At 65.6% G+C, this 113,756-nt stretch carries 103 protein-coding genes and 6 tRNA genes (2 of these 109 running past the window's edge); 61 read left to right on the forward strand and 48 right to left on the reverse strand.

The genetic code is table 11. The features are described 5' to 3' along the window. The 3 genes in view from N825_RS03665 to N825_RS03675 are tightly spaced (at most 22 nt apart) and all read left to right on the forward strand, a layout consistent with a single transcriptional unit that may run on beyond the window. Window positions 1–1,058, forward strand: partial view of an ABC transporter permease gene (locus N825_RS03665; protein ID WP_037447093.1) — the 3' portion only. 7 nt of this gene lie to the left of the window's left edge; 1,058 of the gene's 1,065 nt are visible here — the last part of the coding sequence; the start codon falls outside the window, past its left edge; the stop codon is at window positions 1,056–1,058. Window positions 1,059–1,080: 22 nt separating this feature from the next. Continuing rightward, window positions 1,081–2,031 carry an ABC transporter permease gene (locus N825_RS03670; RefSeq protein WP_037447096.1) on the forward strand — a complete coding sequence of 317 codons (951 nt, stop codon included), beginning with the start codon at window positions 1,081–1,083 and terminating at the stop codon, window positions 2,029–2,031. Continuing rightward, complete coding sequence (locus N825_RS03675) at window positions 2,028–3,305, forward strand: amidohydrolase family protein (protein ID WP_425423715.1); 1,278 nt, start codon at window positions 2,028–2,030, stop codon at window positions 3,303–3,305. Before N825_RS03670 ends, N825_RS03675 begins: the two co-directional genes overlap by 4 nt. 82 nt (window positions 3,306–3,387) lie before the next feature. On the opposite strand, the gene N825_RS03680 is transcribed toward N825_RS03675, so the two are convergent. Next, window positions 3,388–3,579: a CsbD family protein gene (locus N825_RS03680; protein ID WP_037447100.1), complete on the reverse strand. Its 192-nt coding sequence runs from the start codon at window positions 3,577–3,579 to the stop codon at window positions 3,388–3,390. A gap of 178 nt (window positions 3,580–3,757) precedes the next feature. Between N825_RS03680 and N825_RS03685 the strand changes: the two genes are divergently transcribed. Continuing rightward, complete coding sequence (locus N825_RS03685; protein WP_051511495.1) at window positions 3,758–4,810, forward strand: AI-2E family transporter; 1,053 nt, start codon at window positions 3,758–3,760, stop codon at window positions 4,808–4,810. Between the two features lies 1 nt (window position 4,811). Next, window positions 4,812–5,345, forward strand: a complete 534-nt coding sequence (locus N825_RS03690) for a hypothetical protein (RefSeq protein WP_051511496.1) — start codon at window positions 4,812–4,814, stop codon at window positions 5,343–5,345. 32 nt (window positions 5,346–5,377) lie between these two features. On the opposite strand, the gene msrA is transcribed toward N825_RS03690, so the two are convergent. Both msrA and N825_RS03700 read right to left on the reverse strand, forming a co-directional pair. Further along, window positions 5,378–5,938 (reverse strand): peptide-methionine (S)-S-oxide reductase MsrA, encoded by a 561-nt coding sequence (gene msrA, locus N825_RS03695; protein WP_245613001.1) that lies wholly within the window; start codon window positions 5,936–5,938, stop codon window positions 5,378–5,380. 128 nt (window positions 5,939–6,066) lie between these two features. After that, window positions 6,067–7,779 (reverse strand): AMP-binding protein, encoded by a 1,713-nt coding sequence (locus N825_RS03700; RefSeq protein ID WP_051511497.1) that lies wholly within the window; start codon window positions 7,777–7,779, stop codon window positions 6,067–6,069. A 549-nt stretch (window positions 7,780–8,328) separates the two neighbouring features. Between N825_RS03700 and recO the strand changes: the two genes are divergently transcribed. The 5 genes from recO to N825_RS03725 all read left to right on the forward strand — a co-directional run bounded on the left by recO (window position 8,329) and on the right by N825_RS03725 (window position 13,749). Then, window positions 8,329–9,078: a DNA repair protein RecO gene (gene recO / locus N825_RS03705; protein WP_037447104.1), complete on the forward strand. Its 750-nt coding sequence runs from the start codon at window positions 8,329–8,331 to the stop codon at window positions 9,076–9,078. A gap of 3 nt (window positions 9,079–9,081) precedes the next feature. Next, on the forward strand, window positions 9,082–11,298 hold the full coding sequence (parC, locus tag N825_RS03710) for a DNA topoisomerase IV subunit A (protein ID WP_037447106.1): 2,217 nt from the start codon (window positions 9,082–9,084) through the stop codon (window positions 11,296–11,298). Between the two features lie 97 nt (window positions 11,299–11,395). Next, on the forward strand, window positions 11,396–12,052 hold the full coding sequence (locus N825_RS03715; RefSeq protein WP_037447107.1) for a hypothetical protein: 657 nt from the start codon (window positions 11,396–11,398) through the stop codon (window positions 12,050–12,052). Between the two features lie 4 nt (window positions 12,053–12,056). Beyond that, the gene (locus N825_RS03720; protein WP_037447108.1) at window positions 12,057–12,620 is read left to right on the forward strand and encodes a PRC-barrel domain-containing protein; all 564 of its coding nucleotides are present in this window, start codon (window positions 12,057–12,059) and stop codon (window positions 12,618–12,620) included. A gap of 22 nt (window positions 12,621–12,642) precedes the next feature. Then, complete coding sequence (locus N825_RS03725) at window positions 12,643–13,749, forward strand: ABC transporter substrate-binding protein (protein WP_037447111.1); 1,107 nt, start codon at window positions 12,643–12,645, stop codon at window positions 13,747–13,749. Between the two features lie 212 nt (window positions 13,750–13,961). Here N825_RS03725 and N825_RS03730 read toward each other — a convergent pair whose 3' ends face one another. Further along, entirely contained in the window at window positions 13,962–15,134 is a 1,173-nt protein-coding gene (locus N825_RS03730; RefSeq protein ID WP_051511498.1) for a glycosyltransferase family 4 protein, read from the reverse strand. Further along, entirely contained in the window at window positions 15,131–16,315 is a 1,185-nt protein-coding gene (locus N825_RS03735; protein ID WP_037447112.1) for a glycosyltransferase, read from the reverse strand. Before N825_RS03735 ends, N825_RS03730 begins: the two co-directional genes overlap by 4 nt. Window positions 16,316–16,625: 310 nt before the next feature. Between N825_RS03735 and galE the strand changes: the two genes are divergently transcribed. Genes galE through N825_RS36160 form a run of 3 tightly spaced genes read left to right on the forward strand, consistent with a single transcriptional unit; the run spans window position 16,626 to window position 19,285 of the window. Then, window positions 16,626–17,639 carry a UDP-glucose 4-epimerase GalE gene (gene galE, locus N825_RS03740; RefSeq protein WP_037447115.1) on the forward strand — a complete coding sequence of 338 codons (1,014 nt, stop codon included), beginning with the start codon at window positions 16,626–16,628 and terminating at the stop codon, window positions 17,637–17,639. A 1-nt stretch (window position 17,640) separates the two neighbouring features. Beyond that, window positions 17,641–18,225, forward strand: coding sequence for a class I SAM-dependent methyltransferase (locus N825_RS03745; protein WP_037447118.1), 585 nt, complete (start codon window positions 17,641–17,643; stop codon window positions 18,223–18,225). 19 nt (window positions 18,226–18,244) lie between these two features. Further along, window positions 18,245–19,285 (forward strand): GNAT family N-acetyltransferase, encoded by a 1,041-nt coding sequence (locus N825_RS36160; RefSeq protein ID WP_198038171.1) that lies wholly within the window; start codon window positions 18,245–18,247, stop codon window positions 19,283–19,285. A 6-nt stretch (window positions 19,286–19,291) separates the two neighbouring features. Here N825_RS36160 and N825_RS03755 read toward each other — a convergent pair. After that, window positions 19,292–19,366: transfer RNA gene (locus N825_RS03755), tRNA-OTHER, on the reverse strand. 29 nt (window positions 19,367–19,395) lie between these two features. After that, window positions 19,396–19,752 carry a hypothetical protein gene (locus N825_RS03760; protein WP_037447121.1) on the reverse strand — a complete coding sequence of 119 codons (357 nt, stop codon included), beginning with the start codon at window positions 19,750–19,752 and terminating at the stop codon, window positions 19,396–19,398. Between the two features lie 44 nt (window positions 19,753–19,796). Here N825_RS03760 and N825_RS03765 point away from each other — a divergent pair, with 44 nt between their 5' ends. Then, window positions 19,797–20,984: a glycosyltransferase family 4 protein gene (locus tag N825_RS03765; RefSeq protein ID WP_281174347.1), complete on the forward strand. Its 1,188-nt coding sequence runs from the start codon at window positions 19,797–19,799 to the stop codon at window positions 20,982–20,984. Here N825_RS03765 and N825_RS03770 read toward each other — a convergent pair. Continuing rightward, on the reverse strand, window positions 20,952–21,926 hold the full coding sequence (locus tag N825_RS03770; RefSeq protein WP_051511501.1) for a bifunctional helix-turn-helix transcriptional regulator/GNAT family N-acetyltransferase: 975 nt from the start codon (window positions 21,924–21,926) through the stop codon (window positions 20,952–20,954). The genes N825_RS03765 and N825_RS03770 overlap by 33 nt on opposite strands. Window positions 21,927–22,092: 166 nt before the next feature. Between N825_RS03770 and N825_RS03775 the strand changes: the two genes are divergently transcribed. Continuing rightward, window positions 22,093–23,043, forward strand: a complete 951-nt coding sequence (locus N825_RS03775; RefSeq protein ID WP_051511502.1) for a cation diffusion facilitator family transporter — start codon at window positions 22,093–22,095, stop codon at window positions 23,041–23,043. A 47-nt stretch (window positions 23,044–23,090) separates the two neighbouring features. After that, on the forward strand, window positions 23,091–23,894 hold the full coding sequence (locus N825_RS03780; protein WP_037447122.1) for an HpcH/HpaI aldolase family protein: 804 nt from the start codon (window positions 23,091–23,093) through the stop codon (window positions 23,892–23,894). Window positions 23,895–23,913: 19 nt separating this feature from the next. Here N825_RS03780 and N825_RS03785 read toward each other — a convergent pair whose 3' ends face one another. From N825_RS03785 to N825_RS03840, 12 genes are all read right to left on the reverse strand, one after another. Beyond that, window positions 23,914–25,752 carry a methyl-accepting chemotaxis protein gene (locus N825_RS03785; RefSeq protein WP_037447125.1) on the reverse strand — a complete coding sequence of 613 codons (1,839 nt, stop codon included), beginning with the start codon at window positions 25,750–25,752 and terminating at the stop codon, window positions 23,914–23,916. Then, the gene (locus N825_RS36165) at window positions 25,737–28,001 is read right to left on the reverse strand and encodes a chemotaxis protein CheA (protein WP_157618960.1); all 2,265 of its coding nucleotides are present in this window, start codon (window positions 27,999–28,001) and stop codon (window positions 25,737–25,739) included. The genes N825_RS03785 and N825_RS36165 overlap by 16 nt, the downstream gene beginning before the upstream one ends. Before the next feature lie 11 nt (window positions 28,002–28,012). Continuing rightward, window positions 28,013–28,534 carry an Hpt domain-containing protein gene (locus N825_RS03795; protein WP_037447130.1) on the reverse strand — a complete coding sequence of 174 codons (522 nt, stop codon included), beginning with the start codon at window positions 28,532–28,534 and terminating at the stop codon, window positions 28,013–28,015. After that, window positions 28,534–29,688 carry a chemotaxis-specific protein-glutamate methyltransferase CheB gene (gene cheB, locus N825_RS03800; RefSeq protein ID WP_051511504.1) on the reverse strand — a complete coding sequence of 385 codons (1,155 nt, stop codon included), beginning with the start codon at window positions 29,686–29,688 and terminating at the stop codon, window positions 28,534–28,536. Before cheB ends, N825_RS03795 begins: the two co-directional genes overlap by 1 nt. Then, window positions 29,685–30,620 (reverse strand): chemotaxis protein CheW, encoded by a 936-nt coding sequence (locus N825_RS03805; RefSeq protein WP_037447132.1) that lies wholly within the window; start codon window positions 30,618–30,620, stop codon window positions 29,685–29,687. Before N825_RS03805 ends, cheB begins: the two co-directional genes overlap by 4 nt. Next, window positions 30,610–31,392, reverse strand: a complete 783-nt coding sequence (locus N825_RS03810; RefSeq protein WP_051511505.1) for a CheR family methyltransferase — start codon at window positions 31,390–31,392, stop codon at window positions 30,610–30,612. The genes N825_RS03805 and N825_RS03810 overlap by 11 nt, the downstream gene beginning before the upstream one ends. After that, window positions 31,392–31,847 carry a response regulator gene (locus tag N825_RS03815; RefSeq protein WP_051511506.1) on the reverse strand — a complete coding sequence of 152 codons (456 nt, stop codon included), beginning with the start codon at window positions 31,845–31,847 and terminating at the stop codon, window positions 31,392–31,394. Before N825_RS03815 ends, N825_RS03810 begins: the two co-directional genes overlap by 1 nt. A gap of 13 nt (window positions 31,848–31,860) precedes the next feature. Further along, window positions 31,861–33,456 (reverse strand): methyl-accepting chemotaxis protein, encoded by a 1,596-nt coding sequence (locus N825_RS03820; RefSeq protein ID WP_157618961.1) that lies wholly within the window; start codon window positions 33,454–33,456, stop codon window positions 31,861–31,863. A gap of 46 nt (window positions 33,457–33,502) precedes the next feature. Further along, window positions 33,503–33,946, reverse strand: coding sequence for a response regulator (locus N825_RS03825; RefSeq protein ID WP_084164287.1), 444 nt, complete (start codon window positions 33,944–33,946; stop codon window positions 33,503–33,505). 70 nt (window positions 33,947–34,016) lie between these two features. Further along, window positions 34,017–34,343 (reverse strand): hypothetical protein, encoded by a 327-nt coding sequence (locus N825_RS03830; protein WP_157618962.1) that lies wholly within the window; start codon window positions 34,341–34,343, stop codon window positions 34,017–34,019. Between the two features lie 111 nt (window positions 34,344–34,454). Continuing rightward, window positions 34,455–36,149 (reverse strand): lactate permease LctP family transporter, encoded by a 1,695-nt coding sequence (locus tag N825_RS03835; RefSeq protein ID WP_084164289.1) that lies wholly within the window; start codon window positions 36,147–36,149, stop codon window positions 34,455–34,457. Between the two features lie 227 nt (window positions 36,150–36,376). Next, window positions 36,377–36,901 carry a gamma carbonic anhydrase family protein gene (locus N825_RS03840; protein WP_037447145.1) on the reverse strand — a complete coding sequence of 175 codons (525 nt, stop codon included), beginning with the start codon at window positions 36,899–36,901 and terminating at the stop codon, window positions 36,377–36,379. Window positions 36,902–36,972: 71 nt separating this feature from the next. On the opposite strand from N825_RS03840, the gene N825_RS36170 reads away from it, so the two are divergent. The 7 genes from N825_RS36170 (at window position 36,973) to N825_RS03875 (ending at window position 44,185) form a co-directional block, all read left to right on the forward strand. Continuing rightward, on the forward strand, window positions 36,973–37,614 hold the full coding sequence (locus tag N825_RS36170; RefSeq protein ID WP_051511507.1) for an ATP-dependent Clp protease proteolytic subunit: 642 nt from the start codon (window positions 36,973–36,975) through the stop codon (window positions 37,612–37,614). Between the two features lie 109 nt (window positions 37,615–37,723). Next, window positions 37,724–37,981 (forward strand): GlsB/YeaQ/YmgE family stress response membrane protein, encoded by a 258-nt coding sequence (locus tag N825_RS03850; RefSeq protein ID WP_037447788.1) that lies wholly within the window; start codon window positions 37,724–37,726, stop codon window positions 37,979–37,981. Between the two features lie 344 nt (window positions 37,982–38,325). Beyond that, complete coding sequence (locus N825_RS03855) at window positions 38,326–38,826, forward strand: hypothetical protein (protein WP_157618963.1); 501 nt, start codon at window positions 38,326–38,328, stop codon at window positions 38,824–38,826. A gap of 196 nt (window positions 38,827–39,022) precedes the next feature. Beyond that, complete coding sequence (locus tag N825_RS03860; protein WP_037447151.1) at window positions 39,023–39,988, forward strand: thiamine pyrophosphate-dependent dehydrogenase E1 component subunit alpha; 966 nt, start codon at window positions 39,023–39,025, stop codon at window positions 39,986–39,988. Window positions 39,989–40,001: 13 nt separating this feature from the next. Then, window positions 40,002–41,006: an alpha-ketoacid dehydrogenase subunit beta gene (locus tag N825_RS03865; RefSeq protein WP_037447153.1), complete on the forward strand. Its 1,005-nt coding sequence runs from the start codon at window positions 40,002–40,004 to the stop codon at window positions 41,004–41,006. Between the two features lie 23 nt (window positions 41,007–41,029). After that, entirely contained in the window at window positions 41,030–42,166 is a 1,137-nt protein-coding gene (locus N825_RS03870) for an acetoin dehydrogenase dihydrolipoyllysine-residue acetyltransferase subunit (RefSeq protein WP_037447155.1), read from the forward strand. Between the two features lie 87 nt (window positions 42,167–42,253). Continuing rightward, window positions 42,254–44,185, forward strand: a complete 1,932-nt coding sequence (locus tag N825_RS03875) for a sigma-54-dependent Fis family transcriptional regulator (protein WP_037447158.1) — start codon at window positions 42,254–42,256, stop codon at window positions 44,183–44,185. Window positions 44,186–44,214: 29 nt separating this feature from the next. Here N825_RS03875 and N825_RS03880 read toward each other — a convergent pair whose 3' ends face one another. The 7 genes from N825_RS03880 to N825_RS39640 form a co-directional block, all read right to left on the reverse strand. Beyond that, entirely contained in the window at window positions 44,215–44,988 is a 774-nt protein-coding gene (locus tag N825_RS03880) for a hypothetical protein (protein ID WP_037447161.1), read from the reverse strand. A gap of 109 nt (window positions 44,989–45,097) precedes the next feature. Beyond that, window positions 45,098–45,373 carry a hypothetical protein gene (locus N825_RS03885; protein WP_037447164.1) on the reverse strand — a complete coding sequence of 92 codons (276 nt, stop codon included), beginning with the start codon at window positions 45,371–45,373 and terminating at the stop codon, window positions 45,098–45,100. A 78-nt stretch (window positions 45,374–45,451) separates the two neighbouring features. Then, the gene (locus N825_RS03890) at window positions 45,452–46,228 is read right to left on the reverse strand and encodes an ATP-binding cassette domain-containing protein (protein WP_037447167.1); all 777 of its coding nucleotides are present in this window, start codon (window positions 46,226–46,228) and stop codon (window positions 45,452–45,454) included. Continuing rightward, a complete protein-coding gene (locus tag N825_RS03895) occupies window positions 46,225–48,132 on the reverse strand; it encodes a dipeptide/oligopeptide/nickel ABC transporter permease/ATP-binding protein (RefSeq protein ID WP_051511508.1) in 1,908 nt (635 codons plus the stop codon). The genes N825_RS03890 and N825_RS03895 overlap by 4 nt, the downstream gene beginning before the upstream one ends. Beyond that, window positions 48,129–49,076, reverse strand: a complete 948-nt coding sequence (locus tag N825_RS03900) for an ABC transporter permease (RefSeq protein WP_037447169.1) — start codon at window positions 49,074–49,076, stop codon at window positions 48,129–48,131. The genes N825_RS03895 and N825_RS03900 overlap by 4 nt, the downstream gene beginning before the upstream one ends. 9 nt (window positions 49,077–49,085) lie before the next feature. Then, entirely contained in the window at window positions 49,086–50,639 is a 1,554-nt protein-coding gene (locus N825_RS03905) for an ABC transporter substrate-binding protein (RefSeq protein ID WP_157618964.1), read from the reverse strand. Window positions 50,640–50,742: 103 nt separating this feature from the next. Continuing rightward, window positions 50,743–51,270, reverse strand: coding sequence for a Uma2 family endonuclease (locus N825_RS39640; RefSeq protein ID WP_037447175.1), 528 nt, complete (start codon window positions 51,268–51,270; stop codon window positions 50,743–50,745). 273 nt (window positions 51,271–51,543) lie between these two features. Here N825_RS39640 and N825_RS03915 point away from each other — a divergent pair, with 273 nt between their 5' ends. Then, window positions 51,544–52,665 (forward strand): sulfotransferase family protein, encoded by a 1,122-nt coding sequence (locus N825_RS03915; protein WP_037447793.1) that lies wholly within the window; start codon window positions 51,544–51,546, stop codon window positions 52,663–52,665. Further along, window positions 52,632–53,654, forward strand: a complete 1,023-nt coding sequence (locus N825_RS03920; RefSeq protein WP_157618966.1) for a hypothetical protein — start codon at window positions 52,632–52,634, stop codon at window positions 53,652–53,654. Before N825_RS03915 ends, N825_RS03920 begins: the two co-directional genes overlap by 34 nt. On the opposite strand, the gene N825_RS03925 is transcribed toward N825_RS03920, so the two are convergent. Continuing rightward, complete coding sequence (locus tag N825_RS03925; protein ID WP_051511509.1) at window positions 53,643–54,656, reverse strand: NAD-dependent epimerase/dehydratase family protein; 1,014 nt, start codon at window positions 54,654–54,656, stop codon at window positions 53,643–53,645. The genes N825_RS03920 and N825_RS03925 overlap by 12 nt on opposite strands. A 255-nt stretch (window positions 54,657–54,911) precedes the next feature. Here N825_RS03925 and N825_RS36175 point away from each other — a divergent pair, with 255 nt between their 5' ends. Beyond that, window positions 54,912–57,584 carry a PAS domain S-box protein gene (locus tag N825_RS36175; RefSeq protein ID WP_084164307.1) on the forward strand — a complete coding sequence of 891 codons (2,673 nt, stop codon included), beginning with the start codon at window positions 54,912–54,914 and terminating at the stop codon, window positions 57,582–57,584. A 31-nt stretch (window positions 57,585–57,615) separates the two neighbouring features. On the opposite strand, the gene N825_RS36180 is transcribed toward N825_RS36175, so the two are convergent. The 3 genes from N825_RS36180 to N825_RS03945 all read right to left on the reverse strand — a co-directional run bounded on the left by N825_RS36180 (window position 57,616) and on the right by N825_RS03945 (window position 62,836). Then, window positions 57,616–58,230 (reverse strand): ABC transporter substrate-binding protein, encoded by a 615-nt coding sequence (locus N825_RS36180; RefSeq protein ID WP_051511511.1) that lies wholly within the window; start codon window positions 58,228–58,230, stop codon window positions 57,616–57,618. After that, complete coding sequence (locus tag N825_RS03940; protein WP_037447181.1) at window positions 58,227–60,851, reverse strand: MMPL family transporter; 2,625 nt, start codon at window positions 60,849–60,851, stop codon at window positions 58,227–58,229. Before N825_RS03940 ends, N825_RS36180 begins: the two co-directional genes overlap by 4 nt. A gap of 143 nt (window positions 60,852–60,994) precedes the next feature. Next, the gene (locus N825_RS03945; RefSeq protein WP_084164309.1) at window positions 60,995–62,836 is read right to left on the reverse strand and encodes a DEAD/DEAH box helicase family protein; all 1,842 of its coding nucleotides are present in this window, start codon (window positions 62,834–62,836) and stop codon (window positions 60,995–60,997) included. A 187-nt stretch (window positions 62,837–63,023) separates the two neighbouring features. On the opposite strand from N825_RS03945, the gene N825_RS03950 reads away from it, so the two are divergent. Continuing rightward, window positions 63,024–64,394, forward strand: a complete 1,371-nt coding sequence (locus N825_RS03950; RefSeq protein ID WP_063833610.1) for a cation:proton antiporter — start codon at window positions 63,024–63,026, stop codon at window positions 64,392–64,394. Between the two features lie 50 nt (window positions 64,395–64,444). On the opposite strand, the gene serA is transcribed toward N825_RS03950, so the two are convergent. Beyond that, window positions 64,445–65,689 (reverse strand): phosphoglycerate dehydrogenase, encoded by a 1,245-nt coding sequence (gene serA / locus N825_RS03955; RefSeq protein ID WP_037447183.1) that lies wholly within the window; start codon window positions 65,687–65,689, stop codon window positions 64,445–64,447. A 264-nt stretch (window positions 65,690–65,953) separates the two neighbouring features. Between serA and N825_RS03960 the strand changes: the two genes are divergently transcribed. Continuing rightward, window positions 65,954–66,271 (forward strand): hypothetical protein, encoded by a 318-nt coding sequence (locus N825_RS03960; RefSeq protein ID WP_037447185.1) that lies wholly within the window; start codon window positions 65,954–65,956, stop codon window positions 66,269–66,271. A 22-nt stretch (window positions 66,272–66,293) separates the two neighbouring features. On the opposite strand, the gene N825_RS36185 is transcribed toward N825_RS03960, so the two are convergent. The 3 genes from N825_RS36185 to N825_RS03975 all read right to left on the reverse strand — a co-directional run bounded on the left by N825_RS36185 (window position 66,294) and on the right by N825_RS03975 (window position 71,219). Beyond that, window positions 66,294–67,991 carry an ATP-binding protein gene (locus N825_RS36185; RefSeq protein WP_051511513.1) on the reverse strand — a complete coding sequence of 566 codons (1,698 nt, stop codon included), beginning with the start codon at window positions 67,989–67,991 and terminating at the stop codon, window positions 66,294–66,296. A 117-nt stretch (window positions 67,992–68,108) separates the two neighbouring features. Further along, window positions 68,109–70,697, reverse strand: a complete 2,589-nt coding sequence (locus N825_RS36190) for a methyl-accepting chemotaxis protein (RefSeq protein ID WP_051511514.1) — start codon at window positions 70,695–70,697, stop codon at window positions 68,109–68,111. 156 nt (window positions 70,698–70,853) lie between these two features. Beyond that, window positions 70,854–71,219: a hypothetical protein gene (locus N825_RS03975; protein WP_157618967.1), complete on the reverse strand. Its 366-nt coding sequence runs from the start codon at window positions 71,217–71,219 to the stop codon at window positions 70,854–70,856. A gap of 180 nt (window positions 71,220–71,399) precedes the next feature. On the opposite strand from N825_RS03975, the gene N825_RS03980 reads away from it, so the two are divergent. Further along, complete coding sequence (locus N825_RS03980; protein WP_037447188.1) at window positions 71,400–71,801, forward strand: RidA family protein; 402 nt, start codon at window positions 71,400–71,402, stop codon at window positions 71,799–71,801. Further along, window positions 71,798–72,718: a polysaccharide deacetylase family protein gene (locus N825_RS03985; RefSeq protein WP_051511515.1), complete on the forward strand. Its 921-nt coding sequence runs from the start codon at window positions 71,798–71,800 to the stop codon at window positions 72,716–72,718. The genes N825_RS03980 and N825_RS03985 overlap by 4 nt, the downstream gene beginning before the upstream one ends. A 15-nt stretch (window positions 72,719–72,733) precedes the next feature. Here the strand turns inward: N825_RS03985 and hydA are convergent, their stop codons facing one another. From hydA to N825_RS04010, 5 genes are read right to left on the reverse strand one after another with little or no spacing between them, the layout of a single operon-like run. Next, window positions 72,734–74,167, reverse strand: a complete 1,434-nt coding sequence (gene hydA / locus N825_RS03990) for a dihydropyrimidinase (protein WP_037447192.1) — start codon at window positions 74,165–74,167, stop codon at window positions 72,734–72,736. 31 nt (window positions 74,168–74,198) lie between these two features. Next, window positions 74,199–75,428, reverse strand: a complete 1,230-nt coding sequence (locus tag N825_RS03995) for a cysteine desulfurase-like protein (RefSeq protein WP_037447195.1) — start codon at window positions 75,426–75,428, stop codon at window positions 74,199–74,201. A 15-nt stretch (window positions 75,429–75,443) separates the two neighbouring features. Next, the gene (locus tag N825_RS04000) at window positions 75,444–75,959 is read right to left on the reverse strand and encodes an ureidoglycolate lyase (protein ID WP_037447198.1); all 516 of its coding nucleotides are present in this window, start codon (window positions 75,957–75,959) and stop codon (window positions 75,444–75,446) included. Next, entirely contained in the window at window positions 75,956–76,630 is a 675-nt protein-coding gene (locus N825_RS04005) for an amino acid ABC transporter permease (RefSeq protein ID WP_037447201.1), read from the reverse strand. The genes N825_RS04000 and N825_RS04005 overlap by 4 nt, the downstream gene beginning before the upstream one ends. A 41-nt stretch (window positions 76,631–76,671) precedes the next feature. Beyond that, window positions 76,672–77,490: a transporter substrate-binding domain-containing protein gene (locus N825_RS04010; RefSeq protein ID WP_037447204.1), complete on the reverse strand. Its 819-nt coding sequence runs from the start codon at window positions 77,488–77,490 to the stop codon at window positions 76,672–76,674. Window positions 77,491–77,687: 197 nt separating this feature from the next. Between N825_RS04010 and N825_RS04015 the strand changes: the two genes are divergently transcribed. From N825_RS04015 to mfd, 3 genes are all read left to right on the forward strand, one after another. Then, window positions 77,688–78,392 (forward strand): FadR/GntR family transcriptional regulator, encoded by a 705-nt coding sequence (locus tag N825_RS04015; protein ID WP_037447207.1) that lies wholly within the window; start codon window positions 77,688–77,690, stop codon window positions 78,390–78,392. An 83-nt stretch (window positions 78,393–78,475) separates the two neighbouring features. Beyond that, entirely contained in the window at window positions 78,476–78,784 is a 309-nt protein-coding gene (locus tag N825_RS04020) for an FAD assembly factor SdhE (protein ID WP_037447211.1), read from the forward strand. Between the two features lie 25 nt (window positions 78,785–78,809). After that, window positions 78,810–82,286 (forward strand): transcription-repair coupling factor, encoded by a 3,477-nt coding sequence (gene mfd / locus N825_RS04025; protein ID WP_037447214.1) that lies wholly within the window; start codon window positions 78,810–78,812, stop codon window positions 82,284–82,286. 7 nt (window positions 82,287–82,293) lie between these two features. Here mfd and N825_RS04030 read toward each other — a convergent pair whose 3' ends face one another. Further along, complete coding sequence (locus N825_RS04030; protein ID WP_037447817.1) at window positions 82,294–82,956, reverse strand: DsbA family oxidoreductase; 663 nt, start codon at window positions 82,954–82,956, stop codon at window positions 82,294–82,296. A gap of 190 nt (window positions 82,957–83,146) precedes the next feature. Here N825_RS04030 and N825_RS04035 point away from each other — a divergent pair, with 190 nt between their 5' ends. Both N825_RS04035 and N825_RS04040 read left to right on the forward strand, forming a co-directional pair. Next, window positions 83,147–83,905: an SDR family NAD(P)-dependent oxidoreductase gene (locus N825_RS04035; protein WP_084164354.1), complete on the forward strand. Its 759-nt coding sequence runs from the start codon at window positions 83,147–83,149 to the stop codon at window positions 83,903–83,905. Window positions 83,906–84,009: 104 nt separating this feature from the next. After that, window positions 84,010–84,510, forward strand: coding sequence for a hypothetical protein (locus N825_RS04040; protein WP_051511516.1), 501 nt, complete (start codon window positions 84,010–84,012; stop codon window positions 84,508–84,510). A 29-nt stretch (window positions 84,511–84,539) separates the two neighbouring features. Here the strand turns inward: N825_RS04040 and N825_RS36195 are convergent, their stop codons facing one another. Both N825_RS36195 and N825_RS04050 read right to left on the reverse strand, forming a co-directional pair. Beyond that, window positions 84,540–84,929, reverse strand: coding sequence for a hypothetical protein (locus N825_RS36195; RefSeq protein WP_051511517.1), 390 nt, complete (start codon window positions 84,927–84,929; stop codon window positions 84,540–84,542). A 14-nt stretch (window positions 84,930–84,943) separates the two neighbouring features. Beyond that, window positions 84,944–85,168, reverse strand: coding sequence for a hypothetical protein (locus N825_RS04050; RefSeq protein ID WP_425423710.1), 225 nt, complete (start codon window positions 85,166–85,168; stop codon window positions 84,944–84,946). Window positions 85,169–85,273: 105 nt separating this feature from the next. Between N825_RS04050 and N825_RS04055 the strand changes: the two genes are divergently transcribed. Next, complete coding sequence (locus N825_RS04055) at window positions 85,274–85,735, forward strand: YaiI/YqxD family protein (RefSeq protein ID WP_037447220.1); 462 nt, start codon at window positions 85,274–85,276, stop codon at window positions 85,733–85,735. Between the two features lie 73 nt (window positions 85,736–85,808). Next, window positions 85,809–85,884 (forward strand) — tRNA-Asn (locus tag N825_RS04060). A gap of 95 nt (window positions 85,885–85,979) precedes the next feature. On the opposite strand, the gene N825_RS04065 is transcribed toward N825_RS04060, so the two are convergent. The 5 genes from N825_RS04065 to N825_RS37705 form a co-directional block, all read right to left on the reverse strand. Next, window positions 85,980–86,888 carry a helix-turn-helix transcriptional regulator gene (locus N825_RS04065; protein WP_037447223.1) on the reverse strand — a complete coding sequence of 303 codons (909 nt, stop codon included), beginning with the start codon at window positions 86,886–86,888 and terminating at the stop codon, window positions 85,980–85,982. Window positions 86,889–86,918: 30 nt separating this feature from the next. After that, on the reverse strand, window positions 86,919–87,764 hold the full coding sequence (locus N825_RS04070) for an ABC transporter substrate-binding protein (protein WP_037447226.1): 846 nt from the start codon (window positions 87,762–87,764) through the stop codon (window positions 86,919–86,921). Beyond that, entirely contained in the window at window positions 87,758–88,483 is a 726-nt protein-coding gene (locus tag N825_RS04075; RefSeq protein ID WP_037447824.1) for an ATP-binding cassette domain-containing protein, read from the reverse strand. Before N825_RS04075 ends, N825_RS04070 begins: the two co-directional genes overlap by 7 nt. A gap of 568 nt (window positions 88,484–89,051) precedes the next feature. Next, window positions 89,052–90,461, reverse strand: coding sequence for a type I glutamate--ammonia ligase (gene glnA, locus N825_RS04080; protein WP_037447230.1), 1,410 nt, complete (start codon window positions 90,459–90,461; stop codon window positions 89,052–89,054). A 257-nt stretch (window positions 90,462–90,718) separates the two neighbouring features. Next, entirely contained in the window at window positions 90,719–91,297 is a 579-nt protein-coding gene (locus N825_RS37705) for a P-II family nitrogen regulator (RefSeq protein WP_084164311.1), read from the reverse strand. 53 nt (window positions 91,298–91,350) lie between these two features. On the opposite strand from N825_RS37705, the gene N825_RS04090 reads away from it, so the two are divergent. From N825_RS04090 to nuoL, 24 genes are all read left to right on the forward strand, one after another. After that, window positions 91,351–91,426 (forward strand) — tRNA-His (locus N825_RS04090). Window positions 91,427–91,574: 148 nt separating this feature from the next. After that, a complete protein-coding gene (locus N825_RS04095) occupies window positions 91,575–93,065 on the forward strand; it encodes a bifunctional ADP-dependent NAD(P)H-hydrate dehydratase/NAD(P)H-hydrate epimerase (protein ID WP_037447233.1) in 1,491 nt (496 codons plus the stop codon). 75 nt (window positions 93,066–93,140) lie between these two features. Next, on the forward strand, window positions 93,141–94,598 hold the full coding sequence (locus N825_RS04100) for a malonyl-CoA decarboxylase (protein ID WP_051511518.1): 1,458 nt from the start codon (window positions 93,141–93,143) through the stop codon (window positions 94,596–94,598). Window positions 94,599–94,737: 139 nt separating this feature from the next. After that, the gene (locus N825_RS04105) at window positions 94,738–94,947 is read left to right on the forward strand and encodes a hypothetical protein (protein ID WP_037447236.1); all 210 of its coding nucleotides are present in this window, start codon (window positions 94,738–94,740) and stop codon (window positions 94,945–94,947) included. 152 nt (window positions 94,948–95,099) lie between these two features. Continuing rightward, window positions 95,100–95,184, forward strand: a tRNA-Leu gene (locus N825_RS04110). A 76-nt stretch (window positions 95,185–95,260) separates the two neighbouring features. Continuing rightward, window positions 95,261–96,601, forward strand: a complete 1,341-nt coding sequence (tig, locus tag N825_RS04115; RefSeq protein ID WP_037447239.1) for a trigger factor — start codon at window positions 95,261–95,263, stop codon at window positions 96,599–96,601. Between the two features lie 169 nt (window positions 96,602–96,770). Then, a complete protein-coding gene (gene clpP / locus N825_RS04120; RefSeq protein ID WP_037447242.1) occupies window positions 96,771–97,406 on the forward strand; it encodes an ATP-dependent Clp endopeptidase proteolytic subunit ClpP in 636 nt (211 codons plus the stop codon). Between the two features lie 201 nt (window positions 97,407–97,607). Next, a complete protein-coding gene (clpX, locus tag N825_RS04125) occupies window positions 97,608–98,873 on the forward strand; it encodes an ATP-dependent Clp protease ATP-binding subunit ClpX (protein WP_037447244.1) in 1,266 nt (421 codons plus the stop codon). A 173-nt stretch (window positions 98,874–99,046) separates the two neighbouring features. Next, complete coding sequence (lon, locus tag N825_RS04130) at window positions 99,047–101,455, forward strand: endopeptidase La (RefSeq protein WP_037447247.1); 2,409 nt, start codon at window positions 99,047–99,049, stop codon at window positions 101,453–101,455. A gap of 154 nt (window positions 101,456–101,609) precedes the next feature. After that, window positions 101,610–101,882: an HU family DNA-binding protein gene (locus tag N825_RS04135; protein WP_037447251.1), complete on the forward strand. Its 273-nt coding sequence runs from the start codon at window positions 101,610–101,612 to the stop codon at window positions 101,880–101,882. Between the two features lie 147 nt (window positions 101,883–102,029). Then, a tRNA-Val gene (locus N825_RS04140) sits at window positions 102,030–102,104 on the forward strand. Between the two features lie 240 nt (window positions 102,105–102,344). Next, window positions 102,345–102,421: transfer RNA gene (locus N825_RS04145), tRNA-Asp, on the forward strand. A 225-nt stretch (window positions 102,422–102,646) separates the two neighbouring features. After that, window positions 102,647–103,015 (forward strand): NADH-quinone oxidoreductase subunit A, encoded by a 369-nt coding sequence (locus N825_RS04150; protein WP_037447254.1) that lies wholly within the window; start codon window positions 102,647–102,649, stop codon window positions 103,013–103,015. After that, window positions 102,985–103,626: a NuoB/complex I 20 kDa subunit family protein gene (locus N825_RS04155; protein WP_425423711.1), complete on the forward strand. Its 642-nt coding sequence runs from the start codon at window positions 102,985–102,987 to the stop codon at window positions 103,624–103,626. Before N825_RS04150 ends, N825_RS04155 begins: the two co-directional genes overlap by 31 nt. 19 nt (window positions 103,627–103,645) lie before the next feature. Then, complete coding sequence (locus N825_RS04160) at window positions 103,646–104,287, forward strand: NADH-quinone oxidoreductase subunit C (RefSeq protein ID WP_037447257.1); 642 nt, start codon at window positions 103,646–103,648, stop codon at window positions 104,285–104,287. Further along, complete coding sequence (locus N825_RS04165) at window positions 104,287–105,483, forward strand: NADH-quinone oxidoreductase subunit D (protein ID WP_037447260.1); 1,197 nt, start codon at window positions 104,287–104,289, stop codon at window positions 105,481–105,483. Before N825_RS04160 ends, N825_RS04165 begins: the two co-directional genes overlap by 1 nt. Continuing rightward, window positions 105,480–106,133 carry an NADH-quinone oxidoreductase subunit NuoE gene (gene nuoE / locus N825_RS04170; RefSeq protein ID WP_037447262.1) on the forward strand — a complete coding sequence of 218 codons (654 nt, stop codon included), beginning with the start codon at window positions 105,480–105,482 and terminating at the stop codon, window positions 106,131–106,133. Before N825_RS04165 ends, nuoE begins: the two co-directional genes overlap by 4 nt. A gap of 9 nt (window positions 106,134–106,142) precedes the next feature. Next, window positions 106,143–107,432 (forward strand): NADH-quinone oxidoreductase subunit NuoF, encoded by a 1,290-nt coding sequence (nuoF, locus tag N825_RS04175; protein ID WP_037447264.1) that lies wholly within the window; start codon window positions 106,143–106,145, stop codon window positions 107,430–107,432. Window positions 107,433–107,465: 33 nt separating this feature from the next. Then, a complete protein-coding gene (nuoG, locus tag N825_RS04180) occupies window positions 107,466–109,529 on the forward strand; it encodes an NADH-quinone oxidoreductase subunit NuoG (protein ID WP_037447267.1) in 2,064 nt (687 codons plus the stop codon). Beyond that, window positions 109,522–110,529, forward strand: coding sequence for an NADH-quinone oxidoreductase subunit NuoH (gene nuoH, locus N825_RS04185; RefSeq protein ID WP_037447271.1), 1,008 nt, complete (start codon window positions 109,522–109,524; stop codon window positions 110,527–110,529). The genes nuoG and nuoH overlap by 8 nt, the downstream gene beginning before the upstream one ends. A 70-nt stretch (window positions 110,530–110,599) precedes the next feature. Beyond that, on the forward strand, window positions 110,600–111,088 hold the full coding sequence (nuoI, locus tag N825_RS04190) for an NADH-quinone oxidoreductase subunit NuoI (protein WP_037447273.1): 489 nt from the start codon (window positions 110,600–110,602) through the stop codon (window positions 111,086–111,088). 138 nt (window positions 111,089–111,226) lie between these two features. After that, window positions 111,227–111,841: an NADH-quinone oxidoreductase subunit J gene (locus N825_RS04195; protein ID WP_037447275.1), complete on the forward strand. Its 615-nt coding sequence runs from the start codon at window positions 111,227–111,229 to the stop codon at window positions 111,839–111,841. Next, window positions 111,842–112,150 carry an NADH-quinone oxidoreductase subunit NuoK gene (nuoK, locus tag N825_RS04200; RefSeq protein ID WP_037447277.1) on the forward strand — a complete coding sequence of 103 codons (309 nt, stop codon included), beginning with the start codon at window positions 111,842–111,844 and terminating at the stop codon, window positions 112,148–112,150. A gap of 10 nt (window positions 112,151–112,160) precedes the next feature. Next, window positions 112,161–113,756, forward strand: partial view of an NADH-quinone oxidoreductase subunit L gene (gene nuoL, locus N825_RS04205; RefSeq protein ID WP_037447832.1) — the 5' portion only. It continues 330 nt past the right edge of the window; the window shows 1,596 of its 1,926 coding nt (coding positions 1–1,596); it begins with the start codon at window positions 112,161–112,163; the stop codon falls past the right edge of the window.

A 113,756-nucleotide genomic window follows, 5' to 3' on the forward strand; every position in this document is an offset into this window, starting at 1 on the left:
TTGAACCGCGCCCGCTGCCCTCGGCGGCGCTCCGCGTCCTGGCCCCGATCGCCGCCGTGATCGCGGCGCTGGCCTTGTGCGCCGCGTTGATCGCCTGGACCGGAACAAGCGTTGCGCAAGCCTACGTCCTGCTGTTCCAGGGATCCCTGGGCAGCCGCTTCGCCCTGGCCGAAACCCTCACCCGCGCCACGCCGCTGATGCTGACCGGATTGGCGGCCGCCGTGGCGTTCCGGGCAAAATTGTGGAACATCGGCGCCGAGGGGCAACTCTACGCTGGCGCGCTGATCGCCGTCATGCTGGGCGGCGGCATGGTCGATCTGCCGGTCTGGGCGCTGCTTCCGGCGGCGCTGATCGGGGGAGCCCTGGCTGGATCGGCCCTGTTGATCGGACCGACCGTGCTGAAGACAGGGTTTGGCGTGGACGAGGTGGTGACAACGCTGTTGCTCAACTTCGTCACGCTGCTGTTCGTCTCGATGATGCTGGAAGGGGCGTTGAAGGACCCGATGGGCATGGGCTGGCCGCAAAGCGCCCCCGTCCTGCCGGAAGCGGAGCTTCCCCGCCTGATCGAGCGGTCGCGGCTGCACGCCGGGCTGATCATCGCGTTGTTGGCGGCGGTGGCGCTGTGGATCATGAACACCCGGACGACCTGGGGATACGAGATCAAGGCCGTCGGCGCCAATCAAGCCGCGGCGGCGTTCGCCGGCATTCCGGTCAACTGGGTGATGCTGAAGGTGGCGATCCTGTCCGGCGGCCTGGCCGGGCTGGCCGGCGCGTCGGAGATCGCCGGCACGCGCGGCTACCTGACGCTCGACCTGTCGCCAGGGTTCGGCTACAGCGGCATCGTGGTCGCCATGCTGGCGCAGCTCCACCCGCTGGGCGTCGTCGTTGCCTCAATCTTCGTGGCGGCGATCTTCGTCGGCGCCGACGCCATGAGCCGGACCGTCGCCGTGCCGAACTACATCGCGGAGGTGTTGGTCGCGGTCAGCCTGCTGTGCGTGCTGGTCTCCGCGTTCCTGGTCCGCTTCCGCGTCCGGCGCACCGCCGCGCGGACCTCATGACCGGCGGCGAGGAGAAACGACCATGATCGCCGATATCGCCGACCTGCTGGTGTCCGCCACCTTCTGGGCCGCCACCCTGCGCATCGCGACGCCGTATATCCTGGGAACACTGGGCGAGTTGGTGTGCGAGCGCGCCGGCGTGCTCAACCTGGGGATCGAGGGCATCATGACGCTCGGTGCCATGGCCGGCTGGATGGCGGTCCACCAGGGCGCCGACCTTTGGACTGGCGTGCTGATCGCCGCCCTGGCCGGCGCCGTGCTCGGATCCCTGCACGCGGTCCTGACCGTGCCGCTGGGATTGTCGCAGCACGTCACCGGTATCGGCGTGACGCTGCTGGGCACCAGCCTGTCCTATTATGTATACCGGATGGTGCTTCCCCAGGTGACCACCCCGCCGACGATCGAGCCGTTCCAGCCCTTCGCCATTCCGGTCCTGTCCGACATACCCGTGATCGGTCCCGCGCTGTTCAGCCAGACGCCGCTGACCTACGTGGCGCTGGCGGCGGTCGCGGTGGTGGCCTGGGTGCTCTACCGCACGCCCATTGGACTGGCGGTCCGCATGGTCGGCGAGAACCCGGCCGCGGCCGAGGCCCAGGGCATCAACGTCACGGCGGTCCGCATGGGCGCCGTGATCTGCGGCAGCGCCTTGATGGCGGTGGGGGGAGCGTTTCTGACCCTGTCGGCGTTCAACGCCTTCTTCTTCAACATGATCAACGGCCGGGGCTGGATCTGCATCGCCCTGGTGGTGTTCGCCTCGTGGCGGCCGGGCAAGGCCTTGCTCGGCGCCGTCCTTTTCGCCGCCTTCGACGCGTTGCAACTGCGGTTGCAACAGATCGTCGGCCCGGCCTTGCCTTACCAGGTGTTCCTGATGCTGCCTTACCTGCTCAGCATACTGGCTCTCGTGCTGATGTCGCGCCGCGCCGCGTATCCGAGAGCCTTGATGATTCCGTTCCGTAAAGGGGAGCGCCACTGATGGACCTGATCGTCCGCAACGCCAACCTGCCCGACGGCAGGACCGGCATCGACATCGGCGTCGAAGCCGGCCGCATCGTGGCCGTGGAGCCGGCGCTCCAGGCGACGGCGCCGGAGGAGATCGACGCCAGCGGCCGCTTGGTGACGCCGCCCTTCATCGATTGCCACTTCCACATGGACGCGACGCTCAGCTATGGGTTGCCGCGGGTGAACCAATCCGGCACCCTGCTGGAGGGCATCGCGCTGTGGGGTGAGCTGAAGCCGATCCTCACCCAGGAGGCGCTGGTCGAGCGCGCGCTGGAATACTGCGACTGGGCGGTCGGACGGGGATTGCTGGCGGTCCGCACCCATGTCGATGTCTGCGATCCGCGCCTGCTGGCGGTAGAAGCCCTGTTGGAGGTCAAGCGCCGGGTGGCACCCTATCTCGACTTGCAATTGGTGGCTTTCCCGCAGGACGGCTACCTGCGGTCACCCAGCGCTCCCGAATTGCTGAAGCGCGCGCTGGACATGGGCGTCGATGTCGTCGGCGGCATCCCCCATTTCGAACGGACCATGGCGGATGGCGCCGCCAGTGTCCGGATGCTGTGCGAGATCGCCGCCGAGCGCGGCTTGCTGGTCGACATGCATTGCGACGAGACCGACGACCCGATGTCTCGCCATGTCGAGACGCTGGCCTTTGAGACCCAAAGGCTGGGACTGCACGGCCGTGTGGTCGGATCTCACCTGACCTCGATGCACTCGATGGACAATTATTATGTCAGCAAACTGATTCCGCTGATGGCCGAGGCTGGCTTGGGCGCCATCTCCAACCCGCTGATCAACATCACCATCCAGGGCCGCCACGACACCTATCCAAAACGGCGCGGCATGACGCGGGTGCCGGAGTTGATGGCGGCTGGGCTGACGGTCGCTTTCGGTCACGATTGCGTGATGGACCCATGGTACTCGCTGGGCTCCGGCGACATGCTGGAGGTGGCTCACATGGGTCTCCATGTGGCTCAGATGACGTCGGTGGATGGCATGAACGCCTGCTTCCGCGCCGTGACGGAGAACCCGGCCAAGCTGCTGGGATTGGAGGGCTATGGCCTGGAGGTGGGTTGCAACGCCGATATGGTGGTGCTGCAGGCGCGCGATCCGGTCGAGGCGATCCGCCTCAAGGCGACGCGGCTGTTCGTCCTGCGGCGCGGCCGCGTGATCAGCCGGATGCCGGCGGCCGAGGCGGCCCTGAACCTGGAGGGCCGGCCGGATCGGGTTGGGTTCGCCATCCGGCGATGAGCGGAGGCGTCATCTTCCGGGCATGAAAAAGGCCCCGGTCCCTCATCGGGACCGGGGCCTTTTCGCAGGCGATCGCTGGCGACTAGCGGTCGGTCTTGTCCTTGTTGCCGGTCAGCGCATCCTTGATGCCGCCAACGAGGTTCTGGATCTTGCCTTCAGCCTTGTCAGCCTTGCCTTCGGACTGCAGCTTGCTGTCGCCCGTGACGTTGCCGACACCCTCTTTGACGTCGCCCTTCATCTTCTTCAAAGAGCCTTCGGTCCGATCGTCATTCATGGTGCATTCCTCAATCTGGTAGGGCCACGTCAGTCGACGTGATCGTACACATGACAACACCGCGAAACGGGAATCGTCACGCCGGTGTCGCAAACAATCGTGCCGGAAACAATCTTGATCGCACGTGTGTTGGCGAGGGGTTGGCGGCCAGCCGCCTCGCTTCCGGAGTTTCAAATCCATGACCACCGACACCGCGCCGTCCGCCGGACGGTTCGCCCGTCTCCTGCTCGTCGGCATCGTGATGATCGGCGTTACCCTGCTGGCCTGGCAGATCATCGACGTCCTGCTCCTGGTGTTCGGCGCCGTGCTTCTGGCGGTCATGCTGCGCCGGTCCGCCGACTGGCTGGCGGATCACACGCCCCTGTCGGCGGGATGGGCTTTGGTGGTGGTGGTGCTGGGGATCATGATCCTGCTGGGACTGTGCGGATGGTTGTTCGGCGCGCAGATTTCCAGTCAGGTCGAGCAATTGACCAATGTGGTCCCCGAGGCCTGGGGGCGCTTGAAGGAACAGCTTCAAGGATCGTCGTGGGGCCGTACGGCTTTGGACGCCATCACGGGAGTCGATCCCACCAACATTTCCGGTGGCGTGGTCCGCGAGGCGGGTAGCATCGTCATGACCGTGATCGGTGGGCTCGGCAATGTGCTGCTTTTGGTGGTCGGCGGCGTCTATATGGCGGCGCAGCCCCAGATGTACCGGAACGGGATCGTGGCCTTGGTCCCAAAGGACGCCGAGGGCAAGACCCTCGAAACGCTCGATGCCATGGGCGAGTCCCTGGGCAATTGGCTCAAGGGACAATTTCTCGCCATGGTGATGGTGGGTGCGATGACCAGCCTGGGGCTCTGGCTGATCGGGGTGCCGTCGGCGCTGGCCCTGGGGCTGCTGGCGGGCCTGGGCGAGTTCATCCCGCTGGTTGGCGCCTTCGCGACCGCGATCCCGGCGCTGCTGGCGGCATCGACTGGCGGTATGTCCATGGTGATCTACACGCTGGTGCTCTACATCGTGATCCAGCAGATCGAAGGAAACGTGATCCTGCCGCTGGTCGAGCGTAAGATGGTGTCGCTGGCTCCTGCGCTGGCCCTGTTCGCCGTCGTCGCGTCCGGCTTGCTGTTCGGCATCCTGGGCATCATCTTCGCGACACCCTTGACGGTCGTGGCCTGTGTCGCCGTCCAGAAGCTGTATGTCGAAGGCGCCCTGGGGAAGTCGGGGGAGAAATCGGGAGACGACGACTAAATTGGGCTTAACGCCGAATACCTGGGGCAGTACCGGCCGCGGAGCGCTGAGGCGGATCCTCTCTCCGATCCTGACCGCCATCGCGATCGTCTATTTCCTGCTCGACGCGGTGTTCCTGCGGGTGCTGCGGCCGTTCCTCGACTGGATTGGCCGGCAGCCGATCTTCGCGCGGATCGGCGCCTGGATCGCCCGGCTTGGGCCCTATCCAACCCTGATCCTGTGCGCGATCCCCGTCGTGATATTCGAGCCGCTGAAACCGGTCGGCGTCTATGTCATGGCGACCGGGCATCCCTTGATGGGAGCCTGCGTCATCGGTGGCGCGGAGCTGCTGAAGGTCGTGACGCTCGAACGGCTATTCCGCGCCAGCCGGGAGAAACTGCTGACGATCGGCTGGTTCGCGTGGTGCTACCGCCACGTGACCGGCTGGCTGGACAGGATCCGAGCCTTGCCGGCCTGGCGGGCGGCGGTGAGTGCCTGGGATCGGGTGAAATCCGGCGCCCGCCGCCTACTCAGGCGAATCCGCGAACTGGCCTGAGCAGGGGGCGGGCCTGAGCCGCGCCTGACCTATCAGGCGCGGAGACGGTCCATGTACTGCTTCCGGACCTTGGCGACCTTGGGGGCGATCACGACTTGGCAGTAGGGCTGCCCGCCATTACGGGCGTAGTAGTCGTCGTGATAAGCCTCCGCCGGGTAGAAGACCGGCAGCGGCGACAGCTCCGTCACCAGCGGGCGGTCCCAGACGCGCCGATCCGACACCGACTTCATGACCTCGCGGGCGGTCCGTTCCTGCTCGGCGTCATGGTAAAAGATGACGGAGCGGTATTGCGGCCCGGCGTCGTTGCCCTGGCGGTTCAGCGTGGTCGGATCGTGGGTGGTGAAGAACACCTCCAGCAGGTCGCGATAGGAGATCACCTCGGGATCGAAGGCGATCTGGACCACCTCTGCGTGCCCGGTGCGGGCGGTGCAGACCTGCTCGTAGGTCGGGTTCTCGACGTGGCCGCCGGCATAGCCGGACTGGACGCGCTCCACCCCCCGCAGCTCCTGGAAAACCGCCTCGGTGCACCAGAAGCAGCCACCGCCGACCGTCGCCAGCGTCAAGCCCCGGCCCGTCTCCATGTTTTCGGCCATGACACCTTGTTCCTTTTCGTCGTCCGTACACTGGTTCGGACAAGCATGTGGTGCCTCCCGGCGCCGTTGAACACCGGGAGGCACCCGCGCGGGTGGTCACATTGGCGAGAGCGGATCGCGAGAGGCTGTCACGCCGTCCTCGCGACTTCCAGCCTTAGCTCCTCGATCATCTTCTGGCGCATGATGAACTTCTGGATCTTGCCGGTCACCGTCATGGGGAAGGCGTCGACGAACCGGATGTGCCTGGGAACCTTGTAATGAGCGATGCTGCCCTGGCAGAACTCCAGCACCTCCCGCTCGGTCAGGGTCTCGCCGTCCTGGACGTGGATCCAGGCGCAGAGCTGTTCGCCGAACTTCTCGTCGGGCACGCCGAAGACCTGGACGTCCTTGATCCGGGGATGGGTGTAGAGGAATTCCTCGACCTCGCGGGGGTAGATGTTCTCGCCGCCCCGGATGACCATGTCCTTGATCCGGCCGACGATGTTGCAGTAGCCCTCGGCGTCGATGGTGGCGAGATCGCCGGTGTGCATCCAGCGGGCGGCGTCGATCGCCTCGCGGGTCCGTTCGTCGTCGCCCCAATAGCCCAGCATCACGGAATAGCCGCGCGTGAGCAGCTCGCCGGTCGTGCCGGTCGGAACGATCCTGCCCTCGGCGTCGACGATCTTGACCTCCAGGTGCGGCTGGACGCGGCCGACCGTCGCGACGCGGCGCTCCAGCGGATCGTCGGTCGAGCTTTGGAAGCTGACCGGGCTGGTCTCGGTCATGCCATAGGCGATGGTGATCTCACCCATGTTCATCTCGCCGGCCACCCGCCTCATCACCTCGATCGGGCAGGGCGAGCCCGCCATGATGCCGGTGCGCAGCGTCGAGAAATCGAACTCCTTGAAGCGGGGATGGTTGAGCAGGGCGATGAACATGGTCGGGACGCCATGCAGCCCGGTGCAGCGCTCCTCCTGGACGGTGGTCAGGACCCCTTCCGGGTCGAAGCCCTCGCCGGGGATCACCATGCAGGCACGGTGGGTGACGCAGGCGAGGTTGCCCAGCACCATGCCGAAGCAATGGTAGAACGGCACGGGGATGCACAGCCGGTCCCGCTCGGTCAGGCGCATCGCCTCGCCGATGAAGAAGCCGTTGTTCAGGATGTTGTGGTGGGTCAGCGTGGCACCCTTGGGGTTGCCCGTGGTGCCGCTGGTGAACTGGATGTTGATGGCATCGTCGAACTGAAGCTCGCCGCGCAGCCGCTCCAGCTCGGCGAAATGCTGGTCACCGGCCGCCGCAGCGATGTCCGCGAAGTTGAGCATGCCGGGTGTCCGGTCCTCGCCCATGCGGATCACGGTCCGCAGCGTCGGTAGCTTGTGGCTTTCCAGGCGGCCGGGCTGGCAGCGGTCGAGCTCGGGCGCCACCTGCCGGATCATGCCGATGTAGTCGCTGGACTTGAACGAGGCCGCCAGGATCAGCGCCTCGCAGCCAACCTTGTTGAGCGCGTATTCCAACTCGTGGGTGCGATAGGCTGGATTGATGTTGACCAGCACCAGCCCGGCCTTGGCCGTGGCGAACTGGGTCAGCACCCATTCGGAATTGTTCTGCGACCAGATGCCGACGCGGTCGCCGCGCCTCAGGCCCAGCGCCAGCAGTCCGGCGGCCAGCCGGTCGGTCTCCACATTGAACTGGGCATAGGTCAACCGGACGTTCTGATGCCGCACGACCAAGGCATCGGCATCGGGCGACAGGGCGGCCATGCGGTCGAGATGCGCGCCGATCGTGTCGCCGATCAGCGGCGTGGTCGAGGCGCCGTGGACGTAGCTGTGGCTCAGGCGAGCTTCAGGTGTGGGGGTGGCCAATGTTTCCTCCGCTCGGCGCCGTTTGGCGGCGCCGTCTTGTTCGTCATCGATCGAGCGTCCCGGAACGCCAGCCTTGATGACTACAACGATATTGGCGGAAGGGAAAATGGCGCAAACGAATGCGCTTATGTGTGCGCGCGTCTTGGCTGTGGCGGCAAGTTCACGGGACTGGATGCCAAGGGATCATCCAGTCACCATATCGATCATATGATGTGAATGACCACTTGACTTGCCAAGCCGACCGTAACGGCCAGGAAAGCGATTTGAGCCACGATGCGCTCCGCGCGAGACCAACGCGCCCAGTCCTTTGAGAAACTGCTCAACATGTCGCTACCATCTTCAGGTTTTAAGGAGAACGTCTGATTTCCCCGATCCTGAACTCCCCCGGTTATTGCTTGGTTAACGACGGGATTAACGGTGGCGATAGCCGCTTATTCCATGTTGATGTCACAGAAATCCGGCATTTGGTTGTTTGGCGGCTGGATTGGGCGTTTGGTCGCCGCGGGATTTTGGGCGGCATTTCGAGTGGAACTTTGGTAGAACATCGGTATGGAATGGACTGACGAAGCGATCGTTCTTTCGGCCCGACCGCATGGCGAGGCGGCTGTCGTTGCGACCCTGCTGACCCGTGGGCACGGCCGGCATTCCGGCTTGGTGCAGGGCGGACGCTCGTCCAAGCAAAGGGGCAACCTGCAACCGGGCAATCGCGTCAGCGCGCGGTGGCGGGCGCGGCTGGCCGATCACCTGGGAACCCTGACAATCGAGCCGATCCACAACAACGCCGCCGCCATGCTGGACGACCCGCTGCGGCTGTCTGGGCTGGTCTCCGCCTGCACCATGACCGAGGTGGCGCTGCCCGACCGCGAGCCGCACGAGCCGGTGTTCCATGGCTTGCTGGCGCTGCTGGAGGCGTTCGAGACTCCCGTCTGGGCGCCAGCCTATGTGCGGTGGGAGTTGGGATTGCTCCAGGAACTGGGCTTTGGGTTGGACCTGTCGTCCTGCGCCGCGACGGGGACCAACGACGCGCTGGCCTATGTCAGTCCGCGCACCGGCCGGGCGGTCTCGCTGTCGGCGGGCGAGCCCTATCGGGACAAGCTGCTGCCCCTGCCGGGGTTCCTGGCCGGCCACGGCGGCTGGACCGATCGGGAAGTGCTTGCGGGTCTGGACCTGACCGGGCATTTCCTGGAACGCAACGCGATCAATACTGGTTCGGGCGGCGCGTCGGGACAAATGCCAGCCGCCCGCGCCAGATTCATCGAACGCTATCGCAAAATGGCTACCCTGTCTGGTAGTAGGTAAGACATGACCGATCCAGTTCTCGACATCCAAGACAAGCCGCTCTCCGAGGCGCTCGGCGAGCGGTATCTCTCCTATGCCCTGTCCACCATCATGTCGCGCTCGCTGCCCGACGTGCGCGACGGGCTCAAACCGGTCCACCGGCGGCTGCTGTTCGCGATGAGCCAGCTGAAGCTGGACCCGAGCACGCCGCCCAAGAAATGCGCCCGCGTGGTCGGCGACGTGATCGGTAAGTTCCACCCGCACGGCGACACCGCGGTCTACGACGCGCTGGTCCGGCTGGCACAGGACTTCGCGGTCCGCTATCCGCTGATCGACGGCCAAGGCAACTTCGGCAACATCGACGGCGATAACGCCGCCGCCATGCGGTACACCGAAGCGCGGCTCACCGATGTGGCGAAGGCGCTGCTGGAGGGGATCGACGAGGACACGGTCGATTTTCGCGGCACCTATGACGGTGAGGGCGAGGAGCCGATCGTCCTGCCCTCGGCCTTCCCGAACCTGCTCGCCAACGGCTCGCAGGGCATCGCGGTCGGCATGGCGACCTCGATCCCGCCGCACAACGCGGAGGAGCTGTGCGACGCGCTGAGCCACCTGATCAAGAAGCCGGACGCATCGATCGAGGATCTGGTCCGGCTGGTTCCCGGGCCGGACTTCCCGACCGGCGGCACCCTGGTCGAACCCGCCGCCTCGATCGCCGAGTCGTACCGGACGGGGCGCGGCAGCTTCCGACTGCGCGCCAAGTGGGAGGTCGAGAAGCTGGGACAGGGCACCTGGCAGATCGTCGTCACGGAGATTCCCTATCAGGTCCAGAAGAGCCGGCTGATCGAGAAGATCGCGGAGTTGCTGGCCGCCCGTAAGCTGTTCCTGCTGGACGACGTCCGCGACGAATCGGCGGAGGATATCCGACTGGTCCTGGTGCCGAAGAACCGCAATGTCGATCCCGACGTGCTGATGGAATCGCTGTTCAAGACCACCGACCTTGAGACTCGGTTCGGCCTCAACATGAACGTGCTGGACAAGGACAACGTCCCGCGCGTCATGAACCTGAAGGAGGTCCTGCAAGCCTTCCTGGCGCACCGGATCGAGGTGCTGGAGCGGCGGTCCCGCCATCGGCTGGCCAAGATCGACCACCGGCTGGAGGTGCTGGGCGGCTACCTGATCGCCTACCTCAACCTGGACGAGGTGATCCGCATCATCCGGGAGGAGGACGAGCCCAAGAAGTCGCTGATGGCGACGTTCTCGCTGACCGATGTCCAGGCCGAGGCGATCCTGAACATGCGTCTCCGCTCGCTCCGCAAGCTGGAGGAGTTCGAGATCAAGAAGGAGCACGACGCCCTGTCGGCCGAGCGCGCCGACCTGATCGAACTGCTGGAGAACGAGCCCCGGCGCTGGAAGGCGATCGCCAAGCAGATCGCCGAGACCCGGAAGCGCTTCGGCAAGGCGACCACGCTGGGCGCCCGGCGGACGGTGATCGGTGATGCTCCCTCCGCCATCATCATTCCGCTGGAGGCCATGGTGGAGCGGGAGCCGGTCACCGTGTTCTGCTCCGAGAAGGGCTGGATCCGGACGGTCAAGGGCCATCAGGCCGACACGACCGACATCAAGTACAAGGACGGCGACCGCGAACGCTTCGTGTTGCGGGTCGAGACCACCGACAAGCTGGTGGTTCTGGGAACGGACGGGCGGTTCTACACGCTGGGGGTCGACAAGCTGCCGCGCGGCAGGGGCTTCGGCGAGCCGCTGCGGCTGATGATCGACCTCGCCAACGACGCGGAACTGGTCACCCTGTTCAAGCACCGGCCCGGACGGCGCCTGCTGGTGGTGGCGTCCAATGGCCGCGGCTTTCAGGTCGAGGAGGACGAGGTGATCGCCCAGACCCGCGGCGGCAAGCAGGTGATGACGGTCGGTGATGGCGTCGAGGCCAAGTTCTGCATCCCGGTGGAGGGCGACACGGTCGCCGCGATCGGCAACAACCGCAAGCTCCTGGTCTTCCCACTGGAGGAGGTGCCGGTGATGGCGCGGGGTCGCGGCGTCATGATCCAGAAATACACCGACGGCAGCCTGTCGGACCTGACGACCTTCAAGTTCGCCGACGGCCTGTCGTGGAAAAGCGGCGACCGGACGCGGGTGGAAACGGATATGAGCCCCTGGAAGGGCAACAGGGGAACGGCCGGCCGGGTGCCGCCCAATGGCTTCCCGAAGAACAACCGCTTCACCTGAGCCCGCGATAAAGACATCCCACCAAGGAACTCTCCGACCGGCATTTCGTTCTTGGTGCCACAAGGCACCGAATAAACGCCGACTGTCGGAGAGTGGGATGCGCAAGACTTTGCTGATGATGACCACGGCCCTGGCCGCTTGGTCCTGGACGCCGGAGGCGGGGGCCCAACAGCCGCCCGCTCCAGCACCCCAGACGGCGCCCGAGCCAGCGCCCCAAACCGGCCCCCAAGTCGAAGTCCAGCAACCACGGGCCACTGTGGACGTCCAACAGCCTCGACCGGAGGTGACGGTCCAGCAGAAGCCGCCCGAGGTGATCATCGAACAGCAGCCGCCGCAGGTCATCATCCGGCAGGCGCCTCCCCGGATCATCGTGCGTCAGGCGCCACCCGAGATCATCGTCCGCCAGTTCCAGCCCCAGGTGATCATCCGCCAGCGCGAGCCGGAGGTGATCATCGAGCAGGCCGACCCGGAGATCGTGGTCGATCAGCCGCAACCCACCGTATCGGTCGAGCAAGCCCAGCCGCAGGTCGACATCCAGCAGCTCCAGCCTCAGGTGGTGATCGAGCAGGCCGAGCCGACCATCACGGTCGAGCCGATGACCCCGCCGCCCGCCGTCACCGAAACGGCGCCAGCGCCGGTTCCCCAGGAGCCAGTGGCGGTGACGCCACCCGAGCCTTCCGCCGCGACGCCGCCCGAGCCTCCGGCACCGGGTCCGGAAGCTGGAACCGACGCCCCGCCCCGTACTCAGGAGTGACGACATGAACAGAAGATTTCTCCTGGCATCGGCCCTCCTGGCGAGCCTGACCGTTCCGGCGGTGGCCCAGGATCAGCAACCGGCTCCCCAGCAAGGCCAGCAGCCGGGCGCCAGCTCGCCGGGTGCCATCGTCCAAGGGCAGGGCACTGTCCAGGTCCGTCCGGCGGAACCCCAGGTTCGCATCGAATCCCAGCCACCGGAGATCACGGTGGAGACGACCGGCGAACCCCAGATCCGCGTCGTCCAGGTTCCGACCATCGCGGGCCGGATGCCCCAGGACGTGGTTGGCTGGACGGTGCGCGACAGCGCCGGCGAGGAGGTCGGCGAGGTCCGCGACTTCGTGACGGAACAGGACACCGCCGCGATCCAGAGCCTCGTCGTGTCGCGCTCCCGCCTGCTGGGGCTTGGCGAGAAGCTGGTCACCGTGCCTTGGGACCGCGTCAAGGTCGGTCCGCAAGGAAATGAACTGGTGGTCTCGCTCAACAAGGACGAGATGGACGACGCCCCCGATTTCGAGTACGGCGCCGAAGCGAAGACCGTGATCGGGCCCGAGGAAAACCAGAAGTGAATTTGGGTGGAGACCAGTTGAGATGTTGAGGACAGCCGTATCGCTCGCAGCGCTGACGATGCTCGCCACGACCGCCGGAGCCGCGCGCGCCGACATCCAGATCGGCGTGGTCACCGCCGTGACCGGTTCCATGGCGTCGTTCGGCGACCAGATGCGGAAGGGTGTAGAGGCGGCGGCGAAGGAGATCAACGCCAAGGGCGGGATCGCCGGGGAGCGGATTGGCGTCAAGGTCTATGACGACGCCTGCGATCCCAAGCAGGGTGTCACCGCCGCCAACCAGATCGTCAATGACGGCATCAAGTTCGTCATCGGCCACATGTGCACCGGCCCCTCGGTGCCGGCCTCCGACGTCTACGAGGAGGAGGGGATCATCATGATCTCCCCCACCGCGACGGCGCCGGTGCTGACGGAGCGCGGCCTGGAGAATGTCTTCCGGGTGGCCGGGCGCGACGACCAGCAGGGGATTGTGGCGGCTGACCACATCGTATCGCGCATCCAGGATCCGAAGGTCGCCGTCGTGCACGACAAGCAAGCCTACGGCGCGGGTCTGGCCGAGGCCACGACGAAGGAGCTGGCGGCGAAGGGCATCCAGCCCGTCATGACCGGCTCGGTCAATCCGGGCGAAAGCGACTTCTCGGCGCTGGTGACCAAGATGAAGTCGGAAGGCGTCAACACGGTCTATTACGGCGGCTACCACGCGGAGGCCGGCCAGATCGTCCGCCAGATGCGGAGCGCGGGCCTGAACGCGGTGCTGGTCGCGGGCGACGGGTTGTCCAACCCGGACTTCTGGGCGATCACGGGAGAGGGCGGAGCCGGCACGCTGTTCACCTTCAGCCCCGATCCGACCCAGAACCCCGGTGCCGCCCCGGTGATCGAGAAGCTTCGCGCCGACAACATCGATCCCGCCTTCTTCACGCTCTACAGCTACGCGGCCCTCCAAGTGCTGGCGCAAGGCATCGAAGCGGCGGGGAAGGCCGAGCCCGAGGCGGTCGGTGCCGCGATGCGCGAAGGCACCTTCGACACAGTCATCGGGACATTGGATTTCGACGACAAGGGCGACCTGACCAAGCCGGCCTTCGTCATGTATTCGTGGAACGGTGGAAAGTACCAGGAGGTTGCGGGCAACTAGGGTCGGAAAACTGGGTGGCACAATGGCTCAACGCCGTCGCGGTGGAAAGGTCAGGTCTGACATCGTCAGGCTGGTGACATTCTCCCACGCGGGCCACCAACCCTCCTTCGTCACGATGGGCGTCGGCAAGCCGGTGAAGCCCCGCGCGCCCGATCAACCTCGCCCCCGCGATCCTGCGGACCGCATTCCGCTGTCGTCGCGGCCGGGATGCCCTACCAGAGAAGGCCATAGACCTCGGTCATGCGGTCCATCCGACGGCGGAAGCTGAATTCGTCCTCGATCCGCCGCCGTGCCGCTTGTGCCAGCCGGAGGCGCGTGGCGGCGTCTCCGGCCAACTTACGGAGGCCGTTGGCCAGGGCGTCGGCCGATCCGGCCTCGACCGTCAGCATGTCCACGCCATCGTGGCCGAACGCGTCGATGCCGCCGCAGCGGGTCGCCACCACGGGAACCTCCATCGCCATGGCCTCCAGCACGACGTTGGGCAGGCCCTCGCGGAGACTGGACAGGCAGAACAGATCCAGGCTCTCGAACAGGGCGACGGTATCGGCTTGGAAGCCCAACAACCGGATCCAGTCGCCGTGGCCGGTCGCGGCGGCCTGGATCTCAAGCCGCTCGCGTTCATCGCCGTCGCCGGCGATCCAGAGTTCCAGATCCAAGCCGGCGTCGATCAGCGAGGCGACCGCTTGGATCAGCAGGTCAAAGCCCTTCTCCGGCGACAGGCGGCCGACGGCGCCGATCAGCAGGCGTCCTGGCGGCACTCCCCGGCGCAGCGGCGCCTCGGCGGCGGGACCGGCGCGTTTGAAGTCCTCGGTGTCGATCGCGTTCTCGATCAGATGGAGGCGGTCCTCCGGAACGCCACAGGCGCGGCAACGGTCGAACAGATCGGCGGAAACCACGATCACCTGATCATGACGCGGCAGCGTCCAGCGATCGACCGCGTAGTAGAGCGGCGTCTTGGCGGTATGCTTGACCCAGCCATGGACGGTGGTGACCAGCTTGAACCCCAGCAAGGGTTTCAGGAGCACGCCGAATAGGTTCGTCTTGTAGTCGTGGCCATGCCAGACCTTGACATCGTGCTCCCGGCAGATCGCCGCCAGGCGGCGGAGACTGGCTGGGCTGAAGGCCGAGGCGTCATCGACCTCGATCAGCGGGCAATCCTTCTCCGCCGCGCGCCGCCGCAGCGTTTCGAAGCCGACGTCGCCGGGGGGCCGCAGGTAGCAGGCGAGTTCGTTGTAACCGGAACCCCTCATGTAGCGGGGCGAGTTGAAGATCGTCTTCTCCGGTCCGCCGCCGGTCCCCGTGACGATCCGGGTATGCAGGACGGTGATGTCGTCCGCCTTGATGGGACTGGCCACCGATTGGGGCGTTGGCGAGATCAGGTTCATGACGCCGCGTGGATCCACTGTTCGAACTGTGCCGCCTTGGTGTCCCATCCCTCGCCGCCGAGCTTGGTTCGAGCCTTGGCCTGGGCTTCCGGGAGGGAGCGGCGGGCGCGGGCGAGACAGAGCGAGGCGAAGCGGGTCGGGGCGGCGGTCACGTCCATGGCGTCGGCCCATAGCCGGTTGGCGGGCAGGGGGGTCGCCACCACGGGCAAGCCGGTTGCGAGATATTCCTTCAGCTTCAGCGGCTGCATGGCCCGCGTCACGGGCAGATCGGCATAGGGCATGACAAGCACGTCGGCGTCCTCCGCCAGATCGGGCAGGCGGTCATAGGGTATTGGTCCCAGCCAGGTGATGGAGCGGTGGCGGTTCAGGCGATCGTCGACCTCGTCGTGGCGGCCGGCCATTCGGAGATCGCAGGTCTCCGCCAGCGTCAGGCAGATGTCGGCGTCGAGCCGTCGGTCTGCGTGGCCCCAATAGAGCGCTATCGGGCGCCGTCCAGGTCCGCACAAGGGACGGCGGCGGACGCCGTTCCAATGCTCCAGGTCGATGCCGTGGGTCAACAGGTGTGGGGAGAAGCCCATCCCCGCCAAGCGGGAGCGCAACACCTCCGAGACGCAGATGACGCCCGAGACATGGTGGAGCAGGTCGCGTTCCAGCGTGCGTAGCGTTCCCCCATCCAAGCCCGGCCATTCCGAGAAATCGTCGACGCAATAATAGATCCAGTTGAGCTTGGGGAATTCGGCGGCGAGATCCGCCGTGATCGGCACCGTCGTGATGATGGCCACCGGGGCGGGGTCGCGCTCCAGCACGGGCGCCAGCGCGCGGCGCAGCAGGCGCCGGTTGACCGCGCGCTCCAAACCACTCTTGAAGCCCGGCCAATGGACCGGGGAGTGGACCGTCGGACCGGGCTCGATCACGGGTTCCGGTGTCTCGCCGCCGCCGCGCGTCCGTGTCCAGGCCAGCGCCTTTTCATAGGCACGCGACAGGTCGGCACGGGTGAGGCTGGGCCGCCGGGTGCCGATCGTGTTGACCCAGTCGACATCGAAGCGTGGCAGCAGGTGGCGGATCAGGTGCTGCGCGCTGCTTGGGTGCCGACCCCAATCGTCGCTGAAGACGACCAGTCGCGCGCGCGGAGGCAGCGGCCGCGGCGGCGGGAGCGTGGACGGCGAGGGTTCCTGATGCATGGCGGCATCCTGTCTTCGCCCATCGGGGGCGACAACGAAAAGTAAGAGGTAGCCGGCGTTATTCCTGCGTGACGACGGCCAAGTACGTACCCGATCCAGCGCCTGACGCAAACGTCTCCACTCAGGATTACCGCCGAAGTATCAGGCGCCCTGGGCGGATCTAGTCGAAATCGGGTGGGGGAGTGCTTACGGGAAGGGTGAATGAACTTTTCCGGTACTCGTTCGCGTTCTTCAGGTTGAGGGCCGCAAGCGCGATAATCGAGGCTGAAGTCTTGATTGTCTCAAATCCGTTACTCTCCAGGAAAGTAAGATGGACGAAATTCCGGTCGTTCTGGTCACCGGCGGCGCCGGTTATATCGGCTCGCACGCCGTCCTCGCTTTGGTGGACGCCGGTTTTCCCGTGGTGGTGTTCGACAACCTCTCGACTGGCGTCCGCTCGGCGGTGCCAGAGGGCGTGCCGTTGATCGAGGGCGATATCGCCGATACCGACCATATCGCCGAGATCATCCAAGGTTTTCAGATCGGCGCGATCATGCATTTCGCCGGCAGCATCGTGGTGTCGGAATCGGTCGAGAAGCCGCTGAAGTACTACCGGAACAACACGCTGAACAGCCTGGGGCTGATCGAGACCTGCGTGCGGACGGGCGTCAAGCACTTCATCTTCTCCTCCACCGCGGCGGTCTACGGCGAGCCCGAGACCTATCCGATCGACGAGGACGCCCCGAAGCGGCCGATCAACCCCTACGGATCGTCCAAGCTGATGACGGAGCAGATGCTGCTGGACACCTCGGCGGCGGACGGGCTGAACACCGGCATCCTGCGCTATTTCAACGTGGCCGGCGCCGATCCCGCAGGCCGGGCCGGCCAGAACACGCCCGCTGCCACCCACCTGATCAAAGTCGCCGTGCAGGCGGCGTTGGGCGTCCGGAGCGGCATCTCGGTGTTCGGCACCGATTACGACACGCCGGACGGCACCTGCATCCGCGACTACATCCACGTGTCCGACTTGGCCGACGCCCACGTGCTGGCGCTGCGCCACCTGATCGGCAAGGGCGGCAACCTGCTGGTCAACTGCGCCTATGGCAGGGGCTTCACCGTGCGCGAGGTGCTGACCGCCGTCGAGAAGGTGATCGGCCGTCCTTTGCCCGTGACCGACGCGCCGCGCCGGGCCGGCGATCCGCCGGCGTTGGTGGCCAAGGCCGATCGGATCCGTGACCTGCTGGGCTGGAAGCCGGCGCATGACAGCCTGGAGGAGATGGTGGAGACGGCGCTGGCGTGGGAACGCCGGGTGGCGGACGAGGCCAAGGCTCGGCGGGTCTCCTGACATGTCGATCCAGGATTTCGCGCTCGGCGCCCGCACCGGCTGGATCGATGGTCCCGACGAGGAAAGCCAAGCCGAGCGGCGGGTTAGGGAGGTTCGGCGGCTGACCGAGGAGCTGCGGGAACTGTTCCCAGGGTCGAGCGGTATCCTGGACATCGCCGTCGGCAGCGGCGAGGCGGTTCCGTGGTACCGTGACCTGTTCCGGGGTGTCCGGCTGGTCTGCCTGGAGCCCGCCCGTCCGTCGCCGGGCATGGCCCGGTTCGGCGGCTTGGCCCATTACCGGCGGTTCGACGGGCTGCGTGTTCCGTATGGTGAGAGCAGCTTCGACGTGGTCACCGGCTACGGCGCGTTGACCGCCGTGACCGCCGACCGTCGCGAGAAATTGCTGGAGGAGCTTCATCGGGTACTCAAGCCAGGCGGGTTGCTGATCCTGTTCGAGCCGAATGGCCGCGACGGCGCCCTGTCTTCCCGTGAGGCGTCACGCGAGGTGACGGCCGCGGGGTTCTGGGGCACGGCGGTCCGGTATGACGGTCTGGTGCCATTCCTGCCCTTCGGGTCGGAATACCATGTGTTCGGGTGCAAGCCGTAAGCCCGACGATTTGCGCCTGTTGATCCACCGCGACCCCGCCACGCTCGACGACGTCCTGCCCGATGTCGGCGATGGCGATTTCTACGACACCGGCACTTGGTACCGGGTCTTCGCGGAGACGTGTCTGGATCCCGGCGATCGGCTGTCGGTGGAAATCACCGGCGACGGTGTGGCCTTGCCGATGCGCGAGCGGCCGGATCGGGTCGGGCCTTTCGGCGGTGTCCAACTGGCGTGGCTCGGCAACTATTACACCTGCCGGTTTGGTCCGCTCTTCACGGGGACCAGCGACGCCTCGGAGGCCGTGGCGGCGTGGGGTCGGGAGGTGCGCCGCCGCACCCCCCGTCCGGCGCGCTTGGTGTTCTCGGCGGTGGACGAGCGGTCGACTGGCTTGGCGGCACTTCGGGAAGGACTGCGTCGGGCCAGCTATCTGGTCGAGACGACGGAGGATTTCGGCAATTGGTACCTGCCGGTGTCCGGCGATTTCGACGGCTATTGGAGTGGCCGGGGCGCCCGGCTCCGTAACACCGTCGAGCGGAAGGAACGGGCGCTGCGCCGCGACCATGCGGTCGAGCTTGATATCATCGATAATCCAGCCGAGGCCGAGCGGGCGATCGACCTGTACGAGCGCGTGCACGCGAGGTCTTGGAAGGAGCCGGAGCCATATCCGCATTTCATCCCGACGCTGATTCGGGAGGGTATGACGGCTGGGGCGGTGCGGGTCGGCATCCTGCTGGCCGATGGCGAACCGGTGGCGTCACAGTTGTGGATCGTCTGGCGCGGCCGCGCCACCATCTTCAAGCTCTCCTATGACGAGCGGTTGAGGAAACTGTCAGCCGGGTCGGTGCTGACCCGCCACATGATGCGGGAGGCGTTCCGCGTTGGCGACATCGTCGAGATCGACTTCGGCTGCGGCGACGATCCATACAAGAAGGACTGGCTGCCCGAACGCCGCCAGCGCTGGACGTTGACGGCTTACGATCCGCTGACCGCGTGCGGGGCCGCGCATACGCTGCGCCGCTACCTGCCCCGCTTGATCCGACGTCGTCTGACGGGAATATAAGGAAATTGGTGGAGGAGTCAGGATTTGAACCTGAGACTGCTGTCCCGGAGAACAGGGCTTTCCCGATTAAGCTACTCCCCCGGAAGGCCGGGCCGTGCATCTCCAAGTCGTCAGGACTTGTGCAGCGCCTCGCCATAGGTCTTGGCGAAGAGCGTCTGAAGCTCCTGGAAGAGCTGTTCGACCTCGTCGTCCCAACCCTGCCCGACGCCATCGGTCCGCCGGACATTGTATAGGTCGAGGGCGGTGACCATCAGGCGCGCGTCCTCGCGGGACAAGTCGAACCTCTTCGTCTTGACCGCCTGTTCCAGAGCCTCGATCAAGGCGTCGTACCGCGCCGTTGTCCGCCGCTCGCCGATGCTGGCGACCTGGAAGCCATCGGCGTCGGTGCCATGACCAATTCGGGCGGTGGCGTCGAGCGTCCGGATAACCTGATCGAGCTTCTTGCGGCTGGTCCGCGGGTGGAACATCGTGCCTCCTGACTTGCCGCGACCCTAGCCAAAGAAGAGACGCCGTGACAATCGCCGATCGGGCAACACCCCCTCAGTGCCACGCACGTGTTCCCGAGGGAGTAACCCGCGTTCCGAAGCATTTATTTCATGTCTTCTCGTCCTTCGAGGTCGGAGGACAGCAGATGCGCTTCGCCAAGATCGCCAATCACCTGGGGCTGCGTTACCGGCACACCATCGTCGCGGTCGATGGCAACACCGACTGCCTGGACCGGCTGGACCCGGCGCTCGCCGTCAGGGTGCTGCCGGTGGAGGTGGAGAAGGGCAGGGCCTTGAGCCTGCGGAACCTGTGGCGTTTCCACCGCCTGCTGAGGGCCGAGCGTCCCGACTTGCTGCTGACCTACGCCTGGGGGGCCGTCGAATGGGGCTTGGCCAACCGGCTGCCGCCGGTGTGCCGCCATCTTCATTTCGAGGACGGGTTCGGGCCGGACGAGGCGGTCGGACGCCATTTCCGCCGCCGCATCTGGTTCCGCAGGGCCGCCTTGGCGCGTCCCACCGAAGTGATCGTGCCGAGCAGGCAGCTGGAGTGGATTGCGCTGGAGAGCTGGCGCCTGCCCCGTGGCCGCGTCCGCTTCATTCCCAATGGCATCGACTGCGCCCGATTCGCGGTGCCACCGGATGGTCACGCCTTGCCGTCGCGCCGCGACGGCGAGTTGCTGATCGGCTCGGTCGGCACGCTGCGCCGGGAGAAGAATTTCGGCCGGCTGGTCCGCGCCTTCGCCGCCTTGCCCGCCGATCCGCCGGCGCGGCTGGTGCTGATCGGCGACGGACCGGACCGTCCCGCCCTGCAAGCGCTGGCGCGCGACCTCGGCGTCGCCGAGCGCGTGGTCTTCACCGGCAACATGATGAACCCCGAGCGGGCGCTGGGCCTGCTCGACGTCTTCGCGATCTCGTCCGACACCGAACAGATGCCATTGAGCCTGCTGGAAGCCATGGCGGCTGGCCGCGCCGTGGTCTCGACCGATGTCGGCGACGTCAAGGCGATGGTGACCGACGAGAACCGGCGGCTGGTCGTGCCGCGCGAGGACGAGGCCGCCCTAACCTCGGCACTCCACCGCCTGCTGGTGGACGCCACGCTGCGCCGCCGTCTGGGCAACGCCAACCGGGCGCGCGCCGCCCGCGAATACGACGAGGGCGTCATGCTGGCGACCTATGACAAGCTACTCGAGGACTTCAGCCGCCGGGTGGCGTGATGGTCCCAGGTCCAACTCCCAGGTCTCGCTGATCAGGTCCTTTCCGAAGCTGCGGTGTGGGGATCGCTCGGTCAGCCGGAAGCCGTGGTCCTCGTAGATGCGGCGGGCCGAGGTCAGGATGTCATTGGTCCAGAGGGTCAGCCGGGAATAACCGGCGTGCCGGGCGAAGCGGATGCCCTCCCCTACCAGCCGATGACCGATGCCCAAGCCCCGCGCCGCGGGCTCGACATAGAGCATCCGGAGCTTGGCGGTGTCCTCGGACCGCCGGACCACGAAGACCGAGCCGACGACGGCGCCATCGCGTTCGGCGATCCAGCAGTTCTCGCGCTTGGGATCGAACGAGCGGATGAAGCCGGAGACGATCTCCGCGACGAACGCCTCGAACGTGCCATCCCAGCCATATTCGCTGGTGTAGAGGACGGCGTGCCGGTGAACGACCCAACCCATGTCGCCGGGACGGGGAGGGCGCAGGACATAGGAAACCCGCGGCGGTTCAGGCGTTTCGCCACCCAGCAGGAGTTCGGCGGTGGAGAGCGATTCCACCAGTTTCCGCCGTTCGTCCGTCGAGAGACCGTCGAGCAAAAGCCTTATCTCGGCGTGCGAGCGGGCATCCATCGTGGCGAACGCGTCGCGCCCGGTCGTGGTGAGGGAAAGCAGGACCTGCCGGCCATCGTCTTCCGCGGGACGTTTCTCGATCAGGCCACGTGTTTCCAAGCCTCGCAAGACCCGGCTGAGGTAGCCGGGATCCAAGTCCAACTCGGTTGAAAGCCATTTGGCGGTAGCGGTCGCGACTTGCGCCAGTTCATAGACCAACCTTCCTTCCGTCAGCGTGAGCGGTCCGCCGAGCAGGCCCTCATGAAGCAAGCCGATCCGGCGGGTGTAGAAGCGGCTGAAGCGCCGCACCACCGCGATGTCCCGGACAATTCCCTGCTCCCCCACCATTCATCGTCTCCCACCATGCAACAGCCATCATCAGCCAAATGCATGCTTAGAGCAATTGGATAAATGCTATTGGCAACTAGTTAGCCGGGTGCATGCCATTGTTGGATTTTGCCATGGCAACAATGGCGCCCGTGACGCGGTTAGCTGATGGAAAAGGATCAGGTGAATGGCGGCACATTCGGAAAGCAAGATCGTCGTCTACGCGGCGCTGGCGGGCAATCTGCTAGTGGCGGTGACCAAGTTCGTGGCGGCTTGGTTCACCGGCAGTTCGGCGATGTTCAGCGAGGGCGTCCACTCGTTGGTCGATACCGGAAACCAGGGACTGCTGCTTTACGGCCTGCGGCGGGCGGCGCGTCCGCCGGACGAGGCTTATCCGCTGGGCTACGGCCGGGAGCTGTATTTCTGGAGCTTCATCGTGGCCTTGCTGGTGTTCGCGCTTGGGGCCGGCGTCTCGCTGTACGAGGGCGTCATCCATGTCCTGCATCCGGTGGAGATCACCAGCCCGATGGTCAGCTACATTGTCCTGAGTCTCGCCATCGTGTTCGAGGGCGGGTCGTGGTGGGTGGCGCTCAAGAGCTTCCACAAGACCAAGGGCAAGCGCGGTTGGTTCCAGGCGGTGCGGGAGAGCAAGGACCCGACCAGCTTCACCGTGCTGTTCGAGGACAGCGCGGCGCTGGTCGGCCTGGGCATCGCGCTGGTCGGGACGGCCGCCAGCCAATGGCTGGAGATGCCGGTGTTGGATGGCGTCTCATCGATCCTGATCGGCTGCGTGCTGGCGGTGACGGCGGTCCTGCTGGCGCGGGAAACCAAGGGACTTCTGCTGGGCGAGGCGGCGCGGCCGGAACTGCGCCGCGGACTGGAGCGGATCGCGCTGTCGCAGCCGGGCGTGGACAAGGCTCGGACCCAATTGACCGTCCATATGGCGCCTCATCAGGTCGTCGGAATCATCAACGTCGACTTCGCGGACGGCCTGTCGTCCACCGAGGTCGAGAACACCGCCGCCGCGATCGAGGCCAGCGCGCTCGAAAGCTGGCCGGAGATGGTGGCGGTCTTCGTGCGACCCAGGAATGGCGCCCTGGTCGTGCCAACCATCGGCAGGGCCCCAACTCCGGCTTGACGCCACACCGGGGTCCCTTAAGCTCCACCGGGAAAAGGGGAGGAAACATGAAAGAGAACAAGCTTCGCTCGATCTGGCGCGAGGACGGGCATGCCCTGAACTGCTGGCTGTCCATCCCGGACGGGTATTCGGCGGAAACCATGGCCCATCAGGGCTGGGACAGTCTGACCATCGACATGCAGCATGGCGTGATCGACTATCAGGCCGCTGTCTCGATGATGACCGCGATCTCCACCACCAGCACCGCTCCGATCGTCCGCGTGCCATGGCTGGAGGAGGGGGTCATCATGAAGGCGCTGGACGCCGGGGCCGATGGCGTCATCTGTCCCATGATCAACAACAGGGCGGAGGCCGAGCGGCTGGTCGGCGCCTGCCGGTATCCCCCCAAGGGCCACAGGAGCTTCGGCCCAAACCGGGCGCTGTTGCGATCGGGAGCCGATTACCCCGAGCATGCCAACGACAGCGTGGTCGTCTTCGCCATGATCGAGACCGCCGCCGCGATCGACAACCTGGACGACATACTGGAGACGCCGGGGTTGGACGCGATCTATGTCGGTCCGGCCGACCTCAGCTTCGCGCTGACCGGCAAGTTCGGCTTCGACCACACCGAATCGCCTCTATATGACGTCATCGTCGACATCAAGGAGCGCGCGCTGGCACAGGGCGTCATCCCCGGCATCCATTGCGGATCGGCGGCCTACGCGCGCCGCATGGTCGAGCTTGGCTACCGGTTCGTCACGGGAGGCTCCGACGTTCACCTGATGGCCGCCGCCGCCCGCGCCGCCGTGCTGGAGGCCAACGGGCGGGGCGATGTCCAAGCCGCGGCGCCCAAGGCGGTCGGACTGTACTGAGCCTGTTCCGGACCACCCGTCAGGCGGCGTTCTCCGCGGCGCCGCTCCGCGTCACCTGTTCCGCGCGGAGCCGGGTGTCGTCGGCCATGCTGGCCAGTGCCCGCATGGTCGCGGTGATCTGCTCGGCGGCGGACGCGTTGGCGTGGGAAATCTCCGACAGCTCCAGAAGGGCGGTCTCGATGCCATCGACGCTCTGCCGCTGCCGGGCGACCTGATCGACGATGGTCCGCGCCAAGGTGTCGGTCTCGGCGATCGTGGCCGACACCTGCCGCATGCGGAGGCCGACCGCCTCGGCAACCTCCAGCCCTCGGCCGATGCGGTCATGGCTGCGCTGCGCCAAGTCGGCGATCTCCCGCGCCAATCCCAGGGTCTGCTGGGCCAGGGTGCCGACGGCGGTTGCGACGACCGAGAAGCCCCTGCCGTGCTCGCCGGCGCGGGAGGCCTCGATCGAGGCGTTCAATGACAGGATGTTGGAGTGGGCGGCCAGTTTGCCGATCGAGACGGTGACGCGGTTGATCTCGCTGCTCATCTCGACGATCTCGCTGACGGCGGCGGCCATGGCGGCGACATCGGCCAGACCCGCCTCCAGCCGTTCGGCCGAATCGCGGGACCGGTCCTGGCCGGTTCGCGTCACCTCGGCGACCGCCCTCATGGCTTCGCGTGTCTCCAGGAACGACCGGCGGAGCCGGTCGACCGACGCCATCTGGCCATGGGCTCCGTCGGAGACCTGCGCCACCGCGGCGGCCGCCTGACCCGTCGCGACCGACACCTGCATGGTCGAGCGCACCACGGTGCTTGACAGCGCCCGCGACTGCTCCAGCGTTTCCTTGAAGCGCCGCATGGCGGCGGCCAAGGCGCCGATCTCGTCGTCATACCGGGAGGCGGGCACCTCGACCGAGATGTCGCCGTCGGCCAGCCTGACCAGCGCCGCGGTCATCCGGCGAAGCGGCCCGATGACGCCCCGCCTGACCAGCGTGACGACCGCCAGGAACGCCAGCAACGATAATCCGCCACCCATCACACTGATCCGCACCCACTCCCCGCGCAGCCGCTCGGCGCGCGCCTCGACCAACTCCACGAAGTGGGCGTTGACCGCTTGGGAAAGGCGGTCGATCGCGTCGAAGATGGCACCGATCATGGCGGGATCACCGCCGCCGGTCTCCATCATCGCGACAGCGTGACCCATCATGAATTCGAAGGGCTGGAACGTCTCGTCCAGCGACGGCTTGATGGTGGGATCGCCCTGTGGGCTGGTGGCGATGCCGATGGCGTCCTCGATGCTGGTCAGCACGGCTTCGATGCGTCCGCTGAGGAGCGCGCCGTCGAAGCGCTTGGCGTCGTCGGCGTTCTTGGCGGTTTCCTCGGCGAGGCGTCGCAGTTCCGTGACCTGATCGCGGAGATCGGGCAGGCCTTGGGTGAAGACATCGCCCAGATAATAGGAGGCGATCTCCTCATCGAGGACGATCGCGGACCGGTTGGCGATCTGCCGCGCCAGCTTCTTCAAGGCTTTGCGGGCCGCCGTCTTGGTCGGCGTGCGATCCTTGTTGCGGATCAACTCCTCCGCGTCCAGCGACAGCGCCTCGGTTTCCAGGACCGAGCCATGGCTGGCGCGGAGGTCGATCAGAGCCTGCGCCAAGCCACCACCGTCGACCGGCCGCCGCAGCACGACCGAGCGGGAGAGGCTGGAGTGGACGGCGTCGACACCGCGCAGATACGCCGCCCCCGCCGCTTCCCGATGGGCGGTGGCGATGGCGGCGCTTTTGGCCTCGCCCTGGATCCACAGGCCGTAGCCGACCGGCGCTAGGAACAGGCAGGCGGCGACGCCGAGACGGGTCGCGATGCTCAGGCGGTGGAGCATGGTTCCTCCCTTTCGAGGGCGATGGGGCGCGCCGGCGGTTCGAGGGCGGTGCCGCTTTCCCGCCACCCGGCGGCACGGGCGAACAAGGCGGTGGTGTCGAGCGCGAACATCACGCCGCCACCGCCATCCATGGCGGCCCCCGCGATCAGCGGGTTGCGCTCGATCAGGGGATGCAGGCGCTTGAAGAAGACCTCGCGCCGGGTCGCCATGCGGTCGATCAGCAGGCCGATCCTGTCGCGGCCATCGTCGGCGACGACGATCGTGCCGACCGGCTTCGCTGGACGGTCGCCGCGGGATCCGCGCCGCAGGTCCAGCATATCGCCCAGGTCGACGATCGGGAGGAAGCGTCCCCGGAGCGACAGCGTCAGGCGCGGTCCAACCCGCTCCAGCAGGGCCAGCGGCACCTCCACCACCTCGCTGACGGACCGCTCGTGGATGGCGATGGTCTGGCCTGCGACCTCCACGGCCAGCACGCGTTGCATGGCGGCGGAGACGGGGAATTCGATGGTCATCCTGGTGCCGTCGCCCAAGCGGCTGTCGATGTTCAGGCGGCCGCCCAGTTTCTTGATGGCGGTCACAACGATGTCCATGCCGACGCCCCGCCCGGAGGTCGAGGTCACCTCGTCGCGGGTGGAGAAGCCTGGAAGCAGGATCAGGTTCTGGACGTCGCCCTCCGCCATGGCCGCCGCCTCGGTGGCCCCGATCAGGCCCTTGGCGACAGCCTTGTCGCGGACACGGGCGCCGTCGATGCCGCCACCGTCGTCCTCCACCTCGATGATGGCGAGGCTGGACGTCTGGCGGGCACGGATGCGGATCGAGCCGACCGCCGGCTTTCCGGCGGCCAGCCGTCGTTCGGGCGGCTCGATGCCATGGTCCACGCTGTTGCGGACGATGTGGGTCAGCGGATCGACCAGCATCTCGATCATCGCCTTATCGACCTGCACATCCTCGCCGGCTGTGGTCAGCGAGACCTCCTTGCCGACCAGCACGGCGGTGTCGCGGATCGGCCGCAGCAGCCGCGTGAACAGGGTACCGATCGGCACCACCCTGAGGGAGATCGCACCGTCGTAGAGTTGGCGGACGGCGCGGTCCAACCGCTGAAACTCGAAGCGGGTCGCGCGCGTCGCGGGCGCGCCGTCCGCCGCCAGCAGGCTGGACAAGGAGGTGAGCCCCAGCCGGAGTTCACCGATCAGGTCCATGAACCCGTCGATCGCGGCGCTGGGAACCCGGACCATGGCGTCGGCGGGACGGGGGGCATCGGCGGGACGCGGGGCGGAACCGGGCGCCGTCGGCGGCGCCGATTTGGCTGGAGTGGTGACGGTTGGTGCGGGGGACGCGGCTGGCGCGGAGGCCAGCGGCGGGGAAGTTTCCGGTGATGCCGGTAAGGACGTTCCCGCCTCCGGTCCTGGATTGGCGCCGGCGTCGGTGGCATGGACCGACCGCAGGCAGGCGCGTGCCGGGTCCGCTTCGGTCAGGCTGGCCGCGAAGGCGTCGAGATCGCCGGCCAGGGCGACCGCGTACTCGAACATGCCGCTTCCCAGATCGAGCCGTGACCTGTTGTACAGACATGTCTCCGCTCGAAGCCGGTCGCTGACGGCATCGACCACCACCGGATCGCTTTCCAGGTCGAGCAGCACGAGCGCCAGCGCATGGCCGGCGTGGAACTCGGCCGCCATGCGCGAGAGGATTTCCGGCGGCCAGGGATAGGCTTGCCCGGTCGCCGTCGGAACCGCGGCTTCCTTGGCCGGGAGGGCACCGGCGGCGGTGAACCAAGCATCGCGCAGCGCCACCACCTCGTCGTGGGGGGTATCCATGCCGGAACTGGCGGAGATGCCGATCAGCGCGCACAGATCGGCCAGCTCGTCGGTATCCGGCACGTCCTCATCCCGCAGCAGGCGGGTGGCGATCAGGTCGGCCAGTTCAGCGCCCGCCTCGATCTCCAGGGCCGCGAACAGTCGCGTGGTCCGTAGCCAAACCGCTGGATCGTCCGGTGTGGTTTTGAGCGTACCGGCATGCTCCAGCAGAAGCTCGGCGAAGGGAACCTCCAGGGCGGCGGACAGGGCGAAGGCCCCGATCGTCCTGCCGCTGGCGGTTTCCGCCCCGCGCAAGCGCGACACCAGATCCAGCCAGCCCCAGCGCCCCTCGGCGATGATCCGCGTGGCGGCCCCCGCGACGCCACCCAGCCCGGCGGCCTCCGCCGCCTGGGCCAGCGCCGCCGCCGCGTCGGCCGGGTCCTCGGCGTCGATCACGCCAACCAAGCCTAGAACGGCGTCCCGCAGGGCCTCCAGATCATCGTGACCGAGGGGCAGCGCCGATGGGCCGGGGGATCGCCACCGGTTGCCGATGATGGCGGGGGCGGCTTCGGAGCGGTGGTGGTGGGGGGCGTGGATGACGGGCCGAGATGGCTCTTGAGACGGGCGACCACGGCGGCGTTGACCGGCTGGTCGGTTCGGGTCGCCATGGCGGTGCCGCGCAGCCGCCGCATCTCGTCCAAAGCCTCCAGCAGGGCGCTGACGAGGTCGGTGTCCAACGCCTTGCCGCCGGAGCGGACGAGATGGAGGACATCCTCCGCCGCGTGGGCGACCGTCTCGACGCAGCGAAGCGCCAGCGCCGCCGAACCGCCCTTGACGGAGTGGAAAGCGCGGAACAGTTCACCGACGCGCGCCGGATCGACCGGACTGGCGGCCAGGATCGCTTCGATCGTGGTCAGGTACTCGTCCAGTTCGGCGCTGAACAGGGACCAGAACTCCTCCGTCGGATCGTCGGGATCGGTGGCGCCCATCAAGCCTTCCTCCCCAGCGCGGTTAGGGCATGACCAAGACCAGCGGGGTCATGGACTTCAGTCGCGAGCCCGGCATCGATCACCGAGCGCGGCATGCCCCAGATCACCGCCGTGGCGGGGTCCTGGACCAGGACGGGGCAGCCGCGTCGCGTCAGCGCGCGGGCACCTTCGGTTCCGTCCGTTCCCATGCCGGTCAGGATCACCCCGACCGGATTTCGGGCCGACAGGGCGGCGGAGCGGAATAGGATGTCGGCGTTGGGGCGGTACAGGGCGCGGCCCTCGTCGTGCAGACGGATCGCGAAGACGCCGGCTCGCAATCGCGACAGCTCGCCATTGCGGCCGCCGGGCAGCAGATAGACAGTGTTGGGCGATAGCCGCATGCCGTCCTCCGCCTCCATCACGGCGACACCGAGCGTCGACGCCAGCGACTCGGCGAGGCTGCGGCTGAACACCGGCGGGATATGCTGGGCGATGACGATCGGGACGGGGTAGGGACAAACGCCCTCGAGTACCTGGGGCAGCGTCTGAGGGCCACCCGTGGAACAGGCGATCACCACCACGTCGGGCGCGGTACGGGACCAGGAGGGAGTATGGCCGAGCGCGGCCGTCGGTCTTGGCGGCGGTCGTGGCGTGCCGAGCGGAGGTGGAAGCGGGGATGGAAGCGGTAGTGGAAGCGGCGGCGCGAAGGGCGGGGATGACGTTGGAGCCACCGCCGAAGGCCGGCATGGCGGTTGGTCGCGGCCCGTCAGGATGGCGGCCGCCACCGCCAGCTTGTCGCGCAGCAACTCGCCCACCTGGGCCAGATCGGTCTTGAAGTGCTCCGACGCCTTCGGCACGAAATCGAGGGCGCCGTGGCTCAGGGCCGTCAGGGTCAGCGTGGCACCCTGGGTGGTGAAGGCGCTGACCATGATGACGACGGGAGCGCCCCCCGCGATGGGGTTGATCCGCTTGAGCACGCCGATGCCGTCCAGTTCCGGCATGTCGATGTCCAGCGTCACGATATCCGGCCGCAGGGCGCGGATGGCCTCGACCCCGCGGACACCGTCGGCGGCTTCGCCGATGACGGTGAAGCCGGGGGTGTGTCCGATGATGTGGCGCAGCGAGGCCCGCATGAACGCGCTGTCGTCGACGATCAGAACACGGAGCGCCGTCATGGGAAACCGCCCGGTGTCGCCGCATGGCAGAGGTCGCGCAGCAAGGCTTCGCCCGTGATCACGGAATAGACGCGGGGGGAGCCCGCGGCGGATTCAAGAATGGCCGCGCGCGCGATGCCGTCGATGCCGAATGCGGGGAACCAGCCTGGTTCCGTCACGTCCCTGACCAGCGGCAGGGGCCGCTCGATCGTATCGACCCTGAGCGCCAGGGATCCGGCCGAGGACGACAGCACGACGAAGTCGGCCACTTCCGGCGTCGCGGTTGGTTCCGCCAGATCCAGCACCGGCACGATGGCTCCGATCACCTCGACCGCGTGGTGGATGGGCGGCACCGCGCCAGGCACCCGGAACAGGCGTTGCCGGTACAAGATGCGGACGACGTCACCATAGCTCGCGGCGAAGGTCCGGCCGGCGATGGTGAACACCAGATGCGTCGTTGCGCCGACGTCGCTGGCGACGGTCCCGGCCTCGTCGTCATCACGCCTGGGAGCTACGGGTGGCGCCACCGCCGGAATGTCGCCGAGCCCTTCTTCGGCCAGCACGAAGGCGCGCCCGATACCCTCGATCATCGCCGCCGACCGGCAGATCCGGCCTTGGGGAATCCAAGGCGCCGGCGACAGCGCGGACGGGGTCCGGAAGCCGATGACCTTGTCGACCAGCACCGCCACGATACCCTTCCCGCCCTGGAGCAGCAGGGCGTCACCTCGCCTTTCGCCGGGATGGCCGAAGATGCTGGCGGGATCGACGGTGGTGACGAAGCGGCCGGCATGCAGCAGCACCGCCGCGACCATGGGACTGGCGTAGCCGGGATCGCTCAGTTCCGGCTCCTCCAGGATCTCCAGCACGGCCGCGGTGGGGCAGCAGAAGAACTGGCCGCGCCGTTCGAAAGCCAGGACGGCGACCGGCGTGTCGCGGGGAGGATCAGCCGACATGGCGGGCTCCCTCGACGAACAGGCCGGCGCCATCGCGGAACAGCGCGCGAAAACCGTGCGCTTCGGGATCGATGGGCGGCGCCACGTCACCCGGCCCGAGCAGAAGCAGGCCGCCCGGCCTGACCGCCGATGCCAGCCTGCGCAGCGCCGTGGTCCGGGCCGCCGCGTCCATGTAGATCAGCACGTTGCGGCAGACCACCGCGTGGAATTCGCCGGTCCGCGGCGGGACCGATAGGATGTTGTGCTCGATGAGGCGGACCATGCCGCGGATCGGATCGGCGACGGTCCGGCGGCCATCGGCGGTCAAGGGCAGGTGGATTTCATCCGGCGCGGTGACATCGCGGCAGGGTGACATCTGCCCGGTACGGTAGAGGGCGGTCCGCGCGGTCGCCAACGCGCCCCGCGACACGTCGGTGCCGGTGACGGTTCCCGCCAATCCCAGGTCCCGCAGCACCATGGCGAGGGAATAGGCCTCCTCCCCGGTGGCGCAGCCGGCGGACCAGATGTCGAGCCGGGAGCCGGGCGGCGCGCCGGAGCGCAGCAGCGACCCCATCAGCGCCAATTGCCGGCGGTCGCGGAAGAAATAGGTCTCGCGGTTGGTGGCGCCGTCGATCAGTGTGGCGAGCAGCGCCTCACGGTCCGCTCCGCTGGCGTGGATCCGCTGGGGCGGCAGGGCGGCGCAGGCCTCGATCAGGCGGGCGCCGATGGGACCAGCGGGATTGGCCCCGATCAGGCGGCAGGTCTCCAGCGCGAGCGTCGAAACCTCCCCCATCAGGTCGCCTCCGGAGGCGCCAGCGCGGCGCGCATCGCCGACAGGATCGCGCGCCCGCTGGTTTCAACCAGATCGGCGCTGACCGCGCCGGACGGCTTGGCGACCACGGCCGAGGCTCCCGCCATCAGGCAGGCGGCGCGGCCAGCCGATCCGGGAGCCGCGATCGACGAGACGACGACCACGACGGCATTCGACACGGCGCGGATCGCCGGCAACGCCTCCAGGCCACCGAGCACCGGCATCTCGACGTCGAGCAGGCAGATGTCCGGCCGCAACTCCCGGGCCAGATCGATCGCGGTGCGGCCGTCCGGCGCCGCGCCGAGGAGCGTCCAACGGCCCTGTCCGGCCCCATCGCGATCGCCCTCGACCAGCCGCGACAGAAGGCTGCGCATCATCGACGAATCGTCGACGATCAGCACGCCCGGCCGCGCCACCGCTGGCGCCACATCTTCCATCGGGTGGATCCCCTCAAGCGGCGGCATTGGCGTGGGCGCCAGCGGAGTTCCTGCGCACCGACTCGGCCTGTTGCCGAGTGCTGTCGGCCAGCCGGGTCAACTCCACCATGGTCGCGGCGATCTCCTCGCTGGCGGTCGCGTTGGCGTTGGAGATTTCGGTTAGGCGTTGCAGGCTCGACTCGATCTGAAGCAGGACGGCACCTTGTTCCTCCATGGACTGGGCGATGTCCTCGGACAGGCTGTCGGTCTCGTTGATGGCCGCCGCCACGTTGTTCATCACGCCGCCGACATCGGTCGCGATGCTGACGCCGTTCTGGATGCGCTCGCCACTGTCGGCGGCCAGCAGGGCGATCTCCTGCGCCAGGTTGGCGGTCTGCTGCGCCAGATTGCCGACCTCCTCCGCCACCACGGAGAAGCCCCGGCCATGGTCGCCGGCCCGCGCCGCCTCGATCGCGGCGTTGAGCGACAGGATGTTGGAGCGGGTGGCGAGTTCGCCGATGCTCTGGGTGATGCTGTTGATGCGGGCGCTGGTCACGGCGATCTCCCGCACCGCCGCTGTCATGGCGGTCATCTGGGTCAGGCCGGTGCGAAGCTGCGTCGCGGCGGCGCGCGAGCGGTCCTTGGCCGACAGGCTGACCGAGGCGATGGTGCCGATGATCGCGGTGGTGCGCGACACCGAGCCGGTGATCGCCTCGACCGACTGCATCTGGCGCTGCGCCCCGCCGGATACCTGCTCGACGGCGGCCGCGGCTTGGCTGGTGGCGGCGGCGACCTGCTCGGCGGCGGACTGGGTCTTGCGGGCCAGTTCCTCCGAGCCCAGCAGGGTGTCCCTCAAAAGCTGGACGACGCGCGCCACGTCGCCGATCTCGTCGCGCCGGCGGAGGCCCGACACCTCGCGTTCCAGCGATCCTCCAAGGTATTCCTTGGCGGTGTCGATCAGGCGATGCAGCGGATTGATCACCGTCAGGCGCAGCAGGGCGAAGGCGAAGGCGAAGACGCCACCCAGCGCCGCGACAACCAGCATGATGACCATGTCGCTTTCGGTTTGGGCGCGTTCGCCGGTGGCGCGGGCCTGGGCGCGCGCCCGCTCCTGGGTATCGAGGATCAGCTTGGTCATCAAGCCATCGAACTCGCCGACGGAGGCGGACACCGCGCGTCCCATGTCTCGCAGCGCCTCGCCAGGAGGGCCGTCCGATTGGGCGAACCTCGTGGTGACCAGAGCGTCGATCCGCTGGTTCATCCGGTCGAAACTGTCCCGGACCACCTTCAGCTCCCGAGCCGATCCGGGCAGGTCGCGTTCCGCCTCGGTCATGTGGGCGATGAAGGCCATGACCTCCTCCTTGACCTTGCCACCCGTCTGGCGCGCCCGGAACCCGCTCGGTTCCCCCATCAGTTCGAAAGTCAGCCGGCCCGCGTTGAGGGCGGTCGCCCGCGCCCGCGCCATCCAGACGATGCCGGCGGCGTCACGCTCGATCAGGCTGGTCAGTTCCGCCTGGACCTCGTCCTGGATCGCGCTGATCCGATGGATACCGGAGAAGACGGCCACCGCCAGGACGGCGAGGATCAGGAGCACCTTGCCGATGATCGGCATGGACAAGGTCGGTTTCATCGCCGTTCCTTTCACGTGGGCTGGCTCGCGCGGCTTGGCCGTGGCATCAGGTCAGCTTGCCGATGGCGGCCTCGACGCGGATCTTGAGATCCTTGACCGCGACCGGCTTCTTCAGGAAAAGCCGGACCCCGGCGGCGATGGCGGTCTTGACCGAGTGCTCCTCGGCGTTGCCCGTGACCATGACGATCGGCAGCTTGGCGGTCTTGGGATTGCCGCGCAGCATCTTGAACAGGGTCAGCCCATCGGTGCCCGGCATGTTCCAGTCCAGCGTCATCAGGTGGAAATCGGACGATCTGACGGCTTCCAGCGCCGCCGCGGCGGACGTGCATTCGGTCACCATCTTGATGCCGAGCTGCGCGAACGCGTATCGGTGGAGGCGCAGCATGCTTTCCTGGTCATCGACGCAAATGACTCTGACGGACTCGGCGACCGGCATGGCGCGCCCCTTTTGAATCGATATCGAGCCGGGGCACGGTCTCGGCCCCGGCATATGATAAAAACAATATAAAATATGAATTATTCGTTTGCGGGGGGTACGACGAAGCGGAACTCGCCGGGGATTAGTGACGGTTCAACCGTCGCGTGATCGCGCCGCTGACGAATTTCATGACCGAGACGACCGGCCAGACGCACCAGGCCTGCAACAGGGTGGCGGCGGCGCCCACGAGGGTGGCGGACACCAAGCCGACGGTGGTGACGCCGGCGATCTCGCCAAAGGCTCCATCGGATAGGCCGACGGCGGCGGCGAGCGCCATGAACAGGGAATAACGGCTGAGGAGAAGGGCCAGGATGAGGATGGCCGCCGCCGTCAGGGGACTGGCGGCCGAGGCGGCGAAGACGCCGATCAGCTCGATCAGGGGACCCAGGGCGTCGCGGTGATCCATCACCAGTCTCTCCTCTGGGACGGCATCATACGCCGACTCAGGCCATCGACGGAAGAGGTGGACGCCGCCAGACCCTCAAGGGGGGCGGCGTCTCCTCATTTTCGGATCGTCGGATCAGTAGACCAGCGCGGTGAACGGCCAAACATAGGCCTGAGCCATGATCAGCAATCCGACCAGCACGGCCAGGGCGAGGCTATGGAAGAACACGTAGCGCAGGATGTCGCCCTCGTGGCCGTACCACCGCGTGGCGGTGGAGGCCACGACGATGCTCTGGGCGTCGATCATCTTGCCCATCACGCCGCCGGAGCTGTTGGCCGCTGCCATCAGCACGGGGTTGAGACCCAGCTGTTCCGAGGTGATCTTCTGCAGGCCGCCGAACAGCACGTTGGATGCCGTGTCGGAGCCGGTCAGCGCCACGCCCAACCAGCCCAGCATGGTGCCGAACAGGGGATAGAGCCAGCCGGTCTGGGCGAACGCCAGGCCCAGCGTCGCGTCGGTGCCCGAGTACTTCGTCACGTAGCCCAGCGCCAACATGCCGGCGATGGTCAGCAGCGAGAAGCGGATCAGGTAGAAGGTCTTGAAGTACATCTTGACCAATGCCACCGGCGAGTAGCCGAGCACGAAGCCGCTGACGATCGAGGCCAGGAAAATGCCGGTGCCGGTGGCCGACATGATGTTGAAGCTGTAGACCGCCGGCTCGGCCAGGGGAGCCGCCACGACCGGCGGAACCTTCTGGACCAGGTTGTGCAGGCCCTCGACCGGGATCTTGGCGATCCAGATGCCGTCCAGCAGCGCCTTGATCTGGGGAACGCCCCACAGGAAGACGAAGACGCTGAGGATGATCCAGGGAACCCACGCCTTGATGATCTGGCCGCGGGTGTAGCTCGAGGCGCGGCGTTCGTATTCGCTGTCGTGGACGACCTGGGCGCCGACCGCCTTCGCGCGGTGCATCGAGTTGTCGCGCGTGGTCGACAGCCACAGCTCGCGCGGCTTCCAACCCTTGAGGAACAGGGTCAAGGCCGCCATGGAGACGATCGCCGCGACGACGTCGACCAGCCACGGACCATGGAAGTTCGAGACCAGGAATTGCGGCAACGCGAAGGAGACGCCGGCGACCAGCAGGGCCGGCCAAATCTGAAGCATTCCGCGGAAGCCGACGAAGGCCCAGATTAGCCAGAACGGCACGATGACGGAGAAGAACGGCAGCTGGCGGCCGATCATGCCGCTGAGCTGCATCAGGTCGAGGCCGGTGACGGCGGACAGGGCGATGACCGGGGTTCCCAGCGCGCCATAGGCGACCGGAGCCGTGTTGGCGATCAGCGACAGGCCCGACGCCGCCAGAGGCGAGAAGCCCAACCCGATCAGCATGGCACCGGTGACGGCGACGGGCGTGCCGAAGCCGGCCGCACCCTCGAAGAAGGCGCCGAAGCAGAAGGCGATCAGCAGGATCTGAAGGCGGCGGTCGCGCGTGATCGACGCGATGCTGTCCTGGAGGACGGTGAACTCACCCTTCTCGTTGGTCAGCTGATAGAGAAAGATGACGTTCAGGATGATCCAGCCGATCGGCATCATCCCATAGGCGGCGCCATAGACCGCCGACATGCTCGCCATGCCGACCGGCATGCCGAACCCGATGGTCGCGACCGCCAGCGAGGCGACCAGCCCCAGGCCGGCGGCGTAGTGGGCCTTCATGTGGAAGATGCCGATCGCCCCCAGCAGCACGACGATCGGGATCGCCGCGACCAGGGTCGAAAACATCATGCTTCCGAATGGATCATAAATTTGGGGCCACATTCCGTGTCCTCCCATGGCTCTGTTTATCGTGCTCGAGTGTTCGAAGTGTCAGTCCGCTGGTGAACGCTCCACCGGCACCCGGCCATGGCGCCCCGCCATGGGCGCCATTGTTAGGGTACCAAGCGGTTTTTCCACACAGCGGTGTGGCTTATCACATTTCGAGCGGGTGCAAACGAGCTTTGACGAAGAACCCCGAAGGTGCGGCGTGGCCGCCTCGTTCGATGTGTGCCGGATGAAGGTTCTCAGTTATCGGCGACCAAATGTTGCTTGAATCTCTGCCAATTGCGCACGTAACGGTCGGCTCCCTTCCGCATCTCCGTGATCTGATCGTCGGTCAGTTGCCGAATCACTTTGCCCGGCGAGCCCACCACCATCGAATTATCGGGGATCTCCTTGCCCTCGGTGATCAGGCTATTGGCGCCGATCAGGCAGTTCTTCCCGATCTTCGCCCCGTTGAGGACGATACTTCCAATCCCGACCAGCGTTCCGTCGCCGACGGAGCAGCCGTGGAGCATCACCATGTGACCGACCGTCACCTCGGAGCCGATCATCATGGGAAATCCCGGATCGGTGTGCAGCACGCAACCGTCCTGGATGTTGGAGTTCTCACCGATCTCGATGGGTTCGTTGTCGCCGCGGATGACGGCGTTCCACCAGACACTGGCGTTGCGCCTCATCGTCACGTTGCCGATGACGACCGCGTTGGGGGCGATCCACCAATCGTCACCCTCGGTCTGAACCCGGACATCTCCCAAAGCGTATTTCATGGTCTGGTCTCCCTTGCTGAGGCTGGTTATCCATTGCCGGGTGTGATGGCGGAATTCAAGGATTGGTCCATATGAAAACACGCCTGATCACCGCGGGCTCCGTGATGCGGCTTGGTGTCGTCCTGCTCGTCGGGCTTGGCGTCGCCTTGGCGGATCACGTGGCCGACGCGGTCGGAGGCGTGCGGGATGCCGCCGTGGGAGCGAGGGGCGGCGATCTGTTCGTGTCGGGTGGGCTGACCCACAGGGCGGGGCGCGAGATCGTCGCCTTCATCGACTCCCATCGCGGCGAGCCGGTCCGGCTGGTGCTGGATAGTCCCGGCGGCTACGCGGGAGCGGCCGACAGCGTGCGCGACGCGGTGCTGGAGCATGGCTCGGTCGGGACCATCGTGGCCGGATACAACACCTGCGCCTCCGCCTGCACCGCCATCTTCGCGGCCGGTGGCACCCGGATGGCCGGGGAGAACGCCCGCTTCGTCTTCCACGCGCCGCGCGTCGTGCTGGGACCGCTGTCGTTTCCCGATCCGTTCGGAGACGATCCGACGCGCTACGCCGTGCCCGACGACGATGACGGAAGGATCACCGCCGCCCTGGAGGCGTTCCTCGACCGGGCCGACGCGCTCGACCAGGGCGAGGCCGGCGCCACGGCGCGCGAACTCACCCGCATCGTTCCGGGATGGATCACGGACCTGATGCCGTCGGACGCCGCGATATGAGACGGGCGGCGCTTGCGGCTTTTGTAATTCAATTCAAATGGCGGATGACCGGACTGAACGGATCGTCTCCGTGTTTGTTGATCGTTCAGTTAAAACAATGGGGGAAATCATGTCGATCATCGCGTGGATCATTCTTGGACTTATTGCAGGATGGATCGCCAGCAAGATCATGAAGGGCAGCGGCTCGGGGCTCGTCACCAATCTGGTGCTGGGCATCGTCGGCGCCTTCGTCGGCGGCTTCCTGTTCAACGCGGTTGGGGGAACGGGGGTGACGGGGTTCAACATCTGGAGCCTGATCGTCGCCGTCATCGGTGCCATCGTCGTGCTCTGGATCTATAACGCCGTCGCCGGGCGTCGCGCCGTCTGACACCATGACACCGGCTTCCGCCACCGGGGAGGGTGGCGGAAGCCGGCATCGGGAATGATGATCGGATATCCAGCCTTGGTTGAACCGTCGGCGATACGCCCTTGCGGCGATCTGTCAGTTTTTTCCGCACGCATCGATGTTGCACAGCAGCAAAAGATGACGCACCATGGGCGCGATACAATTCTGCTGGAGCGGATCGAGCAATGGTTGCCACCAAGAACCCGACACGGCGGACCGGCGGACAGCCTGCCCAATCCGCGAACAAAACCGTCAATCCCATGAAGAAACCGGCCGCTCGTGCGCGGGTCAAATCGGTGGAAACCGCCAAGACGGAAGATCAGGGAATGACCACGCGGCCTGTTCCCGTCGCCGCCGAAGCCCAGGCCGCCGAACCCAAGGCCGCCGAGGCGCCAGCACCAGTCGAGACGGCGCCGAAGCCTGCGGCGAAGGTCCTCGAAGCGGCGCCGCCCGAAGTCATCGAGGCCGTGGCGGACGAGTCTGAGTCGCTGGCCGCCGAACTCGAGGTGGATGGCGGCATCGAAAAGTTGGCGAGCCTCGCCGAGCAGGTCGTGCACGAGGCCGAGGCGATGGCCGGTGAGGCCGCTCACAACTTCCAGATCGCCATGAAGGCGGCCACTTCGGGTGCCACCGGCGTGGTTCCGACCCTCGGTGGCGTCAACTCCTATCTGCGCCAATCCGTCGAGATCAACACCAAGTTCCTGGGCGAGTTCGCCAAGGTGCGTTCGCCGGTCGATCTGGTGTCGTTGCAGATGCGCTTCCTGGAGGAGCATAGGGCCGCGATGCTGGAATTCTCCCGGCAATGGGCCAAGAAGAACGACGCCTGATCCCGTTTCGACCCGTCTCCGACCCAAGCCATATGCTACAGGTGTCGCGCACCTGTAGCATGGGCCGTGTCACCCCCGTCCGGACGCGGACGGATTTCTCTTCCAGGTCAACGGTTTGACCTGATGGCATGACGGTTGCTCCCTCTCCCGGTACGGACCCGATCAACAAGGGTCCGCATCCGAGGGAGGAGCAAGCATGCAGCTCAATCGCGAAGAGCTACTCCAAAGCTATCGCACCATGTGCACGATCCGCGAGTTCGAGGAGCGTGTTCACACCGAGTTCTCCGAGGGCGGCATTCCCGGCTTCGTGCACCTCTATGCCGGCGAGGAAGCCTCCGCCGTGGGGGTGTGTTCGCACCTGGACGATCGCGACAACATCGCCAGCACCCATCGCGGCCACGGCCACTGCATCGCCAAGGGCTGCGATGTCGTCGGCATGATGAAGGAGATCTTCGGTAGGGGCGACGGGCTGTGCGGTGGCAAGGGCGGGTCGATGCACATCGCCGACCTGTCGCGCGGCATGATGGGCGCCAATGGCATCGTTGGCGGGGGCCCGCCGCTGATCTGCGGCGCGGCGCTGACCGCCAAGACCCTGAAGACCGGCGGCGTCGCCGTGGCCTTCGTCGGGGACGGCGCGTCCAACCAGGGCACCACCCTGGAGAGCTTCAACCTCGCCAAGGTTTGGAACCTGCCGGTGATCTTCGTGGTCGAGGACAACGGCTACGCCGAGGCCACCGCCAGCGCCTGGTCGGTCGCCGGCACCCAGGCCAAACGGGCGGCCGCCTTCGGCATGACCGCCCACGAGCTTGACGGCAACGACTTCTTCGCGATCCACCAAGCCGCCGGCGAGGTGATCGAACGCGCCCGGGACGGTGGCGGCCCCAGCCTGCTGCACGTCAAGCTGACCCGCTACTTCGGCCATTTCGAAGGCGACGCCATGAGCTATCGCGCGCCCGGCGAAGTCGAGACGGCGCGTCGCGAGCGTGATCCGCTGAAGTTCTTCCGCCAGCGCGTGACTGCGGCTGGACTGCTGGAACCGGCCCAGCTCGATGGCATCGAAAGCGAGGTGAGATCGCTGATCGACCAATCCGTCAGCCTGTCGAAGTCGGCGCCGGCTCCCTCGCCGGAGCGGCTGCTGACCGATGTCTACGTCTCGTATTGAGGAGGGCCGGGTCATGTCGAAAAAGTCTTACCGTCAAGCCATCAACGAGGCGCTGGCACAGGAAATGCGCCGCGACCCGACCGTCATCGTGATGGGCGAGGACAATGTCGGCGGCATGGGCGCTCCCGGCGAGGACGACGCCTGGGGCGGCGTGCTGGGCGTCACCAAAGGGCTGATGCCGGAATTCGGACGCGACCGCGTGCTGGACACGCCGATCACGGAGAGCGCGTTCATCGGCGCCGCCGTCGGAGCCGCCGCGACGGGGCTGCGGCCGGTGGCGGAGCTGATGTTCGTCGATTTCCTGGGCGTCTGCTTCGACCAGATCTTCAACCAGGCGGCCAAATTCCGCTACATGTTCGGCGGCAAGGCGGTCACTCCCGTCGTGATCCGGACCATGTACGGCGCCGGGTTCCGGGCGGCCAGTCAGCACAGCCAGTGCCTGTATCCGATCTTCACCCACATCCCGGGCCTGAAGGTCGTGGTGCCGTCGTCGGCCTACGAGGCCAAGGGACTGCTGATCCAGTCGATCCGTGACAACGACCCGGTGATCTTCCTGGAGCACAAGGTCCTGTACGACGAGATCGAGGAGGTGCCCGACGAGCCCTACACGATCCCGTTCGGCGAGGCCAACCTGACGCGCGAGGGTGACCACGTCACCATCGTGGCGTTGGGCCGGATGGTCGGTTTCGCCAACAAGGCGGCCGATATGCTGGAGAAGGAGGGCATCACCTGCACGGTGGTCGATCCGCGCACGACCTCGCCGCTGGACGAGGATACCATCATCGAGGCGGTCGAGGATACCGGGCGCTTGGTGGTGGTCGACGAGGCCAGCCCCCGATGCGGCATGGCGGCCGACATCTCGGCGCTGGTGGCGCAGAGCGCCTTCAAGGCGTTGAAGGCTCCCATCCTAATGGTGACCCCTCCGCACACGCCGGTGCCCTTCGCGCCCGAGCTGGAGGACGCCTACATCCCGACGCCGGACAAGATCGCGGACGCTGTCCGGCGGGTCATGGCCTGAGGGATCTTTTCGAGGAATTTCGGATGACTAGTGAGATCAAGGCTCTGGCCATGCCCAAATGGGGTCTGGCGATGACCGAGGGTGCCGTCACCGCGTGGCTGGTCGAGGAGGGCGCCACACTCCGGGAAGGTGACGAGATCCTGGAGATCGAGACGACCAAGATCACCAACGTCTATGAGTCACCGGCGGCCGGTACCCTGCGCCGCCGCGTCGTGGCCGCTGGCGAGACCGTCCCGGTCGGAGCGCTGCTCGGTGTCGTGGCCGACGCCAGCGTTCCGGACACCGAGATCGACGCCTTCGTGGCGCGGTTCCAGGAGGAGTTCTCGGTCGAGGCCGCCGCGTCGGCCGAGGCGGCGGGGCCGGAGCCGCGGTTCGTCGACGCCGGTGGGCAACGGCTCCGCTATCTCGTGATGGGCGATGGCAAGGGCGAGGAGGGGGTGGCACCGCTGGTGCTGATCCACGGCTTCGGCGGCGACCTCAACAATTGGCAGTTCAACCAGCCCATGCTGGCCGAGGATCGCCCGGTCTACGCGCTGGATCTCCCAGGTCATGGCGGATCGGCGAAGCATGGAGTCGTGGGTGGCGTGCCCGAACTGGCCAGGGCGGTGCGCGACTTCCTCAACGCCCTGGGCATCCAGCGGGCGCATCTCGGCGGTCATTCCATGGGCGGGGCGGTTGCGTTGCATCTGGCGGCGGAGGAACCGGCGCGGGTCGCCTCCGTCACGCTGGTCTGCTCGGCCGGGCTCGGCCATGACATCAACATCGACTACATCGAAGGCTTCATCGCCGCCGACCGGCGTAAGGAGATGAAGTCCGTGCTGGAGACGCTGTTCGCCGACGCCTCGCTGGTCAGCCGGGACATGGTCGAGGAGTTGTTGAAGTACAAGCGGCTGGACGGTGTCGCCTCGGCGCTGCGGGCGATCGCCGACGCCAGCTTCGCGGATGGCAGGCAGTCGCATGTGCTCGTCGATCGGCTGGAGGGGGTGGGCGCGCCGGTCCAGGCGGTCTGGGGTGCCGCCGACCGGATCATCCCCGCCGCCCACGCGCGGACGGTGCCTGCGGAGCGGCGGCATGTGCTCGACGGTGCCGGACACATGGTCCACATGGAGAAGGCCGGGGAATTCAACCGGCTGATGTCCGACTTTATGTCCATGGCTTGACCGCGTAGGGCGATTCCGTCGGGAGCGGACCGGTGCTACACTCGCGCGATAACGGCGATGGAACGCCGGCATGTTGGGAGGAATGCAATGGTCCGTCTCCATGCGCCAGAGCGGGAGCACGTCGATCTCATTTTCGCCAGCGTAACCGGGGCGGCGGCCGACCGGGACACCCAGCCGCCCGATCTGATCAGGCGATCCTGGGCGCGCTGCCTCAACAACCATCAGCTCGACCCCGCCCGGCCCGGGCGCCCCGTGGTCCTGACCCGAACGGAGCTGGGCGGCTTCCGCGAGCCGATGGAGGAGTTCATCGGCATAGCGACCGCTGAGCTCCGCCGCTTGCATGGGCAGGTGGCCGGATCCGACTATGTCGTCATGCTGACCGACGCCAACGGCATCGCGGTCGATTACCTGGGGCACGCCAGCTTCGAACAGCAGTTGAAGCAGGCGGGCCTCTATCTCGGTTCCGTCTGGTCGGAGGCGCAGGAAGGCACCAATGGCGTCGGAACCTGCATCGCCACGGGCGAGCCGATGACGGTCCACCGGGGAGAGCATTTCCGATCCCTTCACACGGGGCTGACTTGCACCGTGGCGCCGATCTTTGATCCCGCAGGCCAGATGCTGGGGGTGCTGGACGTCTCCAACATGTCGGCGCCGGCGGATCGGCGCAGCCAGATGCTGGCGCTCGAACTGGTCAAACGCTCCGCCCGTCTGATGGAGGACGGCTATTTCCTGGCTCGGTCGCGGCGGCACTGGGTGATCGGTTTGAGCGCCAGCCGGGAATTGGCGGATGTGGTGATCGACGGGCTGCTGGCTGTCGATGCCGGCGGGACGATCCTGGGGGCAAACCAGACGGCGCTCCGCACCGGTCTGACCGGCGACGCCGGACCGCTGCTGGGCAGGAGCCTCTACGAGCTGTTTGGTTTGACGATGGACGCGCTGATCGGAAGGCAGCGGACGGGAACGCCGCAGCCGCTCCGCTGTCTGGCGACGGGGACGACGTGGTTCGCGACCCTGCGTCAGCCGACTGGGCGACCGCTCCGCGCCACTCCGGCCGAGCGGCCACGTCCGCACGCGGTGGCGCCTTCCGGAGCCACGACGGGTCCGCTCGGTTTGGATGAATTGGCCGGCGGCGATCCCGCCATGGCCAGCCATGTCCAGCGGATTCGCCGGGTGCTCGACAAGGGTATCGGCATCATGATCCTGGGGGAGACCGGTACCGGCAAGGAGGCGGTGGCCCATGCGATCCATCGCGGCAGCGCCCGGGCATCCCGGCCTTTCGTCGGGATCAACTGCGCCGCCATTCCGGAAAGCCTGATCGAGAGCGAGTTGTTCGGCTATGCCGACGGTGCCTTCACGGGCGCCCGGCGCGGCGGCGTGCGCGGCAAGGTGCAGTTGGCCGATGGCGGGACGCTGTTCCTGGACGAGATCGGCGACATGCCGTTGGGGGCGCAGACCCGTCTGCTGCGGGTGCTGGCGGAACGGGAGATCCTGCCGCTCGGGCATGACCGGCCGATCGCGGTCGATCTCAGCGTCATCTGCGCCACCCACCAGGACTTGGAACGGCTGGTCGCGGCCGGGCGGTTCCGGGAGGACCTTTATTATCGCCTGAACGGCTTGGCGGTAACCCTGCCGCCGCTGCGTGATCGGTCGGACAAGGCCGATTTGATCAGGACCTTGGCGGTACCTGCGCGGATCGACGGGCCGGCTTTGTCGGCGTTGCTCGCCTGCCGCTGGCCGGGGAACATCCGGCAGCTGCAAAACGTCATGCGTGTCGCCGCCGCTCTGTCGGAGGGCGGAGTGATCCGGCTGGACGACCTGCCAGCGGAGGTGACCCGCCCCGCCTTGTCGGCGGCACCACCGGAGCCCTTGCCCTCGGGGGAGGCCGGCGTGCTGCTGTCGGTCCTGCGCCGTCACCAGTGGTGCGTCACCCGCGCCGCCGAGGAACTGCACATAAGCCGCTCCACCCTGCATCGGAAGATAAACCGCTTCGGTCTGGTCTCGCCGGCCCGGCTGGAATGATGGCTGCGGGATCGCGCAACCCGGCGACTTCAGTGTTGTGACGCTGAGGTTGCTGGAAACATTGAGAGACCTTGCTCCCTCCGTTTCAGGAGGTCCGGAACCATGGCCAGATTGGCGATCGCCCAAGCGCGTGACGCGGCGAGCGAGCGCCACGCCTCGAGCGTCGTGGGATGCAGGTGGCGTAAGGCTTCGACGGGTTCCATATCGACCGCCTCCACTAGGCGTCCGCTGAATGTGGCGAAGTTGACGCTTCGATTGGTCAGGCTATCCGGGACGTCTGGACGATCCCGCATTACTTTCTGATGTAGGATTTCAGCTTCAAGTTTGTCCGCTCTGTAGCTCTTCTCACGAAACGTCAATTGCCTCGTATTCAAAAAGGCTAAAATTTCCTTTGCTTGAGTATTGTCGGCGGCATTCAGTTCGACCCAACTGGTATTGACCCGCACAAGGAGGCGAGCCAAACCAAACGCCGCCATGGTTGACCTTAGCCTGTCCTGTTCCGAAGCGGATACCTGATCCAATGTCCTTATCATGGCAAGAACACCCATGATGCCTGATGCGCTACCGGCGGCCACACACCCCCGGAGCGCCAACTCCGCGCCTTCGCATTCGGTGCCAGCTCTCAGCGAACGGATGTAATGTGAGAAGTGTCCGGACCATTCCGATATCATGGGTGCGGAAATGGCCCGCAGTTCATTGATGCGTTTCGTATTCTCCGTGTAGGTGCCAGCCGGCGCGGAAGCATGGCGGTAGGCTTGCGTGATTTCCGACAGAAGAATGTCCTGGGCTTCTGGGACGGGCATGACGAACTCGGTCGGCGCGCGGCATCGCGGCTCGTATCCGATGCACGAGCACGGTTCCGACCGCAGTTATGGTGATATATGGGATGAAAAGTGTCGTCGCGGATGCGACTTAGCCGCCGGGACGCCTGTTCGTTCCGTATTTCAAAGCATCGGATAGGATCCGCAACCCTTCGAAGTTGGGCTTGAAGGCGTCATCGAAACACTGGATCGCGAAGGCGATCGCGTCTTCGTCGTTCAATTCGGCCAGTGGGCCTTTCGGCACGAAGCGCGTTGGGACGGGAGTCTCCGCCGAGCTTGGCGCGGGCATTGGCCAGTTGGCGCGGGGCTCGACATCGGCAAGCCCCTTGGATGCCACGAAACCAAGCCTCGATGTCACATCCGACATTACCCACACTCCGGAAACCGAGATCCTACCACCAAATCGTGAGATTAAGCTTGGCTGGGCAGGCTTTCAATAAAACTTTCAGAAATCCCGCAGGCTCGGGACGCTCGCCAGCAGGGTTCGGGTGTAGTCGTGCTGGGGAGATCCGAACAGGACGGCGCGGGGAGCCTGCTCGACGACGCGACCGCGGTTCATGACGGCGACGGTGTCGCATAGGGCTTCGACAACGGCGAGATCGTGGCTGATGAAGATGTAGGCCAGCCCCAATTCCGCCTTCAGGCGGTTGAGCAGGGCCAGGATCTGCGCCTGGATCGAAACGTCCAGGGCTGACACCGGCTCGTCCAGGATGATCAGTCGGGGATCCGCCGCCAGGGCGCGGGCGATGCCGATGCGCTGGGCCTGACCGCCGGAGAACTCATGGGGATGGCGGTCCAGGAACTCGGTGCGCAGGTTGACCTGATCCATCAATTGCTCGACCCGGCGGCGCCGATCCGCCTTCGTCATGCCGAGCAGGTGGATGAGGGGCGCCTCGAGGATCTGGGCGATCGTCTTCCGCGGGTTGAGGGCGCCACTGGGATCCTGGAAGACGAACTGCATCTTGCGGTGCAGATCCTTCGAACGGCGCCGCCCGACCTCGACGCCATCGATCAGAACCGTCCCCGAGGTCGGCTTCTCCAACCCGATCAGAAGCCGCGCCAGCGTCGATTTGCCCGAGCCGGACTCGCCGACGATGCCGAAGGTCTCTCCCGGATCGACGGTCAGGTTGACTCCATCGACGGCGTTGATGATGGGTTTCCGCGACCAACCGCCGCCAAAGACCTTGCGCAGATTGCGCGCTTCCAGGAGAGGTGTGGTCATGGCTCGCGAGCTCTGATGCAGCGGACGGTCCGGTAGGGACCGATTGGATCGAGCGCCACGTCGGAGGTCCGGCACCGCTCGATCACCCGGTCGCAGCGGTCGGCGAAGTGACAGCCCTGGGGAAGGCGGTTGACGGCGGGCGGCAGTCCAGGGATGGCGTTGAGCGCCCGCTTCGGCTGGCCCAGCACGGGCACGCAGTCGAGCAGGCGGCGCGTGTAGGGGTGGCGCGGATCGCGCAACACATCCCGCACCGGCCCGGTCTCCACCACGCGGCCGGCGTACATAACCATGACTCGGTCGCACAGGTCGGCCACCACGCCGAAGTCATGCGTGATGAACAGTAGGGCGGTACCGCGCTCCCGCCGGAGGTCACGTAGCAGGTCCAGGATCTCCGCCTGGATCGTGACGTCGAGCGCCGTCGTCGGCTCGTCCGCGATGATGATGTCGGGGTCGTTGGCGAGTGCCATGGCGATGCCGATCCGCTGACGCTGCCCTCCGGACAATTCGTGCGGATAGGCCGAGACCCGGTTTGCGGCATCCGGGATGCGGACCCGCTCCATCAGGTCAACCGCCAGCGCCATGGCCTCGGACCGGGACTTGCCCTGGTGGCGCCGAATGGTTTCGGCGATCTGCTCGCCCACCGTCAGCAACGGGTTGAGTGTGCCAAGCGGGTCCTGGAAGATGTAGGCGATGCGGTTGCCGCGCAGGTCCCGCAGGTCGGCCGGCTTCAGTCCCAGGAGATCCTGGCCGTGGTGGTGGATGGCGCCCCCAACGATCCTACCGGGAGGCGTCGGCACCAGCCGGAGGATCGACAGCGCCGTGACCGACTTGCCGGAGCCGGACTCCCCGACGATGCCGAGGCACTCGCCCGCATGCAGATCCAAGCCGACGTTGTCGGCCGCCTTGTGGCGCTCTCCGCCGAGCAGGAAGTGGGTCGCGAGGTTGCGCACGCCGAGTGCCGCGGCGGCGGGTGGTGGCTCGGGCGTCGGGGAGCCGGCGTCGAACGCCACGGCGGTGGCGGCGCCCGGCCGGGCGAGACCGCCCGATCCCAGACGCGGGTCCAGCATGTCCCGGATGCCGTCGCCGACGAGATTGATGCCGATCACCAGCAGCAAGATGACCAAGCCGGGGATCAGGGCGACGTGGGGTGCCACCAGGACGAGGGCGCGGGCCTCTCCCAGCATCGACCCGAGATCGGCTTGCGGCGGCTGGGCTCCAAGGCCGAGGAAGCTGAGGCCGGCCGTCTCCAGGATCATCCAGCCCAAAGTGGTCGAGAGTGTGATGACGATGACCGGAAGCAGATTGGGCAGGATCTCGCCGGTCAGGATCGCGAAGTCGCCCTGACCGGTCAGTCGGGCGGCGTCTACATAGTCGCGCCTGACCAAGCCCAGCGTGACGCCGCGAACAGAGCGGGCGAAGAACGGGATGTTGACGATGGAGATCGCGAACAGCGCGTTGAGCAGCCCCGGCCCGAGCGCCGCGACGATGGCCAGCGCCAGCAGCAGGTAAGGGAAAGCCATCAGCATGTCGATGGCGCGCATCAGCGCGGTGTCGACCCAGCGGCCATAGAAGCCCGCGACGATGCCGATTAGGGAGCCGATCAGCGCCGCCGCCAACGCCGCCACCACGCCTACCGCCAAGCTGACCCTGGTGCCCCAGATGATGCGCGACAGCATGTCCCGACCGAGCTGGTCGGCTCCCAGTGGATGTCCGGGGCTGAGGAGGGGAGCCAGCCGCGCCGGCAGGTCGGTCGCGTTGGGATCGGGCAGGGGCAGGATGGGGGCGGCCAGGGCAATCAGCGCGATGGCCGCCAGGATGATCAGCCCAACCACCGCCAAATGATTGCGCCGCAAGCGGGGCCACCAGCCCGGTCGCGCGGCGGAGGCCGACGTGGTCGCGCTCATGTGCCAATCCTGGGGTCGAGCATGTGCTGGACGAGATCGGCCGCCAGGTTGATCAGGACGTAGCAGGCCGCGACGACCAGCACGCCGCCCTGGACCAGTAGGATGTCTCGGGTCGAGATGGCGGTGACCAGCATCCTGCCGATGCCCGGCCATTGGAACACGGTTTCGATGTAGACGGCGCCTCCCAGGACGAAGCCGGTCTGTATGCCGATGATCGGCACGATGTTGACGAGCGCGTTGCGGAGCGCATGCTTGCGGATCACCGTTCGCTCGTCCAACCCCTTGGCGCGGGCGGTGCGAACGAAATCCTGCCGCAGCACCTCCAGCATGGTCGAGCGGGTCAGCCGCGCGATCACACCGGTCGCCACGACCGCGAGGGTGATGGCGGGAAGCGCCAAGTGCCAGAGCAGGTCGAGCGTGTCGCCGCCGCCATAGATCGCGTACATGCCGCTCACCGGAAACCACTTGAGCTGAACCGAGAAGACCAGCACCAGGATCAGGCCGAGCCAGAACGACGGCGTCGAAAGGCCGATCAGCACCAGCAAGGTCAGGATCTTGTCTTGCCAGCCATATTGCCGGATCGCCGAGACGACGCCGGCCGCCAAGCCGAGGACGGTGCAGAGCAGCAGCGACGCGCCAGCCAGCAGCAGGGTGGGGCCGAGCCGCTCCCGAACCTCGTCGATCACCGGGCGGTTGAGGCTGTAGGAGCGGCCGAAGTCGCCATGCGCCAGATTACCCAGCCAGACGACGTATTGCTCGACCAGCGAGCGGTCGAGCCCGAGATCCTGCCGCAGCTTGGCGACGTTGTCCGGTGTCGCGAAGCTTCCCAGGATGGCGAGGGCGGGGTCGCCCGGAATCAGCGCCATGATCAGGAACACGATGACCGAGATGCCGAACAGGACTGGGACGATCATCGCGAGGCGGCGGAGCGTGTAGGACAACATCGCGCGAGCCTATTCGCCGGCCTTGGTCACGGCGGCGAGGTTCAGCAGGAACGAGGGTTGCAACTCGAATCCCTTGACCCGCTCGGTCGTGACCGCGTTCTGCTTCCAATTGGCGACGACGGCCCAGGGGGCGTCCTCGCGGACGATCCTTTGCACCCGCTTGTAGAGTTCGGCGCGCTCATCACGGCTGGTCGACTGGCGGGCGGCCAGTAGCAGGCGGTCGACCTCCGGGTTGGAATAGTAGCCGGAGTTGAAACCGCCATTCTCGGGCAGCGCCTCGGTACGGAGAGTCAGGAAGGGCAGGGTGTCCGGATCGTTGGTCATCCAGGCCATCTCGGCCATGTCGGCCTTGCCCGCCAAACCCTGGTTTACCAGTCCCAGATAGGTGTTCCACTCGTAGGTTTGGATGTTGACCTTGATCCCGATCTTGGCGAGATCCGCCTGGATCGCGGTCGCCATCGGGATGGGCGCCAGCATGCCGGAACCTCCCTCGGCGACCAGGAAATTCAGTTCCACATTCTCGGCGCCCGCCTCGCGCAGTAGTTGCCGGGCACGCTCGGGATTGTGGGGGTAGGGTTCGATCGTTTCGTCATGCGCCCATTCGAAGGCGGCCGGCACGATGCTGTCGGCGACGGTGGCGGTGCCCTGGAGCACTTGGTCGACCAGCGCCCGCTTGTCGATCGCGTAATTGATCGCCTGTCTAACGCGCGGGTCCTTGAACGGACCCTCCCGGGTGTTGAGGATCAGGAACCACAGGTGGGGCCCGGCTTGTTCGTACAGCGTGAAGCCACCCGCCTTCTGGAGCAGGTCGACGGCGTCGGGCGGCACCTCGACCATCAGGTCGAGGCCACCCGCCAGCAGCTCGGTCAGCCGGGTGTTGGCGTCGGTCAGCGGGCGGAAGATCACGGCCTGGAGCTTGGGGGCACCGTTCCAGTATTCCGCGTTGCGCTCGAGCACCACCTTGGTGTTGCTTTGCCATTCGGCGAACTTGAACGCTCCGGTCCCGGTGGGATGGCGGCCGAAGTCCTTGCCATGGGCTTCGATGGCGGTGGGAGACACCATCAGGCCGGTTGGATAGGCCAGATTGGACAGCAGGGGAGCGTAGGGCTCCTTCAGGTGGAAGCGCACCGTCTGGGCATCGACCACCTCGGTCCGCTCGACCGCGCTGAAGAAGAACGAGAGTGGGAATGGGCCGGTGTCATGGCGCGGATGCTTGTCATCGAGCATGCGGTCGAAGTTGTACTTGACCGCGCTGGCGTCGAACGGCGTGTCATCGTGGAACTTGACCCTGTCGCGCAGGTGGAAGGTGTAGGTCTTGCCGTCCTCCGCCACGTCCCACGACGTGGCGAGCGCGGGCTCGACCTCCAGCGTGCCGGGCTTGAACCTGACAAGACCGTCGTAAAGGTTCATCAGGATGCGGAAGTCGTTGGTGGCGGTGACCGCGTGAGGATCGAGGGATTTCGGTTCAGCGATCTGCCCGACCACCAGGACATCGTCGGGCACTTGGGCTGCCACCGGGGCCGCCGCGGTCACGGCAGCCAGGATGACAAGCGCCTTGACCATCGCCGCGGGCCTCCACCGTTTCCACCACATGCCGTTCCTCCTGATCCCGTGCCGCTCCTTCGGGAACGACTGGAGGTGGCCGATGTTCCGGCGGAGGAGCCGATCAGGTCAGCCCGGCGTAGATCGTCTTCAGGTCCACGGAGCAGCCGAGGGACGGCAACCCGACCAGTCCATGACCTTCGAAACGCAGGCTGGTCCAAGATCCGGAGAAGCGGCGGTGGACCTCCACCAGCTTCTCCGAACAGGACGCCGCGAAATACGCCTGGAGCGAATGCACCTTGAGATAGGCGTCGCGCCGCGCGCGCCACGCCGGATCGTTGGGGTCGCCGGCATCGACATCGACAACGAGGATGGGAGTGGCCGGCCGGCACTGGCCGAGACTACAGTGACCGTGAACGACCACCACGTCGGGCCAGTATTCCTCCCCGTTCGCACCGGGGACCGCGACGCCTCCACTCAGCACGTGATAATCCTGCCGGATCGGGCAAGCCCTGTGGATGGCGACCAGAAGATTGGCCGAAACGGCGGCTTTCGAGAGGAGATTGACGCCGTCGGTCGGATGACCGGCCGTCATGTGGAGTCCATCGCCGCGCGCGACGGCGAAGCGACTGGGAATCAAGCTTCCCGGCATGATGTTGGAACCCGTTGCTGTACCTGATGAACGCGCCCGCGGCGTCTGGCGGATCAGCCATGACGTGCCGCTCAACCGTGACCGTGTCGAAGTTGTTTCACGGGCGGCGTTGGACAAGTAAACTGGCATGGATCGATCGGGATGACAATGATCCTTTCGACTTCTACACGATCCGAATGATTTGATTAAACCGTACCGATACGATTGTATGCTTATCGATATGCATCCTGTTCTTCCCCCCGATATATCGGCCCATCGAACCGGAACGTGACGGTGACCGCTCTTAACAGAAAGCTCGCTGAACATCCCCTTTGCGGCGCGGATCTCCGCACCCTGGCGACGGTGTTGAAGCGGAACGGTCCCGTACCGGCCCGGCACCTGGGGCAAATAGCCGTGGTCCTTGGGTCCGCCTTGGGCCGACTGCCCTTCACCGCGATCGAGCGGATCTGGACGGCGTCCCGCCTGCGCCACGAGCCGGAACTTCCGGCGCCGCTGTTCATCCTGGGACATTGGCGCAGTGGCACGACGCATCTCTACAACGTGATGAGCCGCTCGCCCCAGTTCGGCTTCGTACCGCCTTTGGCGGTGGGATTGCCGTGGGAGATCCTGACGCTCGGCCGGGTGCTGCGCCCCCTGCTGGAAAGGGCGCTACCGGAGAACCGGTACATCGACAATGTGGCGGTGACACCGGACTCGCCCCAGGAGGACGAGATCGGGCTCGCCAACATGATGCCGCTGTCGTTCTACCACGGCATCTATTTTCCCAAGCGGTTCGTCGAGAACCATGGCGCTGGCATCTTCTTCGACGGCTGCGGCGAGCGCGAGGTCGAGCTTTGGCGGGATACCTTCGTCTATTTCCTGCGGAAGGTGGCGCTTCGGCAAGGCCGTCCCTGGCTACTGATCAAGAATCCCGTCCATACGGCGCGGGTCGACCTGCTGCGAGCCGTCTGGCCGGACGCCAAGTTCATCCATATCCACCGCGATCCGAACGAGGTCTTCGTCTCGACCGTGGGATTCTATAAGAAGCTGCTGGCCCAGTTCGCCTTGCAACCCCACGACCACGTGGATGTCGAGCGGGTGGTGCTGGAGACCTATCCGCGCGTCATGTCCGCGCTGATCGAGCACACCCGCGACCTGCCGGCCAACCGCTTCGTCGAGATCGGCTACGACGCGCTGGAGCGTGACCCGCTGGGTCAGATCGGCCGGATCTACCAGAGTTTGGAGCTGCCCGGCTTCGAGCGGGATCGGACCGCGTTCGAGGCTTATCTCGGCACCGTCCGAAACTACGCCAAGAACAACCACCGCCTGGATGAGGCCGTGGCCGACAAGGTGCGGCGGGCGTGGGGGCCGTATGTGGAGCGTTGGGGACGGCAGCCGGCGGGGGCAACCGGGTGAGGCTGGCGGCGGCTGGCCTCATCGCCGCGTTTCTGGCCGCGTCTCCGGCTTTCGCCAAAACCTGCGAGCCCGTCACCCTGATCGACGATGCGACCGGCCGGACCGTCGTAGGCGCCGAGGACATGGCACTCGACCCAGGAACCGGTCTGGTGGTCGTCTCCGCCTATGACAGGCTGGCCGATGGCGACCCTGGTGGAGGTCTTCGAGTTATCGATCTCGCGACGCTAGAACCTGGTTCGCTCAAGGTGCGTGATCTGGCGGCCGGAACGGTCAGGCGGCCGCATGGCATCGATCTGTTCGAGGCGCGGAGGCTATTCGTGATCGACCGGCGCGACGGCGGCGCCGAAGACACCGTGGTGCGGATCATGGGAATGGACGGTGGACGGACACGCACCGTCGAGGATCCCCTGCTCTGTCGCGCCAACGATATCGCCGGGCTCGACGGCGACCGCTTCCTGTTCACGGCGGATCACGGCTCCTGCGGCGGCGTTGGGGTGGCGATCGAGAATGTTTTCGGACTGGAGCGGGGCTTCGTCGGCTACTTCGATGGATCGCGTGTGCGGGCGGTGGCACCCGGCCTGGATTTTCCCAATGGCATCGTCGTCGATCCGGAGCGCGGCGAAGTCACCATCGCCTTGACCCGTGGGCGATCCCTGCGGGTGTTCGCGTTGGACGAGTTGATCGCGGGGAAGCCGCCCCGTCGGACGATCCCGCTTGATGGCGCACCCGACAACCTGTCGCGGGACCAGGGTGGCGGCGTCCTCGTGGCGATCCATCCATCGCTGTGGCGGTTAGCGCTGTACAGATACGGCCTGCCTGGGAGCGATAGGGCGCCATCGCGGGTCGAGGAAATCAGCCGTGATGGAGACCGGCGCCGCGTCTTCGAGGATGATGGCACCCGGTTGTCGGCCGCCACGGTCGCCGTGCGGTGGCGGGGCCGGATGCTGATCGGGTCGGTGCGCGGCGATCACGTGTCGCTATGCCGTTGATAACGCCATGTCCTTTAAAGTGTCTGTCAGGGTTTCCGCCAGCGGACGGGGATTGAAGCCCAACTCGCGTCGAGCCTTGCCGCTGTCGAAATCCCCTCCCGCCAAAGCGAGGCGGACACCGGTCAGGGGCGCTTGCGGCGCCTTCCGCGTGACGTGGTCGGCCAGCCATTCGGAGGCGTGTCCCGTCGCGAGGGCGAGCCAGCGGGGAATCGCCAAACTTCGTCCCGGGTGGCCGGTCAGGCTTGCCACCGCCCGTATCAGATCGGCCATCGCGATGTTCTCGCCACCGAGGATATAGCGCTCGCCCACGCTGCCCTTCTCGGCGGCGAGAATATGCCCAAGCGCCACGTCGCGCGCGTCCACGAGGTTCAGCCGGCAGGCCAGATGGAACGGCATCGCGCCGGCGGCGAGCATCCGGATCATCCCAGAGGGTGGCGTGCCGTTCCGATCTCCCGGTCCGATCAACGCCGTCGGATTGACCACGACGACCGGCAAGCCGCCCCGGGCCGCGTCCAGCGCCGCCTTCTCCGCGAGGAACTTCGACCGGCAGTAGGGACCCGCCATGTCCTCAAAACGGGCATCGGCACGCTCGTCGATCGTTCCGCCCCTACGCCGTGGCCACGGGATCAGCACACCCTCCGTCGAGCAATGAACGACCCGCGTCATTCCCCGGCGGGCGGCTTGTTCGAGCACGATCTCGGTGCCCACCCGGTTGACTTGGTCGAAGCGGGAGCCGTCGGGTAACCAAAGATCGGGCAGGCCAGCGAGATGATGAACCACATCGACGCCGTCGAGCGCCCTGGCGACGCTCGCCGGGTCGGTCACGGTGCCTCGGACCGCCTGGACCTCCGGTGGCAGGCCGGCGATGGTGGGATCAAGCACGCGCACGCGCGTCCCTCGCGCGAGCAGGGCGGCCACGAGGTGGCGGCCGAGAAAGCCACTGCCCCCGGTCACCAGCGTGATGCCGTTTCGATCGTCGGTTTCGGATGATTGGGAAATCATGCTTTCGGCCTTTGGATGCCGATTGTAATGGCTGCCATCAGCCCATTGCAAGTGGGGGCGAATGACCAGTCCAAATCTGAACACGCCTTTGGAAACAGCCACCGAACACTGGTCAATTCTCCAATAGTTTTGATAAGAGTCACCATGCGGGAAGTCACGCTGTCAATTTAGAGGGCTGCGTTATTTCAGAAATCCGTGTAGACGACGCGCTTGTTCGACGTGCGGACGATCACATCTTGGCGAGGGCGGATTGGCATGGAGAAGTCGACGGGGCCGGATCTGCCAGTTGGTTTCGCTGCATTGGTCTCTTCACCAGGCCAACGAATCCTGGTTGGCGTTCTGAGCGTCTGCTACGCGATCCTGATCGCCGCCGTGGTCCCATTCGCCGCGACTCCAGGGCCGGTGATGCCCGCCGTCACGATCACATTCGCGACGGGCGTCGTCATCGCGGATCTATGCACCTGCTTCCTCCTGGCGGTGCAGTACCGGGAGAGACCGTCGCGGACCATGCTGCTGCTGGTCGCGGCCTACGGCTATAGCGGGCTCATGGCCGTCCTGCATGTTCTGGCCTTTCCGGGCGCGTGGATCGTTGGTCAACCCTTGATCGGCACGTTTCAGACCGTCGGATGGCTATTCGTGTTCTGGACCCTGGGATATCCGATCCTGATCCTGGTGGCCGTCCTGCTGGCGTCGCGGGAACATGGCGCCCGGTCTGGAAGTCCGCCCGGTTCCAACGCGCTGTTGGTCACCTGTGTCGGTGTCGTCATAGCCGTCGGCGGGCTTGGGCTGGTGACCACCACCGGACAAGGATTTTTGCCCAGCGAAATCGTTGGCGAAAGGTGGGCCGCCTGGGCGACGTTGGCCAACTGGATATCCGCCGCTGTCACGGCCACGACCATCGCGGCGATGTGGGTGGTCTTCCGGGGCCGTAGCACACTGTTCCTTTGGCTCAGCTTGGTGATGTGCGGTTTTCTGGCCTTCATCCTGCTCGGCACCCTCGCTGGAGGGCGCCACACGCTGGGTTGGAACTTCAGCCGGATCAGCGGCTTCATCTCGGCGGGATTGCTGTTGATGATGTTTCTTGGCGATGTCGCCCGTATGCAGGGCGTGTTGAGCCAATCGGCTCACCGCCTGAGCGACGCCAACCTGCATCTTGAATCGAGGATCTCGACGATCGTCGAACAGGCCATGGCTGGCATAGCGCAGATCGACCTCGGCGGCCGGTTGGTTTTCACCAATGAGCGGTTCCGCGCCATCGTGGGGCGGAGCCCGGATCACATCGCCGCCCACCCGGTCTGGCATCTTGTTCCGGACGGTGACCGCATCGAAGTGGAGTTGCTGTTCCGGCGCCTGCTGGCGGAGGGCTCATCCATCGAGAAGGAGGTTCGGATCACGCGCGCGGATGGCCGGGAATGCTGGATCGACATCCGCGCCGCGGGACTGCTGGGTGCCGGTGGCCACTGGACCGGAGCCACGGTGATCGTCTTCGACGTCACCCAGCGGCGCGAACTGGAGAGAACCTTGATCGACAGCGAGTCGGCGCTCCGCAGGGTGGTGGAGGGAGCGCCTTTTCCCATGATGGTCCATGACGAGGATGGGGATGTCATCCATCTCAGCGCCGCTTGGCTCCGGCTTACCGGCTATTCCGCGACGCAGATCACCACGGTCGCCGCTTGGACCGAGCTGGCCCATGGCGCGGCTCCTCAGACGGCGCGCGCCGACATCGAGCGATTGTTCGAATTCGACGGGCCGGTGGAGGAGGGCGAGTACACGATCCGGACGGCGAATGGCCAGTCGCTCGTTTGGGCGTTCCAGTCGGCGCCGATCGGCAGGGACGGGAGGGGGAAGCGTTTGGTGGTTTCCATGGCGGCCGATTTGACCGAGCGCAAGCAGTCGGAGGATCGCGTGCGCCTGCTGATGCGGGAGGTGGATCATCGGGCCAAGAACGCCTTGGCGGTGGTGCAGTCGATCCTGCTGTTGAGCAAGGCTGACAATCCCGAGGATTTCGTGGATGCGGTCCTGGGGCGTGTCCAAGCGATGGGCCGCGCCCATACGCTTCTGGCGTCGTCGCACTGGGCCGGCGCCGACCTGTTGACGATGGCGAGAGACGAGTTGGCCGCCTATGGAGGCAACGGTCGCGTGCATATCGCGGGCGATCCCGTGGTCATCGCCCCCAACGCCGCCCAGGCCGTATCGATGCTGCTGCATGAACTGGCGACGAACGCGGCCAAGTACGGTGGCTTGTCGCGGCCAAATGGCCGGGTTGAGTTGACTTGGTGGTTCGAACGCGGCGAGGCGCTGCCGCTGGTCGCGGAATGGCGCGAAAGCGGTGGTCCACCGGTTCGCCAACCCAGTCGTCATGGTTTCGGCACCAATCTTCTGACCCGCACGGTTCGGGAACAGTTGCGCGGCCAACTGACGATGGACTGGAACCCCCAAGGTTTGATGGTCCGCTTCCAATTGCCGATGGCCACTTACAATCCTGGAAACATCGTCGCCACTGCCGAACCGCGGGGAAAGGATGTGTCTGGCTCGTCGCCGCCGGAGCTGGTCGGCGCGCGGGTTCTGGTGGTGGAGGATGAGACACTCACCGCGTTGTCGATGTCGGAGATCCTGAGGGAGGCGGGACTAAGCGTCGTCGGGCCTGTCGGAGCGATAGCCGAAGCGATGACGCTGGTTCGATCCTCCCCGCCGGATGTAGCCTTGCTGGACGTCAACCTGTCCGGCGAAATGTCCTATTCCATCGCGGACGCGCTGGAAGCCATGGGCGTGCCGTACCTGTTCTGCACCGGATACGGTACCGTCGACAATATGCCCGATGGCAGGTCCATCGAAGTTCCCGTTTTGAGGAAGCCGGTCTCACCCGCCAACTTGCTTGACGGTGTCACGGGCTTATTGAACGCGCGTGGCGGCAGGGCGATTCACTGACCCAACGAACAAAGTCGTTGCGCCGGAGCCCTCATTGCCTCGCGACGCCGTCGGCGTAGCCGTTTAGTTCGTGGGTCAGTGCGGGAAGGCCGCCGGAGCGGAGCGTGGTGGCGAAATCGGAGCGCTGGACCGCCAGTTGGCTGACGGTTCCCTTGAGCAGCACGTCGACGATGCCCCAGCGATCACCCGTCTGGCGCAGGACATAGGTCAGGATCACGGGAGAGTTGCCGGCGCGGTTCAAGTGGGTTTCAACCAAGCTGGTGCCGCGGGGGCCAGGGCGCTCGCCACTGATCTCGATCGTCTCGCCCTTGTAGGCGTCGAAGCGGCTGACATATTGCGCGGCGTTGCGGCGGGCGAAGGCATCCACCAGGGCGCGGCGTTCGGTCTCGGCGGCACGGTCGTATCCCGGTGCCGCGACCCTCAGCGACGTCTCCAGGTCGAAGTCGCGGCGCACGACCTTCTCGAAGTCGCGGATTCGGGCACTCGCGGGCACGCCGGACTGGGCCGATCGCATCAGAGCGATGATGCCGTCGTTGAGGCGGCCGACCACATCGGTCGGCTGGTCCGCCTTGGCGCCACCCGGGACGGCGACGGCCATCAGGCACAGCAGGGCGGCTAGCAGGTTTCGAGCGGTGATGGCGATCATCGTCTCATGCGTTCCAGTTGGATCATCAAGGCTGGCAACAGGATCAGCGCGCAGATGACCGTGGCGAGGATGGCGACGGCGAGCAGGATACCCATGCTCGACAGTCCATGATGATGGGAAACGGCCAGGGTGGCGAAGGCTGTGCTGGTGGTGAGCGCCGTGACGAGTACCGCGCGGGGCGTGCTGGTGATCAGCAGGTCGACGCCGAAACGGCTGCCCGCCACGCGATCCCCCATCAGATCCTGCCCGCGCGTGACCATGTGGATGCTGCTGGAGACGCCGAGGCCGAACAGGAGGGGGATGACGATGATGTTGGCGAAATTGAACGGCAGCCCCAGCAGGACAGAGGCGGCGAGCGTATAGATCGAGGCGACGACCAGAGGGGCTAGGATCAGGGCCGTTCCGAGGATGCTGCGCTGGACCACGAGAAGCAGCACGATGATCGCGCCCAGCGTCAGCGCGACGGCCTCGCCGAACGAGTCGAGGATGATCCCGGTGGCGCCCGTCACGATGACCGGGGCGCCTGTGGCGGTCGGCTCGATCGTGAGGATGGGTTCGGCGAAGGCGGCCATCGCCCTGCTGTCGGAGATGTCGCGGTCCGGCAGAACCTCGACCCGCGCCCGGCCATCCGGGGTGATCCAGCGGCGCGCCAGCGAGGGTGGCAGATCCTCCAGGGTGACGGGCCGCTCGACCTCCAACCCGGTCGATAGGCGGTCGAGCAGGGTTGGCAGGCTCCCGGTCAGCGCCCGGTCGAGCGTGGCGGCCGCCTCCGGTGTCGCTGGCACCCGCTCGATCGTGGCGGCGAAGCGCGCGGCCTCCGGCAAGCCTTGATGCTTCGCCAAGGTCTCCCGCAGGCGGCGAAGGGCGTCGGTCATGTCCGTGGAGCGCTCGCCCGTGCCGGAGGACAGGCTTGGTGCGAGTAGCAGCGCCAGATCGCCGATCGTCGCCAGCTTCTCGTCCTGGTCGGCGGGAATGTAGCTTTCCACCGTGCGCACTTGGCCAACGCCGGGAAGTTGGCGGAGCCGCGCGGCTGTGGCCCGCGCCGCGTCCAGGTCTGCGGCCAGGATGTTGACGCCGTAGGGCGAGGTATCCGGCGAACGGGCCAGATCCCGGTAGGTGCTCACAGCCTCGGTCGTCTCGTCCTGCAGGTTCAGGGGATTGGCATCCAGCCGAGCCTGGGGCAGGAGCGCGGCGGCGGCCACGGTGGTCAGCGCGCCGATGATCACCAGGGCACGGCTGTTGCGGTCGATCCAGTTGCCGAAGACGCGGTTCTCGCGGGTCTCGGATCGGGCGCCCGGTCCGGGCTTGAACAGAACCAGGAGGGCCGGCATCACCGTGACGCTGGTGAACAGCGCCACCAGCATGCCCAGCCCGGAAATGATCCCGAACTCCGCCAGCCCTCGGTAATCCGTCGGAACGAACGAGATGAAGCCGATGGTCGCGCATAGCGTGCTGAGCGTCAGGGCGGGCCCGACCTCCAGCGTCGCGCGCTCGGCCGCCAGCCGGACAGGCGTGCCACCGGGGCCACCCTCCAGCAGTTCCTCCTGGTAGCGGAGTCCAAGGTGTCCGCCAAAATCATCGCCGAGCCCGAAGAACATCACGGCGAAGGTGACGGAGATCAAGTTGAGCTGGCCGACCGTCAAGGCCGCCAGACCCGACGTCCACAACAGGCCGATCACCAGCGTGCCCAGGATCGCCGCGATCATCCGGCCGGAGCGGATGCCTATGATCAACACCAGGGACACCAGCACGAAGGAGAGCGCGCTGGCGATCCAGGCGCCGGCCGCCACCGTGTCCAGCTCGGTTTGGCGGAGCGCCACGGCGCCGGTCACACGGGCCGTGACGCCCTGTCCCGCCTCCTCATGGCCGAGCTCGCCGATCGCGGCACGGATCGCGTCCAGGGCCGGCCGCCCGCGTGACAGGCTGGCGTTGTTCAGCACGGGCTGGACCAGCACGAAGCGCCGGTTGCCCAGCCTGTTCATGCCCTCGCCGCCGACGAGTCCCGTCCAGGAGAGGTGCGCCGGCTCACCGCGCGCGACCCGCTCGGTCGTGTCGGCCATGCCGTCGAGCAGGCGGCCCAATTCGGCTGGCGCGGCTTCCCCGGCGCGGCCCAACACGAGATCCAGCATTTCCGCCAAGCCCATCAGCGAGGGATCGGCGCTCAGCAGCCCGAGCGCCGCCTGGGCGCCGGCCAGCCGTGTCGATAGGTCCTGGAGCGCCTGGGGTTTGAGGAACAGCAGGCCATAGCGCTCGAAATAAGGATCGGCGGATGGGATCTCGACGCCCGACAGGACATCGCCGCGTTCCCGCAACTTGTCGGCCAACCTCGCCGCCGCAGTGTCCGCCCGCTCCGGTCCTTCGGCGTCGATCACGATGACGATCTGGTCGTCGGTGAAGGGGAACGCCCGCCGGTAGGTTTCGGTGTGCTTTCTGAACGGCGCGTCGGACGAGATCATATCCGTCGTGCTGGTGTTGATGCCTAGATTTTTGGCGGAATACCAGCCCCCGAGCGCCGCCACGATCAACGCGAGGGCGACGGTCACGGCCGGCCATCGGCAAGCCAGGGAGACCCAGCGGCTCAACAAGGCGCGGCCGAAGCTTCGCGGACGTCCAGCTTCCAAGAATACGCTCCTGTGGATCGGGCCTGTGGATCGGGTCAGCGCGCGGTGAGGCGGATGGGGGCGGGCGACATCTCCTGAATGGGTTAAACAAAGCTCACCCGCGCCGTGTCAACAGCGGCGCGGCATGCCTGGGTTGCGGTGGGTCAGAATTTGTGGGGCCCCAGCCGGATGGTGCCGCCGCGGCGGGAGGAAGACCAGCGGTATTGGGGATCGTCATCGATCAGCGCGGAGTGGTCGCTCAGGCGGTTGCGTTCCAGCCACCCAACGGAGGCCTCCAACTCGGCCAGCGTCATCTCCGCCCTGCTTTTGCCCAGCACCCGCTTCAGGATGGCGTTGTAGGCGTGATAGCCGGTGTTGCGGCGGATCAGGTGGGCGTCCTCGTCCTCGATCACCTGGGCGGCGACCATCTGCCCGATGCGCTGGCGCAGGCGGTGCTCGGCGATCGAGGGTGGTTCGAACAGCGGCAGGCCGGGCTGGAGCGGAGCGCCGTCGGCGAGGGGACCGGCACTCGGCACCGTCCCGAAATCCGGTCCGGGCGCTATGGTGTCGAAGCGCAGCGCGGTCGCGTTGGAATGCAGTGGCGTGATGGCCGGAACGCGCTCACGCGTCACGTCGTCGAGCGGCAGTTCGCGCTGGGCCCGGCGCCGGGTGATCGTGGCCTTGGTTCCCTGTTCCGTCTCGATCAAATGGCGGAAGCCACGGAACATGGGGTCATCGGGATGGTAGACCAGCGCGGATTGTCCGTCGTAATCGCCCGCGTGGGGATCGACCCTGGTGGCGCGGGCGATCATCTGCTCCAGCCAAGGCCGGGAGCGGATGTGGGTGAGGCAGGCGATATGGGAAATTTCCGGGCAATCCATGCCCTCGTACGCCATCGAGACGGTCACCAGGATGGCTGGAAAAGGGCGCATGCGGAATTCCGCGATGGCTTCCTGCGAGTCCGCCACGTCACTCATCGCGGCGCGGACCATGATCTCGCGCAGATCCTGTGGAAAGCGCGCTCGCAGGGTCTCCACGTAGCGCCACGCCGTCGCTTGATCCGGCGCCACGACCAGCAATTTGCCAAGGCCGCGTACGTCGTCTCCGGGTTCGGCGCCCTTGGCCTTGCGCCGGGCTGCCCGGTGGTCTCGGCAAGCCTTGTAGGCCACGCGGAGCATCGCGTCGGCGAACTCGGTCCGGAGCACCGTGAACAGGGCGTCGTGCGCCATCTCGCCGGACTGGGACAGGGACTCCACGGTTTTCTGCTGGGCCAGCGGATCGCGCCATTCCGCGTCACCATCCATCGCGCCGAAGGTGACGGGGAGCACGGCGCGCTCGGCCAGCGCCTGACGTCGGCTATAGCCGACGATCGCCCAGTTCTCCGCGCCGAAGTCGATTTCCCGCACCCGCCGGGTGCCCTTTGGCTGCTTGTAGGGCAACCACAGGATGGCCTTACCATCCGTGCGCTGCAGGGTTCCCGACATGAGGAGGCGGACGCTGGACAACTCCAGCAAGGGCAGGATGCTATGGCTCCACGCCGTTTCGTCGGCGGCGTTGGTCAGGTGATCGAGGTCGGACAAGGCGGGCAGATGATGAAGCTCATCCACCGCCAGCAGATACCGGTGTCGCTGGAACTCGGCGAGATGGAGATCCGGGGCCGCGGCGACAGCCTGATATGTGGTGACGTAGCCTTGCAGTCCGCGGCAGAGATCGGGCGCGTTCTCCGCCGCCCGCACCGTCAAGCTGTGTCCCAGGGCCGTACGCCATACCGGATCGACGAACGCCTCCTCGGCTTGAAGCCGCAGGCTGTCACGCGGCACGATCCAGCAGACGCGGTCAGCCACCCCGGCCTCGATCAGGCGGGCCGCCGCGATGACCGGCAACAGGCTCTTGCCTCCGCCGGGCGTCACGGCGGCGAGGATGTCGCGGATGTCGGTATCCCGGTGCGCGATCGCTCGGACGATGTTGCTGACCATCTCCTGGTGGCGACGGAAAGGCCGGTTCATGCGGTCGGACTGGCTCCCGAGTGGGGAAGGCGAACTGCAACGGACCATGAACATAGTGATATTTAAAGTTGAGGTACACTAGCTCTTGTGGGTAGGTGGCGCGGAGTACGCTTAGGGCCGGTACGGATGGGCACGGACCGTCTCCGCGGCTGTTGGACCATGATCATTCCGATCACCAACGAGCTTCATGAACCCGTACATCGTTTTCCTGACAGGGCTGGGCGTCGTCATCCTGTGCATCGCATGGCTGCCGATGCTGCTGAGGAACGCACCGCTCTCCCTCCCGATTTTCTGCGTTCTGCTGGGATTTGGCTTGTTCGCGGCGCCCGGCGTGGGTCCGGATCCCAATTTCATCGTCCAATCCAATTTCATCGAGCGGATCACCGAACTGGTGGTGATCATCGCCTTGCTCGGCGCCGGTCTGAAGCTGGACCGGCCGGTTGGCTGGAGGCGGTGGCGAACGACTTGGCTGCTGTTGGCCGTCACCATGCCGCTGTCGATCCTTGGCATCGCACTTCTGGGCGTCTGGACGCTGGGGCTTTCGCTGCCCGGCGCCATCCTGCTTGGCGCGGTACTGGCGCCGACCGATCCTGTCCTGGCGTCGGATATCCAAGTCGGACCGCCTCGATCCGGAGGCGAGGACGAGGTCCGCTTCAGCCTGACCTCGGAGGCGGGACTGAACGACGGTCTCGCGTTCCCGTTCACCAATCTGGCGATCGCCTTGGCGGCGGCTGCCGCCGCCGGTGGCATGGCGCCGGGATGGTGGACGGTGGAATGGTTCGCACTGGACGTCGTCTGGAAACTGGCGGCCGGCCTGACGGTCGGATGGGCGGTCGGACGCTTCCTGGGGTTCCTGGTGTTCAGGCTACCGGCCGAAGCCCGCATAGCGGACACCCGCGAGGGGCTGGCGGCGCTTGGGATCACCCTGGTGTCCTATGGCGTCACCGAGTTGGTCCATGGCTATGGTTTCCTGGCGGTCTTCGTCGCCGCCGTGACGCTTCGGCACACCGAACGTTCCCACGACTTCAACGAGTCGCTTCACACCTTCTCGGAGCAGATCGAGAAACTGCTGATGATGGTGGTCCTGGTCCTGTTCGGCGGCGCCATCGCCGGGGGACTGCTCAACGCGTTGACTTGGCAGGCGGCTTTGGCGGCCTTGGCGTTCCTGTTCCTGGTGCGCCCCATCGCCGGGTTCATCGGCTTGGCGGCAACCGGTCTGCCGCTGTCCGAGCAATCGGTGATCGGCTTCTTCGGCATCCGGGGGATCGGCTCGTTCTATTATCTCGCCTACGCGGTCAACCATACCGAGTTGGCCGAGCAGCAACTCCTGTGGTCCATCACCGGGTTTGTCGTCGCCGTCTCGATCCTGGTGCATGGCGTCACGGTGACGCCCGTCATGAACAGGCTGGAGGCGCGCTGGCGCCGCCGTGATCCACGCAGCCCAGGCGAGGGTGCCAACCCGAGCGGGGTCTCGGTGCGCAGCCCCTTGCATGACCAGCCCGGCGACGAGGGCGAGGCTCGGGAGAAACGGGGTGCGCGCGAGACGAACTCCCTGTGATCGAAGCCTCTTTGGGGTGGGGCGCCGCGCTACGCGACGGCGCCCTTGGGTCAGACGCGCCGGTCGTAAAGAACCCGGCTACGCAGCGTGCCTTCGATCGCCCTCATGTCCGCCAGGATCTCCTGGTCATCGACCTCGCCATCCACGTCGAACACGACATAGCCAATTGACGGGTCGGTCTGAAGGTACTGGCCGGTTATGTTGAGGCCCCGGGACGCGAACACCTCGTTCAATTTGCGCAGGACACCTGGAACGTTGGCGTGGATGTGCAGGAAGCGGACGCCGCTTTCGCGGACCGGCAACTGGACCTCGGGGAAGTTGACCGCACCCATGGTCGATCCGTTATCCGAGTATTCGATCAGCTTCCGCGCGACCTCGTTGCCGATGTTGGCCTGGGCCTCCTTGGTCGAGCCGCCGATATGGGGCGTCAGGATCACGTTGGGCAGGTCGCGCAGCGGACTGATGAACTCCTCGTTGTCGCTGGCGGGCTCCACCGGAAAGACATCGACGGCGGCGCCCAGCAGGTGACCCGATTTCAGGGCGGCCGCCAAGGCGTCGATGTCGATGATGCTGCCGCGTGCCGCGTTGATCAGGTAGGAGCCCTTCCTCATGGCCCGGATCTGCTCCGGCCCGATCATGTCGCGGGTTTGAGCGGTGTCGGGAACATGCAGGCTGACCACATCCGAGAGGGTCAGCAACTCGTCCAGGGTTCGACAGGGCTGCGCGTTACCGAGCGCCAGTTTCTTCTGCACGTCGTAGAAACGGACCCTCATCCCCAGTGCCTCGGCGATCACCGAGAGCTGGGTACCGATATGGCCGTAGCCGACGATGCCCAGCACCTTGCCGCGGATCTCGTAGCTGTCCTTGGCCGACTTGACCCAGCCGCCTTGGTGGACGATGCGGGATTTATCCCAGATGCCGCGCATCAGCATGATGATCTCGCCCATCACCAGTTCCGCGACGCTGCGGGTGTTGCTGTGGGGAGCGTTGAAGACAGGAACGCCGAGTTGCCGCGCGAAGCCGAGATCGACCTGATTGGTGCCGATGCAGAAGCATCCGACCGCCATCAGCTTGTCGGCCCGTTCCAGGACGGATCGCGTCAGCTGGGAGCGTGACCGGATGCCGACCATGTGGACACCGGAGAGGCGCTCGACCAGATCCGCCTCGTCCAGCGCTTTCGGCAGCTTGGTGACATTGGTGTAGCCGTGTTCCGCGAGTTCGGCGACGGCGTTCTCGTGGATACCTTCCAGCAACAGGATCGAGATCTTTTCCTTGGGGAACGACAGTCTGGACATTTCAGTTTCCACGCGATGAGCCGGATAGGGACGGACGGCAGGGCCGGGATGGGAGTTGGGACTACGGCCACCGGCGCGTCATTCTGCTGATTTCGGCGGGTTTATCAAACGGTGGATGGCGTTTGGGTGGCAGGTGCGACTCAACGGCATGGCGGGGCGTCTTGCCGGGGAGATCGGTCCACCGATGGGAAATGATTTGTTGAGGGATGTGGGGGATACTCGCGGGACGGTAGGCATTTCGTCACGCCCGATGTCGAGAACGACATGATCAAGATAGAAATCACCCTGAGCACGGCTCGCCTGAACGCCGATCGCGCCTGGGACGACCAGTTCGATCCCGTCGACTACGCCCATAAACTGGAGGGGCGTCTTCGGCCGCGCCTGGAGCATGTCGTGGTGAGGACGACCGCTCTTGGCCATGATCACAACGTGGATATCATCCTACCGGACAAAGCGGCCGACCGCCAGGATATGACGGACATGCTGGCCCGGCGGATCGTCGAGGCGGTCCGGTCATTCCATCAAGAGGCGCCCGGAACCGTGTCGAGGTTGCCGCCGCGCAGGTTCCAGGGCACCGGCTGAATCCGCCGGGCGGGGTGCCCGGTCAGACGCCGGCGGTGACTTCGCCCGTCAGGCGCAGGGCGTCGCCGCGGCTCAGGACGCGGCTGGCGGGAAACACGCAGGTGACCTGGGTGCCGGTCCCGAAGGTGCTGGCGAGTTCCAAGGTACCGCCGTGCAACTCCATCAGACGCTTGGCGAGTGGCAGACCGAGCCCGGTGCCCTCGTAGCGCCGGTGGAAGGCGCTGTCGATCTGGCCAAAGCGTTCGAGCGCGATCGGGATATCCTCCACCGCGATTCCGATCCCGGTGTCGGTGACCGAAATCTCGAAACCGGCGCCACGCGGACCGGCGGTGACCTCGATCGAGCCGCCGGCTGGCGTGAACTTGACCGCGTTGGACAGGAGGTTGAGGACGATCTGCCGGATCCTGCGGGTGTCGGCCCGCAGGAACACATCCTCACCGGGCAGCTCGCAGGTCATGGTCAAGTTCGACTTCTCCGCGTCGGCGCTGACCATCCGGGCGGCGCCTGCCAGCATGCGGCGCACGTCGATCACATCCTCCGAGAGATCGAGTCGATTGGCGTCCAGCTTCGACAGATCCAGGACGTCGTTGATCAGGCTGAGCAGGTGGGATCCGCTGTCCCGGATGATGCCGGTGTATTCCCGGTAGCGCTCGTCGCCTAGTGGCCCATAGGCCTCGCTGATCATCAGGTCGGCGAAGCCGATCACCGCGTTGAGCGGCGTGCGAAGCTCGTGACTCATGGCGGCCAGGAAGTGCGACTTGGCCTGACTGGCCGCCGCCGCGGCCTCCAGGGCCGCCGACAAGTCGCGGGTGGTCGCCCGCAACTCGCGCTGTGTCGCCTCCAGTTCGGCGATGTATCCCCGGAGCCGGCGCGCCTCGCGGCGGGACCGCGACGCCAGATGCTGATCCAGGATCGAGCCGACGAAGCCGAAGGTCACGATCATGAGCGTCACCGCCGCGACGGCGACCGCCAGCGATCTAGGCGCGATCACGTGGGCGGGCAGCGCCAAGGTCGGGTCGGGATGCACCGTCAGTCCGGCCATGGCGGTGAAATGCAATCCGAGGATGGACGTCATCAAGACCAGCGTGCCCGATATTCTTCTGGACAATCCCCGCTTGCGGATCAGCAGGAAAGCGACGGTCGCCAAGCCAACGCTCAAGGCGATGGAGATCACGACGGCCGACGGTGCGTGGGTCAGATGGGCGGGCGCGTATATCGCCATCATGCCCACGAAGTGCATGCCGGCCATGGAGCCGCCCGTGATGGCGCCCCCCAGCGCGGACGCGCGCGATCCGAATCGCCGAACTCCCCACGCCGCCAAGGACATGCCGACACCGGCGCCGCAAATCGCCAGCGTGATCGACAGGATCGTCAGGGTGACGTCGTAGCCAACCTGAACGCCGGGAAACCAGGACAGCATCGCGACGAAATGGGTGGCCCAGGTGCCGCACCCCGCGACTGTCGCCGCCGCCGCGCACCACCCCCAGCGTGACGACCAGCCCGCCACCGTTTCGCGTGGGGTCTGATGGCCGGATCTGGCGCCAACACCGTCCCGGGCCCTGCCCATCAGGGTCAGCGCGGTGTAGCAGGAGAACAAGCAAATCAGCGCCGCCAGGGCCACGAGATAAGGATCGTGCGTCATGGCGAAAGAGGAATGCGGCTGGAGCGGGGAGAACTGGGGTGTCGCGATCATGGCGTCGCAGGATGCCAGAAGGCGCATGACACCGCAGCGTGCCAATTCGTTATAGAAGTGGGCCGGAAAAAGGACGGCTCCACGACGACTGGCCAGCCTTCGCGGCGGAGGCCGAAAGTTGGAAGCGAACCCCGTCGCGGCCGCTCAGATCGACCGGATGGACGCGATGAAGTCGTTGACGGTATGCTCCATGTCGGTCGCCTCGCCACCCAGCCGCTCGGCGGCGCTTTGCAGCTCCCGCGCGACCGTCTCCGTTTCGCGGGCGTGATCGCTGACCAGGGCGATGTCGCTGCCAATGCGCTGCACGCTGCCGGAAACGCTCTGCGTGGTCCGCGCGATCTCCCGGGTGGCGCCACGCTGCTGCTCGACCGCTCCGGCCACCGTTCCGGTCGCGACGTCCATCTGCTGGATGATTTCCGAGATCCCGCGGATCGCCTCGGTCGCGTTGAGCGTCTCGTGGCGGATGCCGTCGATCCGGGCGGAGATCTCCTCGGTCGCCCGCGCGGCCTGCGAGGCCAGGTTCTTGACCTCGTTGGCGACGACGGCGAAGCCTTTGCCGGCTTCGCCGGCGCGGGCGGCCTCGATCGTGGCGTTGAGCGCGAGCAGGTTGGTCTGCTCGGAAATGTCGCGGATCAGCAGGACGACGTCGCCCACGCTCTGGGCGACCCGGACCAGGCTTTCCAGGTCGGTCCTGACGCGATCCGCCTCGGTCACGCTGCGCCGCGCCAGACCGGTGGTTGCCAGCATGTTTTCGGCGATGCCGGCGATGGAGGCTGCCATCTGTTCGGTCGCGGACGCCACGGCACCAAGATTGCGGCCGGTCATGCCGGCCTCGTCGGCGACGGTTTCCGACCGTCTCATGGCCTGCTCCGCCACTTGCAGCAACTGGCGGGCATCCTCCATCTGCCGCCGTGACGCGGCGGAGACCTGTTGCGCCAGGGGCAGCAGTCGGCTTTCGCAAGTTCCGGCCAAGTCGCCCAGCACCTGCCGGCGCTCGGTGTCGGCTTGTGCGCGGGCGTTTTCGGCCAGGATCTCCGCTTCGACGCGGAGTCGCGCGTTGTCCTTGAAGGCGACCAGCGAGTCCGCCATCTGCCCCAACTCGCCCTTCTGCCCTTGGTTCGGTATCGTTGTCTCCAGCGCGCCATGGGCGATGGCGTCCATCGCCTCGCTCATGCGGGAGATGCCGACCGAGACGTGGCGCCCGAGGATGAAGGCGAAGGCCAACGCGGCCGCTATGGCGACCGCCAGGGTTGTGACGATGAACGCGACCGAGGCGCGCTTGCCTTCCTCCGCGGCGATCAGGCCGGCGTCGGAGAAGGTTCGGGACTGGGTGGACGCCTCCACCGCCGCGGCGTTCATGTCGCGAGCCAGCAGGATCGCGGTCGCCTGCAAGTCGATCTGCGCCACGAAACTAGCCTCCAACGGCGGCAGCAACTTCCGCATGCTGGTGATCTGCTCGTTGTCTCCCGTCTGCTTCGAGATCTCGTCCAAATGGCCCGTGACCCGCGCCATCATCCCAGCGATCTCCTCGCGGATGACCTGCCGCTTGCCGGACGCGAGATCCGACAGCGCCTGGGCCACCTGGAGCGCCACCGTCCTGATCTGCCGTCCCCGGTCGGCCGCCGCCATGGAGCGGACATAGGCGGACCGGGCGTCGACCGCCTTGGTCTCGGCGGCGGAACGGACACCGACGTACCGATCCTTGATCGCTTCCATCGACGCGGCGATACCCCGGGATTGGGCCTCGTCCACCGTGGAGAGCTGGAGCAGTTCCGAATGGGCGGCGGCCATCTGGCGGGTCAGGTCGATCACCTGGGTCGCCAGGGCCTTCATCGGCTGGAGTTCGGGGTGGGTCACCACCGGCACCGAGGCGGGGTTGCCGATGGTGGAGGTGGCCCGCGCGCGCCAAGCCCACGCGGTCAGGTCGCCGGCTTCCGCGCGGACCTCCATGGATGTCTCGTCGGGCAATGCCGCGTGCAGATCGTCCATCTCCTTCAGGAGGCGGAAGATGACTTCCCGATAGCTCTCGTATCCGGCATGGGCGGCCGAGGTCTCACCGATCGAGTGCAGATAGGCCTCGATGATCTCCAGCGCCGGCCCGCTATCGTCTGGCGGCAGTCCGACGGTCCGCTCGGCGGCGGTCATCAGCGATTCGAGCGCCGGCGTGATCTCGCTGCTATCGGGATGATTGAGGAAGGCCATTTCCGCGAGTTGGGCGTCCACCACGTCATCGCGGATCGACAGGACGAGATCGGCCATCGTGCTGGCCTGCCGCGCCGCCGTTTCCGCCTCCTCCAGTTCATGTCCGGCGACGCGGGCCAGCTTGACCTGGGCGGTCACCAGCTGGTCCGAAAGCGTGCCAAGTTGCTGAACCGACTGGCCAATGGCGGCGTCGCCTTGCAGCAATCGCCCTTCGACATCGACGAAGGCGTGGAAGGCGCGGGCGTAACGGTCGGCGGACGCGCGTTCCGCCGTCATGCCACCATCACCGAAGCGCTGGACGATCGACTCCAGGCGGCGCTTGGCCTCGTCCGACGCGGTGAGGTCGCCGCGCAACGCGCTCCACTCCAACGCCCTGACCTCCCCCAACGCCAGGGAGAGTCCCGTCGCGGCCGTACCGTGCTCCACCGAGGCCGCGTATCGGTACAAACCGGCCAGTCCCACCATTCCGACCACGGCGACGAGACAGATGATCGTGAAGTAGCCGGCGGCTATGGTGGTCTTGAGTTTCATGATGACCCTGTGACGTGTGAGCCCGCGGAGGAAGCGCCGTCGATTGGCCGGCCTTCCCACCGCCGTTGGCTCGCACAGTGATGCTGCGACCGCAAAAGTAACCAACGAACTAAGGTTTCCGCTAATTTTAGCCGAAACCTCCGCCCTGTGGTGGCCTCAGCGCACCGGCTGCCGGCCCAGAGCGGCGATCGCCGTGCGCAACGCGCCGATGCCCCCGTCATAGTCCCAGACCCCGCAAGCCTTGTTGCCTTCGCCACGCAATGCGCGCGCCGCGGTCTTGGCGGCGTCATCGATCTTGGCGCCGGCCACGCCATCGTCGAACTGGCTGACCAGCACCTGACAGGCTACGGCCCGCGAGATGTCGGCTTTACGCGGTTCCGGTACGGCGACGGTCGGTGCGGCCTGGACCTCGCCGGATGGCGCCGTTTCCGCCGTCTGGGCCGCCGCCGAGCCGATCATGGGGCCGAGCGGCGATAGGAGCGTGAAAGCCAGGGTCGCGAGGTTGCGCGTGTATGGGGTCATGACGAATCCTCCCATTGCTGTTTTGACACGAGAGAAACCGATCGGAGTAGCGCCTGTCAATCCGTGAGACCGTTCGGCGGAGGGACTGGGCTAACGCGTCACAGGGGCGCCAAATTGCCCAACTCCTTTCCCGTGAATTGGTCGGTTACTTTCACCATTCCCGGCATCAAGGAGGCCCTCATGGACAGAAGTCAAAGCTTCAGCCATCACGACGTTCCCGAGATCGGCAAACCCCTCTCTCCCTATAGCCACGTGGTCTCCGATGGACTCTACGCGTTCCTGGCCGGCCAGCTCGCCTTCCATCCGGATCGTGGCGCGGTCGTCCCCGGCACGATCGAGGAGGAGTGCGCCCAGGCGATGGATCTGCTGGGCATGGCGCTGCGCTCGATCGGCTTGGAGTTCTCCGATGTCGTCAAGGTCACGATCCACATGACCGACCTGACCATGCTCGGCCGGATGAACGCGGTCTACGCGCGTTATTTCGACCCGGACCGCCTGCCCGCCCGCACCTGCACGGGGGCGGCGTCGCTGATCGGTGGTGGCCAGATCGAGATCGATTGCGTCGCGAGGCTGCGGACATGACCGGCGATCCACCCAGCGCGGCCGGTCGACCGGCCCTGGCGGACCACGGACGCTATGATTATTCGCCGATCAAGGGCCGGCCCGCCTACGACTGGCCGGACAGGCGCCGGCTGGCGGTCTATGTCGGCCTGAACCTGGAGCATTTCGCGTTCGGCGAGGGGATGGGCGCCGAGCTGTGCCCCGGCGGTCCGCCGCCCGACGTGTTGAACTACGCTTGGCGCGACTATGGCAATCGCGTAGGGGCTTGGCGCCTGCTCGACCTGTTCGACCAGTTGGCGCTGCCCGCCTCGGTGCTCGTCAATGGATCGCTCTACGGTTATTGCCCGGAATTGCTCGCCGCGTTCCGCCGGCGGCGGGACGAGTTCGTCGGCCACGGCTGGACCAACGCCGAGCGCCAGGGCCCGTTGAGCCCATCCGACGAAGCCGCCCTGATCGCCGAAAGCACCGATATCATCGCCCGGCATGAGGGCGAGCCGCCGAGTGGCTGGCTGGGGCCCTGGATCTCGGAAAGCCGCGTCACCCCCGATCTCCTGTCGGAGCGGGGCTACCGCTATGTCCTGGATTGGTGCATGGACGACCAGCCGGTCTGGCTCCGGACCCGCGCCGGCCGGCTGCTGGCCGTCCCCTATCCTCAGGAACTCAACGACATTCCGGCGATCGTCGGGCGGCGGATGGGCGCCTCCGACTTCGCCGACATGATCGTCGACCAGTTCGATGAGATGCTGGAGCAGTCGCGGGAGGGACCGCTGGTGATGGGGATCGCGCTCCACGCCTATATCGTCGGGCAACCATACCGGTTGCGCCACCTGCGGCGGGCGCTGGCCCACATCGCCAGCCGCCGCGACGACATCTGGCTGACCACGGCGGGGGCCATTTCGGACCACTGCCATGGCCTGCCGGAGGGCGTCGTTCCGTAGCCTTCGTCGGGAAGGCTAGGCCGGCAGCCAGCTTTTGCCCTGGGGCTTCGCGAAGGGCGACAGGTCGCGCTTCAGGAAGGTCCCATGACCGGGCTGGCCAACGATCACCCCGTCCTCCATCACGACACCGCCCCGCACGATCACGGTGGTTGGCCAGCCGGTGATCTCCATCCCCTCATACGGCGTGTAGTCGGCGCCGTGGTGAAGGTTCTCCTGGAGGATCGGCCGGCGCAATTCCGGATCCCATATCGCGATGTCGGCGTCGGCGCCGACCGAGATGGTGCCCTTGCGGCCACCAAGCCCATACATCCGGGCATGGTTGGTCGAGGTCAGGGCGACGAATTGCTGAAGGTCGATCCTACCCTTGACCACCCCCTCGGAGAACAGGATCGGCAGCCGCGTCTCGACACCGGGAATGCCGTTCGGAACCCAGCGGAACGCGGTCTTCTCACCCTTGCGCTTCTTGCCGGCGGGGCTGTCGTAGCGGAACGGGCAATGGTCGGACGAGTAGGTCGCGAAGGTGCCGTTCGCCAGCCCGCGCCAGCAGGCCTCCTGGCTTTCCGGATCGCGCGGCGGCGGGCTGCACACGTATTTGGCGCCCTCCATGTTGAGGCCGCGCATGTCCTCCGCCGTCAGGACGAGGTATTGCGGGCAGGTCTCGCCATAGATCTTCAACCCGCGCGACTGGGCCCAGCGGATCTGCTCGAGCGCGTCGGCGGACGAGACGTGGACGATCATGATCGGAACGTCGACCAGTTCGGCGAAGGTGATGGCGCGGTGGGTCGCCTCGCGCTCGACCGGGGCCGGGCGGGATGTGCCGTGGAAATAGGGCTCGGTATGGCCGGCGCGTTCCAGCCGCTCGGTCATGAAGCGGATCGCGTCGTAGTTCTCGGCGTGGACCATCACCAGCGCGCTCTCGCGCCGGGCGACGTCGAACACCTCCAGCATCTCGCGGTCGTTCAGCTTCAAGTCCTCATAGGTCATGAAGACCTTGAACGAGGTATAGCCGTCGCGAACCAAGGCCGGCAGATCCTGGCCCAGCGTCTGTTCGTTGGGGTCCGAGACGATCAGGTGGAAAGCGTAGTCCACCAGGCATTTGCCATCGGCGCGCTTGTGGTAATCGGTGACGGCGGCGCGCAGGCTCTGCCCTCTGTTCTGGAGGGCGAAGGGGATCACCGTCGTATTGCCGCCAGCCGCCGCCGAACGGGTGCCACTGACGAAATCGTCGGCCATCACCGTCTCGTCACCGGAGGGCTGGTCGATATGCACATGGCTGTCGATGCCGCCGGGCAGCACCAGCTTGCCGCCTGCGTCGATCTCGCGGGCGCCGCCGGACAGGCGTTCCGCCAGGGCCGCGATGCGTCCGTCGCGGACGCCGACGTCGCAGCGCGAGGTTTCCGACGCGGTGACAACCGTGCCGCCGCGGATCACCAAATCGAAGCTGTCCATCACAAGTCCTTTCCGCGTGGATTGAGGGGCGTCACAGCGCGCCGTCGAGAGCCTGGACCAGCCGGTCCACCTCGTCCACCGTGTTGTAGTGGACCATGGAAACCCGGATGACACCCTTCCTGGACGTCAGGTCCAGACGCTCGATCAGGCGGCGGGCGTAGAAGTCACCGAACCGGATGCCGATGTTGGAGGCGTCCACCTTGGTCACGATGTCGTCCGATTGCCGGCCGCGCGCCACGAAGCTGATCGTTGGGACCCGCTTGGCGCGGTCGCCGTGGGTGTGGCCGATGATGGCGACATCGTCGCGGCCCCGCAGATAAGCAAGCAGGCGTTCCGCCAGGATCTCCTCCTGCTGGGCGATGGCGTCGAATCCGGCCAGGATCTGGGTGCGCCGGCCAGATTGGGTGCCTGTGCGGGTACCCAGTTCGACCAAGTAGTCGGCGATCGCCGTGCAGCCGACCGACAACTCGTAATTCACGTTGCCCTGCTGGAGCTTGTACGGCACCACGGTGCGTCCGATGAAGAAGTGGTTCAAGCTGGGCAGCGCCAGCAACTGGTCGTACTTGCCGTACAGCACCGCGTGGTGCGGGCCGTATACCTTGTAGAAGCTGAAGACGTAGAAATCGACATCCCACTCCGTCACCTCGGCGGCGCGGTGGGGCGCCAGTGCCACCGCGTCCACCACGACCCGGGCGCCGCGCTCGTGGACAAACCGGGTGATCTCCGCGACGGGGTTGATGGTGCCCAGGATGTTGGAGGCGTGGGTGAAGCAGACCAGCTTGGTGCGCGGCGTCATCAGCGCGTCGAGGTCGGCGAGGTCGAGTTCCAGCGTCTCCGGGTTTGTCGCCCAGACCTTGATGGCGGCTCCCCGCTCCTTCAGTTTGAGCCACGGGCCGATATTGGCCTCATGATCACAGTCAGTGACGATGATCTCGTCGCCGGCGTCGATCTGTTCGGCCAGGGCCGCCGACAGGGTGTACATCAGGGCCGTGGTCGACGGCCCCATCACGACCTCCTCGGGACGCGAGGCGCCGATGAATTCGGCGATGACGGCATGGGCGTCGCGCACCCGCTCGCCCGAGCGCTGGGAAACGGAGTAGCTGGCGCCAAGCTGGACGTTGCTGGTCAGCAGATAGTCGGAGATCCGATCGGCGACGGTCCGCAGCGTCTGCGAACCGCCAGCGTTGTCGAAGAAGACCCAGTCGCCGTTCAAGGCGGGGAACTGGGAACGGACGAAGTCGAGATCGAGGGCGGGCAACATGCCACTAAACTCCTGTCAAGGCGTCGGCCCGACCGTCAGCGGCACGGGCAGGTCGAAGAATTCACAATCGGCCGCGGGCTCCGACGCCTGCGCCATGACCATGGCGAAGTCGGCGGTCTGGTCGAGCGCCACCAGCGGGCAGTGCCAGACGCCGGGCCGATAATTGATCGCCTGGGCGCCCGAGGCGACCAGGGCGACCGCGCGCTCCGAGACCGGAGCGCCGTCCGCGTCCGAAGGCACCGCCACGACGAGGTAGCGGCTGGCGGTCATCGGCACGAACAGTTGGCTGCTCAGCGGGTGACGTTCCAGGACCGGGACGCGGTGGGGCAGGGCCGAGGCGTCGATCCGGTAGATCGCCACCACGGGAGTGGTGCCACAGGCATCGAGACGCAGCCGGCCGACACCATCGAAGCGGTCGGCCCTGCCGTCGTTGACCCGGGCGACGGAACCGGCGCCGGCCGCCACGACCTCGCCGAACGGCGCGAACGCCTCCGCCGTCAGGGGTTGGGGGCCAAGATGGAGGCCGGTCATTTGCGGTGGCCAATGGCGAAGCGCTTCTCCAGCGAGCCGACGATCCGCACCATCGGCAGCAGCAGCAGGAGATAGATCACGGCGGCGCCGATCAGCGGCGTCGGGTTGGCCGCCAGCGCCTGCGCCTGTGTCGCCTGCTTCAGCAGGTCGGGCATCGCGACCACGGACGCCAGCGCGGTGTCCTTCATGACGTTGATGCAGTTGTTGGTGATCGGCGGGATGACCAGCCGGAACGCCTGCGGCAGCACGACATGCCACATCATGCCCCAGAACTTGAGCCCCAGCGCTTGGCTGGCCTCGAACTGGCCTCGCGGCACCGCCTGGATGCCGGAGCGGAAGATCTCCGCCGCGTAGGCGCAGCTGACCAGCGACAGCGCCGAGGTCGCCGCCGCGAAGGGCGACAGCCTGATCCCGACGAAGGGCAAGGCGTAGTAGATCAGCACCAGCAGGACGAGGATGGGGATGGCGCGGAACAGGTCGATATAGCCGACGGCGAGCACCGCCAGCGGCTTTGGCCCATAAAGCCGGAGCAGCGCCAGGAACAGACCGGCGACCAAGCCGATGACGATGCTGGTGACGCCCAGGCTGAGCGTCGTGCCCAACCCGAGCAGCAGGAGGGGGAGCGAGCTTTGCAGCACGCTCCAGTTAAAGAAGGTGTCGACGATATCCATGCGTCAGGAACGGACCAGTGCCGGAGCTTCAGGGCGGAAGGTCAGGACTTGGGCTTCGGCATGTCCATGACGTCGGCGGTGCTGGTGCCGGCCTCCGGCTTGCCGCCGAACCACTTCTCGTGCAGGGCCGCGATCGTGCCATCCTTCTTCATGGCGGTGATTTGGTCATTGACCTGCGGTGCCAGCGGGCTGTTCTTGGCGAACATGATCGAGTAGCGCTCTCCCGTCGGGATGCGCTGGGCCACTTTGAACTGCGGCTTGTCCTTGGTGTAGTAGAGCAGGGCGGGGATGTCGCTGACATAGCCGTCCAGCCGCCCCGAGGCGAGATCGAGCATGGCGGGCTGAAGCCCTTCGAACCGACGGATGTCGCCGAAGCCGTATTTCGCCTGGTTCTGGGTCGCCCACATGTCACCGGTCGAGCCGGTGTCGACGCCGATCGCCTTGCCCTTCAGGTCCTCGACCTTGGCGAGGCCGCTCTTGGCCAACACGGTCAGCGACTGGTCGCTGTCGTAATAGGGTTGGGCGAAGCTGACGGAGTCGAGGCGCTTCTCCGTGATCGTGATGGACGACACCGCCATGTCGATTCGGGCCGACTGGACCGCCGAGAACAGGCCGTTGAACGGGATGTTGACGATCTCGACCGTCTTGCCCATCCGCTTGGCGATCTCGTCAACCACATCGATCTCGAACCCGACATTCTTCCCGGTGGCGTCCTGGAACTCCCAAGGGACGTTGCCGATATTGGCGCCAACCGTCAGGTCGGCGGCCTGGACGGCGCCGGACAGCGTCGCGGCGCCAGCGGCGGTCATCACGGCGATGGCGGCCGACCTGAGGGCCGTCTTCAGAAAAGTCGAGCGCATGTCGTCTCCTCACATCATTCTTGATTGATCAGGAATTTGGACGGTGGCCGTTCCCCGTGGCCGGTGAGCCCGTCGTCATTTCGCCGCAACTGGTCTGACCGGCCAGACCAGTGGATTGGAGCCGGTTTTGGAGGTAGGGTCAAGCGACCAAACGGGTTGTCCGGGGATCGACGGTATCGCTGAGGGGGAACGGGTGCATGAGCAGGATCGGCGGCAGGATGCTGGTGCCCCAGTCGGCTGTTCAGCGGATTCAGGCGATGATCCTGGAAGGTCCCTTGGCGCCTGGCGAACGGCTGCCGGCGCAGAGGGAGCTTTCCGAACAGCTTGGCATCAGCAGGGCGTCGCTCCGCGAGGCGCTGTCCGTGCTGGAGACGCTGGGGCTGGTGCGGGTCGAGGTCGGACGGGGTGTCTTCGTGGTGGGAGCCGGCGGCGAAACCGCGGGCCGGCGGCATGTGCCGAAATGGCGGTTCGCCGATCGCTATTCACCGCTGGAGGTGTACGAGACGCGCTTGATGCTGGAGCCCAGGGCGGCGGCCCTCGCGGCGGTCCAGCCGGCCGAGCCCGCCTTGGCGGAGATTGGCCGGTCTGTCGAACGCATGCGCCGCGCGGTCGAGGCCGGTGACCTGATCGCGGCGGCGGACTGCGACAGCGTCTTCCACCGCGCCATCGTCGAGCGCAGCGGCAACCGCATGTTCGTGGAACTGTTCCGGACGGTCGATGGCGTGATGGACGAGATCCAGCGGCTGCCCTTCATCCACCAGGAGCGTATCGGCGAGACGGTGGACGAGCACGAGGCGATCTTGGCGGCGCTGAACGCCGGTGACGCCGGCGGGTCCGCCAAGGCGATGGCCCGGCACATCATGGCGGCGGCGGGCAGGATCGGCGTCACCTTGGCGCTTTGAAACGCCGCATCTCCGTTATCACGCTGACAGATCGCGCGGTGGGAGCTATATCCGTGGCGCGACGCCATTGAAAGTGACCCATCATGACCAGCCCCGCCGATGCGCCCGAAACCAGCAAGCCCGCCGAGACGGTGGAAGTGCGGCGGAAACGGCTGACCTTCCGCAGCTGGCACCGCGGCACGCGCGAGGCCGACATCCTGCTGGGGCGCTTCGCGGACCGGCACCTGCCGGGTTTCGACGCGGGGCAGCTGGATCGTTACGAGAGCCTCTTGGAACTGAGCGATCCCGATCTTTATAACTGGATGTCCGCCCGTGAGCCGGTCCCGCCGGAGCACGACAACGACGTGATGCGGTTGCTGATCGCGTTCAATTTCAAAACGACCATTTCCTGACCTCCCCTGGTACGACACAAGTCCCTTGATCAAGATCAAACTCGACCCCGGCCAACCTTCCCGCCTGCTGATCGCAGGGGCTCCGGAAGGGCAGGACGCCCGCATCCTCGCCGACATCGCCAAGCGCAGGGGAGCGGCCGGGCTGCTTCACGTGGCTCTGGACGACCAGCGCATGGCCCGTCTGGCGGAAGCCATCGGCTTCTTCGCGCCCGAGGTCGAGATCGTCCAGATCCCGGCCTGGGACTGCCTGCCCTATGACCGCGTGTCGCCAAACGTCGATATCGTCAGCCGCCGGGTCGAGGGACTGACGCGGTTGATCGAGCCCGCCGGCGGCAGGCCCCGGCTGATCCTGACCACGGTCAACGCGCTTCTGCAAAAGGTGCCGCCACGCGCGGTTTTCTCGCACGCCACCTTCCGCGCCGGCGTCGGCGACCGGATCGACTTGGACAGACTGCAGGCCTATCTGGCGCATAACGGCTACACCCGGGCGCAGACCGTCCGCGAGCCCGGCGAGTTCGCGATCCGAGGCGGCATCATCGACCTGTTCCCGCCGGGAACCGAGGAACCGTTGCGGCTGGACCTGTTCGGCGATGAACTGGAAGGCGTACGGGCTTTCGACCCGATGAGCCAGCGGACGACGGAGAAGCGCGACGGCATCGCGCTGAAGCCGATGTCCGAGGTCTTCCTGGACGAGCAGTCGGTCGCCCGCTTCCGGTCGGGCTATCGGGAGCTGTTCGGCGCCGTGCTCGACGAGGATCCGCTGTACGAGGCGATCACCGCCGGCCGTAAGTATGGCGGCATGGAGCATTGGCTGCCGCTGTTCCATTCCGGGATGGAAACGATCCTGGATTACGCGCCGGACGCGGTGGTGACGCTCGATCCCCAGGCTGAAGAATCCCGCGACTCCCGCTTCGCCCAGATCGCCGACTTCTACCACGCGCGGAAGACGCTGCAATCGGTCGAGAAGAAGGCCAACAATCCCGTCTACAAGCCGCTGCCGTCGGCCATGCTCTATCTGGACGAGGACGGTTGGAACGACCTGCTGGCGCGCCGCGCCGTTGGGTTGCTGTCGCCATTCGCCCAGGCCGAGGGTCAGGCCGGCGTCGACGCGGAGGGACGGCGGGGCAGGGACTTCGCCGATGCGCGGGCCAAGCCCGATGTCAATGTCTTCGACGCTTTGAGGTCCCACATCGACGAACTTCAGAAGCACGACCGCCGCTGTGTCGTCGCCGGCTATAGCCAAGGCGCCCGTGACCGTCTGCTGACGGTGCTCAAGGACCATGGGATCGAGCGGATCGAGGTCTGCGAAACCTGGGAGGGTGCCCGCCGCCTGGACCGCCGCACGACCGCGCTGATCGTGTTGGGGATCGAGACTGGTTTCTCGGCGCCCGACGTCGCCGTCATCACGGAACAGGACATCCTGGGCGACCGCTTGGCGCGCCCGACCAAGAAGCGCCGGCGTTCCGCCAACTTCATCGCCGAGCTTTCCAGTCTGAGCGAAGGCGATCTGGTGGTCCACGTCGATCACGGCATCGGTCGTTATGATGGATTGGAGACCCTTCACGTCACAGGTGCCCCGCATGATTGCCTGCGCCTGATCTACGACGGCGGCGACAAACTGTACCTCCCGGTCGAGAACATCGACCTGCTGTCCCGCTATGGCTCGGAGGACAGCGCCCAACTGGACAAGCTGGGTGGTGTCGGCTGGCAGGGCCGCAAGGCGCGGGTCAAGAAGCGCCTGAAGGACATGGCCGAGGCCCTGTTGAAGATCGCGGCGGAACGCGAACTGAGGAAGGGCACGCCCGTTTCGGCCCCGGATGGATTGTATTCGGAGTTCGCGGCGCGCTTCCCCTATCCCGAGACGGAGGACCAGCTTCGCGTCATCGAGGAGGTCATGGAGGATTTGCAGTCCGGCCGCCCGATGGACCGGTTGGTCTGCGGCGATGTCGGTTTCGGCAAGACCGAGGTGGCGTTGCGTGCCGCCTTCCTCGCCGCCTTGTCCGGGATGCAGGTCGCCGTGGTGGTCCCGACCACCCTGCTGGCGCGCCAGCACTCGCGCACCTTCGAGAAGCGGTTCGCCGGCCTGCCGGTCCGCATCGGCCAGCTCTCCCGGCTGGTTCCCGCCAAGGAACAGAAGCTGGTCAAGGACGGTCTCGCCGACGGAACGGTCGACATCGTGATCGGCACCCACGCGCTGCTGTCCAAGACGGTCAAGTTCAAGGACCTCGGCATGGTCATCGTGGACGAGGAGCAGCATTTCGGCGTCAAGCAGAAGGAGCGGCTGAAACAGCTGCGCGCCGATGTCCACGTGCTGACGTTGACCGCGACGCCCATTCCCCGCACGCTCCAGATGGCCTTGGCCGGGGTGCGCGAGTTGAGCCTGATCGCGACGCCGCCGGTTGACCGGCTGGCGGTCCGGACCTTCGTGCTGCCCTACGACGCCGTGGTGATCCGCGAGGCGATCCTCCGCGAGCACTACCGGGGCGGCCAAACCTATTACGTTTGCCCGCGGCTGGAGGATCTTCCCCGCGTGTTGGAGCGGCTCCACGAGTTGGTGCCGGAGGTCAAGGTCGTCGTGGCCCATGGCCAGATGGCGGCGACCCAGCTGGAGGAGGTCATGACCGCCTTCGACGACGGTCAGTTCAACGTGCTGCTGGCGACCAACATCGTCGAGTCTGGGCTGGATGTACCCAACGCCAACACGATGATCATCCACCGCTCGGACTTGTTCGGGCTGGCCCAGCTGTATCAGCTGCGGGGCCGGATTGGCCGCTCCAAGGTGCGGGGCTACGCCTATCTGACCTACGCGCCCCGGACGGTGTTGTCCGCGACCGCGACCCAGCGGCTGCACGTGATCGAGACGCTGGACAGTCTGGGTGCGGGATTCCAGTTGGCCAGCCACGACATGGACATCCGCGGCGCCGGCAATCTGCTGGGCGAAGAGCAGTCGGGCCATATCAAGGAGGTCGGCGTCGAGCTGTACCAGCACATGCTGGAGGAGGCTGTCGCCACGGCCAGGAGCGGTGCCGGCACGCTATCCGACGCGGAGGATACCTGGACGCCGGCGATCAACCTGGGCATGCCCGTGCTGATCCCGGAGACGTACATCGCCGACCTGAACATACGGCTGGGACTGTACCGCAGGATCTCGGAATTGGCCGACCGGGCCGAGACCGACAGCTTCGCGGCGGAACTGATCGACCGCTTCGGACCACTGCCCAATGAGGTCGAGAACCTGCTGAACGTGATGGCGATCAAGCAGCTATGCCGCGCCGCCGGGGTCGAACGGGTCGACGCCGGACCGAAGGGTGCCGTGCTGTCATTCCACAAGAACACCTTCGCCCGGCCGGACCAGTTGGTGATGTTCATCGGCAAGCAGGTCGGCACCATGAAGCTGCGGCCCGACCACAAGCTGGTCTATGTCCGAACTTGGGACGACACCGAGAAGCGGGTCAAGGGCGTGCATGGTTTGATGCGGGAACTCGCCAAGCTGGCGGCTTGACCCACGCTCAAAGCGGAGGCGTCACCCGCTGCGTGAAGGCGTCGACCTCCTCCGCCGCCAAGTCCAGTAGCGGCATGAAGGCGGTCGGCTCCTGCGCCCCGGCCAAGGCGTAGCGACGATTGAAGATGAAGCAGGGCACCGCCTGGATGCCCAACTGCCGCGCCACCGACTCCGTGGCCCTGATGGCGGCGATATCGGCGGTACCGGCCAGATAATCGCGTGCCATGTCCGGGTCCAGCCCAGCCTCCGCCGCCTTGGCGAGCAGCACGTCCTGCTCGCCGATATCGAGCGACTGCACGAAATAGGCGTCGAACAGCAGGTTGGTCATACGATCGGCCAAGCCCGAACGGCTCGCGAGGCGGACAAGCCGATGAGCCGAAAGCGTGTTGGGAGTCCGTCGGATGCCATCGAGCTTGAGGGGAATGCCGTCACGGGCGGCGGTCTCCTCGATCACGCCATAGACTTGCCGCGCCCGCTCGATCCCGCCGAACTTGGTGGCGAGGTAGGCCACGCGGTCGATCCCTCCCGGAGCCATTTCGGGGTTGAGCTCGTAGGGTTGCCAGCGCCGCTCCAGCGGAAGCCTGGGGCGGTCCGACAGCGCGCGTTCGAGCCGGTGCTTGCCGATGTAGCACCAGGGACAGATGAGGTCGGAATATATCTCAACGATCATGATGGCGAGTATAATCTCCAAGCCGTTCGGATTGCGAGGGCGCTTGACCTTCGAACGATGTGGATCGACCATATGGGTGAAGGATCAAGGGAGCCTTCGCCAGTCGACCGAACATGATGCCCTCGGGGTGCCGCGTGGCCCCTATCGGATGGGCATCGAACAACAAAAACGGCAGCCAAGAAGCATGAGCATGACAGACCTTTCCGGCCATACCGCTTTCGTGACCGGCGCGTCCGGCGGGCTGGGACGCCATTTCGCGATCACCCTGGCGCGGGCGGGAGCCAAGGTGGCGCTGGCGGCACGGCGGCCCGACGCCTTGAAGGCGGTGGCCGAGGAGATCGAAGCTTTCGACGGGCGTGCCTTCGCGGTGTCCATGGACGTGACGGACGCCGCTTCCATCGCCGCCGCCGTGGAGGCGGCCGAGACCGAGCTTGGACCGATCACGATCCTGATCAACAATTCCGGCGTGACCGAGACGGTCGCCGCCCTGGAGCAGGACGAACAATCCTGGGACCGGGTGATCGACACCAACCTGAAGGGCGCGTGGCTGGTGGCGACCGAGGTCGCGCGCCACATGGTGCGGCTGGGCCACGGAGGCAGCATCGTGAACATCGCCTCGATCCTGGGCCTGAGGCAGGGTGGCCAGGTGACGGCCTACGCCACGTCGAAGGCGGCGCTGATCCAGATGACCAAGCAACTGGCGCTGGAATTGGCGCGGCATCAGATTCGCGTCAACGCTTTGGCGCCAGGCTACATCGAGACCGATCTCAATCGGGAGTTCTTCGCGACCGATGTCGGCAAGACCCTGATCCGGCGGATTCCGCAACGGCGGCTGGGACAGGCCGGCGACCTGGACGGACCTCTGCTGCTGCTGGCTTCCGACGCCAGCCGCTATATGACAGGGAGCGTCGTGGCGGTGGATGGCGGCCATCTGGTCGGCTCCCTTTAGCGGCTTCCGCGCCGGTGGTGACGATTTGTTAACCGAAGCGCGAAAAACTGGGGGCTGAAGTCTTGCCCGGATTCCCATCCGGGATCCCGATCCGGTGGCACGCCATGTCCGACGCCTATACCAACGCCAAGATTCGGGAAGCCTTGCTGGCTTCGAAGGGGAGCCGCGCGCGTGCCCAGGATATCCTGATGGGGTGGGCGCAGACCGACGACGACCTGCTGCGCGGTCTGGTGTCGCCTTACCTGAAGGGTATAGTGGCCGGTACCGTGGAGCGGGTCACCCGTCCGTCGGAGCAGGTGACCGCCCCGGCACCGGTGCGCCCTAGTCCTCCGGCGCGGCCCAGTCCGCCGGTGGCGCCAAGCTCCGCCCGCGCGCCGAACCGGCAGGGCCCGCAACGTCAGCTGTCACCCGAAGCGTTGGACAAGGCGCTGGCGATGATGGGGCAGGGGGCACCTCCCCGGCAGGCGGCCCCGACGCCCGTCCGCTCGCCGGGCGGCCTGAAGCTCGGGACGACGAACCCGGTGCCGCCAACCAAGGCGGGCGCCAAGCACCAGCAGACGATGCGCGCACTGGCGGCGCTCTACGCCCGGAAGCACGAGAACTGAGGTTCGAGGCCTGAGATTCCGAGCCTGATTTAGTCCTTGGCTTTCGCCGGCTCAGCCGCCGCCTTCTTCGGCCACGCGGGCTGGATGCCGACCAAAGTCTCCTTGTTGCCATACGGCTCTGGACGGGTGTGGCATTCGACCTGGGCCAGTGTGCGATAGCAGTACAGTTCGGGTTCCGCGCGGATGGTGACATCGGGATAGGGGCGGCAATAATGCTTGGTTCGCTCGTAGTTCACGATCCCGCAGTCCTCGTCCATGACATATGACGCGGCGTGATCCGTGATCGTCTTGCCGGTGTTGATCAGCAGGACGGCCGAGGCGCCGGTCGTCGCCGCCCCGACCGGACCTTCCAGCACCGCGCATCCCCCCAGCGTGGCGAGCATCGCCAGCAGTCCCAGAAGTCGGCCGCAATTTCCCATTCCACGGCACCCCATCAGCGCAGCAGGACGCATTGATGCACGCGGCATTGGACGACGATGAAGACGTCCTTGGACTTGCCACCGGTGCAGGAGACCTTGAACACCGTCTCGCCCGAGCCGCCGACGATCTGGCGAAGCGGTTCGATCTTGCCGGGTTTGCAGTTGGACGCGATGGCGACCGAACGCGCTTCGGCTGGTGTCGCCAAGGCCGCCGGGGGCAAGGCGAGGACCGCCATCACGGCGAAAGCCGCCGTGGGATACCAGCCTGTCCGTCTTGTCGTCGCGTAATCCATGACGTGTGATAAAACAAGTCCGGTTAAGTATTCGAAAACGAGGGATGGGACGTGCTCCATATCTATGTCGACGCCGACGCTTGCCCGGTGAAGGACGAGATCTACCGGGTCGCCGAACGGTATCGGCTGAAGGTCACCCTGGTCGCCAACAGCCCCTTCCGCGTGCCCTTCGACGAGAGGATCAAGCTGGTGGTTGTGAGCGGTAGTTTCGACGCCGCCGACGACTGGATCGTCGAGACGGTCGAAACGAACGACATCGTCGTCACAGCCGACATTCCCCTGGCGTCGCGCTGCCTGAAGAAAGGCGCCCGTGTGATCGGCTCGACCGGCAAGCCGTTCACCGACACGACCATCGGTCAGGCGCTGGCGGGGCGTGAGTTGAGCCAGCATCTCCGCGAGTCCGGATTGATCACGGGAGGTCCGGCGCCACTGGGGAAGCAGGACCGATCCAGGTTCCTCCAGCAACTCGACCAGGACATCCAGGCGATCCGAAGAAGCGCCGGAATCCGATGAGATCACCGATGTCTTTTTCCGTCGATTTTCCCTTGCGAACCCAAAATTCGGCTGCTAGAAACCTCCTCGTTGTTCCCGGTTAGCTCAGTTGGTAGAGCAGTGGACTGTTAATCCGCGTGTCGCTGGTTCGAGTCCAGCACCGGGAGCCACCTTCTCCGGAAGGTCTCCAATTCAGCAACGCTTGGCGTCCGCCACGGCGTTGTTTTTGGTTTTGGGCTAACTCTTCCCGCTGCCCGAAGGCCGATCAGGGGCCGTTGTACCAGACCCTGCCGAAGGACGAGACGTCGTAGCCTTGCAGGTCATGCGCCTTCGCGACGGCGTCGGGTGTGCGGGCGAAGGCGAGCAGTGCCTGCGTCTCGGGTTCGAAATAATCCCGGCGCCTCATCACGAGATCGTAACGTTCGCGGTGGAGGGGAATGAACCCCAGCCTTAGCTGGCGTGCCACGGCGCGGACGGCGACACCGGCATCCGCCGCGCCGTCCAGGATCGCCAGTCCAACCTCAAGCTCATTATTGACCGGCGGCCCTGCCACGGCGATATCGCCCCACGCGATGCCGGCCTGGTCCAGCAGGTGGTCGAGCAGCACGCGGGCGCCGGATTGCGGCGGACGGACCGCGACCCGGGCTTTGGTCGTCACGAGATCACCGATGCCCGCTAGACCGAGCGGATTGCCGGCGGCGGTGATCAGTCCCTGGTCCCGCCAGGCCCATTCGATCGCGACCACATCGAGGTCACCCAGCACCCGCTGGATCGCCGCGACATTGTAACCACCTCCCTGATCGGAAGAGCCGTTCGGAGTGATGACGTGGATGCCGCAGGCGGCCGCCTGCCCGGACGCCAGCCGCTCCAGGCCATCCAGGCTGCCGCCCGTCAGAAGCGCCAATCCGCAGCCCGACGCGGTGACGCACCAATCCAGCAGGGGATCATGGCTGCCGGCGATGACCCGCGGCGCCAAGGAGGCCGCGACAGGTCGCTCGGCGGTGATGGCCGGTTCGTCCAGCTTCAGCCAATGGTCGATCTGGACCTTGGGGAACAGCCACTTGCCGCCGACGCGCGTGCAGGGGATCGCCTCCTGGCGCACGAGATCATAGATCTTGCGCTCCTTGATCCGAAGATAGGCGGCGACCTCCTGGGTGTTCATCAGCTCGGACATGCGTGATCCCGTCAGTTTTCACGGTCGCTCTCAGGAGCCGGACTTCGCCGCGTTTGGGAAGAACAACTGCTCGCCGCTGATCCTATAGCCGGCGATGGCGTCCTGTCCTTCCGGAGAGATCAGCCAATTGACGAATTTCGCGCCGTCCTCGACCTTGACGTGGGGGTGCTTCTCGGGATTGACCAGCATGACTCCATACTGGTTGAACAGGCGCTTATCGCCTTCGACCAGCACGACGAGATTTCCTCGATTGCGGAAGTTCAGCCAAGTGCCGCGATCGGCCAGCGTATAGGCGTCCATCGCGGCGCTGGTGTTGAGCGTCGGGCCCATGCCTGATCCGGTCGAGCGGTACCACGGAGCGGAGCCCGGCGCCACGTCGACATCAGCCGTTTGCCATAGCCGCTGCTCGGCCTTGTGCGTGCCGCTATCGTCGCCCCGCGACGCGAAGGGAGCCTTGGCGTCGGCGATCTTCCGCATGGCGGCGGTCACGTCCTTCATGCCCTTGACGCTGGCTGGATCGGACTGAGGGCCGACGATGACGAAGTCGTTGTACATCACATCGCTACGCTTCTTGGAGAAGTCGTCGGCGACGAACTTCTCCTCCGACTTGGTGTCGTGGACGAACAGAACGTCGGCGTCGCCACGCCGGCCGGTTTCCAGGGCCTGCCCCGTTCCCTGGGCGACCACGCGCACCTGGATGCCGGTCTTGTCCTTGAAGATGGGCAACAGGTAGTCGAACAGACCGGATTGCTCGGTCGATGTGGTCGACGCGACCGTGATGAAGCGGTCCTGCGCCACGGCGGGCAGGCCGGCGGTGGCGCACAAGCCAGCGGCCACCAGGGCACCGAGCATGCGCCGGGTCAGGTTGGTCAACATAGAAGGTCTCCTCTGAGGAATGCCGCGGCTTCTTGGGTCCGCGGTCGTTCGAAGAAAATTGGAGCGGGCGTCTGCTCGATCAGGGCGCCTCGGTTGAGGAAGACGATCTCCCCGGCGAGTCGCCGGGCTTGGCCGAGGTCATGGGTGGTCATGACGATCTTGATGCCGTCGCGGACGAACTCGCCGATCATGGTCTCGACCGCGCGTGTCGCCGTCGGGTCGAGATTGGCGGTCGGCTCATCCAGGAACAGCACCTCGGGCTTGAGTGACCAGGCGCGCGCCAGGGCCAGCCGCTGTTGCTCCCCCCCGGACAGGACGCGGGCGGGCCGTTCGGCTATCGCCTCCAGGCCGAAGCGGCCGAGTGCCGTTCGCGCCGCCGCCCGCCGCTGGCGATATCCCACGCCGGCCAAGGCGAGGGCATGGATGAGATTGCCGACAGCCGAGCGCCGCAACATGACCGGGCGCTGGAACACCATGGCGTCCCTGCGCCGGTGGCCGCCAGCGCCTGGTCCCAGCCATTCCACCGTTCCACCGGTCGGATGGATCAAGCCATGGCAAAGTCTCAACGTCAGGCTCTTGCCGGCGCCGTTGGGTCCGAGGATGACGGTGGGGGCGTGGCCTTGCAGCGTGAGATCCAACGCGCCGATCAGCGTGGAGCCGCCGACGGTATATCGCACTCCCTTCAGACGGAGCGGCAGGCTTGTCGGGTCATCACGCATGTCGATCCTTGGAAGCCGCTCGTCGTCTGCCTGCGAAAACATGCATAAACCTGCAACGTTTCCTAAGAAAGGTCAAATGTGTTGGTTGGCGGCGTAACTCGACATCAAGGCGTGACTCTCGGTGGGACGATTATCAATCGAGCGCCTCGGTGGCGTTCGACTGCGTCAATGTCATGGCTCAGCCATCGCGGTGACCACATCGCGGAACACTGGGGCTCGTCATTGTGGGTTTGTCGTCGTAAGCTTCCCGACCGCTGGAGCATAGCTGCTCAAATATGAGGCAGATCCGCACGGCACGCCGGTCGCGATCGCGTCGCCTCCGCTCCAGTGGGGAAGGCGGGCAGGGCTGCTGGGTTCGAGGTGCGGGCAAAGCCGGCGGTGGTTTTGCCCCAGTTAGGGCGCTTCGGCCAAACCCGTGGGGTCGGCCTTCGCGCGCCGCGCGGTGACGGGCGAGGGAGTTGATACTTTCACGCCGTGCGCGTCCGTCGAGGCCGGAAAATGGAAACGGGGCGGCGGATGAACCGTCGCCCCGTCTCGTGGTCGGAACGAATGCTTCGAACCGGGCCGATTAGACCGAGTAGTACATCTTGTACTCGATCGGGTGCGGCGAGGTCTCGAAGGCCATCTGCTCCTCGCGCTTCAGCTCGATATAGGCCTCGATCATGTTCGGAGCGAAGACGTCGCCCTTGGTCAGGTAATCGTTATCGGCTTCCAGGCTGTCGAGCGCCTGACGGAGCGAACCGCACACGGTCGGAACCGCGGCCAATTCGTCCGGCGGCAGGTCGTACAGGTTCTTGTCCATCGCCTCGCCGGGATGGATCTTGTTCTGGATGCCGTCCAGGCCGGCCATCAGCATGGCGGCGAAGGCCAGGTAGGGGTTCGCCGACGGATCGGGGAACCGGACCTCGACGCGCTTGCCCTTGGGGCTCGCGACGTAGGGGATGCGGCAGGACGCCGACCGGTTGCGGGCCGAGTAGGCCAGCAGCACGGGAGCCTCGTAGCCGGGGACCAAACGCTTGTAGCTGTTGGTCGACGGGTTGGTGAAGGCGTTCAGGGAGCGGGCGTGCTTGATGATGCCGCCGATGTAGTACAGCGCCATGTCGGACAGGTCGGCGTAGCCCGAGCCCGCGAACACCGGCTGGCCGTCCTTCCAGATCGACTGGTGGCAATGCATGCCCGAGCCGTTGTCGCCGAACACCGGCTTCGGCATGAACGTGGCGGTCTTGCCATAGGCGGCCGCGACGTTGTGCACGACGTACTTGAACTGCTGCATGTTGTCGGCGGTCTTGACGAGCGTCGCGAACTTGATGCCCAGCTCGTGCTGCGAAGCGGCCACCTCGTGGTGGTGCTTCTCGATCTCGACACCCATCTCGCCCAGGACGGTCAGCATCTCGGCCCGCAGGTCCTGCGCGGAGTCGATCGGGGGAACCGGGAAGTAGCCGCCCTTGACGGTCGGGCGGTGGCCCAGGTTGCCGTCGGCGAGCTTCTTGCCCGAATTATACGGACCTTCCTCGCTGTCGATCTTGTAGTAGCATTGGTTCATCGAGACTTCGTAACGCACGTCGTCGAACACGAAGAACTCGGCTTCGGGACCGAAATAGGCGGTATCACCAATGCCGGCAGCTTCCATGTACGACTGCGCGGCCTTCGCGATCGAGCGCGGGTCACGGTTGTAGGGCTGCCCGCTGGAGGGATCGTGGACGTCGCAGAAGATGTTCAGCATCGGCTGCGCGGCGAACGGATCCATGACGGCGGTCGAGGCATCCGGCATCAGCGTCATGTCGGATTCGTTGATCGCCTTCCAGCCAGCGATGGACGAGCCGTCGAACATGATGCCATCGGTGAAGGACTCTTCCTCGATGGTGCAGATGTGCTGCGCGGTGTGATGCATCTTGCCGCGAGGGTCGGTGAAGCGAAGGTCGACGTACTTGACGTCGTGTTCCTTGATCAGGTCGAAGACCTTGCTGATGTCAGACATGCCTCGGCATCCGTTTCTATGGTTGACGCTGGCTCGTCCCCGCCTTCTTGGAGCGGGGAAAAGTCCGGTTTGGTGGCGCGCGCGGGCGTTCTTATGGCATGACCATGCCCGGCGCACAATCCACGGCGTTGTTGGTTGATTATGGAAGTATGGCGGCGCTGCGACCGAATACGGGAAAGGGCGGTCCGAACACCTTCGACCGCCCGATCTGCATCGGACGGTCTTGATGTTGCCGCGGGCCCGGGTCGCCGTCAAACCTAGACGGCGTCGCTTCCCTTCTCGCCGGTCCGGATGCGAACGACTTCCTCGACCGGGGTGACGAAGATCTTTCCATCGCCAATACGGCCTGTGTGGGCGGCCGTCTGAATGGCTTCGATCGCGCGGTCGACGAGACTGTCGTCCATCACCACCTCGATCTTCACCTTCGGCAGGAAGTCCACGACGTATTCCGCGCCACGGTACAATTCGGTATGGCCTTTCTGCCGACCGAAGCCTTTCGCCTCGGTGACGGTAATGCCCTTGATGCCGACTTCGTGAAGGGCTTCCTTCACCTCGTCGAGCTTGAACGGCTTAATGATGGCTTCGATTTTTTTCATGATACTGATCAACGACTCCCCGTGGATGGCGGCGCGCCACCGAGCGGTGCTCATCATCCCGTAAAGCACGAGGCATGCCAACGCCCCATTGCCCCATGAGCGCGCGCCCGCGGCTTTTCCCAAGAATTCCAATGCCATCGCCGCTGGCATCGAAGTGGCTGTTTGGTCGCCATGATGTTCAAAATATAGGCGACGGGCCATTTCGGTCAAAAGCCTATCCGGGTCATGGCCTTTGATCATTTCGTCCCTTGACGGCGCTCTGGTGATTTGGCATAGACACGGCCCCAACGGTGGCGGCGGTAGCTCAGTTGGTAGAGCCCTCGGTTGTGGTCCGAGTGGTCGTGGGTTCGAATCCCATCCGTCGCCCCACCCTCTTCACATCCCCTTTGATTTCGGTATTCGGATAGCCCGAGCGTCGGCAGCCCTTTGGGCCGTCCGCTGTTATGGTATGCGTCTGGAATGCCGCGCGTCCGCTGTGCCGTGTGGAACGCTACCGAATTCGACGCGGGGATTTTCGATGCCAGCAAGCAACGCCATCCTGACGGTCACCGAGATGTACCGCGCCGACGCCCTGACCATCGCGGGCGGAACGCCGGGCGACGCCTTGATGGAGGCGGCCGGCGCCGCGGTCGTCCAGGCCATCGTGAAGCGCTGGCGACCCCGCGAGGTCGCGATCCTGTGCGGACCCGGCAACAATGGTGGCGATGGTTTCGTGATCGCCCGGCTGCTCGAGGGCCTGGGATGGCCGGTGCGTGTCGGCTTGGCCGGTGAGCGGGCCGCCTTGAAAGGCGATGCCGCCATAATGGCGCATCGTTGGACAGAGCAGGGAGATGGAAAGGTCCAGCCGCTGTCGGCGAGCGTGTTGGACGGTGCCGGGCTGGTTGTCGACGCCCTGTTCGGGGCCGGTTTGTCGCGGCCGCTCGACGGCGCCTACCGGATGATCATCGAGGATCTGGCGACTCGCGTTGTTCCCATCGTGGCCGTCGACGTTCCAAGCGGTGTCAGCGGCGACACCGGGACCGTTCTCGGCGCCGCCGTCCACGCGACCTTGACCGTCACTTTCTTCCGGAAAAAGCCAGCTCATCTCCTGCTGCCGGGACGTGTCCTGTGCGGCGAGGTGGTGGTGGCGGACATCGGCATCGCCGACGACGTCCTGGACGCGATCACCCCCACGATCTACGAGAACGGTCCGGCTCTCTGGCGCGGCGACTACCCCTGGCCGCGACTCGATGGCCACAAGTTCGACCGGGGGCACGCGGTCGTTTTCGGCGGAGCGAGGATGACGGGCGCCGCCCGCTTGGCGGCCCGCGCGGCGCGGCGCGTCGGGGCGGGGCTCGTCAGCATCGCCTGTGATCCCGGCGCCTTCCCGATCTACGCGGCGGGCGATCCCGGCACCATCGTCTCGCCGCTGGACACGCCGGACGGTTTTAAGGAACTCATGGCTGATGAGCACCGCAACGCCGTGCTGGTCGGGCCCGGGGCCGGGACGGGAGACGACACACGACGCCATATCCTGGCGGCGCTCGGCGCTGGCAAAGCCACGGTGGTCGATGCCGACGGCTTGACCGCCTTCGCCGACCGTTCCGGCGACCTGTACGGCGTGCTGACCCAACGGTGCCTGCTGACGCCGCACGCGGGCGAATTCAAGCGGCTGTTCGGGATCGTCGGTGACAAACTGACGCAAGCGCGGTCGGCCGCGGCGCGCGCCGGGGCGGTGGTTCTCGTGAAGGGCGCGGATACCGTGGTGGCGGCTCCCGACGGCCAGGCGGTGATCAACGCGAACGCCCCGCCCGACTTGGCGACGGCGGGTGCTGGCGACGTGCTGGCGGGCTTGGCGGTCGGGCTGATGGCCCAAGGGATGCCAGCCTTCGAGGCGGCCTGCGCGGCCGTTTGGCTGCATGGCGAGTCGGCGGCGATCGCCGGTCCCGGACTGATCGCGGAGGACTTGGCCGAAGCCTTGCCCACCGTCCTCCGCCACCTGCGGGACGCGTCGCCGGTCCCTCCGTGAAGCTTGGGTTACGGAACGATTCGCCGGCCGGTTTCTCCTTGATCGGCGCTGTCGGATCCTTTCAAACTCGCGGGCATGACCCAGCTACCGACCCCCCTGGTGGAACAGCCGGCTCCCTCGCTGTTCGACCGCACGATCGACAACCTGCGCTCCGCCTGGCGCGACATCGCCGCGTTCTCGCGCGAGGCTGTCGGCGCCAATCCGCGTCCCCACCTGCCGAAGGAGGATGCCGACCGGCTGCGGACCCAGATGCAGGCCTGCTTGGCGGGTCGGGGCGGCGAGGTTTCGGCCCGCGCCCGCGCGGCCGAACTGGGCAGGACCTATCTCGGTCTCGACTCGACCGGCCGGCGCAATTTCCTGACGGTCCTGGCCCGCGACTTCGATGTCGACCGGGCGGTGGTGGACAAGGCGGTGGACGCTTTCCATCGAGCGGTGGACCCGGCGTCGCGCGGCGATGCCGAGCGCGCCTTGAGGGCGGCGCTGGAGCCTGGACGGATGCGCCTGCTCACGCAGTTCAACGGATTGCCGGAGGGGATCAAGTTCCTGGTCGACATGCGAGCCCAGTTGCTGGAATGGGCGCGTGACGATTCGCTGATGTCCGCCCTGGAGGCGGACATGAAGACGCTGCTGAGGAACTGGTTCGACGTCGGCTTCCTGGAGTTGCGCCGGATCACTTGGGACAGTCCGGCATCGCTGCTGGAGAAGCTGATCGCCTATGAGGCGGTCCACGAGATCCGGGGCTGGCAGGATCTGAAGGACCGGCTCGATTCGGACCGGCGGTGCTTCGCCTTCTTCCATCCACGCATGCCGGACGAGCCCCTGATCTTCGTCGAGGTGGCCTTGGTCACCGGCATGTCGGACAACGTCCAGACGCTGCTGGACGAGGCGGCTCCGGTGCAAGATCCGCAGACGGCGGATACCGCCATCTTCTATTCGATCTCGAACGCCCAGAAGGGACTCGCCGGGATCAGCTTCGGCAATTTCCTGATCAAGCGGGTGGTCGACGATCTGACCGCCGAGTTCCCCAAGCTCAAGCATTTCGCGACGCTGTCGCCGATTCCCGGCTTCCGGCGGTGGCTGGATGGTGAACTTGCCAAGGGGGAAGGGGTGGTCACGAATGGCGAGAGCGCCCGAATCGCCGATCTCTTCGCCGATCCCGACGTTCTCCCGCCCGAGAGTGGCGCCACCCTCGCCGCGGTGCTGGACCGCCCGGACTGGCAGCGGGACGAGGCGACCGTCAAGGTGGTGAAGCCGATCCTGATGCGGCTGTGCGCCACTTATCTGATCGACGCCAAGGCCGGCAAGCGCGCGCGCGACCCGGTGGCGCATTTCCATCTATCCAACGGGGCGAGGATGGAGCGGCTAAACTGGCTCGGCGACACGTCGGACAAGGGTTTGCGCCAGTCGGCCGGATTGATGATCAACTACCGTTACAAGCTTGGCGATATCGAGGCCAATCACGAATCCTACACGGGTGACGGCAAGATAAATGTCTCGTCCTACGTCAAGGCGCATCAGAAGAGCACAGGCTGATGTCTTGATATTTAGCTAAAAATTGAAGGAAGGCGTCTTTAACCGTTCATAAAGAGCCGCGCTCTAGTCTTCGACCGAGCTAATCTTAACCAAACCTGGACGGGATAAATCCATGTTTTCGAGACGGCGGAAGGCTCCAGTGGACATTTCCGAGGGCTCGGTGTTCCGGCGGACGACACCAGGAAAAATCGTCGAGACCGCGAGCGTGCTGTCCATCGCCAACGACAGCGTCGGCATTCCCCATGTCCGCTTCCGGGTTCATTACGAGCGGGTCGACACCGCCGACGAATTGCGCACCTTGGCGCTGGCGGCGTTTTCCGAGTTGTTCAACGAGCGGGTGCTGGCCTGACCTTTGACACAGGCGGCGAGGGCTCCCACGCGGCCTTTCCGCGTGGGCAATCAATGCCGCGGAAATCTTAGCCTGTTTGTCCAGAAATCGGTGTGCTATAGAGGCAAACCCGGCGGGCGGGAGTCGCATGTCGCCTGCGCGGGGCTGCCTGTGCGGGCGTGGCGGAATTGGTAGACGCGCTGGATTTAGGTTCCAGTGACGTAAGTCGTGGGGGTTCGAGTCCCTTCGCCCGCACCATCAGGTCAGCCGTACCCGAGGTTCTCAAGCCGCGACCGGCGAGCACCGGTCGCCAACGAAACAGGCTTCCAGTCCAATGCAGATTACCGAGACGAGCGCCGACGGCCTCAAGCGTGAATACAAGGTCGTCATCCCCGCCCAGGAGATCGAGACGAAGGTCAACAGCCGGCTCCAGGAGCTCGGCAGGACCCTTCGTATACCGGGATTCCGCCCGGGCAAGGTCCCCATGCCCATCGTGAAGCAGCGCTATGCTCAGTCGGTCATGGGCGAGGTCCTGGAGACGGCGGTCACGGACAGCTCGCAGAAGGCGATCGATGAGCGCGGTCTGCGCCCGGCGCTTCAGCCGAAGATCCAGGTGACCTCGTTCGAAGAGGGCGGCAACCTGGAATACGACATGGCCGTGGAGCTGCTGCCGGACTTCGAGCCGGTCGACTTCGCCACGATCGAGTTGGAGCGCACCGTCGCCGAGGTCGATGACAAGCAGGTCGACGAGACGCTGGAGCGCCTGTCCAAGAGCGGACGCGAGTCGCAGCCCGTGACCGAGGACCGGCCCGCCCGCAACGGCGATGTCCTGGTGATCGACTTCGCCGGCACCGTCGATGGCGAGGCCAAGCCCGGCATGGACGCCAAGGACCACCAGCTGGAGCTTGGGACCAACAGCTTCGTCGGCACCTTCGAGGAGCAGCTGGTCGGCGCGAAGCCGGGCGACCATCGCACGGTCACCGTGACCTTCCCGGACAACTACGGCTCGGCCGAGTTGCAGGGCAAGGAAGCCGTGTTCGAGGTCGACGTCAAGGAGATCCGTGAGCCGGCGCCGGTCACCATCGATGACGAGTTCGCCAAGAAGTTCGGCGCCGAGGACCTCGCCGGCCTCAAGCAGATGATCAAGGACCGCATCGGCCAAGACTACGCCGGTATCTCGCGCAGCAAGGTCAAGCGCACGCTGCTCGACAAGCTGGCCGAGACGCACGATTTCCCGGTTCCGGCCGGCATGGTCGATATCGAGTTCGAGACGATCTGGAACCGTCTTCAGGAAGAACTGAAGCGCGGCGGCGACGCCGAGGAGGCCGGCAAGAGCGAGGATGACCTGCGGACCGAGTACCGCGGCATCGCCGAGCGCCGCGTCCGTCTGGGCCTGCTCCTTTCCGAAGTCGGTCGCCGTAACAATATCCAGGTGACCCAGGACGAGTTGAACCGGGCCTTGATCACCGAGGCCCAGCGCTATCCGGGTCAGGAGCGTGAGGTTTTCGAATTCTTCCGCAACACGCCGCGGGCGATCGACAACCTCCGTGCCCCGTTGTTCGAGGATAAGGTCATCGACTTCATCCTTGAACTCGCTAAGGTGGATGAGAAGACCGTTTCGGTCGAGGAACTGGTCCGCGATCCGGACGAGGCCGAGGGCACCGCCGCCGCCTGACAGGGGCAACGGCGGGCCACGCCTCGGCCCGCCGAGACCATGTGACCGATCGGTCGGACCGACGGCCCGGTGGAATTCGCCGGCGGGCCGTCATCAGGGATCAAAGCCCGCGTCGGGAGGCCTGGACATTGGGCTTTCCTGGGGTAGGGGAACGGGAGAGTCGAAAAGAATGAACGATTTCGAGCCGCGGATGAACGCTCTGGTCCCGATGGTCATCGAACAGACCAATCGCGGCGAGCGCGCGTTCGACATCTATTCGCGCCTCTTGAAGGAGCGCATCATCTTCCTGATCGGCCCGGTCAACGACGGTGTCGCCAGCCTGATCTGCGCGCAGCTCTTGTTCCTGGAGTCGGAGAATCCCACCAAGGACATCTCCTTCTACATCAATTCGCCCGGTGGCTACGTGACCTCCGGTCTCGCGATCTACGACACCATGCAGTACATCCGGCCGCAGGTCTCCACGGTCTGCATCGGCCAAGCCGCCAGCATGGGGTCGCTGCTGCTGACCGCCGGCGCCCCGGGCAAACGCTTTTCGCTGCCGAACAGCCGGATCATGGTCCACCAGCCGTCGGGCGGTGCCCAGGGGCAGGCGGCGGACATCGAGATCCAGGCCCAGGAGATCCTGAAGCTGCGCGCGCGCCTCAACGACATCTACGCCAAGCACAGCGGCCAGTCGCTCGACGTGATCGAGGCGGCGATGGAGCGTGACAAGTTCATGTCGCCGGAGGAGGCCAAGAGCTTCGGCCTGATCGACGAGGTGGTGTCGAGCCGGCCGGCGGGCACCGGGGACGCGTCGGCGATCTGACGCGACCAACTAGATATTGATCGCCGCGTATCGCGTGTTGTTGAATAGGATTGTTCCAGCGCGGCAAGACCCACCAGTGGTCTTGCCGCCGGGTTTTCCCGGGACACCCTATATCTGAAAGGCGTTTGGCACGGTTGCCCACCCAAGCACAACCGATGGGTCGCCGGACCGAACGCCACTCGGTGCTGTGACGGAGCCCATATGACCAAGTCCACCGGCGGCGATTCCAAGAACACCCTCTACTGCTCCTTCTGCGGAAAGAGCCAGCATGAGGTCCGCAAGCTCATTGCCGGCCCGACGGTGTTCATCTGCGATGAATGCGTCGAATTATGCATGGACATCATCCGCGAGGAGAACAAGACGACGCTGGTGAAGTCCCGCGACGGGGTGCCGACTCCGCGCGACATCCATGCCGTCCTGGACGACTACGTGATCGGTCAGGATCACGCTAAACGGGTGCTCTCCGTCGCGGTCCACAATCACTACAAGCGTCTGGCCCACGGCACCAAGCACAACGACGTCGAACTGGCGAAATCCAACATCCTGCTGGTCGGTCCCACGGGGTGCGGCAAAACGTTGCTGGCCCAGACGCTGGCGCGGATCATCGACGTGCCGTTCACGATGGCCGACGCCACCACGCTGACCGAAGCCGGCTATGTCGGCGAGGATGTCGAGAACATCATCCTGAAGCTGCTCCAAGCCGCCGACTACAATGTGGAGCGCGCCCAGCGCGGCATCGTCTACATCGACGAGGTCGACAAGATCAGCCGCAAGTCGGACAACCCGTCGATCACCCGGGACGTTTCGGGCGAGGGCGTCCAGCAGGCGCTGCTCAAGATCATGGAAGGCACCGTGGCCTCGGTTCCCCCGCAGGGAGGCCGCAAGCATCCGCAGCAGGAATTCCTCCAGGTCGACACCACCAACATCCTGTTCATCTGCGGCGGCGCCTTCGCCGGGCTGGAGAAGATCATCGCCCAGCGCGGCCGGGGAACGTCGATCGGCTTCGGCGCCGACGTGCGCGGTCCGGACGAGCGACAGACCGGGGCGATCCTGCGCGATGTCGAGCCCGAGGACCTGCTGAAGTTCGGTCTAATCCCGGAATTCGTCGGCCGTCTGCCTGTGGTCGCCACCCTATCCGACCTGGACGAGGCCGCCTTGATGGAGATCCTGACCAAGCCGAAGAACGCCTTGGTCAAGCAGTACCAGCGGCTGTTCGAGATGGAGGATGTGAGGCTGGAGTTCGCCGACGACGCGCTGAAGGGCATCGCCCACAAGGCGATCGCCCGCAAGACCGGCGCTCGCGGACTGAGATCGATCATGGAGGGTATCCTGCTCGATCCCATGTTCGAACTGCCCGGTCTTCAGGGCGTCGAGGAGATCATGATCAACAAGGAAGTGGTCGAAGGGCGCGCCAAGCCGCTCTACATCTATTCCGAACGTCGTGGCGACATGGCGCCCAGCGCGTGATCCGATCAGCGCGCCGGGTGCCGTTTCGCCCACGAATTGTTTCAAGATCTTGAAGGGACCGTTAGCCTGGACCACGTTAGGAACAAGCCGCTAACTGTCCTTACGCCCACAAGGGGTGAGACTCCTTTCAGGCCCATATCGGGCTGACGGCCTTCACACGAGAGGCGCACCATATGTTAGATATCCCCCGTGGAGCTTTGTATCCCGTCCTCCCGCTGAGGGACATCGTAGTCTTCCCGCACATGATCGTGCCGCTCTTCGTGGGGCGCGAGAAATCAGTGCGGGCTTTGGAAGACGTGATGAAGGATGACAAGCAGATCCTGCTCGTCACCCAGAAGAACGCGGCGCAGGATGATCCCAATCCAGCGGACATCTACTCCGTAGGGACGATCGGTACGGTGCTCCAACTGCTGAAGCTGCCCGATGGCACCGTCAAGGTGCTGGTCGAAGGCGGTCAGCGGGCGTCGATCACCAAGTTTTCCGAGAACGACAACTTCTTCCAGGCGCACGCCGAGCTGATCGAGGAGAAGGCTGGCGAGGTTCAGGAGCTGGAAGCCCTGTCGCGCGCCGTCGTTTCCCAGTTCGAGCAGTACATCAAGCTCAACAAGAAGATTCCGCCCGAGGTCCTCGTCTCGATCAACCAGATCGACGAGGCGGGTAAACTCGCCGACACGGTCGCCTCGCATCTCGCCCTCAAGATTCCCGAGAAGCAGCAGTTGTTGGAGACCGCCACCGTCGGCGAACGGCTTGAGCGCGTCTACGCCTTCATGGAAGGCGAGATTGGGGTGCTCCAGGTCGAGAAGCGTATCCGCAACCGCGTCAAGCGGCAGATGGAGAAGACCCAGCGCGAGTACTACCTCAACGAACAGCTCAAGGCCATTCAGAAGGAGTTGGGCGAGTCGGAGGACGGTCGCGACGAGGTCGCCGAACTGGAAGACCGTATCAACAAGACCCGCCTGACCAAGGACGCTCGGGAGAAGGCGCTCGCCGAGCTGAAGAAGCTGCGGTCGATGAGCCCGATGTCCGCCGAGGCGACGGTGGTCCGCAACTATCTGGACTGGATCGTCAGCATTCCGTGGAAGAAGCGCACCAAGATCAAGCGTGACATCCGCTTGGCCGAGGGTGTGCTGAACTCGGATCACTTCGGACTGGAGAAGGTCAAGGAGCGCATCCTCGAGTATCTCGCGGTCCAGCAGCGGATGACCAAGGTCAAGGGTCCGATCCTGTGCTTGGTCGGTCCTCCGGGTGTCGGAAAGACCTCGCTGGGCAAGTCGATCGCCAAGGCGACCGGCCGCAACTTCGTCCGCATGTCGCTGGGTGGCGTCCGTGACGAGGCCGAGGTTCGCGGTCACCGGCGGACCTATATCGGCTCGATGCCCGGCAAGGTCATCCAGGGCATGAAGAAGGCCAAGTCGTCCAATCCGCTGTTCCTGCTCGACGAGGTCGACAAGCTGGGATCCGACTGGCGCGGCGATCCGTCGTCCGCCCTGCTCGAGGTCCTTGACCCCGAACAGAACGGCACCTTCGCCGACCATTACCTGGAGGTCGACTACGATCTCTCGGACGTGATGTTCGTCTGCACGGCCAACACGCTGCGCATGCCGCAGCCGCTGCTGGATCGCATGGAGATCATCCGCGTCGCCGGGTACACCGAGGACGAGAAGGTCGAGATCGCCAAGCGCCACCTCCTGGACAAGCAGCTGAAGTCGCACGGCTTGAAGAAGGGCGAGTTCGCCGTCACCGATGACGCGCTCCGGGATTTGATCCGCTATTACACCCGGGAGGCCGGCGTCCGTAGTCTCGAGCGCGAGATAGCCAACCTCGCCCGGAAGGCGATCAAGGAGATCCTGATGGACGGCCTCGAGAAGATCGAGGTCACGTCGGAGAACATCGAGAAGTACGCGGGCGTCAAGAAGTTCCGCTTCGGTGAGGCGGAGTTGGAGGATCTGCTCGGCGTCACCACTGGCTTGGCCTGGACCGAAGTTGGCGGCGAGTTGCTGTCGATCGAGGCGGTCATGTTGCCGGGCAAGGGAAAGGTGACGACCACCGGCAAGCTGGGCGACGTGATGAAGGAATCGGTCCAGGCGGCCGAGAGCTACGTCAAGTCGCGGGCGGTGATCTTCGGCATCCGACCGGACCTGTTCGCCAAGAAGGACATCCACGTCCACGTGCCGGAAGGCGCCACGCCGAAGGATGGCCCCTCCGCCGGTGTCGCGATGGTGACCTCGATCGTGTCTGTGCTTACTGGCATCCCCGTCCGCAAGGATGTGGCGATGACGGGCGAGATCACTCTGCGCGGTCGGGTGCTGCCGATCGGTGGATTGAAGGAGAAGCTTCTCGCTGCCTTGCGGGGTGGTCTCAAGACCGTCCTGATTCCCAAGGACAACGAGAAGGACCTCGCCGAAATCCCCGACAACGTCAAGAAGGGGCTCCAGATCATCCCGGTATCAATGGGTGACGAAGTGCTCCAGCATGCCCTAACCAAGCCACTGGTGCCGATTGAGTGGAGCGAACCGGCCGAATCCACCCCTGTAACCCCTCCGGGTGGTGACGCCGATCGCGAGGAAGTAATTCGGCATTGAGATCGCCCCCGAAAACCGCCTAAATTCGCTTCGGCGTCGCGCCCCTCCCCCTCGGGAGGGGCGCGGTCGCATGGGCGGACATTTTCACCGTGGGAGCGTTGAGCCGGGGCGGTTCGGCGCTTGGTCCAGGCGGTTTTCCAAGGGGGGCTCACCAGTGAACAAGAACGATCTCGTCGCGCTCGTGGCTGACGCGGCCAGTCTTTCGAAGGCGGATGCGACGCGAGCCGTCGACGCCGTCTTCGATGGCATCATCGACACGCTCAAAAAGGGCGAGGAGGTCCGTCTGGTCGGCTTCGGCACATTCGCGGTGTCGGACCGGGCGGCATCGCAGGGGCGCAACCCTCGTACCGGCGAGAAGATCGATATCCCGGCTTCCAAACAGCCGAAGTTCAAGCCGGGCAAGACCCTCAAGGATGCTCTGAACTAAGCTCCGACGCCACGCGTCGGCCGGCGGGCATAGCCAGTTCCATCAGCGGCCTTTACAAGCCCGCGACCGTCATGCCGGTCGCGGGCTTGTGCGCATGGTGGGCAGTTGCTAGAAGAAGGGCGGCCAGCCGGTCCGGCTGACGGAGATGGGCGATTAGCTCAGCGGTAGAGCGTCTCGTTTACACCGAGAGGGTCGGCGGTTCGATCCCGTCATCGCCCACCATCATCCCAATGCGGCCCGCGCCGATCCTTTTTCAGAATTCACGGCAAGCCCCACGGTGCGGTTCATCGCCGCACTTTGGGTTCGCTAAGCCGTCCTCCCTCCATTTGGCCCCCGCGTTGGTTCCGACAGGGAAACAGACCTGTTCGGTTGGTCATGGTTGTTTTGATCGTAAATGGCGCTTTGATGCCGTTCGACCATTGACACTGATTTGGCCGTGTCGTAATTACCGGCCATCAAGACGCGGGTGTAGCTCAGTTGGTTAGAGCGCCGGCCTGTCACGCCGGAGGCCGCGGGTTCAAGTCCCGTCACTCGCGCCATTTTTCCAGAAAAATTCGAACAGTATCAATCGTTACGCGCCGGTTTCGGCGCTATTCGCGTGTGCGGAATTCCGCCTATTTGTCTTTCCTTGGACTCCCTTTCAGCCTATATTCCCGGTGCCCGACAGGTCGGGTAACCAATTGAAAAGCTGCCATGCTGGCTATGAGTCGGCCCGACGCGCCGGGCTCGCCACGCTGAAAAGGCAGTCTCATGCGAGGAGCGTTATGGCCAATCCGCTGGTCGTCGAATATCTGCCGATCCTGATCTTTCTCGGGATCGCGGTTGTCATCGCAGGTGCCGCCGTTGGCGCCTCATTCCTGGTCGCGTCCCAGAAGCCGGATAGTGAGAAGGTTTCCGCGTACGAATGCGGCTTCGAACCGTTCGATGACGCCCGCAGCAAGTTCGACGTGCGGTTCTATCTGGTCGCCATTCTGTTCATCATCTTCGACCTCGAAGTTGCGTTTTTGTTCCCATGGGCCATATCCCTGGGAGACATCGGATTGTTCGGTTTCTGGTCGATGGTGGTGTTCCTCGGTGTGTTGACCATCGGCTTCATCTACGAATGGAAGAAAGGAGCGCTGGAATGGGAGTGACCCCCAACCAGCCGGCCGGCGGTCTGACCATCCTAGGTCAACCTTCGCAAGCGGCGCGGCCGTCCCAGGGTTTGATCCTGCCGGGCCAGGGCGCGCCGCTGGCGCCGGGTGCCGATCAGGACACCTATCTGAGGTCGGTCACCGACGAGTTGCAGGACAAGGGGTTCATCGTCGCCAAGTTCGACGCCCTGCTCGACTGGGCGCGCACCGGTTCGCTGTGGCCGATGACGTTCGGCCTCGCCTGCTGCGCGGTGGAGATGATCCACGCCTACATGAGCCGCTATGACCTCGACCGATTCGGCGTGATCCCGCGCCCGAGTCCGCGCCAGAGCGATGTCATGATCGTGGCCGGGACGCTGTGCAACAAGATGGCGCCGGCCCTCCGCAAGGTCTACGACCAGATGGCGGAACCCCGTTGGGTGATCTCCATGGGCTCGTGCGCCAATGGCGGCGGCTATTATCACTACTCCTACTCGGTGGTGCGCGGCTGCGACCGGATCGTCCCGGTCGATATCTACGTTCCCGGTTGCCCACCGACTGCGGAAGCCCTGGTCTACGGGATTCTGCAACTCCAGAAGAAGATCAAGCGCGGCAATCGCATCGCGCGCTAAACCAAGGCAGTCCCGGATCATGAGCGACCAAGCGCTTCAGGAACTGAGCGATCATCTCCAGGCGCGCCTGGCGGATGTCATACTGTCCGCCGGCATCGAATTGGGTGAACTGACCATCGCGGTCCAGCGACCGTCGATCGTCCGAGTCATGACGTTCCTACGTGACGACACCAGTTGCCAGTTCAAGCAGTTGATGGACCTGTGCGGCGCCGATTACCCCTCGCGCGAGGAGCGGTTCGACGTCGTCTACAACCTACTCAGCCTGAAGCATAATTTCCGCATCCGCGTGAAGGTGTCGACGGACGAGGACACGCCGGTTCCTTCGCTGGCCGAGGTGTTCAGCGCGGCACCTTGGTTCGAGCGGGAAGCTTGGGATCTCTATGGGATCTTCTTCTCCGACCATCCGGACCTACGGCGAATCCTGACCGACTACGGGTTCGAGGGGCATCCCCTGCGCAAGGATTTCCCGCTGACCGGCTACGTGGAACTGCGATACGACGACGAGCAGAAACGAGTCGTCTACGAACCGGTCAAGCTGACCCAGGATTTCCGTTCGTTCGATTTCCTCAGCCCTTGGGAGGGCATGACCAATGTCATGCTGCCGGGCGATGAAAAGGCTGAGGCGCCCAAGGGTGCGGCCCAGCCGGGGAGCAACAAGTGATGGCAACCGCGACCAATGCCGTAGAATCGAAGATCAAGCCGTTCACGATGAATTTCGGGCCGCAGCACCCCGCGGCTCACGGGGTGTTGCGCCTCGTGCTGGAGATGGATGGCGAGGTGGTCGAGCGTGCCGATCCTCATATTGGATTGCTCCACCGCGGCACCGAGAAGCTGATCGAGTACAAGACTTACCTTCAGGCGACTCCGTACTTCGACCGGCTCGACTACGTGTCGCCGATGTGCCAGGAGCATGCCTTCGCGCTCGCCGTTGAAAAGCTGTTGCGCATCACGCCACCGCCCCGGGCCCAGTACATCCGGGTGCTGTTCAGCGAGATCACGCGCATCCTCAACCATTTGCTGAACATCACCACCTACGCGCTCGACGTCGGTGCCATCACGCCGTCGCTGTGGGGCTTCGAGGAGCGTGAGAAGCTGATGGAATTCTACGAGCGCGTCAGCGGCGCCCGTCTCCACGCGAACTACTTCCGTCCCGGCGGAGTCGCCTTCGATATGCCGGCTGGGCTCGCCGACGACATTTGGGAATACACCGAGCATTTTCCCAAGTTCCTCAGCGACCTGGAGAACCTGCTGTCGGAGAACCGCATCTTCAAGCAGCGGACCGTCGACATTGGGATCGTCAGCGAGCAGGAAGCCCTCGACTGGGGTTTCACGGGTCCGATGCTGCGCGCCTCGAACGTCGCGTGGGACCTACGGAAAGCCCAACCCTACGACGTCTATGACCAGATGGACTTCGACATCCCGGTCGGGCTCACCGGCGATTGCTACGCGCGCTACCTCGTCCGCATGGAGGAGATGAGCGAGTCCAACAAGATCATGCGGCAGTGCCTCGAGAAATTGCCCGACGGTCCGGTCAAGGTGCAGGATCATAAGATCTCCCCACCCCGCCGCGGCGAAATGAAGCGGTCGATGGAAGCCCTAATCCATCACTTCAAGCTCTATACCGAGGGCTACCACGTGCCGGCCGGAGAAACATATACGGCGGTCGAGGCGCCCAAGGGGGAGTTCGGGGTCTATCTGGTATCGGATGGGACCAACAAGCCATATCGCTGCAAGATCCGGGCTCCCGGTTTCGCCCACCTTCAGGGCCTCGACTTCATGTCGAAGGGCCACATGCTGGCGGATACCGTGGCGATCATCGGGTCCATGGATGTCGTGTTCGGAGAAATCGATCGATGAGCTCAAACGGAACGGCGCCCCTCGAGGGACCCAAGGATTTCGCCTTCACGGCGGAAAACCTGGAGCGGGCCAAGCACATCATCGCGAAGTACCCGGCGGGCAAGCAGGCGAGCGCAGTGATGCCCTTGCTGGATCTGGCGCAACGACAGAACGACAACTGGTTGCCCCGGGCGGCCATGGATTACGTGGCCGAGATGCTGTCGATGCCGCGCATCCGTGTTTATGAGGTCGCCACCTTCTACACGATGTACAACCTGAAGCCGGTCGGTAAGCATTTCATCCAGGTCTGCACCACGACGCCTTGTTGGTTGCGGGGATCGGATGATGTGGTCAAGGCCTGCGAGCGGAAGCTTGGCATCGGTCTGGGAGAGACGACTTCGGACGGTCAGTTCACCGTGATCGAGGTCGAATGCCTGGGCGCCTGCGTCAACGCGCCGATGGTCCAGATCAACGACGATTACTACGAGGATCTGGACGCCGCCGGCACTGAGGCGCTGCTGGACGCGCTGAAACGCGGCGAGCGGCCCAAGGCTGGGCCGATCTCGGGACGCCAGACATCCAGCCCGTCCGGCGGCCCGACCACATTGATTTCCAGGACGTCGACGTCCGCCTCCGCGCCAGCCGCGGATTCCACCCACGGCGATGACTGAGGGGCCGCGATGCTTCGGGACGAAGACCGCATTTTCACCAATCTCTACGGCTTCGAGGATTTCGCGCTGGACGGCGCGCGGGCGCGTGGCGATTGGGACAACACCAAGGACCTGATCCTGAAGGGCAGGGAATGGATCATCAACGAGACCAAGGAGTCGGGTTTACGCGGTCGAGGCGGCGCGGGCTTCTCCACCGGTCTCAAATGGTCCTTCATGCCCAAGCAGACCGGCGATCGGCCGCACTATCTGGTGATCAACGCCGACGAGGGCGAGCCGGGTACGTGCAAGGACCGTGACATCATGCGTCACGATCCGCACAAGCTGATCGAGGGCTGCCTGATCGCCAGCTTCGCGATCGGCGCCAACGCCTGCTACATCTACATCCGAGGCGAGTTCTACAACGAGGGCTCCAATCTCCAACGGGCCATCGACGAGGCTTACGCCGCCGGATTGATCGGCAAGAACGCCTGTGGCTCCGGCTGGGACTTCGATCTCTATCTGCACCGCGGCGCCGGCGCCTATATCTGCGGCGAGGAAACCGCGCTGATCGAGAGCCTCGAGGGCAAGAAGGGCCAGCCGCGCAACAAGCCGCCGTTCCCGGCCCAGGCCGGTCTGTATTCCTGCCCGACCACCGTCAACAACGTCGAGAGCGTCGCGGTCGTCCCGACCATCCTCCGCCGGGGCGCCGCTTGGTTCGCTGGCTTGGGCCGGCCGAAGAACACCGGGACCAAGGTCTTCTGCATTTCCGGCCACGTCAACAAGCCCTGCAACGTGGAAGAGGAGATGGGGATCCCGCTGAAGGAGCTGATCGAGAAGCACGCCGGTGGCGTGCGGGGCGGCTGGGATAACCTGCTGGCCATCATTCCCGGCGGTTCCTCGGTTCCAGTCTTGCCGCGGTCGATCTGCGACACGGTCCTGATGGACTTCGACAGTCTGCGCGAGGTCCGGTCCGGTCTCGGCACCGCTGGCATCATCGTCATGGACAAGTCCACCGACATCGTCAAAGCGATCGCCCGCCTGTCCAAGTTCTACATGCACGAGAGCTGTGGCCAATGCACCCCTTGCCGCGAAGGCACCGGCTGGCTGTGGCGCGTCATGGAACGGATGGCACAAGGTAAAGCGCGGATCGACGAGATCGACATGCTGTTCGACGTCACCAAGGAGATCGAGGGCCACACGATTTGCGCCCTCGGTGACGCGGCGGCTTGGCCCGTTCAGGGCTTGATCCGGCACTTCCGCCCCGAAATGGAACGGCGCATCCTGCAGTACACCGGCACCCAGCGTGCCGCGGCGGAATGAACCGGCAGCCGAACGTAGCGACGAGACATCACTATGCCCAAACTAACGATTGACGGGATCGAGGTCGAGGTCGAGCCGGGTACTTCCGTGCTGCAGGCCTGCGAGCAGATCGGTATCGAGATCCCCCGCTTTTGCTACCATGAACGGTTGACGGTTCCGGCCAACTGCCGCATGTGCCTGGTCGAGATGGAGAAAGCGCCGAAGCCGGTGGCCTCCTGCGCCATGCCCTGCGGCGAGGGCATGGTGATCAAGACCAACACGGATCTGGTCCACAAGGCCCGCAAGGGCGTGATGGAATTCCTGCTGATCAACCATCCGCTGGATTGCCCGATCTGCGACCAAGGTGGCGAGTGCGATCTCCAGGACCAAGCGATGGGCTACGGCTTCGATCGCTCCCGGTTCCAGGAGAACAAGCGGGCGGTCAAGGACAAGTACCTGGGGCCGTTGATCAAGACGATCATGACCCGCTGCATCCACTGCACCCGCTGCATCCGCTTCGCCGACGAGATCGCCGGCGTGCCGGAGCTCGGCGCCACGGGTCGTGGCGAGCACATGGAGGTCGGCACCTACATCGAGCAGGCGATCTCGTCGGAGCTATCCGGCAACTTGATCGACGTCTGCCCGGTCGGGGCCCTGACCTCAAAGCCATACGCCTTCACCACCCGGCCCTGGGAGCTGCGCAAGACCGAGACGATCGACGTGATGGACGCGCTCGGCAGCAACATCCGCGTGGACACCCGCGGTCCCGAGGTGATGCGCCTGACGCCGCGCCTCAACGAGGACATCAACGAGGAGTGGCTGGCCGATAAGAGCCGCTTCCACTATGACGGATTGAAGCGGCAGCGCCTGGACCGTCCCTATGTCCGCCGCGATGGCAAGCTCCAGCCGGCGACTTGGGCCGAGGCGTTCACCGCCATCGCCGAGCGGGTCAAGGGCGTTCCCGGTGATCGTATCGCCGCCCTGGCTGGCGACCTGTGCGACGCCGAGTCCATGGTGGCTCTGAAGGATCTGGTCGAGGGGCTTGGCTCCAAGAACCTGGACTGTCGCCAGGACGGAGCCGCCTTCGACACGTCGGCCCGCGCCGGCTATCTGTTCAACACCACGATCGCCGGCATCGAAAAGGCCGATGCCATCCTGTTGATCGGCACCTATCCCCGCTGGGAAGGCTCGATGGTCAACGCGCGCATTCGCAAGCGTTACCTGATGGGTGGCTTGAAGGTGGGCGTGGTCGGCGAGCGGCGCGACCTCACATATCCCTACACCTATCTGGGTGCCGGGCCGCAGACCCTGCAGGAATTGGCGGACGGTAGCCATGAGTTCTGCGAGATCCTGAAGACCGCCAAACGCCCGATGCTGATCCTGGGTGCCGGGGCGCTGCGTCGCGCCGATGGCGCCGCGATCCAGGCGCTGGCCCGTCAGGCGGCCGAAGCGAACAACATGGTCCAGGACGGTTGGAACGGCTTCAACGTCCTCCACACCGCCGCCGCGCGGGTTGGTGGGTTAGAGTTGGGCTTCCTGCCGGGACAGGGTGGCAAAGCCACCGCCGAGATCCTGGCGGGCGCCAGTTCGGGTGCCATCGAGGTCGTCTACCTGCTGGGCGCCGACGAAATCGACACGGCCAAACTGGGCGACGCCTTCGTGATCTACCAGGGCCATCACGGCGACCGTGGCGCCCACCGCGCCGATGTGGTCCTACCGGGCGCCGCCTATACCGAGAAGAATGGCCTGTACGTCAACACCGAGGGCCGCGTCCAGATGGCGCGCATGGCGGTGTTCCCGCTCGGCGAGGCGCGTGAGGACTGGAAGATTCTGCGAGCCTTGGGTGATCAACTGGGTGTGCGGCTTCCCTATGACAGCTTGGCACAGGTCCGGAAGCGTCTGGCGGAGGCCAGCCCGGTGTTCCGTTCGATCGAGAGCCTGACGATGGCCGAGTGGGGGCCGTTCGGCCAAGCCGGCACGATCGATGCCGCGCCGTTCCACTGTCCGATCGAAAACTACTACATGACCGACCCGATCAGCCGCGCCTCGGCCACCATGGCGAAATGCACCGAGACCTTCCTGGCGGCTGCGAGCGAGAGGACCGGCACCCATGGTTGAGCTTTGGAGCGGCTACGCCTGGCCGACGATCATCATCGTCCTTCAGATCGTCGCCATCATCATTCCCCTGCTGGTCGGCGTGGCCTATCTGACCTATGCCGAGCGCAAGGTGCTGGCGGCGATGCAGTTGCGGCAGGGCCCCAATATGGTGGGTCCGTTCGGCCTGTTCCAGCCGCTGGCCGACGGCCTCAAGCTGTTCGGCAAGGAGACGGTGATCCCGGCCGGCGCCAACCGCGTCGTCTTCGTCTTCGCGCCGATGCTGACGTTCCTGCTCAGCCTGATCGCCTGGGCCGTCATCCCGTTCAGCTCGACCATGGTGCTGGCGAACATCAATGTCGGCGTGCTGTATCTGTTCGCGATCTCGTCGCTGGGCGTGTATGGCATCATCATGGCCGGCTGGGCGTCCAACTCGAAATACGCTTTCCTCGGCGGCCTCCGCTCCGCGGCGCAGATGGTCTCCTACGAGGTGTCGATCGGCTTCGTGATCATCACGGTGCTGCTCTGCGTCGGCTCGTTGAACCTGTCCGACGTGGTGCTGGCCCAGCGGACGGTGTGGTTTGCGATCCCGCTGTTCCCGATGTTCGTCGTGTTCTTCATCTCGGCACTGGCGGAAACCAACCGCGCTCCGTTCGACCTGCCAGAGGGCGAGTCGGAGTTGGTCGGCGGTTACAACGTCGAATATTCGGCGATGACCTTCGCGCTGTTCTTCCTCGGCGAATACGCGAACATGATCCTCATGAGCGCGATGACGTCGATCCTGTTCCTCGGGGGCTGGTTGCCGCCGTTCGACATCGCGCCGCTCAACTGGATCCCGGGTCCGATCTGGTTCGCGCTGAAGATCGCGCTGGTGCTGTTCATGTTCCTGTGGGTCCGCGCCACGGTGCCGCGCTACCGCTATGACCAGTTGATGCGGCTGGGTTGGAAGGTGTTCCTGCCTTTCTCCCTGTTCTGGGTCATCCTGACCGCCGGCGTCCTCGTCACCTTCGGCTGGTTGCCCTAACCCTTGCTTGATTTCATGCGCGGCGCGGTGGGATATCCCGGCCGCCGCGCATGACAGGAGAACTGAAGACATGGCATTCCTGGATCGCACTGCGCGGGGCTTCTTCCTGACCGAACTGCTGTCCGGACTGGGCCTGACTTTCAGCTATATGTTCCGGCCGCGCGTCACCCTGAACTATCCCTTTGAGAAGGGACCGATCAGTCCGCGGTTCCGGGGCGAGCACGCGCTCCGACGGTATCCCAATGGCGAGGAGCGGTGCATCGCCTGCAAGCTGTGCGAAGCCGTCTGCCCCGCCCTGGCCATCACGATCGAGGCCGAGCCGCGTGACGATGGCAGTCGCAGGACCACCCGATACGACATCGACATGACAAAGTGTATCTACTGCGGGTTGTGCCAGGAGGCATGCCCGGTGGACGCGATCGTCGAGGGGCCGAATTTCGAGTTCTCCACGGAAACCCGCGAGGAACTCTTCTACAACAAGGACAAGCTGCTCGAGAACGGCGACCGCTGGGAGGCCCAGCTCGCCGCGAACGTTGCGGTCGATGCTCCTTACCGCTAAAAACCCACAATCCTCCTAGGGTCCCGCCAATCCCCGGCGGGACCCGGGTTGGACCGCAAGACACCGCAAGAACCCGACTAAAGGGACTCCGGAAGTGAGCACAGACACCTTCCCTCATCACAAGAGGCGGGGAACGCCATGATCGTGCAGAGCTTGGCCTTCTACCTTTTCGCCGCTATCCTGGTGGCGTCCGCCGTCATGGTCATCGCGGCCCGCAACCCGGTGCACTCGGTGCTCTTCCTGATCCTCGCCTTCTTCAACGCCGCGGGGCTTTTCGTGCTGATCGGCGCGGAGTTCGTGGCGATGATCCTGGTGATCGTCTATGTCGGGGCCGTCGCGGTGCTCTTCCTGTTCGTGGTGATGATGCTCGACATCAACTTCCGCGAACTGCGGTCGGGCGCCCTGCAATATCTGCCGGTCGGCATCACGGTGGGGCTGGTCCTGCTGGTCGAGCTGGCTTTGGTGCTCGGCACCTGGGTGATCGTTCCCGATCTGGCCGCCGTGTCCGGAGCGCCTACCCCTGCGCCGGATCAGATCAACAACACCCATGCCCTGGGGCTGCTGATCTACACCCACTACGCCTACCTGTTCCAAGCGGCCGGCCTGATCCTCCTGATCGCGATGATCGGCGCCATCGTCCTGACCCTGCGGTCGCGCGAGGGTGTCCGTCGCCAGAACATCAGCGCCCAGGTCAGCCGCCGTCGCGACCAAGTCGTCGCGATCCGCAAGGTGCCGACCCGAGGAGGTGTCTGAATGGAAATCGGTCTCGCCCATTACCTGACCGTCGCCGCGATCGTGTTCACGCTCGGCGTCTTCGGGATCTTCCTCAATCGGAAAAACGTCATCATCATCCTGATGTCGGTCGAACTGATCCTGCTGGCCGTCAACATCAATCTGGTGGCGTTCTCGGTGTTCCTCAATGACCTGGTCGGACAGGTCTTCGCGATGTTCATCCTGACCGTCGCGGCCGCCGAGGCCGCGATCGGCCTGGCCATCCTGGTCGTCTACTTCCGCAACCGCGGCACCATCGCGGTGGACGACATCAACATGATGAAGGGCTGAGGTGGCGGTCATGGAAGTCGCAGCCATTTTCCTGCCGCTGCTGGCGGCGTTCATCGCCGGGTTCTTCGGGCGCCTGATCGGCGACCGGGGATCCCAAATCGTCACCACGGGCGCCGTTTGCGTCTCCGCCCTGATCTCCGTCTGGCTGTTCGTCGATGTGGCCCTGCACGGCAACGCCCGCACGATCGAGCTGATGACCTGGATCGACAGCGGCACCTTCGAGGTGTCATGGGCGCTCAAGTTCGACAGCCTGACCGCCGTCATGCTGATCGTGGTCAACACGGTGTCGTCGATGGTCCACGTGTACTCGATCGGGTACATGAGCCACGACCACCACAAGCCGCGCTTCATGGCCTATCTCAGCCTGTTCACCTTCTTCATGCTGATGCTGGTGACGGCCGACAACTTCGTGCAGATGTATTTCGGCTGGGAAGGCGTCGGTCTCGCCTCATACCTGCTGATCAACTTCTGGTACGAGAAGCCGAGCGCCAATGCCGCGTCGATGAAGGCGTTCATCGTCAACCGGGTCGGTGACTTCGGGTTCGCCCTCGGCATCATGGCGATCTTCTTCCTGTTCGGCTCGGTGCACTTCGACACCGTGTTCGCCGCCGCCGCCGGGATGGCGGGCCACACGATCAACTTCCTCGGGTTCGATCTGGACGCGCTGACCGTCGCCTGCCTGCTGCTGTTCATGGGTGCCATGGGCAAGTCGGCGCAGCTCGGCCTGCACACGTGGCTGCCTGACGCGATGGAAGGCCCGACGCCGGTTTCGGCGCTGATCCACGCGGCCACCATGGTCACCGCCGGCGTCTTCATGGTGGCGCGCCTGTCGCCGATCTTCGAATACGCTCCGGCCGCGCTGAACTTCATCGCCTTCGTCGGCGCCTCCACCGCCTTCGTCGCCGCGACCATCGGCCTGACCCAGTTCGACATCAAGCGCGTCATCGCCTACTCGACCATGAGCCAGCTCGGCTACATGTTCTTCGCGCTCGGTGTCTCGGCCTATAGCGCCGCGATGTTCCACCTGATGACGCACGCCTTCTTCAAGGCGCTGCTGTTCCTCGGCGCCGGATCGGTGATCCACGCGCTGTCGGACGAGCAGGACATGCGGAAGATGGGCGGCGTCTGGCGCCTGATCCCGGTGACCTACGTGATGATGTGGATCGGCAGTCTAGCGCTCGCCGGAATCCCATTCTTCGCCGGCTACTACTCGAAGGACATGATCCTGGAGGCGGCCTACGCCTCGCATTCGGCGGTCGGCACCTACGCCTTCTGGCTCGGCATCCTCGCGGCGCTGATGACGGCCTTCTACTCGTGGCGCCTGATCATCATGACCTTCCATGGCCGTCCGCGCGCCAACGACCGGGTGATGGCCCATGTCCACGAGAGCCCGCTGATCATGACGATCCCCCTGGGGATCCTCGCGATCGGCGCAGTGTTCGCCGGCATGGTCGCCTACAACTGGTTCGTCGGTGAGGGCAGGGGCGAGTTCTGGGGCAAGGCGATCTTCGTCCTGCACGAAAACGACACGGTCGAGGCCGCCCACCATGTTCCAGGCTGGGTGCCGCTGGCGCCGTTCATCGCGGGCCTGATCGGCATCGCGTTG

This window comes from Skermanella stibiiresistens SB22 (assembly GCF_000576635.1).
Taxonomy (GTDB): Bacteria; Pseudomonadota; Alphaproteobacteria; order Azospirillales; family Azospirillaceae; genus Skermanella; species Skermanella stibiiresistens.

Excerpts from the sequence above, each read along its gene's own strand:
- N825_RS03670 (WP_037447096.1), top strand. The coding sequence starts at position 1,081 with ATGATCGCCGATATCGCCGACCTGCTGGTGTCCGCCACCTTCTGGGCC.
- N825_RS03680 (WP_037447100.1), bottom strand. The coding sequence starts at position 3,579 with ATGAATGACGATCGGACCGAAGGCTCTTTGAAGAAGATGAAGGGCGAC.
- N825_RS03685 (WP_051511495.1), top strand. The coding sequence starts at position 3,758 with ATGACCACCGACACCGCGCCGTCCGCCGGACGGTTCGCCCGTCTCCTG.
- msrA (WP_245613001.1), bottom strand. The coding sequence starts at position 5,938 with ATGGCCGAAAACATGGAGACGGGCCGGGGCTTGACGCTGGCGACGGTC.
- recO (WP_037447104.1), top strand. The coding sequence starts at position 8,329 with ATGGAATGGACTGACGAAGCGATCGTTCTTTCGGCCCGACCGCATGGC.
- parC (WP_037447106.1), top strand. The coding sequence starts at position 9,082 with ATGACCGATCCAGTTCTCGACATCCAAGACAAGCCGCTCTCCGAGGCG.
- N825_RS03715 (WP_037447107.1), top strand. The coding sequence starts at position 11,396 with ATGCGCAAGACTTTGCTGATGATGACCACGGCCCTGGCCGCTTGGTCC.
- N825_RS03720 (WP_037447108.1), top strand. The coding sequence starts at position 12,057 with ATGAACAGAAGATTTCTCCTGGCATCGGCCCTCCTGGCGAGCCTGACC.
- N825_RS03725 (WP_037447111.1), top strand. The coding sequence starts at position 12,643 with ATGTTGAGGACAGCCGTATCGCTCGCAGCGCTGACGATGCTCGCCACG.
- N825_RS03730 (WP_051511498.1), bottom strand. The coding sequence starts at position 15,134 with ATGAACCTGATCTCGCCAACGCCCCAATCGGTGGCCAGTCCCATCAAG.
- N825_RS03735 (WP_037447112.1), bottom strand. The coding sequence starts at position 16,315 with ATGCATCAGGAACCCTCGCCGTCCACGCTCCCGCCGCCGCGGCCGCTG.
- galE (WP_037447115.1), top strand. The coding sequence starts at position 16,626 with ATGGACGAAATTCCGGTCGTTCTGGTCACCGGCGGCGCCGGTTATATC.
- N825_RS03745 (WP_037447118.1), top strand. The coding sequence starts at position 17,641 with ATGTCGATCCAGGATTTCGCGCTCGGCGCCCGCACCGGCTGGATCGAT.
- N825_RS03760 (WP_037447121.1), bottom strand. The coding sequence starts at position 19,752 with ATGTTCCACCCGCGGACCAGCCGCAAGAAGCTCGATCAGGTTATCCGG.
- N825_RS03770 (WP_051511501.1), bottom strand. The coding sequence starts at position 21,926 with ATGGTGGGGGAGCAGGGAATTGTCCGGGACATCGCGGTGGTGCGGCGC.
- N825_RS03775 (WP_051511502.1), top strand. The coding sequence starts at position 22,093 with ATGGCGGCACATTCGGAAAGCAAGATCGTCGTCTACGCGGCGCTGGCG.
- N825_RS03780 (WP_037447122.1), top strand. The coding sequence starts at position 23,091 with ATGAAAGAGAACAAGCTTCGCTCGATCTGGCGCGAGGACGGGCATGCC.
- N825_RS03785 (WP_037447125.1), bottom strand. The coding sequence starts at position 25,752 with ATGCTCCACCGCCTGAGCATCGCGACCCGTCTCGGCGTCGCCGCCTGC.
- N825_RS03795 (WP_037447130.1), bottom strand. The coding sequence starts at position 28,534 with ATGGGCGCCACCGATCCCGACGATCCGACGGAGGAGTTCTGGTCCCTG.
- cheB (WP_051511504.1), bottom strand. The coding sequence starts at position 29,688 with ATGACGGCGCTCCGTGTTCTGATCGTCGACGACAGCGCGTTCATGCGG.
- N825_RS03805 (WP_037447132.1), bottom strand. The coding sequence starts at position 30,620 with ATGTCGGCTGATCCTCCCCGCGACACGCCGGTCGCCGTCCTGGCTTTC.
- N825_RS03810 (WP_051511505.1), bottom strand. The coding sequence starts at position 31,392 with ATGGGGGAGGTTTCGACGCTCGCGCTGGAGACCTGCCGCCTGATCGGG.
- N825_RS03815 (WP_051511506.1), bottom strand. The coding sequence starts at position 31,847 with ATGGAAGATGTGGCGCCAGCGGTGGCGCGGCCGGGCGTGCTGATCGTC.
- N825_RS03820 (WP_157618961.1), bottom strand. The coding sequence starts at position 33,456 with ATGAAACCGACCTTGTCCATGCCGATCATCGGCAAGGTGCTCCTGATC.
- N825_RS03825 (WP_084164287.1), bottom strand. The coding sequence starts at position 33,946 with ATGCCGGGGCCGAGACCGTGCCCCGGCTCGATATCGATTCAAAAGGGG.
- N825_RS03835 (WP_084164289.1), bottom strand. The coding sequence starts at position 36,149 with ATGGGAGGACACGGAATGTGGCCCCAAATTTATGATCCATTCGGAAGC.
- N825_RS03840 (WP_037447145.1), bottom strand. The coding sequence starts at position 36,901 with ATGAAATACGCTTTGGGAGATGTCCGGGTTCAGACCGAGGGTGACGAT.
- N825_RS36170 (WP_051511507.1), top strand. The coding sequence starts at position 36,973 with ATGAAAACACGCCTGATCACCGCGGGCTCCGTGATGCGGCTTGGTGTC.
- N825_RS03850 (WP_037447788.1), top strand. The coding sequence starts at position 37,724 with ATGTCGATCATCGCGTGGATCATTCTTGGACTTATTGCAGGATGGATC.
- N825_RS03855 (WP_157618963.1), top strand. The coding sequence starts at position 38,326 with ATGACCACGCGGCCTGTTCCCGTCGCCGCCGAAGCCCAGGCCGCCGAA.
- N825_RS03860 (WP_037447151.1), top strand. The coding sequence starts at position 39,023 with ATGCAGCTCAATCGCGAAGAGCTACTCCAAAGCTATCGCACCATGTGC.
- N825_RS03865 (WP_037447153.1), top strand. The coding sequence starts at position 40,002 with ATGTCGAAAAAGTCTTACCGTCAAGCCATCAACGAGGCGCTGGCACAG.
- N825_RS03870 (WP_037447155.1), top strand. The coding sequence starts at position 41,030 with ATGACTAGTGAGATCAAGGCTCTGGCCATGCCCAAATGGGGTCTGGCG.
- N825_RS03875 (WP_037447158.1), top strand. The coding sequence starts at position 42,254 with ATGGTCCGTCTCCATGCGCCAGAGCGGGAGCACGTCGATCTCATTTTC.
- N825_RS03880 (WP_037447161.1), bottom strand. The coding sequence starts at position 44,988 with ATGCCCGTCCCAGAAGCCCAGGACATTCTTCTGTCGGAAATCACGCAA.
- N825_RS03885 (WP_037447164.1), bottom strand. The coding sequence starts at position 45,373 with ATGTCGGATGTGACATCGAGGCTTGGTTTCGTGGCATCCAAGGGGCTT.
- N825_RS03890 (WP_037447167.1), bottom strand. The coding sequence starts at position 46,228 with ATGACCACACCTCTCCTGGAAGCGCGCAATCTGCGCAAGGTCTTTGGC.
- N825_RS03895 (WP_051511508.1), bottom strand. The coding sequence starts at position 48,132 with ATGAGCGCGACCACGTCGGCCTCCGCCGCGCGACCGGGCTGGTGGCCC.
- N825_RS03900 (WP_037447169.1), bottom strand. The coding sequence starts at position 49,076 with ATGTTGTCCTACACGCTCCGCCGCCTCGCGATGATCGTCCCAGTCCTG.
- N825_RS03905 (WP_157618964.1), bottom strand. The coding sequence starts at position 50,639 with ATGGTCAAGGCGCTTGTCATCCTGGCTGCCGTGACCGCGGCGGCCCCG.
- N825_RS39640 (WP_037447175.1), bottom strand. The coding sequence starts at position 51,270 with ATGCCGGGAAGCTTGATTCCCAGTCGCTTCGCCGTCGCGCGCGGCGAT.
- N825_RS03925 (WP_051511509.1), bottom strand. The coding sequence starts at position 54,656 with ATGATTTCCCAATCATCCGAAACCGACGATCGAAACGGCATCACGCTG.
- N825_RS36175 (WP_084164307.1), top strand. The coding sequence starts at position 54,912 with ATGGAGAAGTCGACGGGGCCGGATCTGCCAGTTGGTTTCGCTGCATTG.
- N825_RS36180 (WP_051511511.1), bottom strand. The coding sequence starts at position 58,230 with ATGATCGCCATCACCGCTCGAAACCTGCTAGCCGCCCTGCTGTGCCTG.
- N825_RS03945 (WP_084164309.1), bottom strand. The coding sequence starts at position 62,836 with ATGAACCGGCCTTTCCGTCGCCACCAGGAGATGGTCAGCAACATCGTC.
- N825_RS03950 (WP_063833610.1), top strand. The coding sequence starts at position 63,024 with ATGAACCCGTACATCGTTTTCCTGACAGGGCTGGGCGTCGTCATCCTG.
- serA (WP_037447183.1), bottom strand. The coding sequence starts at position 65,689 with ATGTCCAGACTGTCGTTCCCCAAGGAAAAGATCTCGATCCTGTTGCTG.
- N825_RS03960 (WP_037447185.1), top strand. The coding sequence starts at position 65,954 with ATGATCAAGATAGAAATCACCCTGAGCACGGCTCGCCTGAACGCCGAT.
- N825_RS36185 (WP_051511513.1), bottom strand. The coding sequence starts at position 67,991 with ATGCGCCTTCTGGCATCCTGCGACGCCATGATCGCGACACCCCAGTTC.
- N825_RS36190 (WP_051511514.1), bottom strand. The coding sequence starts at position 70,697 with ATGAAACTCAAGACCACCATAGCCGCCGGCTACTTCACGATCATCTGT.
- N825_RS03975 (WP_157618967.1), bottom strand. The coding sequence starts at position 71,219 with ATGACCCCATACACGCGCAACCTCGCGACCCTGGCTTTCACGCTCCTA.
- N825_RS03980 (WP_037447188.1), top strand. The coding sequence starts at position 71,400 with ATGGACAGAAGTCAAAGCTTCAGCCATCACGACGTTCCCGAGATCGGC.
- N825_RS03985 (WP_051511515.1), top strand. The coding sequence starts at position 71,798 with ATGACCGGCGATCCACCCAGCGCGGCCGGTCGACCGGCCCTGGCGGAC.
- hydA (WP_037447192.1), bottom strand. The coding sequence starts at position 74,167 with ATGGACAGCTTCGATTTGGTGATCCGCGGCGGCACGGTTGTCACCGCG.
- N825_RS03995 (WP_037447195.1), bottom strand. The coding sequence starts at position 75,428 with ATGTTGCCCGCCCTCGATCTCGACTTCGTCCGTTCCCAGTTCCCCGCC.
- N825_RS04000 (WP_037447198.1), bottom strand. The coding sequence starts at position 75,959 with ATGACCGGCCTCCATCTTGGCCCCCAACCCCTGACGGCGGAGGCGTTC.
- N825_RS04005 (WP_037447201.1), bottom strand. The coding sequence starts at position 76,630 with ATGGATATCGTCGACACCTTCTTTAACTGGAGCGTGCTGCAAAGCTCG.
- N825_RS04010 (WP_037447204.1), bottom strand. The coding sequence starts at position 77,490 with ATGCGCTCGACTTTTCTGAAGACGGCCCTCAGGTCGGCCGCCATCGCC.
- N825_RS04015 (WP_037447207.1), top strand. The coding sequence starts at position 77,688 with ATGAGCAGGATCGGCGGCAGGATGCTGGTGCCCCAGTCGGCTGTTCAG.
- N825_RS04020 (WP_037447211.1), top strand. The coding sequence starts at position 78,476 with ATGACCAGCCCCGCCGATGCGCCCGAAACCAGCAAGCCCGCCGAGACG.
- N825_RS04030 (WP_037447817.1), bottom strand. The coding sequence starts at position 82,956 with ATGATCGTTGAGATATATTCCGACCTCATCTGTCCCTGGTGCTACATC.
- N825_RS04035 (WP_084164354.1), top strand. The coding sequence starts at position 83,147 with ATGACAGACCTTTCCGGCCATACCGCTTTCGTGACCGGCGCGTCCGGC.
- N825_RS04040 (WP_051511516.1), top strand. The coding sequence starts at position 84,010 with ATGTCCGACGCCTATACCAACGCCAAGATTCGGGAAGCCTTGCTGGCT.
- N825_RS36195 (WP_051511517.1), bottom strand. The coding sequence starts at position 84,929 with ATGGGAAATTGCGGCCGACTTCTGGGACTGCTGGCGATGCTCGCCACG.
- N825_RS04065 (WP_037447223.1), bottom strand. The coding sequence starts at position 86,888 with ATGTCCGAGCTGATGAACACCCAGGAGGTCGCCGCCTATCTTCGGATC.
- N825_RS04070 (WP_037447226.1), bottom strand. The coding sequence starts at position 87,764 with ATGTTGACCAACCTGACCCGGCGCATGCTCGGTGCCCTGGTGGCCGCT.
- N825_RS04075 (WP_037447824.1), bottom strand. The coding sequence starts at position 88,483 with ATGCGTGATGACCCGACAAGCCTGCCGCTCCGTCTGAAGGGAGTGCGA.
- glnA (WP_037447230.1), bottom strand. The coding sequence starts at position 90,461 with ATGTCTGACATCAGCAAGGTCTTCGACCTGATCAAGGAACACGACGTC.
- N825_RS37705 (WP_084164311.1), bottom strand. The coding sequence starts at position 91,297 with ATGATCAAAGGCCATGACCCGGATAGGCTTTTGACCGAAATGGCCCGT.
- N825_RS04095 (WP_037447233.1), top strand. The coding sequence starts at position 91,575 with ATGCCAGCAAGCAACGCCATCCTGACGGTCACCGAGATGTACCGCGCC.
- N825_RS04100 (WP_051511518.1), top strand. The coding sequence starts at position 93,141 with ATGACCCAGCTACCGACCCCCCTGGTGGAACAGCCGGCTCCCTCGCTG.
- tig (WP_037447239.1), top strand. The coding sequence starts at position 95,261 with ATGCAGATTACCGAGACGAGCGCCGACGGCCTCAAGCGTGAATACAAG.
- clpP (WP_037447242.1), top strand. The coding sequence starts at position 96,771 with ATGAACGATTTCGAGCCGCGGATGAACGCTCTGGTCCCGATGGTCATC.
- clpX (WP_037447244.1), top strand. The coding sequence starts at position 97,608 with ATGACCAAGTCCACCGGCGGCGATTCCAAGAACACCCTCTACTGCTCC.
- lon (WP_037447247.1), top strand. The coding sequence starts at position 99,047 with ATGTTAGATATCCCCCGTGGAGCTTTGTATCCCGTCCTCCCGCTGAGG.
- N825_RS04150 (WP_037447254.1), top strand. The coding sequence starts at position 102,647 with ATGGCCAATCCGCTGGTCGTCGAATATCTGCCGATCCTGATCTTTCTC.
- N825_RS04155 (WP_425423711.1), top strand. The coding sequence starts at position 102,985 with ATGGAAGAAAGGAGCGCTGGAATGGGAGTGACCCCCAACCAGCCGGCC.
- N825_RS04160 (WP_037447257.1), top strand. The coding sequence starts at position 103,646 with ATGAGCGACCAAGCGCTTCAGGAACTGAGCGATCATCTCCAGGCGCGC.
- N825_RS04165 (WP_037447260.1), top strand. The coding sequence starts at position 104,287 with ATGGCAACCGCGACCAATGCCGTAGAATCGAAGATCAAGCCGTTCACG.
- nuoE (WP_037447262.1), top strand. The coding sequence starts at position 105,480 with ATGAGCTCAAACGGAACGGCGCCCCTCGAGGGACCCAAGGATTTCGCC.
- nuoF (WP_037447264.1), top strand. The coding sequence starts at position 106,143 with ATGCTTCGGGACGAAGACCGCATTTTCACCAATCTCTACGGCTTCGAG.
- nuoG (WP_037447267.1), top strand. The coding sequence starts at position 107,466 with ATGCCCAAACTAACGATTGACGGGATCGAGGTCGAGGTCGAGCCGGGT.
- nuoH (WP_037447271.1), top strand. The coding sequence starts at position 109,522 with ATGGTTGAGCTTTGGAGCGGCTACGCCTGGCCGACGATCATCATCGTC.
- nuoI (WP_037447273.1), top strand. The coding sequence starts at position 110,600 with ATGGCATTCCTGGATCGCACTGCGCGGGGCTTCTTCCTGACCGAACTG.
- N825_RS04195 (WP_037447275.1), top strand. The coding sequence starts at position 111,227 with ATGATCGTGCAGAGCTTGGCCTTCTACCTTTTCGCCGCTATCCTGGTG.
- nuoK (WP_037447277.1), top strand. The coding sequence starts at position 111,842 with ATGGAAATCGGTCTCGCCCATTACCTGACCGTCGCCGCGATCGTGTTC.